127 protein-coding genes, 4 pseudogenes, 1 riboswitch and 1 other annotated feature (1 of these 133 only partly in view) are annotated in these 115343 nt (G+C 36.2%); of the genes and pseudogenes, 45 read left to right on the forward strand and 86 right to left on the reverse strand.

Going from position 1 to position 115343, the window contains the following annotated elements:
• The 9 genes and pseudogenes from AZF08_RS31075 to AZF08_RS05020 all read right to left on the reverse strand — a co-directional run.
• Window positions 1-1147, reverse strand: a pseudogene (locus AZF08_RS31075) (DNA translocase FtsK); the annotation flags it as partial.
• A 157-nt stretch (window positions 1148-1304) separates the two neighbouring features.
• Complete coding sequence (locus AZF08_RS04985; RefSeq protein ID WP_033674263.1) at window positions 1305-2282, reverse strand: N-acetylmuramoyl-L-alanine amidase; 978 nt, start codon at window positions 2280-2282, stop codon at window positions 1305-1307.
• 53 nt (window positions 2283-2335) lie between these two features.
• Window positions 2336-2689: a hypothetical protein gene (locus AZF08_RS04990; RefSeq protein ID WP_033674264.1), complete on the reverse strand. Its 354-nt coding sequence runs from the start codon at window positions 2687-2689 to the stop codon at window positions 2336-2338.
• Window positions 2690-2833: 144 nt separating this feature from the next.
• The gene (ytpR, locus tag AZF08_RS04995; RefSeq protein ID WP_033674265.1) at window positions 2834-3448 is read right to left on the reverse strand and encodes a YtpR family tRNA-binding protein; all 615 of its coding nucleotides are present in this window, start codon (window positions 3446-3448) and stop codon (window positions 2834-2836) included.
• Window positions 3445-4257 carry a DUF1444 domain-containing protein gene (locus tag AZF08_RS05000; RefSeq protein WP_033674266.1) on the reverse strand — a complete coding sequence of 271 codons (813 nt, stop codon included), beginning with the start codon at window positions 4255-4257 and terminating at the stop codon, window positions 3445-3447. The genes ytpR and AZF08_RS05000 overlap by 4 nt, the downstream gene beginning before the upstream one ends.
• A 78-nt stretch (window positions 4258-4335) precedes the next feature.
• On the reverse strand, window positions 4336-4650 hold the full coding sequence (locus tag AZF08_RS05005; protein ID WP_033674267.1) for a thioredoxin family protein: 315 nt from the start codon (window positions 4648-4650) through the stop codon (window positions 4336-4338).
• Between the two features lie 82 nt (window positions 4651-4732).
• Window positions 4733-5242 carry a DUF84 family protein gene (locus AZF08_RS05010; protein WP_033674268.1) on the reverse strand — a complete coding sequence of 170 codons (510 nt, stop codon included), beginning with the start codon at window positions 5240-5242 and terminating at the stop codon, window positions 4733-4735.
• Between the two features lie 58 nt (window positions 5243-5300).
• Entirely contained in the window at window positions 5301-5756 is a 456-nt protein-coding gene (locus AZF08_RS05015) for a hypothetical protein (protein ID WP_051725716.1), read from the reverse strand.
• A 194-nt stretch (window positions 5757-5950) separates the two neighbouring features.
• Window positions 5951-7024, reverse strand: a complete 1074-nt coding sequence (locus AZF08_RS05020) for a M42 family metallopeptidase (RefSeq protein WP_033674383.1) — start codon at window positions 7022-7024, stop codon at window positions 5951-5953.
• 141 nt (window positions 7025-7165) lie between these two features.
• Here AZF08_RS05020 and AZF08_RS05025 point away from each other — a divergent pair, with 141 nt between their 5' ends.
• On the forward strand, window positions 7166-7477 hold the full coding sequence (locus AZF08_RS05025; RefSeq protein WP_033674269.1) for a PepSY domain-containing protein: 312 nt from the start codon (window positions 7166-7168) through the stop codon (window positions 7475-7477).
• A gap of 226 nt (window positions 7478-7703) precedes the next feature.
• Here the strand turns inward: AZF08_RS05025 and AZF08_RS05030 are convergent, their stop codons facing one another.
• Together AZF08_RS05030 and trmB are read right to left on the reverse strand one after the other, a co-directional pair.
• A complete protein-coding gene (locus AZF08_RS05030; RefSeq protein WP_033674270.1) occupies window positions 7704-8558 on the reverse strand; it encodes a YtnP family quorum-quenching lactonase in 855 nt (284 codons plus the stop codon).
• A 71-nt stretch (window positions 8559-8629) separates the two neighbouring features.
• On the reverse strand, window positions 8630-9283 hold the full coding sequence (trmB, locus tag AZF08_RS05035) for a tRNA (guanosine(46)-N7)-methyltransferase TrmB (protein WP_033674271.1): 654 nt from the start codon (window positions 9281-9283) through the stop codon (window positions 8630-8632).
• Between the two features lie 281 nt (window positions 9284-9564).
• Between trmB and AZF08_RS05040 the strand changes: the two genes are divergently transcribed.
• Window positions 9565-9843, forward strand: a complete 279-nt coding sequence (locus tag AZF08_RS05040) for a YtzH-like family protein (protein ID WP_033674273.1) — start codon at window positions 9565-9567, stop codon at window positions 9841-9843.
• Between the two features lie 3 nt (window positions 9844-9846).
• On the opposite strand, the gene AZF08_RS05045 is transcribed toward AZF08_RS05040, so the two are convergent.
• The 4 genes from AZF08_RS05045 to pepV form a co-directional block, all read right to left on the reverse strand.
• Window positions 9847-10644 (reverse strand): phosphotransferase family protein, encoded by a 798-nt coding sequence (locus AZF08_RS05045; protein ID WP_033674274.1) that lies wholly within the window; start codon window positions 10642-10644, stop codon window positions 9847-9849.
• 263 nt (window positions 10645-10907) lie between these two features.
• Window positions 10908-13049: a type I pullulanase gene (gene pulA / locus AZF08_RS05050; RefSeq protein WP_033674275.1), complete on the reverse strand. Its 2142-nt coding sequence runs from the start codon at window positions 13047-13049 to the stop codon at window positions 10908-10910.
• A gap of 419 nt (window positions 13050-13468) precedes the next feature.
• Window positions 13469-14023: an RNA 2',3'-cyclic phosphodiesterase gene (gene thpR / locus AZF08_RS05055; protein WP_033674276.1), complete on the reverse strand. Its 555-nt coding sequence runs from the start codon at window positions 14021-14023 to the stop codon at window positions 13469-13471.
• Between the two features lie 123 nt (window positions 14024-14146).
• Entirely contained in the window at window positions 14147-15553 is a 1407-nt protein-coding gene (gene pepV / locus AZF08_RS05060) for a dipeptidase PepV (protein ID WP_033674277.1), read from the reverse strand.
• 359 nt (window positions 15554-15912) lie between these two features.
• Here pepV and AZF08_RS05065 point away from each other — a divergent pair, with 359 nt between their 5' ends.
• The gene (locus tag AZF08_RS05065) at window positions 15913-16134 is read left to right on the forward strand and encodes a DeoR family transcriptional regulator (RefSeq protein ID WP_000805512.1); all 222 of its coding nucleotides are present in this window, start codon (window positions 15913-15915) and stop codon (window positions 16132-16134) included.
• A gap of 82 nt (window positions 16135-16216) precedes the next feature.
• Here the strand turns inward: AZF08_RS05065 and AZF08_RS05070 are convergent, their stop codons facing one another.
• A complete protein-coding gene (locus AZF08_RS05070) occupies window positions 16217-16951 on the reverse strand; it encodes a pseudouridine synthase (protein ID WP_033674278.1) in 735 nt (244 codons plus the stop codon).
• 40 nt (window positions 16952-16991) lie between these two features.
• Window positions 16992-18644, reverse strand: a complete 1653-nt coding sequence (locus AZF08_RS05075; protein ID WP_033674279.1) for a putative polysaccharide biosynthesis protein — start codon at window positions 18642-18644, stop codon at window positions 16992-16994.
• A gap of 153 nt (window positions 18645-18797) precedes the next feature.
• On the opposite strand from AZF08_RS05075, the gene AZF08_RS05080 reads away from it, so the two are divergent.
• Together AZF08_RS05080 and AZF08_RS05085 are read left to right on the forward strand one after the other, a co-directional pair.
• Window positions 18798-20069: a BaiN/RdsA family NAD(P)/FAD-dependent oxidoreductase gene (locus AZF08_RS05080; protein ID WP_033674280.1), complete on the forward strand. Its 1272-nt coding sequence runs from the start codon at window positions 18798-18800 to the stop codon at window positions 20067-20069.
• Between the two features lie 115 nt (window positions 20070-20184).
• Window positions 20185-21630, forward strand: a complete 1446-nt coding sequence (locus AZF08_RS05085) for an MDR family MFS transporter (RefSeq protein ID WP_033674281.1) — start codon at window positions 20185-20187, stop codon at window positions 21628-21630.
• 94 nt (window positions 21631-21724) lie between these two features.
• Here AZF08_RS05085 and AZF08_RS05090 read toward each other — a convergent pair whose 3' ends face one another.
• Both AZF08_RS05090 and AZF08_RS05095 read right to left on the reverse strand, forming a co-directional pair.
• On the reverse strand, window positions 21725-22087 hold the full coding sequence (locus AZF08_RS05090; RefSeq protein WP_033674282.1) for an ArsR/SmtB family transcription factor: 363 nt from the start codon (window positions 22085-22087) through the stop codon (window positions 21725-21727).
• Window positions 22088-22516 carry an SRPBCC family protein gene (locus AZF08_RS05095; protein ID WP_033674283.1) on the reverse strand — a complete coding sequence of 143 codons (429 nt, stop codon included), beginning with the start codon at window positions 22514-22516 and terminating at the stop codon, window positions 22088-22090.
• Between the two features lie 493 nt (window positions 22517-23009).
• Between AZF08_RS05095 and AZF08_RS05100 the strand changes: the two genes are divergently transcribed.
• The gene (locus AZF08_RS05100; protein WP_033674384.1) at window positions 23010-23237 is read left to right on the forward strand and encodes a DUF3973 domain-containing protein; all 228 of its coding nucleotides are present in this window, start codon (window positions 23010-23012) and stop codon (window positions 23235-23237) included.
• A 34-nt stretch (window positions 23238-23271) separates the two neighbouring features.
• On the opposite strand, the gene AZF08_RS05105 is transcribed toward AZF08_RS05100, so the two are convergent.
• Both AZF08_RS05105 and AZF08_RS05110 read right to left on the reverse strand, forming a co-directional pair.
• On the reverse strand, window positions 23272-23454 hold the full coding sequence (locus AZF08_RS05105) for a sporulation protein Cse60 (RefSeq protein ID WP_033674284.1): 183 nt from the start codon (window positions 23452-23454) through the stop codon (window positions 23272-23274).
• A gap of 1 nt (window position 23455) precedes the next feature.
• Entirely contained in the window at window positions 23456-23692 is a 237-nt protein-coding gene (locus AZF08_RS05110; protein ID WP_033674285.1) for a DUF2553 family protein, read from the reverse strand.
• A gap of 450 nt (window positions 23693-24142) precedes the next feature.
• Between AZF08_RS05110 and AZF08_RS05115 the strand changes: the two genes are divergently transcribed.
• A complete protein-coding gene (locus AZF08_RS05115; protein ID WP_200875212.1) occupies window positions 24143-24637 on the forward strand; it encodes a CarD family transcriptional regulator in 495 nt (164 codons plus the stop codon).
• 136 nt (window positions 24638-24773) lie between these two features.
• Here AZF08_RS05115 and gdh read toward each other — a convergent pair whose 3' ends face one another.
• The 6 genes from gdh to AZF08_RS05145 all read right to left on the reverse strand — a co-directional run bounded on the left by gdh (window position 24774) and on the right by AZF08_RS05145 (window position 29072).
• Window positions 24774-25559: a glucose 1-dehydrogenase gene (gdh, locus tag AZF08_RS05120; protein WP_033674287.1), complete on the reverse strand. Its 786-nt coding sequence runs from the start codon at window positions 25557-25559 to the stop codon at window positions 24774-24776.
• A gap of 15 nt (window positions 25560-25574) precedes the next feature.
• Window positions 25575-26432: a RhaT/GlcU family sugar-proton symporter gene (locus AZF08_RS05125; protein WP_033674288.1), complete on the reverse strand. Its 858-nt coding sequence runs from the start codon at window positions 26430-26432 to the stop codon at window positions 25575-25577.
• Window positions 26433-26609: 177 nt separating this feature from the next.
• Window positions 26610-26843, reverse strand: coding sequence for a molybdopterin converting factor subunit 1 (moaD, locus tag AZF08_RS05130; RefSeq protein ID WP_033674289.1), 234 nt, complete (start codon window positions 26841-26843; stop codon window positions 26610-26612).
• Entirely contained in the window at window positions 26840-27310 is a 471-nt protein-coding gene (locus tag AZF08_RS05135; protein WP_033674290.1) for a molybdenum cofactor biosynthesis protein MoaE, read from the reverse strand. Before AZF08_RS05135 ends, moaD begins: the two co-directional genes overlap by 4 nt.
• Complete coding sequence (gene mobB / locus AZF08_RS05140; protein WP_033674291.1) at window positions 27307-27819, reverse strand: molybdopterin-guanine dinucleotide biosynthesis protein B; 513 nt, start codon at window positions 27817-27819, stop codon at window positions 27307-27309. The genes AZF08_RS05135 and mobB overlap by 4 nt, the downstream gene beginning before the upstream one ends.
• On the reverse strand, window positions 27783-29072 hold the full coding sequence (locus AZF08_RS05145) for a molybdopterin molybdotransferase MoeA (protein WP_033674292.1): 1290 nt from the start codon (window positions 29070-29072) through the stop codon (window positions 27783-27785). Before AZF08_RS05145 ends, mobB begins: the two co-directional genes overlap by 37 nt.
• A gap of 96 nt (window positions 29073-29168) precedes the next feature.
• On the opposite strand from AZF08_RS05145, the gene moaC reads away from it, so the two are divergent.
• The gene (moaC, locus tag AZF08_RS05150; protein ID WP_033674293.1) at window positions 29169-29660 is read left to right on the forward strand and encodes a cyclic pyranopterin monophosphate synthase MoaC; all 492 of its coding nucleotides are present in this window, start codon (window positions 29169-29171) and stop codon (window positions 29658-29660) included.
• Between the two features lie 31 nt (window positions 29661-29691).
• Here moaC and AZF08_RS05155 read toward each other — a convergent pair whose 3' ends face one another.
• From AZF08_RS05155 to AZF08_RS05170, 4 genes are all read right to left on the reverse strand, one after another.
• On the reverse strand, window positions 29692-30705 hold the full coding sequence (locus AZF08_RS05155; RefSeq protein WP_033674294.1) for a molybdopterin-synthase adenylyltransferase MoeB: 1014 nt from the start codon (window positions 30703-30705) through the stop codon (window positions 29692-29694).
• A 16-nt stretch (window positions 30706-30721) separates the two neighbouring features.
• Window positions 30722-31735 (reverse strand): GTP 3',8-cyclase MoaA, encoded by a 1014-nt coding sequence (moaA, locus tag AZF08_RS05160; protein WP_033674295.1) that lies wholly within the window; start codon window positions 31733-31735, stop codon window positions 30722-30724.
• A gap of 252 nt (window positions 31736-31987) precedes the next feature.
• A complete protein-coding gene (locus AZF08_RS30385) occupies window positions 31988-32635 on the reverse strand; it encodes a BclA C-terminal domain-containing protein (protein ID WP_051725718.1) in 648 nt (215 codons plus the stop codon).
• A 103-nt stretch (window positions 32636-32738) separates the two neighbouring features.
• Entirely contained in the window at window positions 32739-33077 is a 339-nt protein-coding gene (locus tag AZF08_RS05170) for a winged helix-turn-helix transcriptional regulator (RefSeq protein ID WP_033674296.1), read from the reverse strand.
• A 140-nt stretch (window positions 33078-33217) separates the two neighbouring features.
• Between AZF08_RS05170 and AZF08_RS05175 the strand changes: the two genes are divergently transcribed.
• Window positions 33218-33889 carry an NAD(P)H-dependent oxidoreductase gene (locus tag AZF08_RS05175; protein WP_033674297.1) on the forward strand — a complete coding sequence of 224 codons (672 nt, stop codon included), beginning with the start codon at window positions 33218-33220 and terminating at the stop codon, window positions 33887-33889.
• A 155-nt stretch (window positions 33890-34044) separates the two neighbouring features.
• On the opposite strand, the gene AZF08_RS05180 is transcribed toward AZF08_RS05175, so the two are convergent.
• The 3 genes from AZF08_RS05180 to AZF08_RS05190 form a co-directional block, all read right to left on the reverse strand.
• Window positions 34045-34365: a hypothetical protein gene (locus tag AZF08_RS05180; protein WP_033674298.1), complete on the reverse strand. Its 321-nt coding sequence runs from the start codon at window positions 34363-34365 to the stop codon at window positions 34045-34047.
• 19 nt (window positions 34366-34384) lie between these two features.
• Entirely contained in the window at window positions 34385-34609 is a 225-nt protein-coding gene (locus AZF08_RS05185) for a spore germination protein (RefSeq protein WP_033674299.1), read from the reverse strand.
• Between the two features lie 94 nt (window positions 34610-34703).
• Window positions 34704-35009, reverse strand: a complete 306-nt coding sequence (locus AZF08_RS05190; RefSeq protein WP_033674300.1) for a rhodanese-like domain-containing protein — start codon at window positions 35007-35009, stop codon at window positions 34704-34706.
• 241 nt (window positions 35010-35250) lie between these two features.
• Here AZF08_RS05190 and AZF08_RS05195 point away from each other — a divergent pair, with 241 nt between their 5' ends.
• Window positions 35251-35433 carry a hypothetical protein gene (locus tag AZF08_RS05195; protein WP_063177245.1) on the forward strand — a complete coding sequence of 61 codons (183 nt, stop codon included), beginning with the start codon at window positions 35251-35253 and terminating at the stop codon, window positions 35431-35433.
• Window positions 35434-35465: 32 nt separating this feature from the next.
• Here AZF08_RS05195 and AZF08_RS05200 read toward each other — a convergent pair whose 3' ends face one another.
• Together AZF08_RS05200 and AZF08_RS31720 are read right to left on the reverse strand one after the other, a co-directional pair.
• Complete coding sequence (locus AZF08_RS05200; protein WP_033674302.1) at window positions 35466-36590, reverse strand: alpha/beta fold hydrolase; 1125 nt, start codon at window positions 36588-36590, stop codon at window positions 35466-35468.
• A gap of 86 nt (window positions 36591-36676) precedes the next feature.
• Window positions 36677-36799, reverse strand: coding sequence for a hypothetical protein (locus AZF08_RS31720; protein WP_265182902.1), 123 nt, complete (start codon window positions 36797-36799; stop codon window positions 36677-36679).
• 124 nt (window positions 36800-36923) lie between these two features.
• Between AZF08_RS31720 and AZF08_RS05205 the strand changes: the two genes are divergently transcribed.
• The 5 genes from AZF08_RS05205 (at window position 36924) to AZF08_RS05225 (ending at window position 41691) form a co-directional block, all read left to right on the forward strand.
• Window positions 36924-38675 (forward strand): spore germination protein, encoded by a 1752-nt coding sequence (locus tag AZF08_RS05205; protein WP_082246050.1) that lies wholly within the window; start codon window positions 36924-36926, stop codon window positions 38673-38675.
• Between the two features lie 16 nt (window positions 38676-38691).
• The gene (locus AZF08_RS05210) at window positions 38692-39786 is read left to right on the forward strand and encodes a spore germination protein (RefSeq protein ID WP_033674303.1); all 1095 of its coding nucleotides are present in this window, start codon (window positions 38692-38694) and stop codon (window positions 39784-39786) included.
• Window positions 39762-40841, forward strand: coding sequence for a Ger(x)C family spore germination protein (locus AZF08_RS05215; RefSeq protein ID WP_033674304.1), 1080 nt, complete (start codon window positions 39762-39764; stop codon window positions 40839-40841). The genes AZF08_RS05210 and AZF08_RS05215 overlap by 25 nt, the downstream gene beginning before the upstream one ends.
• A gap of 131 nt (window positions 40842-40972) precedes the next feature.
• Window positions 40973-41158 (forward strand): hypothetical protein, encoded by a 186-nt coding sequence (locus AZF08_RS05220; protein WP_033674305.1) that lies wholly within the window; start codon window positions 40973-40975, stop codon window positions 41156-41158.
• Window positions 41159-41262: 104 nt separating this feature from the next.
• Window positions 41263-41691, forward strand: coding sequence for a pyrophosphohydrolase domain-containing protein (locus AZF08_RS05225; protein WP_033674306.1), 429 nt, complete (start codon window positions 41263-41265; stop codon window positions 41689-41691).
• A gap of 326 nt (window positions 41692-42017) precedes the next feature.
• Here the strand turns inward: AZF08_RS05225 and AZF08_RS05230 are convergent, their stop codons facing one another.
• The 16 genes from AZF08_RS05230 to AZF08_RS05305 all read right to left on the reverse strand — a co-directional run bounded on the left by AZF08_RS05230 (window position 42018) and on the right by AZF08_RS05305 (window position 59118).
• On the reverse strand, window positions 42018-42914 hold the full coding sequence (locus tag AZF08_RS05230) for a hypothetical protein (protein ID WP_063177241.1): 897 nt from the start codon (window positions 42912-42914) through the stop codon (window positions 42018-42020).
• A 143-nt stretch (window positions 42915-43057) separates the two neighbouring features.
• On the reverse strand, window positions 43058-45466 hold the full coding sequence (gene leuS / locus AZF08_RS05235; RefSeq protein WP_033674310.1) for a leucine--tRNA ligase: 2409 nt from the start codon (window positions 45464-45466) through the stop codon (window positions 43058-43060).
• A gap of 66 nt (window positions 45467-45532) precedes the next feature.
• Window positions 45533-45823 (reverse strand) — a binding site (T-box leader).
• A gap of 51 nt (window positions 45824-45874) precedes the next feature.
• Window positions 45875-47068 (reverse strand): MDR family MFS transporter, encoded by a 1194-nt coding sequence (locus tag AZF08_RS05240; protein ID WP_033674311.1) that lies wholly within the window; start codon window positions 47066-47068, stop codon window positions 45875-45877.
• A gap of 152 nt (window positions 47069-47220) precedes the next feature.
• Entirely contained in the window at window positions 47221-48378 is a 1158-nt protein-coding gene (locus AZF08_RS05245; protein ID WP_033674312.1) for an MFS transporter, read from the reverse strand.
• Between the two features lie 310 nt (window positions 48379-48688).
• Window positions 48689-49912: a cation:proton antiporter gene (locus tag AZF08_RS05250; RefSeq protein ID WP_033674313.1), complete on the reverse strand. Its 1224-nt coding sequence runs from the start codon at window positions 49910-49912 to the stop codon at window positions 48689-48691.
• 3 nt (window positions 49913-49915) lie between these two features.
• The gene (locus tag AZF08_RS05255; RefSeq protein WP_033674314.1) at window positions 49916-50413 is read right to left on the reverse strand and encodes a cation:proton antiporter regulatory subunit; all 498 of its coding nucleotides are present in this window, start codon (window positions 50411-50413) and stop codon (window positions 49916-49918) included.
• Window positions 50414-50455: 42 nt separating this feature from the next.
• Window positions 50456-51022, reverse strand: coding sequence for a tyrosine-type recombinase/integrase (locus tag AZF08_RS05260; RefSeq protein WP_033674315.1), 567 nt, complete (start codon window positions 51020-51022; stop codon window positions 50456-50458).
• A gap of 109 nt (window positions 51023-51131) precedes the next feature.
• Complete coding sequence (locus AZF08_RS05265) at window positions 51132-51320, reverse strand: hypothetical protein (RefSeq protein ID WP_033674316.1); 189 nt, start codon at window positions 51318-51320, stop codon at window positions 51132-51134.
• A 167-nt stretch (window positions 51321-51487) separates the two neighbouring features.
• Complete coding sequence (locus tag AZF08_RS05270; protein ID WP_033674317.1) at window positions 51488-53338, reverse strand: FtsX-like permease family protein; 1851 nt, start codon at window positions 53336-53338, stop codon at window positions 51488-51490.
• A 16-nt stretch (window positions 53339-53354) separates the two neighbouring features.
• Window positions 53355-54116 carry an ABC transporter ATP-binding protein gene (locus AZF08_RS05275; protein WP_033674318.1) on the reverse strand — a complete coding sequence of 254 codons (762 nt, stop codon included), beginning with the start codon at window positions 54114-54116 and terminating at the stop codon, window positions 53355-53357.
• 172 nt (window positions 54117-54288) lie between these two features.
• The gene (locus AZF08_RS05280) at window positions 54289-56142 is read right to left on the reverse strand and encodes an FtsX-like permease family protein (RefSeq protein WP_033674319.1); all 1854 of its coding nucleotides are present in this window, start codon (window positions 56140-56142) and stop codon (window positions 54289-54291) included.
• Window positions 56143-56158: 16 nt separating this feature from the next.
• A complete protein-coding gene (locus AZF08_RS05285) occupies window positions 56159-56920 on the reverse strand; it encodes an ABC transporter ATP-binding protein (RefSeq protein WP_033674318.1) in 762 nt (253 codons plus the stop codon).
• Window positions 56921-57063: 143 nt separating this feature from the next.
• A complete protein-coding gene (locus AZF08_RS05290; RefSeq protein ID WP_033674320.1) occupies window positions 57064-57426 on the reverse strand; it encodes a VOC family protein in 363 nt (120 codons plus the stop codon).
• Window positions 57427-57527: 101 nt separating this feature from the next.
• Window positions 57528-58553, reverse strand: coding sequence for a DUF418 domain-containing protein (locus tag AZF08_RS05295; protein ID WP_033674321.1), 1026 nt, complete (start codon window positions 58551-58553; stop codon window positions 57528-57530).
• Window positions 58554-58689: 136 nt separating this feature from the next.
• Window positions 58690-58839, reverse strand: coding sequence for a hypothetical protein (locus tag AZF08_RS05300; protein WP_017153776.1), 150 nt, complete (start codon window positions 58837-58839; stop codon window positions 58690-58692).
• 15 nt (window positions 58840-58854) lie between these two features.
• A complete protein-coding gene (locus tag AZF08_RS05305; protein ID WP_033674322.1) occupies window positions 58855-59118 on the reverse strand; it encodes a YtzC family protein in 264 nt (87 codons plus the stop codon).
• A gap of 120 nt (window positions 59119-59238) precedes the next feature.
• Between AZF08_RS05305 and AZF08_RS05310 the strand changes: the two genes are divergently transcribed.
• From AZF08_RS05310 to AZF08_RS05335, 6 genes are all read left to right on the forward strand, one after another.
• Window positions 59239-60198: a TIGR01212 family radical SAM protein gene (locus tag AZF08_RS05310; RefSeq protein ID WP_033674323.1), complete on the forward strand. Its 960-nt coding sequence runs from the start codon at window positions 59239-59241 to the stop codon at window positions 60196-60198.
• Window positions 60195-60767 (forward strand): class I SAM-dependent methyltransferase, encoded by a 573-nt coding sequence (locus tag AZF08_RS05315; RefSeq protein ID WP_033674324.1) that lies wholly within the window; start codon window positions 60195-60197, stop codon window positions 60765-60767. Before AZF08_RS05310 ends, AZF08_RS05315 begins: the two co-directional genes overlap by 4 nt.
• A 147-nt stretch (window positions 60768-60914) precedes the next feature.
• Window positions 60915-61808, forward strand: a complete 894-nt coding sequence (locus AZF08_RS05320; RefSeq protein ID WP_033674325.1) for an ABC transporter ATP-binding protein — start codon at window positions 60915-60917, stop codon at window positions 61806-61808.
• Window positions 61777-62469, forward strand: coding sequence for a hypothetical protein (locus AZF08_RS05325; RefSeq protein ID WP_033674326.1), 693 nt, complete (start codon window positions 61777-61779; stop codon window positions 62467-62469). Before AZF08_RS05320 ends, AZF08_RS05325 begins: the two co-directional genes overlap by 32 nt.
• Window positions 62470-62522: 53 nt before the next feature.
• Window positions 62523-63203, forward strand: a complete 681-nt coding sequence (locus tag AZF08_RS05330; RefSeq protein WP_033674327.1) for an aspartate/glutamate racemase family protein — start codon at window positions 62523-62525, stop codon at window positions 63201-63203.
• Between the two features lie 267 nt (window positions 63204-63470).
• Complete coding sequence (locus tag AZF08_RS05335; RefSeq protein WP_033674328.1) at window positions 63471-64781, forward strand: PepSY-associated TM helix domain-containing protein; 1311 nt, start codon at window positions 63471-63473, stop codon at window positions 64779-64781.
• 37 nt (window positions 64782-64818) lie between these two features.
• Here the strand turns inward: AZF08_RS05335 and AZF08_RS05340 are convergent, their stop codons facing one another.
• The 3 genes from AZF08_RS05340 to AZF08_RS05350 form a co-directional block, all read right to left on the reverse strand.
• Window positions 64819-65076, reverse strand: a complete 258-nt coding sequence (locus AZF08_RS05340) for a hypothetical protein (protein ID WP_407639461.1) — start codon at window positions 65074-65076, stop codon at window positions 64819-64821.
• A 69-nt stretch (window positions 65077-65145) separates the two neighbouring features.
• The gene (locus tag AZF08_RS05345; protein WP_033674329.1) at window positions 65146-66207 is read right to left on the reverse strand and encodes a tetraprenyl-beta-curcumene synthase family protein; all 1062 of its coding nucleotides are present in this window, start codon (window positions 66205-66207) and stop codon (window positions 65146-65148) included.
• A gap of 36 nt (window positions 66208-66243) precedes the next feature.
• A complete protein-coding gene (locus AZF08_RS05350) occupies window positions 66244-67047 on the reverse strand; it encodes an alpha/beta hydrolase (RefSeq protein WP_033674330.1) in 804 nt (267 codons plus the stop codon).
• 74 nt (window positions 67048-67121) lie between these two features.
• On the opposite strand from AZF08_RS05350, the gene AZF08_RS05355 reads away from it, so the two are divergent.
• The 5 genes from AZF08_RS05355 to AZF08_RS05375 all read left to right on the forward strand — a co-directional run bounded on the left by AZF08_RS05355 (window position 67122) and on the right by AZF08_RS05375 (window position 70796).
• Window positions 67122-67634, forward strand: a complete 513-nt coding sequence (locus AZF08_RS05355; protein ID WP_033674331.1) for a gamma carbonic anhydrase — start codon at window positions 67122-67124, stop codon at window positions 67632-67634.
• A gap of 144 nt (window positions 67635-67778) precedes the next feature.
• The gene (locus tag AZF08_RS05360) at window positions 67779-68321 is read left to right on the forward strand and encodes a phosphatase PAP2 family protein (RefSeq protein ID WP_033674332.1); all 543 of its coding nucleotides are present in this window, start codon (window positions 67779-67781) and stop codon (window positions 68319-68321) included.
• A gap of 12 nt (window positions 68322-68333) precedes the next feature.
• Window positions 68334-69479 carry a glycosyltransferase family 4 protein gene (locus AZF08_RS05365; RefSeq protein ID WP_033674333.1) on the forward strand — a complete coding sequence of 382 codons (1146 nt, stop codon included), beginning with the start codon at window positions 68334-68336 and terminating at the stop codon, window positions 69477-69479.
• A 203-nt stretch (window positions 69480-69682) separates the two neighbouring features.
• Window positions 69683-70162, forward strand: coding sequence for a hypothetical protein (locus tag AZF08_RS05370; RefSeq protein WP_033674334.1), 480 nt, complete (start codon window positions 69683-69685; stop codon window positions 70160-70162).
• Between the two features lie 10 nt (window positions 70163-70172).
• Window positions 70173-70796 carry a TetR/AcrR family transcriptional regulator gene (locus tag AZF08_RS05375; RefSeq protein WP_033674335.1) on the forward strand — a complete coding sequence of 208 codons (624 nt, stop codon included), beginning with the start codon at window positions 70173-70175 and terminating at the stop codon, window positions 70794-70796.
• Window positions 70797-70806: 10 nt separating this feature from the next.
• On the opposite strand, the gene AZF08_RS05380 is transcribed toward AZF08_RS05375, so the two are convergent.
• Both AZF08_RS05380 and AZF08_RS05385 read right to left on the reverse strand, forming a co-directional pair.
• Complete coding sequence (locus AZF08_RS05380) at window positions 70807-71406, reverse strand: molybdenum cofactor guanylyltransferase (RefSeq protein WP_033674336.1); 600 nt, start codon at window positions 71404-71406, stop codon at window positions 70807-70809.
• Entirely contained in the window at window positions 71403-71912 is a 510-nt protein-coding gene (locus AZF08_RS05385; protein ID WP_033674337.1) for a MogA/MoaB family molybdenum cofactor biosynthesis protein, read from the reverse strand. Before AZF08_RS05385 ends, AZF08_RS05380 begins: the two co-directional genes overlap by 4 nt.
• A gap of 387 nt (window positions 71913-72299) precedes the next feature.
• Here AZF08_RS05385 and AZF08_RS05390 point away from each other — a divergent pair, with 387 nt between their 5' ends.
• Together AZF08_RS05390 and AZF08_RS05395 are read left to right on the forward strand one after the other, a co-directional pair.
• Window positions 72300-72479: a hypothetical protein gene (locus AZF08_RS05390; protein ID WP_033674338.1), complete on the forward strand. Its 180-nt coding sequence runs from the start codon at window positions 72300-72302 to the stop codon at window positions 72477-72479.
• A gap of 6 nt (window positions 72480-72485) precedes the next feature.
• On the forward strand, window positions 72486-72683 hold the full coding sequence (locus tag AZF08_RS05395; RefSeq protein ID WP_033674339.1) for a hypothetical protein: 198 nt from the start codon (window positions 72486-72488) through the stop codon (window positions 72681-72683).
• A gap of 131 nt (window positions 72684-72814) precedes the next feature.
• Here the strand turns inward: AZF08_RS05395 and metK are convergent, their stop codons facing one another.
• Entirely contained in the window at window positions 72815-74014 is a 1200-nt protein-coding gene (metK, locus tag AZF08_RS05400) for a methionine adenosyltransferase (protein ID WP_033674340.1), read from the reverse strand.
• Between the two features lie 167 nt (window positions 74015-74181).
• A riboswitch (SAM riboswitch) is annotated at window positions 74182-74302 on the reverse strand.
• 228 nt (window positions 74303-74530) lie between these two features.
• On the opposite strand from metK, the gene pckA reads away from it, so the two are divergent.
• Entirely contained in the window at window positions 74531-76117 is a 1587-nt protein-coding gene (gene pckA / locus AZF08_RS05405; protein ID WP_033674341.1) for a phosphoenolpyruvate carboxykinase (ATP), read from the forward strand.
• A 334-nt stretch (window positions 76118-76451) separates the two neighbouring features.
• Here pckA and AZF08_RS05410 read toward each other — a convergent pair whose 3' ends face one another.
• On the reverse strand, window positions 76452-76823 hold the full coding sequence (locus tag AZF08_RS05410) for an ATP synthase subunit I (RefSeq protein WP_033674342.1): 372 nt from the start codon (window positions 76821-76823) through the stop codon (window positions 76452-76454).
• 261 nt (window positions 76824-77084) lie between these two features.
• Here AZF08_RS05410 and AZF08_RS05415 point away from each other — a divergent pair, with 261 nt between their 5' ends.
• Entirely contained in the window at window positions 77085-77306 is a 222-nt protein-coding gene (locus tag AZF08_RS05415; protein WP_033674343.1) for a hypothetical protein, read from the forward strand.
• A 154-nt stretch (window positions 77307-77460) separates the two neighbouring features.
• Here the strand turns inward: AZF08_RS05415 and AZF08_RS29660 are convergent.
• Both AZF08_RS29660 and AZF08_RS05425 read right to left on the reverse strand, forming a co-directional pair.
• A pseudogene (locus AZF08_RS29660) lies at window positions 77461-77595 on the reverse strand (EamA family transporter); the annotation flags it as partial.
• A gap of 113 nt (window positions 77596-77708) precedes the next feature.
• On the reverse strand, window positions 77709-78032 hold the full coding sequence (locus tag AZF08_RS05425; RefSeq protein ID WP_033674345.1) for an iron-sulfur cluster biosynthesis family protein: 324 nt from the start codon (window positions 78030-78032) through the stop codon (window positions 77709-77711).
• Window positions 78033-78159: 127 nt separating this feature from the next.
• Between AZF08_RS05425 and AZF08_RS05430 the strand changes: the two genes are divergently transcribed.
• Entirely contained in the window at window positions 78160-79077 is a 918-nt protein-coding gene (locus AZF08_RS05430) for a Nif3-like dinuclear metal center hexameric protein (RefSeq protein WP_033674346.1), read from the forward strand.
• Between the two features lie 391 nt (window positions 79078-79468).
• Here the strand turns inward: AZF08_RS05430 and AZF08_RS05435 are convergent, their stop codons facing one another.
• Together AZF08_RS05435 and AZF08_RS05440 are read right to left on the reverse strand one after the other, a co-directional pair.
• Window positions 79469-80095 carry an HAD family hydrolase gene (locus AZF08_RS05435; RefSeq protein ID WP_033674347.1) on the reverse strand — a complete coding sequence of 209 codons (627 nt, stop codon included), beginning with the start codon at window positions 80093-80095 and terminating at the stop codon, window positions 79469-79471.
• Window positions 80096-80119: 24 nt separating this feature from the next.
• Window positions 80120-80878, reverse strand: a complete 759-nt coding sequence (locus AZF08_RS05440) for a DeoR/GlpR family DNA-binding transcription regulator (RefSeq protein WP_033674348.1) — start codon at window positions 80876-80878, stop codon at window positions 80120-80122.
• Between the two features lie 143 nt (window positions 80879-81021).
• Here AZF08_RS05440 and AZF08_RS05445 point away from each other — a divergent pair, with 143 nt between their 5' ends.
• Window positions 81022-81675, forward strand: a complete 654-nt coding sequence (locus tag AZF08_RS05445; RefSeq protein WP_033674349.1) for an HAD family hydrolase — start codon at window positions 81022-81024, stop codon at window positions 81673-81675.
• A gap of 19 nt (window positions 81676-81694) precedes the next feature.
• On the opposite strand, the gene AZF08_RS05450 is transcribed toward AZF08_RS05445, so the two are convergent.
• Window positions 81695-82063: a winged helix-turn-helix transcriptional regulator gene (locus AZF08_RS05450; RefSeq protein ID WP_033674350.1), complete on the reverse strand. Its 369-nt coding sequence runs from the start codon at window positions 82061-82063 to the stop codon at window positions 81695-81697.
• 128 nt (window positions 82064-82191) lie between these two features.
• On the opposite strand from AZF08_RS05450, the gene AZF08_RS05455 reads away from it, so the two are divergent.
• Entirely contained in the window at window positions 82192-83568 is a 1377-nt protein-coding gene (locus AZF08_RS05455; protein WP_033674351.1) for an MFS transporter, read from the forward strand.
• 43 nt (window positions 83569-83611) lie between these two features.
• On the opposite strand, the gene AZF08_RS05460 is transcribed toward AZF08_RS05455, so the two are convergent.
• The 3 genes from AZF08_RS05460 to AZF08_RS05470 all read right to left on the reverse strand — a co-directional run bounded on the left by AZF08_RS05460 (window position 83612) and on the right by AZF08_RS05470 (window position 87490).
• Entirely contained in the window at window positions 83612-84835 is a 1224-nt protein-coding gene (locus tag AZF08_RS05460) for an ATP-binding protein (RefSeq protein WP_033674352.1), read from the reverse strand.
• Window positions 84836-84912: 77 nt separating this feature from the next.
• A complete protein-coding gene (locus tag AZF08_RS05465) occupies window positions 84913-86154 on the reverse strand; it encodes an ATP-binding protein (protein WP_033674353.1) in 1242 nt (413 codons plus the stop codon).
• Window positions 86155-86647: 493 nt separating this feature from the next.
• Complete coding sequence (locus AZF08_RS05470; RefSeq protein ID WP_033674389.1) at window positions 86648-87490, reverse strand: polysaccharide deacetylase family protein; 843 nt, start codon at window positions 87488-87490, stop codon at window positions 86648-86650.
• A gap of 464 nt (window positions 87491-87954) precedes the next feature.
• On the opposite strand from AZF08_RS05470, the gene AZF08_RS05475 reads away from it, so the two are divergent.
• Both AZF08_RS05475 and AZF08_RS05480 read left to right on the forward strand, forming a co-directional pair.
• Window positions 87955-88611: a lysozyme family protein gene (locus AZF08_RS05475; RefSeq protein WP_033674390.1), complete on the forward strand. Its 657-nt coding sequence runs from the start codon at window positions 87955-87957 to the stop codon at window positions 88609-88611.
• A 289-nt stretch (window positions 88612-88900) separates the two neighbouring features.
• Window positions 88901-90247: an NAD(FAD)-utilizing dehydrogenase gene (locus tag AZF08_RS05480; RefSeq protein WP_033674354.1), complete on the forward strand. Its 1347-nt coding sequence runs from the start codon at window positions 88901-88903 to the stop codon at window positions 90245-90247.
• Between the two features lie 321 nt (window positions 90248-90568).
• On the opposite strand, the gene AZF08_RS05485 is transcribed toward AZF08_RS05480, so the two are convergent.
• The 3 genes from AZF08_RS05485 to AZF08_RS05495 all read right to left on the reverse strand — a co-directional run bounded on the left by AZF08_RS05485 (window position 90569) and on the right by AZF08_RS05495 (window position 96131).
• Window positions 90569-91252 carry an N-acetylmuramoyl-L-alanine amidase family protein gene (locus AZF08_RS05485; RefSeq protein WP_033674355.1) on the reverse strand — a complete coding sequence of 228 codons (684 nt, stop codon included), beginning with the start codon at window positions 91250-91252 and terminating at the stop codon, window positions 90569-90571.
• Window positions 91253-91808: 556 nt separating this feature from the next.
• On the reverse strand, window positions 91809-93875 hold the full coding sequence (locus AZF08_RS05490) for an LTA synthase family protein (protein WP_033674356.1): 2067 nt from the start codon (window positions 93873-93875) through the stop codon (window positions 91809-91811).
• A 456-nt stretch (window positions 93876-94331) separates the two neighbouring features.
• A complete protein-coding gene (locus AZF08_RS05495; protein WP_033674357.1) occupies window positions 94332-96131 on the reverse strand; it encodes an acyltransferase family protein in 1800 nt (599 codons plus the stop codon).
• A gap of 384 nt (window positions 96132-96515) precedes the next feature.
• Here AZF08_RS05495 and AZF08_RS05500 point away from each other — a divergent pair, with 384 nt between their 5' ends.
• Window positions 96516-97769, forward strand: coding sequence for an ArnT family glycosyltransferase (locus tag AZF08_RS05500; protein WP_033674358.1), 1254 nt, complete (start codon window positions 96516-96518; stop codon window positions 97767-97769).
• Between the two features lie 142 nt (window positions 97770-97911).
• On the opposite strand, the gene AZF08_RS05505 is transcribed toward AZF08_RS05500, so the two are convergent.
• The 4 genes and pseudogenes from AZF08_RS05505 to AZF08_RS05510 form a co-directional block, all read right to left on the reverse strand.
• A complete protein-coding gene (locus AZF08_RS05505) occupies window positions 97912-98721 on the reverse strand; it encodes a metallophosphoesterase (RefSeq protein WP_407639462.1) in 810 nt (269 codons plus the stop codon).
• 377 nt (window positions 98722-99098) lie between these two features.
• Window positions 99099-99176, reverse strand: a pseudogene (locus AZF08_RS28400) (DUF2196 domain-containing protein); the annotation flags it as partial.
• A 2-nt stretch (window positions 99177-99178) separates the two neighbouring features.
• A pseudogene (locus tag AZF08_RS32095) lies at window positions 99179-99566 on the reverse strand (hypothetical protein).
• Window position 99567: 1 nt separating this feature from the next.
• On the reverse strand, window positions 99568-99864 hold the full coding sequence (locus AZF08_RS05510; RefSeq protein WP_033674359.1) for a DUF3986 family protein: 297 nt from the start codon (window positions 99862-99864) through the stop codon (window positions 99568-99570).
• 121 nt (window positions 99865-99985) lie between these two features.
• Here AZF08_RS05510 and AZF08_RS05515 point away from each other — a divergent pair, with 121 nt between their 5' ends.
• The 3 genes from AZF08_RS05515 to AZF08_RS05525 are packed head-to-tail and all read left to right on the forward strand — an operon-like array spanning window position 99986 to window position 102565.
• Window positions 99986-100990: an ABC transporter substrate-binding protein gene (locus AZF08_RS05515; RefSeq protein WP_033674360.1), complete on the forward strand. Its 1005-nt coding sequence runs from the start codon at window positions 99986-99988 to the stop codon at window positions 100988-100990.
• A gap of 11 nt (window positions 100991-101001) precedes the next feature.
• Window positions 101002-101766: an ABC transporter ATP-binding protein gene (locus AZF08_RS05520; RefSeq protein ID WP_033674361.1), complete on the forward strand. Its 765-nt coding sequence runs from the start codon at window positions 101002-101004 to the stop codon at window positions 101764-101766.
• Window positions 101759-102565 (forward strand): ABC transporter permease, encoded by an 807-nt coding sequence (locus AZF08_RS05525; RefSeq protein ID WP_033674362.1) that lies wholly within the window; start codon window positions 101759-101761, stop codon window positions 102563-102565. Before AZF08_RS05520 ends, AZF08_RS05525 begins: the two co-directional genes overlap by 8 nt.
• A 48-nt stretch (window positions 102566-102613) precedes the next feature.
• Here the strand turns inward: AZF08_RS05525 and AZF08_RS05530 are convergent, their stop codons facing one another.
• The gene (locus AZF08_RS05530) at window positions 102614-102841 is read right to left on the reverse strand and encodes a hypothetical protein (protein WP_033674363.1); all 228 of its coding nucleotides are present in this window, start codon (window positions 102839-102841) and stop codon (window positions 102614-102616) included.
• Window positions 102842-103010: 169 nt separating this feature from the next.
• The gene (locus AZF08_RS05535; RefSeq protein ID WP_033674364.1) at window positions 103011-104135 is read right to left on the reverse strand and encodes a hypothetical protein; all 1125 of its coding nucleotides are present in this window, start codon (window positions 104133-104135) and stop codon (window positions 103011-103013) included.
• A gap of 102 nt (window positions 104136-104237) precedes the next feature.
• Between AZF08_RS05535 and AZF08_RS05540 the strand changes: the two genes are divergently transcribed.
• The gene (locus AZF08_RS05540; protein ID WP_033674365.1) at window positions 104238-104915 is read left to right on the forward strand and encodes an HAD family hydrolase; all 678 of its coding nucleotides are present in this window, start codon (window positions 104238-104240) and stop codon (window positions 104913-104915) included.
• Window positions 104916-105064: 149 nt separating this feature from the next.
• On the opposite strand, the gene mutTA is transcribed toward AZF08_RS05540, so the two are convergent.
• Together mutTA and AZF08_RS05550 are read right to left on the reverse strand one after the other, a co-directional pair.
• Window positions 105065-105544, reverse strand: coding sequence for an antimutator 8-oxo-(dGTP/GTP)ase (gene mutTA, locus AZF08_RS05545; RefSeq protein ID WP_033674366.1), 480 nt, complete (start codon window positions 105542-105544; stop codon window positions 105065-105067).
• A gap of 84 nt (window positions 105545-105628) precedes the next feature.
• Window positions 105629-105946, reverse strand: a complete 318-nt coding sequence (locus AZF08_RS05550) for an HAD family hydrolase (protein ID WP_033674367.1) — start codon at window positions 105944-105946, stop codon at window positions 105629-105631.
• 107 nt (window positions 105947-106053) lie between these two features.
• Between AZF08_RS05550 and ytzI the strand changes: the two genes are divergently transcribed.
• From ytzI to AZF08_RS05565, 3 genes are read left to right on the forward strand one after another with little or no spacing between them, the layout of a single operon-like run.
• Window positions 106054-106203, forward strand: a complete 150-nt coding sequence (gene ytzI, locus AZF08_RS05555) for a YtzI protein (protein WP_033674368.1) — start codon at window positions 106054-106056, stop codon at window positions 106201-106203.
• 1 nt (window position 106204) lies between these two features.
• A complete protein-coding gene (locus AZF08_RS05560; protein ID WP_033674369.1) occupies window positions 106205-106435 on the forward strand; it encodes a YczI family protein in 231 nt (76 codons plus the stop codon).
• 28 nt (window positions 106436-106463) lie between these two features.
• A complete protein-coding gene (locus tag AZF08_RS05565; protein WP_033674370.1) occupies window positions 106464-106694 on the forward strand; it encodes a DUF3953 domain-containing protein in 231 nt (76 codons plus the stop codon).
• 345 nt (window positions 106695-107039) lie between these two features.
• On the opposite strand, the gene AZF08_RS05575 is transcribed toward AZF08_RS05565, so the two are convergent.
• Entirely contained in the window at window positions 107040-107477 is a 438-nt protein-coding gene (locus tag AZF08_RS05575; protein ID WP_033674371.1) for a DUF5412 domain-containing protein, read from the reverse strand.
• 263 nt (window positions 107478-107740) lie between these two features.
• Here AZF08_RS05575 and AZF08_RS05580 point away from each other — a divergent pair, with 263 nt between their 5' ends.
• Complete coding sequence (locus AZF08_RS05580; RefSeq protein WP_033674372.1) at window positions 107741-108271, forward strand: GNAT family N-acetyltransferase; 531 nt, start codon at window positions 107741-107743, stop codon at window positions 108269-108271.
• 442 nt (window positions 108272-108713) lie between these two features.
• Here AZF08_RS05580 and AZF08_RS05585 read toward each other — a convergent pair whose 3' ends face one another.
• The 6 genes from AZF08_RS05585 to dapA form a co-directional block, all read right to left on the reverse strand.
• Window positions 108714-109028, reverse strand: a complete 315-nt coding sequence (locus AZF08_RS05585) for a DMT family transporter (protein WP_033674373.1) — start codon at window positions 109026-109028, stop codon at window positions 108714-108716.
• Window positions 109029-109724 (reverse strand): DMT family transporter, encoded by a 696-nt coding sequence (locus tag AZF08_RS31955; RefSeq protein WP_200875213.1) that lies wholly within the window; start codon window positions 109722-109724, stop codon window positions 109029-109031.
• Window positions 109721-110476, reverse strand: a complete 756-nt coding sequence (locus AZF08_RS05595; RefSeq protein WP_033674374.1) for a MerR family transcriptional regulator — start codon at window positions 110474-110476, stop codon at window positions 109721-109723. Before AZF08_RS05595 ends, AZF08_RS31955 begins: the two co-directional genes overlap by 4 nt.
• 170 nt (window positions 110477-110646) lie before the next feature.
• The gene (locus AZF08_RS05600) at window positions 110647-111951 is read right to left on the reverse strand and encodes an MFS transporter (RefSeq protein WP_051725720.1); all 1305 of its coding nucleotides are present in this window, start codon (window positions 111949-111951) and stop codon (window positions 110647-110649) included.
• An 85-nt stretch (window positions 111952-112036) separates the two neighbouring features.
• On the reverse strand, window positions 112037-113521 hold the full coding sequence (locus AZF08_RS05605; protein ID WP_033674375.1) for an aldehyde dehydrogenase family protein: 1485 nt from the start codon (window positions 113519-113521) through the stop codon (window positions 112037-112039).
• 15 nt (window positions 113522-113536) lie between these two features.
• Complete coding sequence (gene dapA, locus AZF08_RS05610) at window positions 113537-114433, reverse strand: 4-hydroxy-tetrahydrodipicolinate synthase (protein ID WP_033674376.1); 897 nt, start codon at window positions 114431-114433, stop codon at window positions 113537-113539.
• Between the two features lie 255 nt (window positions 114434-114688).
• Here dapA and AZF08_RS05615 point away from each other — a divergent pair, with 255 nt between their 5' ends.
• Window positions 114689-115246 carry a helix-turn-helix domain-containing protein gene (locus AZF08_RS05615; RefSeq protein WP_033674377.1) on the forward strand — a complete coding sequence of 186 codons (558 nt, stop codon included), beginning with the start codon at window positions 114689-114691 and terminating at the stop codon, window positions 115244-115246.
• Window positions 115247-115281: 35 nt separating this feature from the next.
• On the opposite strand, the gene luxS is transcribed toward AZF08_RS05615, so the two are convergent.
• Window positions 115282-115343: the end of an S-ribosylhomocysteine lyase LuxS gene (luxS, locus tag AZF08_RS05620; RefSeq protein WP_033674378.1), read on the reverse strand. Its footprint extends 412 nt past the window's final position; the window shows 62 of its 474 coding nt (coding positions 413-474); the start codon falls outside the window, past its right edge; the stop codon is at window positions 115282-115284.

A 115343-nucleotide genomic window follows, 5' to 3' on the forward strand; every position in this document is an offset into this window, starting at 1 on the left:
CTTCAAATGCTTCCTCTGTTTCCGCAACTAGYTCTTCTTCAAATRCTTCCTCTGTTTCCGCAACTAGCTCTTCTTCAAATGCTTCCTCTGTTTCCGYAACTAGCTCTTCTTCAGCCTGCTCCTCTACTACTTCAGCAACATTCTCTTCTAAAATAGTTTCCTCTACTAGCTGTTCTTCTATCTCTTTCTTACATTCAGTTTCTTCCGTTAACGTTTTATCCATATTCTCTACAATGGAAGCTCTTAATTCTTCTTGTAGAACTTCTTCATTTGCTTCGTTATCTTGTTTTGATAATGCCACTACCTCTTGTACTTGCTCAAATACTTGTACGGCTTCAATTGTATGTTCTTCTTTGCCTTCCTCTTGTAAAGCCGGTTTATGCAACAGGCTATCAGCAGGTTCTATTACTTCCTGAACCTTCTCCTGTTCCTTAAATGAAGGAATTGTACACTCAGTCTCGTAACCGTTTTTCTCTAGCCATTGATCAACAACTGATTTTTCTTCTTGTTTACGTCCTTGTTGATCATACTTTGACGCTTCTTCTTGATCGTTAGAAGGAAGCTTCGACTCTTCTGAGAAATCTGATAGCGAATATCCCTTTTTCTCTAGCCACGCATCAACAACCGACTTCCCTTCAATGGATATTTCAAGATCTTCTCTTTCTTTTTTTTCCTCTTCGACTTTCTTTTTCTCTACCGAAGGGCGATTATATCCAAAGATAGGCGAAATCGTTTCTGTTGGGCGAAACGGTCTTCGATTACTTTCTTTCACCGGTACAGAGGTTTTTTTCACGACAGGCTCTGGCTCCAGCTCAAATTCTGGCTCTACGAATTTATGAACTGGCTTTTCTTCTACGTATCTGTGCCTGCGTCTCTCCATATTCATTGTTCTTTGCGGAGGCTGCTGCTCGAAATATGGTGATTCTTCTACATCTTCCTCTTCAAGCCCATCATCTGGGATCAATGGAAAACGGCATTTGGCACTTGAATTCCGACTCGCCATTTGCGCTTCTCTTGCTTCAGTGTAGTGGTTTACACGAGGTTTTTTCGACTGACTTTCAGTGTTATTCGGTACTTCTTTATTTATCGCTGTTTTCTCTTCGGAATGTTCTTCCTTATTAAACAGCTTTTTCATCCAATCTAACATGTTTACCACTCTTTCTACTAAATAGTAACATCCTTTATTGTATCAGCATTCGGCAAAAAGTGCAGGTAAAATTACGCTTCTCTATTTTATCTATCCTTTTCAATTTTTAGGTAACCACCACATAAAAAAACAGCAGTCTCCTACATAAGACTGCCGCTTAAGCTTTATTGTTTCGATATTCTTCTACACTATCAGTTACACTTTGTAATAAGGAATGCAAATATTTCGGATCTGATAACTTCCGATCTTCTTCAGGATTCGACATAAATCCAAGTTCAAGTAAAACACCGGGAACCTTTGACCAATTGAATCCAGAAAGATCATCTCGAAACTGAACCCCATTTACTTTCACCTGACCAGTTTCTTTCATTTTTTTTACAATAACTTGAGAAATTTGTAAGCTTTCTGTATAAATTCCTTTTGTATAATTGTTTTCCTCTGCTGGTGCCAACACAGCAAATCCTTTTTGTGCTGGATTTTCAGAACCATCTGCATGAAGACGTAAAAATAAATTCGCTTGGTGGTCATTTGCAAATGTTGCTCGTTCTTTATTGCTTATGTCAACATCATGTGTTGTTCTTGTCATCAGTACTTGAATCCCTTTCGCTTCTAGTTTCTCTTTCAATATAAAAGCAGCTTCTAATGCAAGAACTGACTCTCTCTTCTTCGTAACAACCCCTGTTGCTCCATCAGTCACTTTATACTTTTGCTTCGTTGCACCTGGGCCAATTGGCTCTAAATTCAAGTTTGCTTTCTCTTGGTGACCTGGATCAATTACAACAAGAAACTTCCCTTGTGTTTCATTAACAAGTGCGTTCGCCTCATTGTTTTTCGCTGGTGCTTCATTTTGTCCAACTAGCGATGTTTGTTCCATCTTTTTCTCGGGTTCTTGCGTTTGCTCAGTAGCTTGTTCCTGTTCTCTATTTTGCTCCACTAGTGCTTCTGTTTTCTTTGCTTGTTCCTCAGGCTGCTTCTCTGATGGTGTTTTCTTCGTATGTTCTATGTCTTTTTTATTGTCGCTCTGTACAGAAGATGCTGTTTCTTTTTGAGAAGCGGCTTTTTCTTGTTCTTTTGAGCACGCCCCCATATATACGCCAACCAATGCAACTACACACACCATTTTTATATATTTCATCTCTTCTCTCCCATCTTCCTTACACATCAGCAACTTAAAAATACTGGTTATTTTTAATCTTTTAATTGATTTATAATGTCATCAATACGATTAACTATACAAATCGGTTCCCATATTTCTGATCCTTTTTCTGCTGTGTAGATTGGATAAATAGGATTTTCTATATCAACAAAGATAGGATCACCCATATCTGTTTCATATCCAATGACAATCCATCCTTCCTGCCAATCTCCTTTTTTCTCACTTATCAATGTATTTTTATTTTTATCATATCGATAACCAATTTGACCATCCTCTAATTCATTTTCGTGAAATAAATATATTTCATATGATTGTAATTCAACATCATGTTTTTTCGAAGTTTCAATAAGCCCAAGAAGTTCTTTCACTTTTTGATTTTGTCTCATATGCTTTATCCCCTTCTGTTTTTTCTAAATTTTAACTAATTTGTTTTTGGAATACAATACAGATTTTAAAGAGAAACGTTACAATCCAAGGACATTTATATAAAAAAAATAGCCCCATTTTATAATGGGACCATTTTATATAAATTAAAATTTAAATTCTTGTCCAACTTCATAGCTGTCTTCTAATACAAGAATACCTTTTTCCTCAGGAGCATCTGGAAGGGCTAATTCACGTGCAGAGCAAATCATTCCAGATGATGGAACGCCGCGAAGTTCAGCTGGTTTAATTAACATACCACTTGGCATTACTGCACCGATTTTCGCAACAACAACTTTTTGTCCTGCATCAACGTTTGGTGCGCCACAAACGATTTGTAATGTATCTGTACCAATTTCTACTTTACAAATGTTTAGTTTGTCCGCATTTGGATGTTTCTCTTTTTCAGCTACGTATCCCACAACAAACTTTGGCGTGAGGTCTGCTTCTACTTTTTCTTCGAAGTCATTCTTCGCTAAAATGTCATTGATTTTTTCAACAAACTCTTTTGTTAAAGTAATGTTTCCAGCTTCCTTTACTTCTACGTAAGAAGACGCATTAAAGATGTTGAATCCTCCTGTTACGTTACTTTCACGATCATAAACGCGAGCAACATCTCCTTTACGATCAAATGTACGATTTTCTAATGTAATATCTTGCAAGGCAACAATCAATGTGTCGCCAATTCCTTCAAGGTTGTAAAAAACGTTCACTATGTTCATCCTTTCTCTTTTCCATTTGTCTGCTTCCGATTTTTCGCTAAAATAAAGATTGGTTCAAAGCCCCCATCTTCATATACGAATGAAAGTGATGTAATCGGAACATGACCTTCAGCAAAAAACTTCATTGTCATTTGTGCAATAATATCATAACCGATTTCGTTCACGATATCAGCAACAATTAATACATCTTGGTGTGGAACAGCTACAACCATATCGCCTGAAATCTTCTCTCGCATTGTTTGTAATAACGATTCATTTAAAATACGACTCGCATCGTAGCCATCATTTGTGTTTAAGAAATAAAATGTATTCCCAGCTACTTCATCTTGTTTAAATGCATAGCTTAACGAACGAACATTAAACAAGGCCATTTCACGTACTTGCTGCTCAGTAAGTCCTATTTTTTGTAATAACCGTTCATCGATGAGTCGATATGTTTTATTCGAGTCTAATGCATAATAAATACGCGTTTCCGCTGTATGGTCCGTCATAAAGAACGGATTTCCTTCTTCCGCCTGCTTTGGGAAAGAAGTCGAGCGAATAACCGGCAAAATTTTTGCACCGCTATTTTCTTCCTTATGCATAGCAAGCAGTGCCTCTTCTACGTAATATGCAACCTCTTCAATTGCCGTTTCCTTTTTCACTTCCCATTTTGCCACAACACCTGGGAGCGAAACGTTAATTCCTTTTTTCGTATCTTTTTGTTCAATACGAAGTGTATCTTTTTCACTATCATAATGAAATGCCCATTCTGCGCGAGCTAGTCTAGCCATTAACTCTTCTTTCATTTTTTTGCTTGTCATTTTCATTTCGTTTGCCTCCCTTCAAAAAAACAACCTCCCCCGCGAAGGTAGAGGTTGTTTTTACAATTAAATTGGCAAATTGCCTTATTTTAAACCTTCAATAAACTCTTCGATTTGTTCTTGTGTTTTACGATCTTTATTTACGTAACGTCCAGTTTCTTCACCTTTATTGTACGCTACAAAGCTAGGAATGCCAAATACATCTAGTTTTACACATAGATCAATAAACTCGTCACGATCTACATAGTAAAATGAGAAGTCGCTATATTTTTCTTCTACTTCTGGCATAAATGGGTCAACAAAGCGGCAATCTGGGCACCATTCTGCTGAGAACATAAAAATGACTTTCTCCTCATTTTTTAACTCTTGAAATTGCTCCATGCTTTCTAATGATTTCATCTATATTTCCTCCTCCAACGAAGTGTATCTTTTCATGTCTAATCTTCTTTTATACTACCATACATCACGCACTGTGCAAGGTTTATGCTTGTTTTTCGTCATACTTATATTGTCCAACTAATAGCTTTACAACATGCACAAATAACCCTGTACGGTCAACGTATTGATCAGTAAAAATCCCGATTGCTCCTTCATGGCTACGAATATCTTTCCGCTTTACAAATGCCTCCATTACTTCACTTAGCTCTTTCCCGCTCTCAAGAGGAGCAAGAAAATCATCAGGCAATTTAATTCTCGCGCCGCCCGCAACAAATACTTTTCCTGAGCTTGTTGTTAAAGCACCCCAGTTGCACATAAATAAGCCGTACTCTGTTTTCATTACGCCGCCTTCTAGTCCAATTCCGATGTCAGCTTGTTCTTCTTCTAGCGCTCTCTTCGCTCTATTGATCGCACCTTGCATCGTTTCTTCATCAGAAAATGGTTGCGCTGCTACTCCTGACGGAACAGAAACAGAAGTAATATTCGCTTCTTTCCATACTTCCTGTACAGCACCTACTTTTGTTTGATTTTTTGATCCAACTGCTACTTTCATATCATCCACCTCAATTTCTATATACATCCTTGTCAAAACGAAAAAGTTGAATTATTTTTTATGGCAATTCATATTCCCATCTATGCGTGCATTCCGTCAGCATGTACTGCCCTGTATCTCTTTCTAAATCCCGCTTATAATTTATGTAACCACATTGTTGCGATGAAGTAATAGTGTCAATCGGATTATCCGGCGACTGTTTGAAACGACTCAGATCAGGTGTCACTTCTATCCAACTTTCTTTCGTTTTTTCATCATAACGGGATTTCAAATGATATATGAGCCAGCCTTCTGCTTCTTCAGGTGCATCACTGGCTAAAGAAGCTTTCCCTCCAAAATATTGACGGGCTACCGTGATTTCTCCCTCTTTCCCTTTCTTCATGTCCTCCATAAATTGGAGGATTTCATGAATATCAGCATCTTTAACTTCTTCCTCAAAGACACTGCGATTCACCAAAAATAGTATAGCTATAATTGACACCACAATACCGATTATTACCCATTTTTTTGTCATGTGATTCCCCCACTATTGATTTATAAATGAGCTGACTTTACTCTAAATCCATATTTTTTTCGTTTCACATGGCATGGGGCCAAAATGGGCACTGACCGCCTCTATGCATGGGCGGACGCTCTTTCCCACCTAAAAAAGAGTATTTTTATTTCTTTTCATATACGAAAAGAAAAGGCCGGAATCGGCCCTTTCTTTTAAGCGTTGTTTTTAATTGTTTCTAACGTTGTTTTATCTGTTGCTTTTACAAGCTTCGTAATTAATTCTTTTGCCGCCGCATAATCATCAACATGCAAAATTGAAGCATGTGTATGAATGTAACGAGCACAAACACCGATTACTGCTGATGGAATACCGGAGTTACTTGTATGTACACGACCTGCATCTGTACCGCCTTGTGAAATGAAGTATTGGTACGGAATATTATGTGTTTCTGCTGTATCTAAAATAAATTCACGCATCCCTCTATGCGTTACCATTGTACGGTCGTAAATACGAAGAAGCGCTCCTTTTCCTAATTGACCAAACTGCGTAGTATCACCAGATGCATCATTTGCTGGACTTGCATCAAGCGCATAGAAAATATCCGGCTGAATCATATTAGCAGCTGTTTGTGCACCGCGAAGACCTACTTCTTCTTGAACAGTTGCACCAGAATATAATGTATTTGGTAATGTTTCATCTTTTAATTCTTTTAACAATTCAATCGCAAGGCCACAACCATAACGGTTGTCCCAAGCTTTCGCCATAATTTTCTTTTCGTTCGCCATTGGTGTAAACGGACAAATTGGAACGATTTGTTGCCCTGGTTTGACACCAATTTCAAGAGCTTGTTCATAGCTATCTGCACCTATATCAATTAACATATTTTTTATATCCATCGGTTTCGCACGCTGCGCATCACTTAATAAATGAGGAGGAATTGATCCTACAACCCCAACAATCGGTCCATTTTTCGTCATGATTTGTACGCGCTGTGCTAGTAACACTTGGCTCCACCATCCACCCAGCGTTTGAAAACGAATCATACCGTTTTTCGTAATTTGTGTAACCATAAACCCAACTTCATCCATATGACCAGCTACAAGTACGCGCGGGCCATTCTCATCCCCTTTTTTAAGGCCAAACACGCTACCTAAACCATCTTGGACAATTTCATCTGCATATTTACTTAACTCTTGTTTCATAAAACGGCGCACATCGTGTTCAAACCCTGATGTCCCTTGTAATTCTGTTAACGTACGGAATAGTTCTAATGTCTCTTTATTCACGAAGTTCCCTTCTTTCAAACCTTAGTAGAATACCCCTTTTATTGTAACGAAATTTTCGAAATGTTTCTAGTTTCTTCTTTTTTCATTAGAATTGCATTATACTTATTACCAATACAATTTTTTTAGAATTGAGGTGAATATATGAGCTGGAAAGGTTTACTAGCTGGTCTTGGCGTTGGTTTTGCAGCTGGTTATCTTGTTGCAAATAAAGTACAAGAACAATCCCATATTTCTTCAGAAAAAGCATTGAAAATGGTGAAAGAAGCATTAAGTCATAAAGGCGAAATTACTGGCTCTTGGGTACATATGGTTCCAGAGACATTTGAAAAATACGATGTTGCGTACGAAGTATACCGCGGTGGTCTTACAACAATTTTAAATGAGATACAAGAACGATTCGAATTTTTGGTAGATGCTAAAACAGGTACTGTTTTAGAAGTAAAAGCTGCATAAAAAAGCTAGTTTTCACTAGCTTTTTTTCATTACACTTATGCTTCTATATATCCCTGTTGATTTTCCGACATATAAATCGCGGCTATGAAAACAAAAGGAGATCTGCACTTATTTTCTCTTTTTGTTTTCACTTGACATGGGGCTAAAAAAGGCCCTGACCGCTTCTATGCACGGGCGGATGCTCTCTTCTACCTAAAGATCAGATTTTATGTCGGTTTTTTAATTTTTATTTATATATACTCTCCACTCTCTCTAATTTCCCTACCATATTCCCTTCCTCATCCCACTTCACAGCGCGGTAATAAGCATCATGATAGAAAGTAAACCATGCCTTTTTCTCCGCACCATATTGCATCCACTTTTGCTTATGTTCAATGGACGTCATTGGGTAATCATCATATGCCATCACCCATAATACGTTTTGATGAGCGTGCGTCGGCAATAAATCTGCTAAATGAAGCATTGTTTCTCCCTGACTTTCAAGAACGACAACAGCATGACCATCGCTATGCCCACCTGTATGTACCATCCTCGCTTCATCCGTAATATGTATTTCCTCTTTGAATGTAACAACTTGTTCTACAATTGGCTCCCAGTTTTCCTTCCAATATGTATTACGTGAACGAATATTAGGCTTTCTCATTTCGTTCCACTCTATTTCTGATACATAGACTTTTGCATTTGGAAAAGTAGGTACAAGCTTGCCATTTTCCCATTTCGTTAAACCAGATGCATGATCAAAATGAAGATGCGTCATTAACACGTAATGAATATCTTCAGGCTGAAGGCTAAGGCCCGCTAACGATTCATGAACCGCCGACTCTTCTGTCACACCTTGATTTCGCTTCATTTTTTCATTCATTTTCTGATTGCCTATTCCTGAATCAATGAGCATATTTCCATCTTTCGTCTGCACAAGCAATGGATCTGTTCGTAAATAAATATGATTTGTATCATTATGTTTATACTTGCGTGACCAAAGCACTTTCGGTACAACACCAAACATCGCACCTCCATCTAAATGAGTGTTCCCGCCGCGTAGCCATGTCACTTTTATTTCTCCAATTTGTAAATGTTCCACTTAGCATTCCCCCTTTTCTATTTAATTTTAACATAACATTCAGATTATTTTACGTATAAAAAACCTGTGCATTACTGCACAGGTTCCGTACGATATTTCGCTTCAACTCGATAAATACGATGACCTTTACTAGAAAATTTCTCTTCGTATTCCGTCATAATATTACCCTCGAAATCGCTGTTATGAAGATCTAGGCTAAGGAATGTTAATAGCATGCCATATTCAGCCATACTCATAAGGGAGTATTCAAATAAACTTTGGTTATCTGTTTTAAAATGAATTTCTCCGCCTGTTACTAATACTTCTTCATAATTACGTAAAAACGTTTTATATGTTAAACGACGCTTTTCATGACGGTTTTTTGGCCATGGATCTGAGAAGTTTAAATACACGCGATCAATTTCGCCTTCTGCAAAGAAGATCGTTAAATCTTCAGCATCTTTATTAATTAATTTTAAGTTCGGTACTTCTTCTTCAATCAACTTATCAAGTGCATCTACGATAACACTTGTGAATTTTTCAATTCCGATATAGTTAATATGCGGGTTTGCTTTTGCCATTTCATAAACAAAACGACCACGGCCTGTCCCTACTTCAATATGAATGGGCTGTTCATTTCCAAACACCTCTTGCCAATTACCACGGCGCTCCTCTGGGTTTCCAATTACAAACTGTGAATACTCATTAATTCGGTCCATTGCATAGGGTTTATGTCTTAAACGCATAGATGTCTTCCTCTCTTTACCAGACTATTTTTAGAAGGCTTATTCCTTCTTTCTTTTTTTGACTCAATCTATCAAACAAAAAACCAAGTACGTACGAGCACTCGGTCCGTTTCTTTCAAGTATAAGATGTACCATTTTGATAAAAACTACAAAGAGCATAAAACGAAACTTCTATCTCTTAACGAAGAGTTTCGCTTACCTATGATTAATGAAGACACGATGAAACAAAACTTTTCTCTTACTTGTTCAAGTAGAACAACAATCGAAAGGATGATCCTATCATGCCGATTAATCAACAACATCAATTAGAAGTTCTAAAGGATATTTTAGTCAATCACCAAAGTGATTGCTGTGGAACGGTTTCTGAATGCGAACAACTAGAACGGCTTATTCAATCATTGCTTGCAAACGACAACGTAAGTAGCGATGTAAAAGCAATGCTAAACGATGTATTTTACTATAGTCAATCGGGTAAATATTCTTCTGATTTGGACAACCATATTTCCAATAATCAAGAGCAGCTCACGCAATGGATTGCTGGAATGGACAGCTTTTCTTAATATTTACTCTGAAGCAAGTAGTTGCTGTAAATATTGATGCCAATATTCAGCTTCTGCTTGCTGTTTTTTTGTTGTATGCCATTGAACAGAAAGAATCGACTGCGCCACAACATACCACTTCATACGACGAAGCAGTGGCTCAGTCATTTCAATATCATAATGCGCTAACCACTCATCCCACTGATGACGCGGCACATACCAATATAGTAACATACCAATATCAAGGGCTGGGTCCGCAATAACTGCTCCATCCCAATCAATTAAAAATAGTTCATTTTCATCTGACAGCAACCAATTATTATGGTTTACATCACAATGACATACGACAAGGTCATCATACTCCACATTCACAAGGGACTCTTGTAAATACTGGAGCCCTTTGTGAATCGCTTCGTCTTTCTTCACATCATCTTTTAGAATAAAATGTACTTCCTCTAGTAAATCCTGTGCATGCAGCGGCTGTTTCCCAAGTCTTTGTATCATCTGCACAAGCGCTTTAGAAGAATGTATTTTCTTTAAAAGCTTCGCAACACGTTCTAATTTCATATCCTCTGGCTCAAGCTTCTGTCCTGGAAGCCACTTTTGAGCTGAAATCACATCACCGTTTGTTATCCTTCTTGTCCAAAGTAACTTTGGAACAATTCCTTCTGCTGACAATACCGCTAAAAAAGGCGATGTATTCCGCTTTAAAAATAGCTTTTGTTGTCCATTTTGTGCAATATATGCATCGCCTGTTGCCCCACCAGCGGGTATAAGACTCCACTCTTCTCCTAATAATTGTTCCAACCATTCCATATTCATTACCCGTTAACAAATCCTTATCTTTTATAGTTATGAAAAGAAAAACCGCAACACTCTTTGAACATGTTGTGGATTCATATATTTTTTACTGTAGTTGAATGAAAGAAAAAGAACACTTGGCATGGGCCAAGAAAATAGGACAAACCGCCCCTTCTTTTGCTTTACTTTATTTTACAAAACCAATACAAGAATGACAACTTATCGAAATCGTCACCTTTGTCAATTCTACATTTATTACATTCTCACCGTCAAGTAGCGATTTGTCACATTATCGCCAATATATATGTGCTGATCGGGGACATTTGAAGTTCCTTTCCTTGAAATGAAGAAATTGGTTGTACGTTTGCTTTCCTATCATTTGCTAATACATACCATGTCTCCTCTTTTGGAAGAGCAATTGTCTCTACTTGTAAACCACTATGAAACAAAACAACAATTTCTTTCCAAGAGCCAAACGCCCCTACATTTTTCAAATGATAAGCAAGAGACGCAGGAGGCACTTGCAAAAAGTTCATATGTTTCTCGATGGACTCAGCTGTCGATAATCGTAGAGCTCCATGTGCTTTACGAATCGCAATCAGCCCTTTTATATAAGCAACCGTTTCCAATTCTTTTTCTTTTTGATCCCAATCTAATTGGTTGATTTCATCATTCGCGTTATAACTATTTTCATTCCCTTTCTTGGAACGATAGAACTCTTGCCCGGCATGTAAAAATGGGATTCCTTGTGAAAGTATTGTCATGGCTGTCGCTAAACAATGACGTCGTTTTAAAATATCTTCCGTTTCTTGATTACTACATACGAGTTTATCCCACATCGTCATGTTGTCATGACATTCCACATAATTAATACTTTGAACGGGCTCACAAAACAATCCTTCCCGTTTTATATGCGAAAGGCTTCCTGCTAACACGTATCGCAAATGTTTTTGATCCACACTTCCCCCAAATGCAAAACCCCGTTTATTCACATCAAATGTACTACCTTTTATCGCATCACGGAATTGGTCATTAAACTGTGCAATACGAGGCATTTTTTTCGCATTCCTTAGCGTCGCCTTCTCTTCTGCTAGAAGGGGTGTTTGCAGCTCCCAACCTTCCCCTAATAACAAGGCATCTTTTTTTCTCGCCCTAACTTCTTTTTCTAATATATTCATCGTTTCTATATCTAAAATCCCCATTAAATCAAATCGAAAACCATCAATATTATATTCCGTCAGCCAATATAAAACGGAGTCCATAATAAATTTCCGCATCATTTTTCGTTCAGATGCTAAATCATTGCCAACACCAGTTCCATTTGATGGCATACCATTTTCACCATGCCTGAAATAATACCCTGGCACAAGTTTTTCAAATGATGACGTTTCCCTTTCATATACGTGGTTATATACAACATCTAAAATGACGCGGATGCCATGCTCATGAAACTTCTCAATCAGTTGTTTACACTCTACGATTCGATTATAAGGATCGAATGGATTTGTGGCATATACTCCCGTTGGCACGTTGTAATATAACGGGTTGTATCCCCAGTTATATGACGCGAAGGGCTTCGTTTCATCTACTCCAGCAAAATGGTGGAGTGGTAAAATTTCAACATGTGTAACTCCTAAGTCTTTTATATAAGAAAAAGCAGTTGCCGTTCCAAGCTTCCCTTTTGTATCCTCTTCTGCTAGTCCCGTATACATTCCTTTTTTCTCTGCACCACTATTTGGATGTACTGTTGCATCACGAATATGCAATTCATAAAGGATTGCATCTGCAAAAGATTCCAGTTTAGGTAATGTGGTTTGTTTCTTTATATATGTCTTCGCAAGATCAATAACAATTCCGTATTTTCCATTTATCGATACTGATTTCGCATACGGATCTACAGCTTCGTTCCATATTAAATTAATGCAAACGAGAAAAGTGTACTGCGCTCCATCAAGGTTTCCCTGTAAAACGCGAGACCAAACTCCATTCTCTCCTCTATTCATCTCATAATCTGTGTACTCTTTATCACTTTTATAAATTCGGATTTTCGCAAGTCGTGCAGTCGGTGCCCACACTTTAAAAGTTGTTTCTTCTTTTTTGTAACAAGCTCCTAAATCTGCAGCTTCATAATAGTATTTCTCATCGAATGCAGCTGTTCGAATCACCGCTCCAATTTGTAAGTCTGTCTCTTCATCCCGCTCATCTCGCACCGTATAATACTTCCCTACATCAAGTGAACGTTCCATGTAGCATTCATACTTTGTTGCCTCTGGAAGTGAAATCGTTTGAGCGATAGGCAACTCCCATACTTGATTTCCTTCATGCAAAACAAATGTCCGGCTTGTTCCATACGCATACGGGAGCAAAATTGTAATCTTATTCATTTCATCTAAATAGGCTTCAAATGGACGTTTTACTTTCAACATAAAAAATCACCATCATTCTCGAAATTAAAATGAAACTATATAAATACAAATTGAAAAACCGACATAAAACCTTTCTTTTTAGGTAGGAGAGAGCAACTGGCCATGCATAGAAGCGGTCAGATTCTCTTCCTGCCCCATGCAAAGTTAGAACAAAGAGAGAAAACGAGTACAGATCACTTTTCGCTTTACATAGCAGAGGATTTTGTGTTGAAAAATCAAAATGGATTTATATATCTGTAAGAAATAGGTATCTCCTAAAGATAAAGTGACACTTCCATCAGTGGGGGTTTTCTTCATCCTTCCTTGTTTCTCTCTGAATATTGAGGTGGGGGTCTTACTGCCCGAAAATAACAGGATAAATCGGACGTTACACAAACTTACTATTTCCTATAGTATATTCACATGTATAAGAAACGTTTTCATACTTTAGATTTCTGTAATTTTATTTCAGCAATAGGCTTATATTTTGGTGTGTCCTTAACATTTGACTGATACAACGCTACAGTATCTGCTTGAAATGATACTTTTTTCATTTGCTGCACATTGTTCAAATAAAACTCTTCCTCTCCTACCCATTTACGCGCAACCGTAATGTGCGGATGATAAGGGCGTGTTTCAAGAGAAAAACCGTTATTTTCACAAATGGTATGCACCTGTTTTTGTAACTCAAATAATGCTTGATTTTCGTTTATCCCAGCCCAAAATATACGCGGACTTTCTGGACGACCGAATGTAGCAAAATTTTGCAATACAAGGTCTAACTCTGGTGTATTTCTGAGTAGCTGTAACCCTTTCTCTATTCCTTGCAATTGTTCCTGCCCCGCGCTCCCTAAAAAAGAAAGTGTAATATGATAGTCCTCTTGATGTACCCATGAACGAAATAACAAATTATCCTTCATTTCCTCTTTATAATTTGCCAGTATTTCTTTTATATGACTTGGCAGAGTAACTGCTATGAAATAGTGCGGTTCCATATATATCAGCTCCTTTTTTGTTATTGTTGCTATTCTTTTGTATCTCATTCAACCGAACGAGAAAAGGGTAAAAGAAATCCGCTCCCTAAATAGAGAGCGGTCCTATTTCATCATACAATCAGCCTATTTCGCTAACTCATAAACTGCTTGTGCATAAATTGCTGTTGCTTTTAGTAAATCTTCAATTTCAATATACTCATCTTTTTGGTGAGCAAGTTCTTCTTTTCCTGGGAATAATGGTCCAAATGCTACACCAGCTTTTAATGAACGCGCATATGTACCACCACCAATCGCTAACAGCTCTGCTTTCTCTCCCGTTTGTTCTTCATACACACGTTGCAGCGTACGAATTAATTCATGGTCCTTATCAACGTGATGCGGACGAGAATTAGAGTAATCAGCTACTTGGAAACCTTTTTTACCGACATAGTCTTTTAATTTTTGCACAGTCTCTTCAAAGTTCGTCGTTACTGGATAACGTACATTTAAACCTAAGTTTCCGCCTTCTTCTTTCGTATAAGAAAGACGTCCAACGTTCACTGTTAACGGTCCGCTAATTTCATCTTTATAAGCGATTCCAGCTTTTTCTCCAAGTGTATCACCTGTAAATGTTTCTGTTACGAATGATGCAAATGAAGCTCCTTTTCCATCAAGAGCAACTGTTGTTAAAAATTGAGCTAGTAACAATCCGGCATTTTCACCTTTTTCAGGAGTTGATCCATGTGCTGAAATCCCTTCAATTTGCAACGTCACAGTATTTCCTTCTACCGCTTTCTTACCTGTTTTCTTAACAGTTTGTAAATATTGTTCGTAAGCCTGTGCAAGCTCATTTGCTTTCTCACTCGTAATAACCGCTTCCGCAAAATCAGGAACCATGTTTAAACGGCGACCTGAAGAAAATGAAATAAGCTCATAGTCTCCGCCTGTAGCTTCACTACCACTTTGCACCACTTGTATATCAGAAATTCCTTTTTCTGCGTTAATAATTGGGAAATCTGCATCTGGTGCAAAACCGATGGTTGGCATTTCCTCATTTTTAAAGTAATGATCTACACATTTCCAATTACTTTCTTCATCTGTTCCTAAAATCATACGAACACGTTTAGAAAGTGGTAATCCTAATTCTTTCACAATTTTCATCGCATAATAAGCCGCCATTGTCGGCCCTTTATCATCAATTGCACCACGTGCAAAAATCTTCCCATCACGAATATCCGCGCTATATGCAGGCGTTGTCCATCCATCTCCTTCTGGTACAACATCAACATGACAAAGAATACCAACTAACTCTTCTCCTTGTCCCATTTCAAGGTGCCCTGCATACCCTTCTAAATTTTTAGAAACAAACCCTTCTGCTTCTCCTTTATGTAACATGAAAGATAGTGCTTTTGCTACACCATCTCCAAAAGGTGCACCTTCTTTTGCTGTCTCTTCTTCCCATACGCTTTTAATTTGTAAAAACTGTTGCACATCATGAATTAATTCATCTTTTCTCTTCTCAACTTCTTCTGTCCAATTAATTGCTGACATAACTTATTCACCTTCTTCTATAATCTCTCTTTCATCATAGCAAACGAAAATCCCTTATGCCAACATTGAAACACTAAATAACGAACAATTATAATTTTTCGGATATTTCTAACTAGTTTTTCTTTTATTTTTCTAAAAAAATTTGCAGGAATTTGGCGTTTCACGTAGAAATTTATTTGGTAGTTGATAGAAGAGACACAGAAATGTCAGCTACCAATATTTTTCTATTTTATTATTTGTTAAACTTTTGTAAAATTTAAGTAAGTTAAAGCATGAAATTTGTCATGTGGAGTACAATGGAAGTAAAGACCTTCTTTCCTGAATGGGGTCAAAAAAACTAGTAGAGGAGTGGTTTTCTCTTGAAACCTACAACTACTCGTATGCTAACACGCATTAAATCAATTTATATGTACATTAATGAAAATGGTACGGTAACGACGAAAGACCTTGTAGATGAGTTCGGGATCACACCGCGAACAATCCAACGTGATCTGAATGTGTTGCAGTTTAATGAACTCGTGTATAGCCCTTGCCGCGGCAAGTGGACAACAACAGGAAAGAAAGTGAGAATGACCTCATAACGAAAACAATTGTATCTAAAATAAATACATACCCCTTTCTATGAAGTTAGAAAGGGGTTCTTTTTCTTGTTTGGAATCGGTCTCAATCTTGACTCTCTGTTTGAACTTGATATGTTTTCAGCATTTCAACTTCTTCATCTGTCAACTCACGATATTGACCAAGCTCTAGCTCTTCATCTAATACTAAAGGTCCCATCTCTGTTCTCTTTAAGTAAACAACTTTTTTCCCAACCGCTTCAAACATGCGCTTCACTTGATGGAATTTACCTTCTGTAATCACAAGCTCAATTTCAGAAACATCATCGCTTTTTAAAATTGTAAGCGCGCCTGGTTTCGTCTCATACCCATCATCTAAAATAACGCCTTTTGCAAACTCTTCTACATCTTCTTCTGTTACAACTCCAGCTACATGTGCATAATATTTTTTCGGTACATGCTTTTTCGGAGATAACAGCTGATGTGATAGCTTCCCATCATTTGTTAATAATAGAAAACCTTCTGTATCGATGTCGAGTCTTCCAACTGGAAACGGATCAAAAATCGCGTCTTCTAATTCTAATAAATCTACTACTGTTTCATGATTATCATCTTCTGTTGCTGAAATTACACCTTGTGGTTTATGCATCATTAAATAAATAAACTCTTTATACTCAACAACCTCTCCATGAATGATGACTTCTTGTTCTTCTACATTCACATGAAATTTCGCATCTTTCACTGGCGTTCCATCTATTTTCACAACGCCATCTTTCAATAATTTCTTTACTTCTTTTCTACTTCCATATCCCATATTCGCTAATAATTTATCTAATCTCATTCTTTTCACCTTCTTATTTATCATAGAAAAGGGGACGTATTTACGCCCCTTTTGTTTTTATCTTTATTTTTAATCTACTACCCAGCTTACGCTGAATCTTTTCTAAAGATTCTCCACCAAATACTCTTTCTAGTACACCCATGCGAATTGCTAAATATCCGTAAGCAAGACCACCAATACCTGCACAAATCGCAACAGTAATAAGCGCTCCAAAACGACTTTCAGACGAAATCATAAAGGATAGCATTCCTTGTGATAGTTTTACCACAATTACCATTACGAGTGTTAATACTGCAATTTGGAATGTTCTCTTATATACAACACCGAATGAATAGTGTGCATATTTTCGAATTTGTTTATTCGTATACCAAATGGAAGCTAGGAATCCAATGCCTGTTGCTACAACAGCACCAATTGCACCGAAATAACGGATTAAAATAACATTGCATAAAAACTTTAAAATAACGCCCATACCAAGCGCAATAATCGCATGTTTTTGTTGGTTAATTCCTTGTAAGATAGCCGCAGTCACTGTAAATAAAGCAAATAGTAAAGCAACCGGCGCATACCACATAAGAACCTGTCCACCTAATGGATCCTTTTCATAAAACGCTGTATAAATTGGATACGCAAGAGTAGAAATACCAATAACCGCTGGTAACGTTAAAAACATATTTGCTTGGAATGTTTGTGTAATCTGTAGCTTCAAATAACGAAATTGTCTTTCAGTAAACGATTTTGTAATAGCTGGAACAAGCGTTAAACTAAACGCTGTCGCAAGTGAAACTGGAATCATAATTAATTTATGCGTCCACATTGTAAAAATACCAAGTGCTCGCTCTGCGATATCACCTTGCCCAATCGCTTGCATAATAGAGTTAAATGTTAATGTATCGATTTGTTGATATAGAGGAATCGTTAATCCTACTACAACATAAGGAATCGCATAGGCAAATAGCTCTTTAAACAATTGAACCGTACTTACTGTTGATTCTGGTACAGTTTGTTCAATCACATGTTGATCTAAATACTTTTTCCGTTTTAACCAGTACCAAACTAATACACCAAGCGCCCCTACTGCTGAAACAAATGCTGCAAAAGTCGCTACTCCAACTGCTGTTGCTACTGATCCACCTACTACTTTAATGACAATGAAACTACCCGCTAATAAAAAGACGATACGGATAATTTGTTCAATAATTTGTGAAACCGTTGTTGGTCCCATTGATTGGTGACCTTGGAAGAAACCACGAATTAAACTTGCTGCTGGCACAACAATTAACGCAAAGCTAACAAGACGAATAATTGTCGTAACTTCTTCTACGTTGTGATGAATACTTTTTTTGCCAAGCATTGCTTCTGCAAATAATGGCGCAGACATATAAAGTAACAAGAAAGAAAGAACTCCTGTTGCAATCATCATAATCATTCCTGAACGGAACATTCTTCGGCTTGTTTTATAATCTCCAAGCGCATTATATTTGGAAACAAATTTCGAAACAGCAAGCGGCACTCCCGCCGTTGCGATACTTAAAAAAATCGTATATGGAATATACCCATATGTATAGAGCGTTCCACCTTCTGTGCCAACTAATGCATGAAACGGAAAGACGTAAATCATGCCTAGGAACTTAACTAAAAATGTCCCTAACGTCACAATAAGCGTTCCGCGCAGAAACTTTGAATCGGACATATAATAAGCCTCCTACATATATATAACGCTGAACTCTAACTTTTGTATTGTACCACAATTCCTTGGCGAAACAGTACCTCACTGTATTTTTCTTTTCTAGGAAAACGTGCTATTCTTTTAGGCAGGAAATGTAGAAAATGAGGTCGATATATTATGCATTATGATGTTATTGTCATCGGAGGTGGCCCTTCAGGATTGATGGCCGCAATCGGTGCTGCTGAAGAAGGCGCAAGCGTCTTGCTTCTTGATAAAGGAAATAAACTAGGACGTAAACTTGCGATTTCTGGTGGTGGTCGTTGCAACGTAACAAACCGATTACCACTCGACGAAATTGTGAAACATATACCAGGAAATGGTCGTTTTTTATACAGCGCCTTTTCTATTTTTAATAATGAAGATGTTATTACTTTCTTCGAAAACCTTGGCGTACAGCTAAAAGAAGAAGATCACGGTCGCATGTTCCCTGTATCAAATAAAGCGCAATCCGTTGTAGATGCTTTATTAACAAGACTAAAAGAACTAGGTGTTAAAATGCGTACGAATACACCTGTTGAAACCGTGGAATATGAAAATGGTCAAACGAAAGCCGTTGTTCTGCAAACAGGTGAAGTTATTGAAACAAATCACGTTGTAATCGCTGTTGGTGGAAAATCTGTTCCTCATACTGGTTCAACAGGAGATGGTTACGCTTGGGCTGAAAAAGCAGGGCATACGATTACAGAATTGTTCCCAACAGAAGTCCCAATTACTTCAAATGAACCTTTTATTCGTGACCGTACATTACAAGGTCTTGCTTTGCGCGATGTAAATTTAAGTGTATTAAATCCAAAAGGAAAAGCTGTCATTTCTCATAAAATGGACATGCTCTTTACCCACTTTGGTATTTCTGGTCCAGCAGCTCTTCGCTGTAGCCAATTCGTCGTAAAAACGATGAAAAAATTTAAAATGCGCGCAGTAGAAATGAGTATTGATGCACTGCCAGAAGAAAATAGCGAACAGCTCTTCCAGCGCATGATGAAACAAATGAAAGAAGAACCGAAAAAAGGAATCAAAAATGTTTTAAAAGGTTATGTTCCGGAGCGTTATTTCCTATTCTTATTAGAAAGAAATGGGATTGATGGTAGTGAGCAGGCTGGGCAAGTTTCTCATGAAAAGATACGTGCACTTGTGAAAGACTTCAAAGAGTTTAAAGTAACAGTAAACGGCACACAGCCTCTTGAAAAAGCATTCGTGACAGGTGGCGGCGTTTCTGTTAAAGAAATTCATCCGAAAGAAATGGCTTCTAAATTAATGAATGGCCTATACTTCTGCGGAGAAGTTCTTGATATCCACGGTTATACAGGCGGCTATAATATTACTTCTGCTCTTGTTACAGGAAGAATTGCTGGGACAACTGCAGGACAAAATGCAAAAACACAGTACTAATTCAGAAACAGAGTAGAGATTCTCTCCACTCTGTTTCTTTTTTGTTGCTTTCTATAGCTTAGTAGCTTTATATTTTATATTGTGAACATTCGAAAAGGGATAAAGGGGAAAACATATGAGAAAAAAAGTCATGATATCTTTAATGTTAATGACGTTTCTTTCCGCCGTGGAAGGAACGATTGTTAGTACAGCAATTCCTCGTATAACGAGCGATCTGTCTGGCGTTGAACTCGTTAGCTGGGTATATGCAATTTATATGCTCGCAACAGCTGTTTCAACTCCAATCTACGGAAAGTTAGCCGATCTATTCGGACGAAAAAAAGTTCTGCTCATTGGAGCAGCAATCTTTTTAATCGGTTCTGCACTATGCGGAATCGTGACATCTATGGAACAGTTAATTCTCTTCCGCGCTCTGCAAGGTATAGGTGCCGGTGCCGTTATGCCAATCACAATGACAATTATCGGAGACTTATATAGCGAGGCAAGAGACCGTGCAAAAGCACAAGGCTGGATGAGTGCTGTTTGGGGCGTTTCAGGTGTTATTGGACCATTAGTAGGTGGGTTTTTAGTTGATTCCCTTTCTTGGCGCTACATCTTCTTCTTAAACGTTCCATTTGGAATTCTTGCTTGTGCCATGATTGCAATTTCTTACAAAGAATCCATTAAACCAGCAAAGCACCATATCGATTATCCTGGTGCGATTATCTTTTCACTCAGCACAATCGCTTTACTTTATGCACTATTAACAGGAAGCAGTAAGCAAAATTGGGGAGACATTACAATTATCAGTCTGTTAATCTTTGCAGCTGTTTCATTCATTATTTTCTTATTCGTTGAGAAAAAATCTCCGGAGCCATTAATTCCGTTAACACTTTTCTCTAATCGCACTCTATCCACTGTAAACATACTAACGCTTATTGCTGGCGCGATGATTATTAGTATTACAATGTACCTTCCAATTTGGAGCCAAGGGGTATTAGGAAAAAATGCTACAGAAGCAGGCCTTATTCTTATGCCAATTCCTGTTATGTGGACATTCGGTGCGATTCTTTCTGGAAATTTAGTTGGTAAACTGCAACCGAAGCAAATCATTTTACTTGGAGCTAGCATATTATCCATCGCTACCTTCTTACTATTTACATTATCAACTCATTCACCAGCATTTCTTATTTATGTTGCAGTAGGGCTATTTGGTTTAGGAATGGGGCTTATTACACCAATTTATATGGTAACCATCCAAGCAGCTGTCCCTGCTCATACACGCGGAACGGCAGTAGGCTTAAACACATTTATTAATACATTTAGCCAAACATTAGGGGCTGCTGTCTTTGGAACGATCTTTAATACAATGATTCATGCGAGAGGGATTAAGAATCTTGATTTAGTTTCTTCTGGCGGGCATGGAGCAGCAACTAACGTAGTAACCGACTCTCAAGAGGCATTAGCTTCTAGCGTACATGTCATTTATATGAGTACATTCGCGTTAGCACTGCTTACATTATTCATCGGATGGCTCTTGTTAAAACCAGCTCAAAACAAAGTGGAAGCAGCTGAACAATAGAGAAAAAGAGGGTGATCGTTTATAACGATCATCCTCTTTCTATATATCGGCGCTTTTTCGAATATATTGACCTTCCGACAATATGTGCTATAGATTACTCATCCTCTTCCGTTGTAATAACGCGCAATTCTTTTTTTCCATCATTTTCAACCACGTGTTTCAGCATGAACAATTTATTATTCCAGAACTGTTCATAATACGAAAGCCACTGTTTTAATTCTGCTAATGGCTCAGGGTGTAATCGGTACAACTTTTCTCTTCCGACCTTTCTTCCGCTCACTAATTTCGCTTCTGAAAGAACATGAAGATGCTTCGCAATTGCTGTACGACTTACCGGAAAATGCGCTGTGATTTTAGAAATAGGTAATTCTTCTTCAATTAGTAATCGGAGTACTTCTCGGCGGGTTGGATCAGCAATCGCTTGGAAGACATCGTATCTCGCTGCAGATGCGGACACTTACCCTTCAACAACCTTTTTCAATTTTTCATTTACAATTGCTACCCAGCCGCCCGCCATTCTATCGCGAATAACAGAACTTTTCGCGTTCGCTTTCGGAAGAATTGCATCAGGGTGTTTCCAGCCGCCATGAATAAGAGTAAACTCCGTTTTATCTCCTAAATCTTTTAAAACAAATGAAACTACCCAGCCATCTGTATCCCAAGAAAAAGATACACGATGTGGCTCATCGATTTCTAATACTTTACATGGTGATGGACCAAAAGGTGATTGCACATGAAATTCATGCCCTACTTTCGCTTCAAAATCATTTGGCATAAACCAAGCCGCAATCCCTTCTGCAGTTGATACCTTATTCCATACTTTTTGAATAGACGCTTCAAAAATAACTGTTTGTTTAATGTCTTGTAATGTATTTTGTTGTTCCATTTTATTTCTCCTTTATAATACGTTTTAAATATAACACCTTTTGGTTTCATTTTTATAATATAACACCTTTTGGTTTCACGTCAACTTATAACATTCCATCTCCCCTTCATACAATTTCTCAATGCACGTTGAGAAATTCTCAACATTTTTTCAACAGGACAAACACCCTTGCAATATTTCTTCATAATATACTCACAAAGGCAAATCAAATATAGAGAAACTTCTTCATCATTTGTTCTCAAAAGTAGCGAAGCATAGTCCGTTCTATTACTAGTCTCTCCTCCTTCCCTCGGGACTAGTGATTGAGCTATGTATAACGATTATGAGGAAGATGTCTAAAAAGATTTCCAACTTCATGAACAGGTGGTCACTTCTCACCTCCTCAACATTTTCAAAAATAACCATATTAGGAGAGAATATGCTACCTGTTCACCCTTCTTCTCTAAAGACTATTAAAAATATTTTCTACAATAAAATAAAGGAGATGAAAGATATGTACTATTGCATTAACTGTTCTGAAATTCATCAAAAAAGAGATTTGAAAGATAAAGTGTTTAAAAACGGCTTTTATATCGATCCATTCTTAGGCGAACGTTATCACCTTGGCATGTGTACAGATGCTACTGTACACGGAACAAGTAAAGCAGTTCTATCTACAAAGAAAAATAAACTGCCTCAATCCATTATGAATACCTTACCCACTCATGTAATTCCTACTTAAGAACATAAAAAAGAGCTGGTTCCCCAGCTCTTTTTTATGTTTTATAGATAACCATCGCCGAAAAACAATAAATTTGATTTTCATCATCATTAATCGAGACACCAACTTGATATTTAATATCTACAAGTTGTTCTTCATTTAACTTCTTTAAAAACGTATTCACAGCGTCTTCTAAATCCTTTTCATGACTTTCATCAAACATCTTGACCCGAATCATTTTAACACCATCCTAGATCGCAGCCCTCCGCCGCTGAATTCTTGCCACGGTGCGTATCTATGATGCGATAGAACTTACCATCTTCATATATATATCCGTCTTCTAACACATATTTCTTCTCTTCAGTATAGACATAAAACTTACCTATCATAAATTTATTCGTATATAATTCCAAATACTCTGATCTGAACTTTGCTACTACATTATTTGTAATATCAATTTTAATTGTGTACCCCACCTTCTCTCCCTCCTTTAAAAAGAACGGATTTAGGTATATTGTATTAGCAATTTTACATTTTATGATTAAAAATAAGTGGATATGCCTATTGTTTTCTTCTTACATCCCATTACAAAATCGTAATACCCTTCCAACACACGAAGTCACAACTGACATATGATTTTCATCTGATCTGTACGTTTTTATTTTTGAACCAGTATGTATCAATCATTATTATCAAGACCTCTATTAAATAATAATTATTCTCATTTTTTATAATAACGCCTTTTTCTAATCAAACAAAACTTTCATTCCCCCTTACCAATTGGGCTTTTAGCAGTAATCAGCTCTCATCTAAAAAACCTTCAAAAAACCAACAAATATTTATTGACTACAATATAAAAGGTATGATATTATAATAAATTTGATATTTTCATAAAAATGTGTTATCATTGACTATGGTTACCACATATGGAGGTGGATGATTTGTTTCAAATTGGCGATAAAATTGTTTATCCAATGCACGGTGCAGGAGTCATTGAATCAATTGAGGATAAAGAAGTTTTAGGAAAAACACGTCAGTATTGTGTGATCCACATGATTATTAGCGATATGCAAGTGATGATTCCCATGGATAAAGTGAGCGATTCCGGTATACGTTATGTTGTCGACAAAGATACGTTAAATGGTGTTTTAGTTGAATTTCAGCAAGGCGAATCAGACCACTCACTCTCATGGAAACAACGATACACGATAAACATGGAAAAAATGAAAAATGGTAAACTTCAAGACGGCGCTGAAGTTGTTCGTGATTTAATTCGCCGTAATAAAGAAAGAGCGCTAAATGCTAGCGAAAAACAAATGCTAGACAACGCACGCAGAATTTTAATTAGTGAAGTTGCCCTTGTGCAAGATGTTTCAGAAAATCAAGCAACTGATTACCTTCAAGATACAATCAACCATTAATACACGGGTTTCTATTTTCAAATACAAAATATATATGTGCAAATTTAAAATAGCTGAACGCTATTTTTTTTTTTGCACAAAAAAAGGAGAAGGATTCTACTTCTAAATAAAGTTAGCGTCTTTCTCCTTTTATTCATTATCCACGCCCAGCTTGAAAAGAAGGGTATAAAGTCATACCGCCATCAGCAAACAATGTAATCCCTGTTACATAACTTGCTTGTGAAGAAGCCAACCATACCGCTACTGCCGCAATTTCTTCTGGATTTCCAATGTATCCCATCGGAATCATACTTTCGACATCAGCACGTTTTTTAGGATCAGCAAATTTTTCAGCATTAATTGGTGTATTAATTGCGCCTGGTCCAATATTATTTACCCGAATGCCCTTTGGTGCATACTCTAGCGCTAACGTTTCCGTCATTAACTTCATACCACCTTTACTTGCAGCATAGTGAACAAACAATGGCCATGGAATTTTCTCATGGACACTAGACATATTGATAACTGCTCCTTTAATATCATGATCAACAAAATATTTAATTGCTTCACGGCTACCTAAAAAGGCCCCTGTTAAGTTTGTGTTAATCACTTTATTCCAATCACTTAATGGCATTTCATGTGATATTACGGGATTTTCTACACCTGCATTATTAATCATAATATCTAACGTACCAAATTCTTTAACAGCAGATTGAATAAGATTTATCACATCAGATTCAACAGTTACATCACCTTTTACAGCAATAGCTTCTCCGCCTACTTTTTTAATCTCCTCTAATACACCATTTGCTTCAGATTCTTTTGAACGATAATTAATTACCACTTTGGCTTTTTCCTCTGCAAAACGGATTCCCATTGCCTTTCCAATTCCTGTTGCCGAGCCAGTAATCACAACTACTTTTCCTTCTAAATCTTTATACATCATCATGCCTCCTTGTCAGCTTTTCGCAATTCCTAACATAATCCCAGCTACAATAATAAAAATAATTCCAATCACAATTGCAATTATTTGCCTCTTTGTTTTCTTTTCACCTAATATAAAAATTCCACCAAGTGTAGAAATAACGATTCCCATTTGCGAAAGAGAAAAACTTGTAGCTACACCTACTCGCGGCTGTGAAATAAATAAAAACATATTTCCAGCCGCCCAAATTAAACCTGGAATGATATTCCGAATCGCATATTTATTAAACGGTTTATGTTTGAACGTTAGTAAAACACCACCCATGACCATTCCGATTGCTTGCGGTAATAAAGCGGACCATCCATCTACATGAAATAGTCGTATCACTACTACATAAACCAAATAACCGACCGTTGAGATTAGCAAAATGAAAATTCCTTTTTTAAAGCTTCCTGATTGTTCATTACTTTTCTCTTCTTCACTTTGGAGTGAGGTAAGAATGATCCCTATAATAATGCATATAAGCGCTAAAACACCTAATACAATAGATATCACCGTTGACCATTCATGAAAAACAATGACACCAAATAAAGTCGTCGCAACTAATTGAAGCCCTGTCGAGATGGGCATTGTTTTTGAAACTCCCATTAAATCAATACTTTTCAGTTGATTACTTTGACCTAAAGCCCAAAATAAACCCGATACACCCCCCACTCCAATAACTAAAGGGGTCAACACAGGTTTCATAAAAATATAAATAACAATTGAGAAAATGAGCGCCCCAAGAGTCGTACCAAGTGTTTGACTGTAAGGACCACCGCCAAGCTTTACATTAAAAAGTACAATACTCCCCCAAAATATAGCTGGTAAAATCGCTAAAAATATATCCATTTCCCAAAACCTTCCTATGCTAAAGTTTCCTCTTCTTTTCCTTACATTTCCCCTAACCCTTCAAACCAATACAGTTGGGCCTCATATGCTACAAGTGGGATAAAATAAAAAAACGAATCCTCTTACCTTACTAAATAAGATAAAAGGATTCGTTTTTTTATTACACTCAAAAGAAAATTATCCACCGCTCACAGGCGGAATCAAAGCTACAATATCACCATCATGGATTTTGTCATCTGCATTTGCATATTCTTCGTTTACAGCAACCATAACTTGCTCTGAAACTGCTAAATGATGTTCCTTTGTGAGAATCTCTTTTAATTCTGTAACAGTAATATTTCCACCATCTATTTTTAACGCACTTGTTCCCGCTTCTTCTTGTAAATGAGCAAACAATAACACTTGAATCATTTTTCCATCCCCTTTTCAGGTTCTCCATCTGGATACGATGTTGTTTCTAATTGATCACCAATCCATGAATCGCCATCTTCCCAGAATTCCTTTTTCCAAATCGGAACAATTTGTTTAATGCGTTCCATAATATATTCATTTGCTTCATAGGCTGCCTTCCGGTGCGGTGTTGATACAGCAACAACAACAGCGATATCAGAAATGTGTAGTGTACCGATGCGATGTGTAATCGCAACATATGTCCCAGGCCACTTCTCTTTCACTTCAGCACCAATTTTCGCAAGCATTTTTTCTGCCATTGTGTGATATGCTGCGTACTCTAAATACAATGTACGGCGCCCTTTCGTAAATTCTCTTACCGTTCCAATAAACGTCGTCACAGCACCACATTCTCGGCGAATTACTTTATTTGTTACCTCTTCAATTGAAAGAGGTGTATCTATCACTTCATAATATGTATGTGTCATTTTGCACCCCTTACCGTTTGTACGAACCATTCCATATACACTTCTTCCTCGGTTATATGAAATGTTTTATATGTCTCTTGTATAACGTCATTCCATGTGATAACTGCCTTTACATTTTCCATCGTATTTAATAAATCCAGCTCTTCAGCTGAGCGAAGCAAAACTACTTTTGGATATTTTTCTTTCTTATATCCTTCAATCAAAATGATATCTACTTCAAAAAATTCATATAAACGAATGATATCTTGTAAAGACCACTCATCACGTAAAGAAGAAAGCGATAATAACCCAGCTCCTTCTACGCCACTCACAACAGCACCCGCTTGCCTGTGACATTCACTATCTTTTTGTGGTAATTCTGGATAGCCACCATGTCCGTGATGTTTAATTGTGGCTACTTTCATTCCTTCCTGTGTCAAAACTTGAATTAACTTCTTCATAAGCGTCGTTTTTCCGCTATTTTGATACCCTACTATTTGTAAGATTGGAGCGGTTCTGCCCACGGCCACTCACTTCCTTGGCTCGATTCTAATAATAATACTGAAACGATCATGCCTGCTTCAAATCCCCTCGTTCCTCCCGGCAATACGATAAAAGCATTGCTATCCACTAGAGAAGAAACCGCACTTGATTTATCTAAGCCAACTGGCATTGCTTGCAACTGACCATTGATGATTTCTACTTTTCCTCTTACAAACCGTGTAAATGGATTCGCTTTTGAAAAATCTTTCTGTAAAATAGCATCCGCACGATATGCATGTGGTTCTTTCCTATGAAGATATGTTTGAATTACTGGGTGAACGAATAACTCAAAACCAACATAACAAGCAGACGGGTTACCTGATAAGCCGAATAATAATTTCCCATTTACTTCAGCTACCGTTGTTACACTCCCTGGTCGCATCGCTATTTTATTAAAAAGAACATTAGCACCCAGCTTTTCATAAATAGCAGGCAAGTAATCATAATCTCCGACCGAAACACCGCCGGTTGTAATCAGAATATCCACTTCATCCATCGCTGCTTTCACTGCTTCATAGCAAGCTTCTAGCTCATCAGCAAGTTGTCCATAATATCGTACTTTTCCGCCTACTCTAGCAATTTGAGCTGCAATCATATAGGAGTTACTATTTCTAATTTTCCCTGGTTCAAGTGGTTCATGTACTTCTAACAGCTCACTTCCCGTTGTGACAATCCCAACAACAGGCTGTTTGACAACCTTCACTGAGCTATAACCAAATGTCGCTAACAGTGCTGCTACACCCGGGTTAATTGCCGTTCCTTTTTCCACAAGCACATGATTTTTCTGTACATCTTCACCTTCAAATGAAACATTGTCACCACTTACGAAAGGACGCTTTAGCCTCATATATGTTTTGCCATTATGTTCGAATCCTTCCGTTAGTTCTAACATGACAACTGCATCACAATCTTCTGGAATAGCTGCTCCTGTCATAATTCGAACAGCTTCAAAAGCCTTCACTTCATTTGTAAAAACAGATCCAGCTCCAATTTCACCGATTACTTCAAATTCGATCGGATGATCGCCGCTCGCCTCTTTTGTGTCTTTCGCCCGAATCGCAAATCCATCATATGGAGAGCGATCAAAATGCGGCACATCGTGATCTGCTACAACATCTTCTCCAAGAATTCTGCCATAGCTTTGGATAATCGGAACCTCTTCTGTTTCACCCCGCTGCGTATATTTCATCACACGTGCTACTGCTTCAGCAACTGGAATTGGTACTCGTTTTTCTAACATTGTTTTTCACCTCATATTTGCAAAATATCACATCTTGATTACACTTTATATTGTACAATGCTAATCATACTAGCAATTACTTCAAGGAGGAATTCCATGTCTTCATTCACTCATTTTAACGACCAAGGCCGTGCCAAAATGGTCGACATTAGCGATAAAAAAGTGACAGTGCGCACAGCAATCGCTTGCTCTAGCATCCTAGTTACGAAAGAAATTTTTGATAAAATCTCTCATAATGAAATTGGCAAAGGCGACGTATTAGCCGTGGCACAAATCGCCGGAATTATGGCTGCCAAACGTACTTCTGATATCATTCCAATGTGTCACCCCTTACTTCTAAAAGGAGTAGACGTTTCCTTCGAATGGGAAACGTCAAAAGAGCAATATCGCTTACTGATTGAAGTAAAGGTCAAAACAGAAGGTAGCACAGGCGTTGAAATGGAAGCTTTAACTGCTGCTTCTGCAACCGCTCTTACCGTGTATGACATGTGTAAAGCTGTCGATAAAGGAATGATTATTGGCGAAACATATTTACTAAAAAAAACGGGTGGAAAGAATGGAGACTACGTTAGAAATTCCCATTCCTAATCCCCAGAACCTAAAGGAACCTCCTTTAGGTTCATCCTATATATCTTGCATATAGTCGTCTCGCTACTTTCATATCATTTGTCCCATGAATAAATGCCCTGCCATCTGTAAATAAAACAAACCGATATTCATCAATTGGAAATGATAATAAATACGGTGTTTTCTGCACATCCACACTTTTTTGTAAGCGCTTTTTAACTTCTTCTAAATTAAGAACTTGCGGCACTCCTGGACGGATTTGAACTGTATCCCTTCCACATAACACTTCCGTTTTCATTTGCGATTCAAAATTTAAACTCGGATACGTACGCAGCCTTCCGCAAGATGGACATGTATCTTTTTTCTGTCTATTTACTTTAAAGGCCATATGCTGATTGTTCCAAATATCAAACGATAACATTGTCTCACGGAGTGACTCGAAATCTCCTACTAATATTTTCAAAGCTTCTGTAACTTGGTGGCTGGCGACCATTTGTACAGCAGGTTGTATAATTCCAGCCGTATCACATGTTATCCCACTTGTCGGATGCTCCATCAAGCAACGAAAACATGGTGTTTTCCCCGGAAGAATCGTATATGTAACGCCGTAACTACCAACGCATCCCCCATAAATCCAAGGAATATTGTATTTTTGCGAAATATCATTAATCAAAAGACGTGTATCAAAATTATCAGTCGCATCCAATATTAAATCCACATTCTTGATTAGCTCTTCCATTTCTTGTAATGTCACATCTGTTACAACTGGAATGATTTCCACTTCAGAGTTAATCTTCCTTAAGTGTTCAGCTGCTGCAACTGCTTTCGGTTTGTATTGCTTTGCATCTTCCTCTATATATAATTGCTGCCGCTGTAAGTTGCTCCATTCGACGTAATCACGATCAGCAATCGTCACTTTCCCAATTCCAGCTCTAACAATCGCTTCTGCATTTGCGGCTCCCAGTGCACCAGCACCAATAATGAGTACATGCTTCTCTCTTATCTTTTGTTGCCCACCTTCACCGATCCCAGAAAATAATATTTGCCTTGAATAACGTTCTTGCATGCGGCATCCCCCTTTCTTACCCCCCGATATACGACATTTCAATTTTCGGACGATTCTTCGCACTTTCTTCAGTTCGTTCATCTGAATACCGATCTTTCCGATGTCGCCATACATCTTGCACTACCTTTACTAAATCAGAATCAGAAATGCCCTCTCGAAGAAGAGTCCGTAAATCCGTTCCTTCTGTTGCAAACAAACATGTGTAAAACTTACCATCTGCTGAAATTCTTGCTCTCGTACAAGAAGAACAAAACGATTCAGAAACTGAAGTGATGAACCCAACTTCCACATCACTGCCAACATAACGATAACGTTTAGCAACCTCCCCAAAATAGTGAGGTTCAGTAGATTCAATCGGGTAGACCTGACGAATTTTCTCAATCAATTCTTTTTTCGTAATAACCTGTTCAAAGTTCCATCCATTCGTACTACCGACATCCATAAATTCGATAAAACGCAGTGATATTCCCTGTTCTTTAAAATACGCAGCCATCGGAAGAATTTGACTATCATTCATTCCCTTTTTTACAACCATATTTACCTTTACTTCAAGCCCAGCTTCTTTTGCTGCTGCAATCCCTTTTAACACAGGTTTTGTACTAATATTCCGGCCATTAATTTGGCGAAACACATCATCTTCTATTGCATCCAAGCTAACATTCACTCGGTGTAACCCTGCTTCATTTAACGTTTTTGCTTGCTTCGTTAAATGAATCCCATTTGTCGTCAGACCAATATCTATTAAACCATCAAGCCCCGCAAGCCGTTCAATGAGCTTTGTTAAATCTTTACGCAATAATGGCTCACCGCCTGTAAGCCTAATTTTCTTTACCCCCAGGCCAACAAACAATTTTGCTAATCGTTCAATTTCATCAAACGTAAGCAAAAACTTCTCTTGTAAAAATACATACTCAGGTCCAAATACCTCTGCCGGCATACAATATGTGCACCTAAAGTTACAACGATCAATGACAGAGATGCGTAAATCTTGAAGTGGGCGCCCTAAAGAATCTCTAACCTTCTCGCTCATCGTCCCCCTCCTTTTCTGCTAAATTCTTCTCTCTTCATTCTATTATAATATATTTTTAAACTGCGATGTTTTTGCTCAAGCTCTTTATTCAATTTTCTATATTTTTTATTTATCTATTACATATAAGAAAAAAACAAAGGTATTTCACAATATTTCCATTATATTCATTTTAAAAATAAAAAGCCTTAAGACCACAGGTCCTAAGGCGGAAATCCACATAATATTAAACCTTTCACTCAACTCACATATATACTAGTTTGATATTTTAACAATGGTAATTGATGCAGAAGCACCAATGGTGGCAAGCGCAACTAATGATGCACCTGAAGGAGATTGCACTCTAAATGTATCCCCTGCATTACATACAACAATCGCCTGCCCCGTACCTTCAATCCCCCCTAAATTAACTACAAACCCAACTCCCGAACCTAGCACATTCACTCCGTTTCTTTGTAACACAAAACTGACAGTAAGAGATAATAAAGAAGATACAATAATGTTATAAGAAATTAAATAAACACCCGCTACATTCACTGTTATAGTATCAAATGTACCATTAATATTCACATTTGCTGTAGATACATCGACACTTGGGAATGTAACAAGACCATTTGCTGCAACACTCAAATTTGCAGTATTGGCAAAAAATCCATACTCTCCGAATCCGGTTGATCCCGTTGTTCCCGTTGATCCCGTGGCTCCCGTTGATCCCGTTGGACCCGTTGGACCCGTTGGACCCGTTATTCCGGTGGGACCCGTTGGAAGAGTTGGTCCAGTTGGGAAAGTTGGAAAAGGAGGTAATGTAGGGCCAACAGATTGTAACTCTAAATGCCCATCCGCTTTTTCATTATTTCTAACTGAATTTTTCGGGAATTTTACCCATAGACCTCCAAAGTCCATTCATCCCTCCCCCCACTCATTTATTCATATTACAATTACTCTTATTCATTCTATATTCAGCTCATTACAAAAAAGTGCGCAATCTAAGTTGCACACTTTTCTACTACTCTTGGCCAATTTTAATTTGCATCCGATATTCTTCTCCCCACTCACGCATAAGTGCAATAATGGGGGTAAGAGATCTTCCAAACTTCGTTAAAGAATACTCTACTTTTGGCGGAACTTCTTTATATATTTCACGGTGGATTACACCGGCGGCCTCAAGTTCTCTCAACTGTCTTGTTAACATACGCTGCGTAATCCCAGGCATTAATTTTAAAAATTGATTAAAACGAATCTCTTGGGCGTTCATTAAATGAAATAATATAACTCCTTTCCACTTTCCCCCAATTACATCTAACGTTAACTCTACTGAACAACGATTTATATCTTTCTGTTCCATTTCATCACTCTCCATTAGTATACAAATTGATACTATATGCTAAAAATGTGCGTACTTACATCATTTATTGTACTATTGTAGAATCTATTTTGTAATTAACTTACTATAAAAAAGCAATTAATTAAAAGGTGGTTATCTAAATGGAACATACAAAAGAAGAAATTTTAAAAGCTTATCACTTTAGACATGCATGTAAAGAATTTGATAGTAATAGAAAAATCTCTGATGAAGATTTTGAGTTTATTTTAGAAACTGGCCGTCTTTCCCCAAGTTCATTTGGGTTCGAACCTTGGAAGTTTGTTGTGATTCAAAATCAAGATATTCGTAACAAGCTTCTTCCTGTAGCATGGGGAGCTCAAAAACAATTACCTACAGCGAGCCACTTTGTAGTTATATTAGCTCGAAAAAAAGAGGATATGCTTTATAATTCTTCCTATATCTCAAATTTCATGATGAATATTCAACAGCTTCCCGAGGAAATCGTAACGATGAAACGCGGTTTTTATAAAGAATTTCAAGAGTCTGATTTTCATTTATTAGAAAGCGAGCGCGCAATGTTTGATTGGGCTTCTAAACAAACATATATCGCCCTCGGAAATATGATGACTGCCGCTGCCCAAATCGGCATTGACTCTTGTCCAATTGAAGGATTTAATAAAGAAAAAGTTGAAGCCGTTTTAAAAGAAGAAGACATTATTTCAGAAGAAACATTTGGTGTCTCTACTTTAGTCTCTTTTGGTTATCGAGCAGAAGAACCAAAACATAATAAGACTCGTCAAACAATGGACGCCATTGTTAAATGGATTAAATAAAGTAAGTCTTCAATCAGTAGGAATAGTACTCATTGTTAACGCGAGGTAAATAGGTAACATCGTAATGTTTCCATTCATGGTATTCTTGTTTTCAATATTTCTCATACATCAATGCATATGAAAAAATACTCCCCTGCTTTTTCAGGGGAGTATTTCTATAATCCAGGTGCCGAATCAAAATCATCCGTATTCGGTACAGCTTGCATAACACCAGTTGAATTTTGATTTCCACCTGAAGTTGTATTCGCATCCGCTCCAAGTTGCGATCCTTTCGTATATGTCGTTGTTACCGTATCGCCAGGATCTAAACAAACTTTTGTTGTGGTTCCGATTACTAATACAACATCAACACAAGTTGGTCCAACTGCTCCGCTATATGTTTTTGATGCAGTAAAGGATGTATCTCTCAAATTATCTCCTGTAAATAGATTTCCGTAATTATTTACAATCACAAACTCTTTAATATTTGCAGGCATTTTTTATTCAACCTTTCCATTATGAACCTAATGTAAGTTCACTTGTTTCTAACGGAGGAATAAATACAGTGCCTCTTGCTACAGTTTCTGGCATACGTTTTCCATTTAAAAAAGTAGCAATACTTGAACCTCCAGAACCAGCGTATATCTTTGCTACAGTTAATGGTGCAATTGTATTGCAATCCCCTACATTAACAGCTCCTCGATTATTTATAATTTTAATCTTACGAAGAAACGCACTCATAGGCCTCCTCCCTTCTAAGAAAATAATTCATTTGTACACTGTATGCCAAAGAAAAAAACTTGAAACAGACACGTTTCAAGTTTTACAAACAAAATTATTTCGTTTCCCCTTCATACTGCAGCATGCCGCCGACCATATTCACAGTTTTAAATCCTTGTTCATTTAAATAATGGCATACATTTTCACTGCGCATTCCTGATCGGCAAATAAAAATATATTCATTTTCCTTATCAAAGAAATCCACTTTATTTGGGATATCTCCCATTTTGATATGTACAGCTTCTGGAATCATTCCTTGCGCCACTTCCTCATCTTCACGCACATCTACTAAAAATAATGTTTCCCCTTGTTCTAAACGTTCTTGCACTTCTTCTGTTGTAATTGTTTTTACTTCTGTCATATTTACTTTTCCTCCTTATATAAATTGACGCTATTAGGGTCAAAAATTTCTACACCTCTAATAAAAGCATCGCTAATTATCAATCCATCACCAATTTTAGCATGCAAAAGTACGAACGCAAAGAATTGAAACCTTTCTCATTCTCATTTTTCTCAACCCATTTGTAAATCACTACCATTTACAAAATCGGCACTTACATTGTATTCTCAATATACTTATTTTACGAAAGGGGTCGGTTGAAATAACGCTTTTACTTTTCTTTATAGGCCTTATTTTTTTAATTCTTGCGATCATTACACTTAACATAAAAAACAACAACAGAAAAACATCTCCGCAAGAAATTTCATTTATCTTTTTATTACTTGGTATAGCCTTCTTTGGTTTGTGTATTGCCACATATGTCTTCCGTTTAAAAATCACATGAAGAAAGGTGCTCGTTACTGACCTCGCACCTTTTTATGCAAAACTTGATACTTTCTGATTCAAAAATTTATACACTTTCTTTTCAAACAAGTGAACCTCTAACACTCCCGCCATATGACCATTTATACTTTCAATCTCATAAACTTCTGCATGTTTCCCTTGTTTTTGCAGTACATCTACCATCTCATAGTTATAACGTGGTGGTTGCAGTAAATCTTGCTTACATGGAATCATCAACACATTTGCCTCTATTTGAGAAAGAGCTTCTGATAAAGAAGAAAAACCATGTGCAATATCATGTAATAACGTTGCCTTTGCTGTATACATCCAAGAATTCGCATCCACAAAATCAATGTTTTTTAGTGTTACTTCATTTATTTTCTTTTCAAATGATGACAATGTAGAAAACTCTCTATACGGCTCTATTTCCAGGCTATTACGCGGAAATTCCGTTTTATAATAATGAGCATCAAATGCATTTATAAACATCATTTTCCCCGCCAAATGTAAACCTTTCTTTGGCTGCTCATCCCCGTAATTTCCATCATTCCACGTTAGGTCCATTCGAATTGCCTCAATCGCATTTTGCAATACATTTACCGATGTTACAACTGGATTTTGCGGATTTGTAATTACACCGATCATCCGCTCCACCATATGCGGATAACGGATAGCCCATTGCTGTGCAATCATCCCACCAGCTGATGGTCCCATTACAGCATATAGCCTTTCAATTCCCATATCCTTCACTAATTCATGTTGTACACGTGCTACATCTAAAAATGTAAAGACTGGAAAATCCATTGCATATTCAAAGCCTGTCACCTGATTAATCGATTTTGGTCCCGTTGTAACCACGTAAGGATTTTTCACTTGTACATTACAAAGATTATCTGTACATATCACAAAGTATTGATTTGTATCGATTGCCTTCCCGGGTCCAATCAGTCCATCCCACCAACCCGGCATGGAATCTTGCTCTGTATATTTTCCAGCAGCGTGGCTTGTTGCACTAAAATAATGACAGACTAAAATCACATTTGACTTTTCCTTATTTAATCTACCATACGTTTCATATCCAATTTGAACAGGAATTTTTCTGCCATTCTCAAATGTGAATTCTTGCAAATAAAATCTTTCTTTTCTTACATACAATATCCATTCCCTCCCTCATCGGAAACTCATCATTATATCAATCTATACCGAAGAAATTGTAATTTCTTCGTCAATAATGACACCTTCCGTCACATATTTGATGATTTTTCCCGATTCTGTCTCCACTCTCTTTCTTCCATATGGACTCTCAAACCAATTCCCTTCTTTGGTTGTTCCATCATTAACTGAACCGTTCTTGTTTTATTTAACAAATCTATTCCACTTACCAAAATTATTATATGTTCCTAAAAGAAATCCTTCTTCCTAAAGATATGCATAATATACAAAAATCGCCACAAACTAACATTATATTACACCACCAAAGAGGGAATACACATGATATGGAAATGGCTACGTAAGAAAAAGAATGATACCGATTTAAGTACCACTCTCAACGAAGAGGAACAACAGGATACAAATCAAGAAAAAATCCCGAGTATTAAAGAACAACAACATGCTCAAAATGAAAAATCTGGGAAGCAAAACAATGAACAAGAGCACAAAAAACAAAAAGACATTCAAACTATACATCAAGCTGAACATAAACCACAGAATAGCAATAAACAAACTCAAAGAGAAGAACAAAATAGTAACAGTAGTAACAGTATTTATGACTTTAGTAAACCTAAAAAGGAACATGTTCAATCCCTTCAGGATTTGCTAGAAAACTTAAAAGCTTCCAGTGATTTTGTCAGCTATCATACGTCCGATGATGACACAATGCCTTATTGGATTTCCTACTATCGTCCATCGCTTGATGGGGAAAAATTACAAAAATATTTAATGCCAGCTTTATTAGAGCGTACGTGTTCTACATTAGAAGAATTAAAAGAACATATTCCAATGAGCGGAATTACAATTACAAATGATCTTCAAAAAATTGAAGATATGGTTTTAAAAGGTCACGCTATCGTACAGTTACATGAACAAGATCAAAAATGTATCTTAGCAAATATCACAATTGATAATTATCGGGCGCCATCTATACCATTAAATGAATCTACAGTTGTTGGTCCACAAGAGGGATTTGTAGAAGATATTGATACCAATATTAACTTAGTACGTAAACGCCTTCCAGTGTTAGCACTACAAACAAAGGAAGTTATCATTGGGACATTCTCTAAAACAAAAGTTGTCATGATGTATTTAGAGAATCTTGCTGAAAAAGACAGTGTTGATTATTTAGAAGAATCACTTCGTGCAATTGAATACGATCAAATCAACGACAGCTCCTATATTCAAGAATTGATGGGAGAAAAATCAATCTTCCCATTATTTATTAATACAGAACGTACAGACCGAGTAACGACCGCATTAATTGATGGAAAAATTGCTATTTTTGTGGATGGTTCACCAAGCGTCTTACTCAGTCCTGTTTCATACTTTGATTTTTTTGTTTCACCAGAGGATTACAATGTTTCTTGGCTTTACGCTACGTTTTCAAGATTTTTACGACTAATCGCTGTTCTGTTTTCCATCTGCGCAACACCATTATATGTTGCCATTTTAAGTTATCATTACGAATTAATTCCAAGCGATTTACTCGAAACATTAATTTTATCAAGAGCACAAGTCCCTTTTCCACCTTTAATAGAAGCACTCTTTCTAGAGCTGGCTATTGATTTACTTAGAGAAGCCGGGGCTAGACTGCCAATGAAAGTAGGCCAAACGCTCGGTATTGTAGGCGGTATCGTAATCGGACAAGCATCTGTGCAAGCGGGATTAACCAGTAACATTTTATTAATTATTGTTGCGTTATCCGCATTGGCTTCCTTTATCACACCGATTTATAAAATGGGTAACGCGGTTCGCTTGCTACGCTTTCCGTTCCTTTTATTTGCGGAATTAGGCGGACTATTAGGAATTTCACTCGGTTTTATCTTTTTATTTACTCATCTATTTAGGCTTTCTTCTTTACGGAAACCATTCGCACTGTTTTATCCAGCAAGGCAACAAGCACTAAAAGACTCTTGGATTCGATTTCCGTTATCTATGATCGATACAAGAGATATTCAAGCAAGGCCACAACACGTAAAAAAATCAGCAAATGGAATTTCAACAAAACATACATCTGATTTTGATGAATAAGAAACGAGGTGCACATATGAGTAAAATCAAAACAAAATATCAAATATCCCCTATATTTGTTTTATTCTTAATTCATAGTGCACAGTTCGGCGCTGGAGTTCTCGGTTTTGCACGCATTATTGCCAAAGTTGCGGGATACGACGCTTGGATCGGTGTTCTCATCACAGGAATCCTCATTCACATTCTCGTTTGGATGATGTATTACTTATTAAAAAATACAGAAGGAAACTTAATAGACCTTCATCAGCAAACTTTTGGAAAGTGGCTCGGTAATGGCATTAGTATTGTATTTATGTTGTATTTTTTCACTGTAAGCATATCCGTTGTTCGAACGTATGTTGAGATTGTTCAAGTATGGATGTTTCCTACCGGATCTACTTGGATGTTCACAGTCTTTTTATGTTTATTAAGTTACTACATCATCTCATCAGGGTTTCGTGTAATTACTGGCATCTGTGTCATTTCTGTTGGTGGGACATTCGGTTATATCTTCCTTAGTCTCTTTATTCTGAAATATGCACATTGGGAAAATTTACTTCCTGTTTTTTCGCATTCTTTTGGAGATATTTTAAAAGCATCGCAATTGTCAATTTATAGTATGACAGGTTTTGAAATCTTTCTTATGATATACCCATTTGTGAAAAATCCCGAGAAGTCTCACAAGTTCGCACAATATGGTGCATTGTTTTCTAATATTTTATATTTATTTAGCACGATTTTAGCGTTCACCTTTTTTAGCGAAAAACAGTTATCAAAAACAATTTGGTCGCAGCTTTCAATGACACAAGTTATTAAATTACCCTTTATTGAACGACTAGAATACCTTGCCATCTCCGGCTATGCACTCGTAATTCTTACAAGTTTTATTCTTCCATTATGGGCTGCTACAAGAGGAATGCGTGAAATCTTTCATGTAAAGCAAAAATACATTTTACTTTCCTTCATGTTCATTACAATTATTGTGTCTCACCTTCTAACAAACAGGCACGATATCAACGATTTTATTAGTTATGTTTCAAAAATTAGCTTTTGGCTTATTTATATATACATCCCAATCTTATTTCTTATTGTGTGGGTGAAAAGAAAATGGAAAAAATCAAGAGAAAACTAACGCTTCTTTCTTGTATCTGTCTGTTTACCATAACAGGCTGTTTGCAAAAAAATATTATTGATGATGTTCAGTTAATTCAAGGGGTTGTTTTTGATACAGCAAAAAACAATAAAGTAAAAGTGACGTCCGTTTGTCCCATTCAGCAAAAAGGAAATAAAGTACAGGTCTTTGAAGGAACAGGAAACGCTGTCAAACAAGTAAAAGCTGATACTTCTTTGGAGTCTTCTCAACCATTTGCAAGCGGACAAATGCGTATTGCTTTATTTACTACAAGAATTGCAAAAAAAGGAATGTCTGCCACTTTTGACACCCTTCTTCGTGATGTAACTATCGGCAACTCATTATATATTGGATTGTTAGAAGGAAATGGAATGGAGCTATTAACAGGAAAATATACAACTTCAGCTAATGTTGCTATTTATATAAAAAAATTGTTAGAACATAACATGAAAACAGGTCCCTTACCAACTGATAATTTATATTTAGGTGCATTTCGTTATTATCGTGAAGGCCAAGATTCTTATATGCCTATCCTAAAAAAGAGTAGAGACAAAATCAAAATTACTGGCATTGGACTTTTAAAAAAGGATAAGTATGTTGGAAAAATTGATCATCAAGATATGTTTGTATTTAAAGGATTATTGGAAAAACATCGGTTAGATTCGCAAGAATTTAAAAGTGATAGTGAATATGCAATGATCAATAATATACGTTCCAAACCAACGTACACTATAAATGTAAAAGATGGAAAGCCTTCCTTTTTAATCAAAGTAAAAATAGATGCTCGCATTCAAGAACTTTCGAAACAAATAAATCTAGAGAATAAAAAAAACACGAAAAAAATTGCTAAATCCGTTGAAAAACAATTAAATACTACAGCTAAAAAACTCATCAAACAATTTAAAGATTTAGATGTCGATCCTCTTGGACTTGGTGCTAGATTTAGGCAACAATACAGACCCTTTAAATTAGAAGAATGGAAAAAAATGTACAAAGAGGTCCCTATTACAGTAAAATATAGCGTTGATATTACAAACTCCGGTGTAATTGAATAACATAGTCTAGCTACGCAAATCCCCTCAAAATGTCAGATAATGATTGAACTCCTCTCTCAGGCGTGATACAACGGAGAGAGGAGTTTTTTTATTGCCTAAATAGAAAAAAAAAGATATTTACGGGGGAGCATATGTCTAAAAAGTTAGTAAAACCTATTTTAAATGGGATTCTATTTCTCGGCGTCTTTTTATTTGCTCATACATATTTAAAAAATGTTTCTTTCACTCGTTATTTATTAGTTGTCATACCCATGCTACTTATTGGGATGTTCGGGATTGACCTTGCTTTATCACTTTTACTGAAAAAAGAAGAATAGAAATAAAAGAACATCTTATTTCATAATAAGATGTTCTTTTTCTTTAAGTTATCTCCTTATGTTACAATGAAACTCGGCACAAAGTAAGAAAGGATGAAACAACAATGACGAACGAAAAAGGTTTAGATAAAGGATACGAACTTGTTGCAAAAATGCACGAAGTTTTCGGACACCCTGTTACAGATGTACCAACGAAATTAGCGGAAGAACGTGCAAAAATTCGCGCTAGCTTTATGCAAGAAGAACTAGAAGAATTTTTAGAAGCTAATACTGTAGAAGATCAATACGATGCATTAATTGATCTTATTTATTTCGCATTTGGAACATTCGCAGAAATGGGAGTTCGTCCAGATAAAGGCTTTGAAATTGTAAACAATGCAAATATGTCAAAACTATTCCCTGATGGAAAACCACGCTTCCGTGAAGGCGATGGCAAAATCTTAAAACCAGAAGGCTGGCAAGCACCAGAACCACAACTTCGCGCTGAAATTGAGCGTCAACGTCAAGAAGCATTAGCAAAATCAGGAAAATAATATCGAATCGGCTGTTAGGAATATCCTAGCAGCTTTTATTTTTATGTCTTATTTTGTCGAAACGCCGATATATCGCTGCGACGTGCATATTAAAAAGGAGCTATCTTTCTATGTAGATAGCTCCTTTTTCTTATTTTTTCTTCTTCTCTGTCGGTTGACTTTGTTTAGAGAAATTAGATGAATCATCGAAATTTGGTTGCTTTTTACCAGCATTATTACTTCTACCTTTTCCCATATGTAAGACACCTCCCCTCGCTCTTACTATGCCCAAATAAAAAATCCCCTTGCGCACAAGAGAATTTTTTTATGTCTTTTTATTTAATCTACTAGTGTCCGACATGCCCAGCATGGCCTACAGCTCCTGCTGTTCCCGCCGAGGCTCTAGCTCCGCTATACCATGTTTGATGTTGGTGATGTTGCCCTTGGTGGCCATGATGTTGGTGATGTACTTGTTGCGGGTGATGACCTTGATGACCTTGATGACCTTGATGACCTTGATGACCTTGATGACCATGGTGGCCGTGATGACCGTGGTAGTTGTGATGTTGGTGATGTACTTGTTGCGGGTGATAGCCGTGATGATCTTGATGACCTTGATGACCTTGATGGCCTTGATGGCCTTGATGGCCTTGATGGCCTTGATGGCCTTGATGGCCTTGATGGCCTTGATGGCCTTGATGGCCTTGATGGCCTTGATGTTGGTGATGTACTTGTTGCGGGTGATGGCCATGATGACCTTGATGGCCTTGATGACCGCGGTGACCTTGATGACCGTGGTGACCTTGATGACCGTGGTGACCTTGATGACCGTGGTGACCTTGATGACCTTGATGACCTTGATGACCTTGATGACCTTGATGACCTTGATGGCCATGAAGACCATCGATTACTTGTGGCGATGTTCCTATACCTCCTACCACAATAGGGAAACCGCCGAATCCTGGTTGCGGTGCAGTTGGTACTGGAAAGCCTGTTTGTGCTCCTCCTACAAATGTTGGAAATGTAGTTGGTGCTCCTACTGGAACTCCGCCTTGCGCTCCTCCTACAAATGTTGGAAATGTAGTTGGTGCTCCTACTGGAACTCCGCCTTGCGCYCCTCCTACAAATGTTGGAAATGTAGTTGGTGCTCCAGCTACAGATGTTGGAGACCCTCCTGCCGCTCCCCCCATCAACGCCTGCATTCCACCATATCCGTGCGGTACATTATTATCCATCCCTTTCATTTCTTTCACCTCTTCTTCACAATTTAGCCTACCTTTGTTATCATATTTCACCCAAAAGAATAAGTGTTTGTCTATGCGTGAATTCCACTCTTTTTCAGTTGTCTCAAAAAAAGAGCAGCCCCTAAAAGGACTGCTCTTTCATATTAATTTGCAACGATATTAACAAGTTTTCCAGGAACAACAATTACTTTACGAACTGTTTTCCCTTCAATTTGTTCTTTAATTGCCTCAAGGGCAAGTTGTTCCATTTCTTCTTTTGATGCATCTTTTTTCATCGTTAGTTTCGCACGAACTTTACCCATAACTTGAACAACGATTTCTACTTCATCTTCTACAAGTTTAGACTCATCAAATGTTGGCCAATTTGCATATGAGATTGTTTCACTGTGTCCAAGCTTGCTCCAAAGTTCTTCCCCAAGGTGAGGTGCAACTGGTGCAATCATTTTCACGAAACCTTCCACATATTCTTTCGGAAGTGTTTCTGCTTTATATGCATCGTTAATGAACATCATCATTTGAGAAATTGCAGTGTTAAAGCGAAGTTCTGCATAGTCTTCTGTTACTTTCTTCACTGTTTGATGATACGCTTTTTCAAGCTGTTTATTAGGTGCATCTGTGATTTTCTCACTTAGCTCATCGTTATCTTGAACGAATAGGCGCCATACGCGATCTAAGAAGCGACGTGCTCCGTCAAGACCATTTTCAGACCAAGCAATTGAAGCATCTAATGGTCCCATGAACATTTCGTAAAGACGAAGTGTATCTGCCCCATGACTTGCAACGATATCATCAGGATTTACAACGTTACCTTTTGATTTACTCATTTTCTCGTTGTTTTCACCTAAAATCATACCTTGGTTAAATAGTTGTTGGAATGGCTCTTTCGTTGGAACCACACCGATATCATACAATACTTTATGCCAGAAACGAGCATATAGTAAGTGAAGTACAGCGTGCTCTGCACCGCCGATATAAATATCAACTGGAAGCCATTGTTTTACTTTTTCAGGATCTACAAGTGCTTCGCTATTGTTTGGATCGATGTAGCGCAGGTAGTACCAGCAGCTACCAGCCCATTGCGGCATTGTGTTTGTTTCACGGCGACCTTTTTTACCAGTCTCAGGGTCTACAACATTTACCCACTCTTCGATGTTTGCAAGTGGTGATTCACCTGTACCAGACGGGCGAATGTTTTCTGTTTTCGGAAGAACTAATGGTAATTCTTCTTCTTTCACAGCTGTCATTGTGCCATCTTCCCAATGGATAACTGGAATTGGCTCACCCCAGTAACGTTGACGGCTAAATAACCAGTCACGAAGACGGTATGTTACTTTTTGATTTCCTGCGCTTGTTACTTCAAGCCATTCAATCATTTTTACAATTGCTTCTTCTTTATTTAGACCATCAAGGAATGCTGAATTTACGTGCGCGCCATCACCAGTATGAGCTTCTTTTGTGATGTCTCCGCCTTCTACAACTTCTTTCATCTGCAGCCCGAATGTTGTTGCGAACTCATAATCACGCTCATCGTGAGCTGGAACTGCCATTACAGCACCTGTTCCATAAGTCGCAAGAACATAATCAGCAATCCAGATTGGTAATTTCTCACCGTTTACTGGGTTAACTGCATAAGCACCAGTGAATACACCTGTTTTTTCTTTTGCAAGCTCTGTACGCTCTAAATCACTTTTCGTTTTTACAGAATCAATGTACGCTTCCACTGCATCTTTTTGATCTGCAGTTGTAATTTCTGCAACAAGCGCATGCTCTGGAGCAAGTACACAGTACGTCGCACCAAATAGTGTATCAGGACGCGTTGTGAAGACTGTAAACTTCTCTTCTGTACCGTCGATGCAAAAGTGTACTTCTGCCCCTTCAGAACGACCAATCCAGTTACGCTGCATATCTTTTAAGCTTTCTGGCCAATCAAGTTCATCTAAATCTTCAAGTAGACGATCTCCATACGCTGTAATTTTTAACATCCATTGTCTCATTGGACGACGCTCAACTGGATGTCCACCGCGCTCACTCTTACCGTCGATTACTTCTTCGTTCGCAAGTACTGTCCCAAGTGCTGGGCACCAGTTTACCGGTACTTCATCAACGTAAGCTAAACCTTTTTCAAATAGCTTTAAGAAGATCCATTGTGTCCATTTATAGTAGTTTGGATCTGTTGTATTTACTTCACGATCCCAATCATAAGAGAAACCTAATGCTTTAATTTGGTTACGGAATGTGTTAATGTTTTTCTCTGTAAATTCTGCTGGGCTGTTTCCAGTATCAAGTGCATATTGCTCCGCTGGAAGACCAAATGCATCCCATCCCATTGGATGAAGAACATTGTAACCTTGAGCACGTTTCATACGAGATAAAATATCCGTTGCTGTATACCCTTCTGGATGTCCTACGTGTAAGCCTGCACCTGACGGATATGGGAACATATCTAGTGCGTAAAATTTCGGTTTTTCTGTTTCATCTGGCGTACGGAATGTTTTATTTTCTTCCCAATACGCTTGCCACTTCTTCTCAATTTCTTGATGATTAAAGCTCATGAGATATCCTCCATTCAAATTCTATTTATTTTCACCGCCTAAAATACAAAAAACCTCTCATCCCTAGAAAGGGACGAGAGGTTATAGATTCCCGCGGTACCACCCTAAATTAATGTAATAAAGGATGTTCAAAACGTTCGGTAAAGATCGCTACCCGATTTCTTTATCCTCCTTTTTGAACAAGCACTAATACATACATTCGCTTAGATCCGTAACGTGGATTAACGGCAATTGCTACTAAAGATTTCACAACTGCAACTCAAAGGCGAGTTCATAACGAAACGTGGATTGACTTGCACCGACCGTCAACTCTCTAAACCAGCTTCTATTACTACTACTCCTTCTCACTGTTATTACACATATGAGTTAATTAAATATATTCTAAAACATGTTACATGTTCCGTCAAACTAAACTGCAATTTTTTCTTCTGCTGTTTCTTCAACTTTTACTCGTTTATCATAAATACTCGTTGCTATAAGCGCTACTACAAGCATTACCATGATTGCTATAAACAATACTTCCATATTGTATATGTCAACAATCGCTCCGCCGACAACAGGTCCGAACATTTTCCCAACAGTTGCTGCACTATTTACAACACCTTGATAAAAACCGAGCTTATCATTCGGTGCAAGGATGTTCGCAATTGTTGGAACTGCTGGCCATACGAATAATTCACCAATTGTTAATGTCACCATTGCAACAAGGAACATTGTAAATTGCTGCGCTTGGCTAAGTACAATAAACGACACTGCAAAAATACCGATTCCAATCATAATTTGTTGTTTTAAAGAACGCTTCATCGCCCGAATCATCATACTTACTAGTGGCTGTGCACAAACAATCATCGCTCCGTTTATTGTCCATAATAAACTATAATGACGAAGGCTAATATTTAACTCTTGCATATGCGTCGCAATAGCTCCTTGCCACTGTACATATGTAACCCAGCATAAAGCATATGCGACACATACGATAAGAAGCGCCTTGAATCCTGGTGTAAGTGACCAACCTTTTGTCTTTTCTTCTTTTACTTCTACACTCTTATCTTTCTTATCTTCCATACCTCGGAATCCAATAAAAGCAATTAAGAAGAAAATAAAGTATAAAATAAAGTTCGCTAAGAAAATATAATCAAAACGATAAGAAGCAACTAAACCACCGCACGCTGTTCCAATAGCGATCCCAACGTTTTGCCCGACATACATCGCATTAAATGCTCTCCGCCCGCCTTCTGGCCAAACCGTACCAACCATCGCATACATCGACGGGAATACCATTCCAGAACCAAAGCCAATTAACGCAAGCCATACAACATACAATGGCCAGCCATGGAAGAATACAAGACCTAAAATCGATACTAGTGTAATAACAATTCCTACTAAAATGGATTTATATCCGCCCCATTTATCAAATAAAACACCGCCGAGTAAATTACCAATTACCCCAGTTAGTGAGTTAATCATTAATACCATTCCGGCTACAGACAATGATTTTCCTAAATGATCATGTAAATAAATTGTATTAAAAGGCCATAAAAAAGAAGCACCCGTGACATTAATGATCATCCCAGCTACTAATAGCCATACTTTCCTTGGCATAGTTTCCCCTCCTATTCTGTTTTTTCGTTCTACCCATAATAGTAAAATTGTAGTCGTTTTTATATAGGAAGGCAACTGATTAATAGTTGATGAAATTCAGATAATAGTACCCACAACAAAATCCGCCTCTGCGTAGAGAGACGGATTTCTTTTTAACGCTTTTTCTTTTCTTTTACATAATCTATATAAACCAAAACAGCTACAAAAATAAAGCTTATACTAATAATCCGGAAGATCATCTCTAAACTTATCCATTTCGCTACAATTCCTAATGCAAATGCACTAATCCCAACGCCAACATCAAAACTTGAAAAGAAGGTTGCATTTGCCGCTCCGCTTTTTTCTGCGCTAACCTTTTGCACCGCCCACGTTTGTAAACAGGGCATAACCGTTCCGTAACCTGCCCCAAATAAAATCGCTGCAATAATAAGATACAAATTATTTGTCGCATAAGATAACATAACAAACGATAGAAATCCTAATATTGCTGAGACGATAATAATCGACCAAGGCCCTTTTTTGTCGTACCATTTTCCCGTAAAGGGACGTAGTAAAGTTGAAACAATTGCATTAACTAGAAAGAATAGAAAGATGTGATCCAATCCTTTTTGTTTTCCAAAAAGAACTAAAAAAGTAAGAATCGCTCCAAAACCGAGTGTTGTAATAACTGCTAGTAACGCTTGGAACCATACTTCTTTTTCAAAGATCATCTCAAAAAAGCGAAATGGTTGTTTATCACGCTTTACAGGAGTAGGAGCATGAACAAATAAAAGCATAATAGTTGCTAGTAAACTAAGTGTTGCTGACGACAAAATTAAAATCTCAAAAGAAAAAGTATTGTAAATAAAAATCCCTATACTTGATGCAATAATAGCTCCGACCGTTGTAGAAACAGAAAAATATCCCATTCCCTCTCCTAATCGCTTACTAGGAATTAAATCTACCGCTATTGTACTATTAGCTGTTGTTGATACGCCCCATGCAGCGCCGTGAAAAATCCGTACAAGTAAAAACAGCCATACAATATTCAGAAACGGATATATACATATAATACTTAGTAAAGCTACACTTGCGCCAATCGCTAAGCTTTTCCCTTTATTATCGATTAAATAGTATCCTACAAATGGTCTAATGAATACCGCACCTACCGTAAACAACGTTGTCACTAAGCCTACTTGAACTGAAAAGGCCTTCATACTTATTAAATAAGCTGGCAAAATAGGGAGTATCATTTCAAACCCGATAAACACAAAAAAATTACTAAGAAATAAACAAATAAATGATCGATTAAATATTTTTTGATTTTCCATATCGTGATTCCTCGCTTCTAAATTGTTTTTTAACTTAGAAGCGACCAGATCACTGAAACGTTTTTCAATTGTCTTAGTCTTTTAGCCAATTGAATCACCCTCTCTCGTTCACATTACAATCTATATCAAAACATCGTTTTAACTCAAAATAAAAATCCCGTATTAAAAATAACACTTTTAATACAGGATTCTACTCTATATAATCATTCTTGGCAACTTCCTTTCGTATCCATTTAAGAATGAATAACCTATCCAATTTAAAGTTTTTTGAACTAACTTCTATAACGCTGGAATCGTTCCCTTATAAAAATCATCCAACTTCTTTTTTCCGTTTTGCACTTTCTTTAGAGCTCCATTTAAATATTTTGTCCAATAGAGAATATATTCTTGCAGATTCCTTCGTTAGTAAAGGCCCTAACGATGCCAATATTAAAACATATAAAGCTGAAAATGGTTTAATTGTTGCCATTAAGCCACCAGCTATTCCAATATTAGCGACAATAATGGAGAATTCTCCGCGTGATACAAGAGTTAATCCAATATTCGTAGAAGCCTTATGTGATAACCCAGCTTTACATCCAGCAATCATTCCAGCTGTAAAGTTACCGATGATAGTTATCAAAACCGCTCCTAAAGTTAGCCAAACAGCTCCACCTAACGAAAAAGGATCTATACTTAAACCGAAGCTGAAGAAGAATATAGCTCCAAAGAAATCACGAAACGGAACGACAAGATGCTCAATGCGGTCACTATGCTCTGTTTCAGAAAAGACAAGTCCTAATAATAAAGCACCAATCGCCTCAGCAACATGGATTGTTTCTGAGAATCCAGCGACGAAGAACAAAATTGCGAATATTACGATAATAAAGATTTCATTAGACGAAATATCCAGCACTTTATTCAAGAACGGCGTAGCTTTTCTAGCAATCACAAAGAATAACAACATGTATCCTAATGCAATTAAAACAGATGTCAGAGCTCCTACAAATGAAGTCGCACCTCCGAGTACTAAGCCTGAAACGACAGATAAATATACTGCTAAAAAGATATCATCAAACATAATGATCCCTAATATTAGCTCTGTTTCTTTATTACCTGTTCTTCTCAAATCAACAATTACTTTCGCTACAATTGCACTTGATGAGATTGTAATAATTCCGGCAATAATTAATGTTTCTAATAGAGGAAAACCCATTACATATCCATAAAGTAAACCTAATGTAAAATTAAGTGATATGTGAATAGTGCCTCCAATGGCGATTGATTTTCCTGATTTAATTAACTTTTTCATTGAGAATTCTAACCCTAAATAAAACAGGAGGAATATGACACCAATACGGCCTAGGAAAGCAATGACTTCTCCACTTTCAATGAACCTTAAGTCTATAATTCCTAAATCTGGGGCATGTGGTCCCACTAACATACCGAGGATAATGAGAAACGGAATAATCGAAAACTTTAGTCTTGCAGCAAGGATGGCCGCAAATGCCACTAATACTAACGCAGTTCCAACTTCAAAAATTAAAGTATCCATCGACTACGAATCACCTCCTGCCGAAAGTACTTCCTTAATGATTCTTTTAATTTCGTGCCTTTCCCCTGATAATACCAACATATCACCAGCATCAATAATAGAATCTGGGCCTGGATTAAAAAATTTCTTCATATTCTTCTTCAAAATAGCAATGACAGTTACGTTATACGTTTTTCTAATAGCTAAACTACCGATTGTTTGCTGAACCGCTGGCGCATTATTCTCCACTTTAAACCACTCAATCGATAATCCTTCAAACGCCATTTCAATCGTATCTAAAGCTTGCGGTCTGTATACCATTCCGCCTAATATGGCAGCGATTTGTCTCGCTTCAGAGTCACGAAGAGAAATGCTTGAAACACTTTCTTCATGATCAGCATCAAAATGATACATTTCTCTTCGCCCATCATCGTGAATAACGATAACCATTTTTTCATTACTTTTTGTTATGACTTCAAATTTACATCCGATACCCGGAAGTTCGCTTTCTCTAATATTCATATTCATGCCTCCTAAAAATTTTTTAGTTAAGGCTCTTCCCATTTATAAATCTACATCAATTTCTGTTTTAAACTTTTCATCTTTCGAGATCCCTAAATACTTTAATGTTTCTGATGGAGTCGCATGATGAAAATGCTTTTGAAGAAGCGCAATCGCTATTCCTCTTTTATACGCATGGAATCCAAATGTTTTTCGCATTGAGTTCGTTCCAATTTTACCTGGAATTCCAATCGCTTCAGCAGCACGATGAATTACACGATAAGCTTGTTGGCGCGTAATTGGATTTGATGTTTTATTAGACTGGAATACGTAATTTTTCATCTCACTAGTAGTAGATTGTACGTATTCTAAAAGCGCTTCTTTTACTTTTGTATTTAAATAAATATCTTGTTTAAATTTTTCATCTTTCACAGGAAGAGAATAAAAATCTTTAACAGTTCCATCTTCATTTAATACATCTTCAAATTTAATGCTTAGTAGTTCTGTAATTTTTAGTCCCGTATTAATTCCAATAACAAATAATAGATAATCTCGCTGCGAATGCTCTTTTAAATATTTTTTCATAGCTTCAATTTGCTCTATATCTTTTAATGCCTCTACAACTTCCATACATGTATTCTCCTCATCTTATGAACGGTAATTTTTCTAACTATCTTGTTCATTTTACCTTATCATGCTAGAGGATTTCCATGTATTATCCATTATTGAAACTTTTATGTTACACAACTGGCGCAATACACTTTAATATACCGAAAAATTCTGGATATTCATGATTTGGAAATTTACTATTATACAAATATGTTACAACTAGAAAAATAACGAGAGATATGGATGAAAATAGTACAGCCTCTTTCGATCTCAACATTATACCTATAACTTCAAGTAAAGATCCGTCTTCATTTTGCAAATGGTTTTCCTCCTTTCAGTTGCTATCATTGAATCCCTCCTTATTATTCTCTTTATGTTACTTAATTATATAATATACTACAATTAAGTAACATAACAAGGGTTTTTTATCATTTTTCTGAAAACACAATAAAAACCGAGCATCCCTGCTCGGTTTTTTTATCTTTCTTAGTCTTCTTTTGGAAGAACAATTCCTTTATACAATTGAACTGTAATGAAGTAATAGATCGCATAAATCACTACGAAAATAACAATCGGAAGCCAAATACGGAAATACGGATCAATTAAGATAAATCCGAAGATATTCATACCAACTAATACGTGAGCGATACCCACAATCGCTGGGAATAAGAATACTAAGAATAACTCTTTATAAATGGACTTCGTTAATAACTCACGACGCACACCGATTTTACGAAGCATTTGATAACGTGTAATATCTTTTGATGCACCAGAAAGGATTTTAAACATTAAGCAACTTGCCATCATCGCTAAGAAAGCAATTCCGAGGAAGAAGCCCATGAATACTGTTCCGCTGGCAACACCATAAAACATATCATAAGCAGCGTATTTACCATGCATCTGTTCAGCTTTTACATTTTTATATTTAGCTAGCTGCAACTCGTCTAGTTTTTTCCATTCTTTTTTATAAGATACAAAATCATCTGTTTTTCCAATGAATGCCATACCTTCTTTACCCTTTATACCATCGTACATCTTTTGATCAACGATTTTAATTGCTTGATCAGGATATAGATAGAACGGCTGGATCATTCTAAAAGCCTCTTCCCATTCTTCTGGAAGTGCTTTTGCATTCGCATCTTTTTCTTTCATCTCTCTTGAAATAGCACCTACAGGAAGTTCCTCAGAAATCTTCTTAAATTTACCAAAATTTTCTTTCCCTACACCACCGTGTACTAATGGGCGATTTGTCTCTAAGTCTTCTTTTAGATAATAAACGAACTTATCATCTACTTTATAACGATATTCATTCTTCTCATTGAATTTAATACCATCTAATATTTTCTTTTCTTCTGCTGTTGGATTATGAATCGCTGCATCATATATTTCAATACCATCAACAGTTTTTATAACATTATTTTTGAAAGCCATACCACCAGAAATCGCTCCTGCACCAAGTGCAATTAACATCGCTACCGTTGCAAGTACCTTTGTTAAACTATTAATACGGAAGTTAAGCTGTGCAAATGTAAAAGCATTAAGTCCTTTTTCACTGCGCTTTTTATTACTTTTTAATTTTTTAATGATAAGCGGAAGTACAGAAGCAAATAACATGTACGTCCCTGCTGTTGTTGTAATTAACGCAATAACAATACCCATTTCTCTTAATTTTTCCATGTAAATCATGGATGCATATCCAATTGCTAATAAGATAATTGCAAAGAATGCGATTACACCGGTCATTTTCCCTTTAACTACCACACGCTCTGTATGAGAATCTGCATGCACAAGTTGTAAGACTGAAATACGTGATAATTTAATACTGTTCATAATTGCCGATAATACAAATAATGCAAAGAAGAAAATACAAGTCACAGTGATTGATGGAACGTAAAATCCATTGTAACCATCTGCAGTAAACTCAAGCTGCTTCATAAGTAGCTGCCCAATTCCCTGCGCAAGTCCTACACCAACTGCAATCCCAATTACAAGAGATGCCGCTCCTAATACAATTGTTTCAATAAACATAAGCAATGTAACTTTATGTTTTTTTGCTCCTAACATCATATACATACCGAACTCTTTTTGACGAAGCGATAATAAGAACGAGTTTGCATATAAAATATAGAAGAATGTAATAATTGCTAATAAGAATGAACCTGCTTGGAATACAAATCCAATAGATTGAATAACAGCGTTAGATTCAAGAAACGCTTTATTCAGCGCTAACGTTTGAAACATGTAAAAAATTGAAATTGACATTACAAGACCAACAAGTAAGACGATATAATCTTTCAGCTTACTTTTTAGTCCTGACATGGAAAGCTTAAATAACATGCTAGAACCTCCTTTCTTATGCTTTTTGTGTACCTAAGTCTGCAAGCACATCTAAAATTTCTTTATAGAACGCTTCACGCGTACCACCACGGTGAATTTCTTTGTATAACTCGCCGTCTTGGATGAATAAAATACGCTGACAGTAACTTGCACTATATGGATCGTGGGTAACCATCATGATAGATACGCCTTGCTCTTCATTTAAGTTTGTCATCGCATCTAAAAGACTTGTTGCGTTTTTAGAATCAAGTGCTCCTGTTGGCTCGTCCCCTAAAATAATTGCTGGCTCATGCACAAGCGCACGCGCTGCTGCTGAACGCTGTTTTTGTCCACCAGATACTTCAGATGGGTACTTTTGCAAGATTGCTGAAATCCCTAACATTTCCGCTACCTTTTCTACTTTCGGTCCGATCTTACGTGATGGAACACCTTGAAGTGAAAGTGGCAATGCGATGTTTTCATAAATCGATAAGTTTTCTAGTAAGTTAAAATCTTGGAAGATAAATCCTAATTTTTGAGAACGGAAATCAGATAGTTCACCTTGCTTCATCTTCGTAATATCCGTACCTGCAATTTCAACAACGCCTCCCGTTGCTTTATCCAATGTTGAAATTACATTTAGTAATGTTGTTTTCCCTGAACCAGATGGTCCCATAATCCCAACAAATTCACCCTCTTGAATCGAGAACGATACACCTTTTAATGCGTGTGATTGGCTCTCGCCTTTTTTACCGTATACTTTTTGGACGTTTTTAACGTCTACAACTGGTTTATTCATATATATCCTCCTACGCTTTGTTTTTCCTTTTCCTATTCTGCGCTTTTTCAGCATGATCTGCTATTGGTTAACATTACATTTACCTTACATTTTTGTAATATACAAAAACACCATCTATACCATATACATAAAATACAGCAAAAATGGTGTTTCACTTTTTATTTTCAGGAGCTTAATCTTCTTTCGGAAGAACAATTCCTTTATATAATTGAACTGTAATGAAGTAATAAATTGCGTAAATGACTACGAAAATCAAGATTGGAAGCCATACGCGGAAATACGGATCAATTAAAATGAACGAGAAGATATTCATACCAACTAATACATGGGCAATACCTACGATTGCTGGAAATAAGAATACTAAGAATAATTCTTTATAGATTGACTTCGTTAATAGCTCACGGCGAACACCGATTTTACGAAGCATTTGGTATCGCGTAACATCGCTTGATGCACCTGAAAGAATCTTAAACATTAAACAACTTGCCATCATCGCTAAGAAAGCAATTCCTAAGAAGAATCCCATAAATACTGTTCCACTGGCAATTCCATAAAACCCAGTATACAATTGGTTCTTACTTTGCAAAGATTCTTCTTTAACATTTTTATATTTAACTAGTTGCAACTCGTCAATTTTTTCCCACTCTTTTTTGTACGTTACAAAATCATCTGTTTTTCCTAGTAATGCAATGCCCTCTTTACCTTGCAAACCATCGTACATTTTTTGATCTACAATTTTGATTGTTTGATCAGGGTGTACATAGAATGGTTGAATCGTTCTTAATGCACTATCCCATTCTTGTGGAATCACATTATCAGATTTTTCTTGACCGGAACTCGAAGTAGCACCTACTGGTAATTCTCCAGAAGCTCGTTTCACTTTACCAATATCTTTCATCCCTTTAACATCTTTTAAATCTTGTACTAAAGGACGACTTTTCTCTAAGTCTTCTTTTAAATAATAAACAAATTTATCGTCTGTTTTGTAACGATATTCATTTTTCTCTTTAAATGTAATTCCATCTAAAATTTTCTTTTCTTCTGCTGTTGGGTTATGAATTCCGACATCATAAATTGCAAAACCATCGACAGTAAGCATAACGTTATTTTTGAATGCCATACCGCCTGAAATCGCACCTGCTCCTAGAGCAACTAACATCGCTACTGTTGCAAGTACCTTTGTTAAGCTATTAATACGGAAGTTTAATTGTGCAAATGTAAAAGCATTAAGTCCTTTTTCAGTACGTTTTTTATTACTTTTTAGCTTTTTAATAATAAGCGGTAGAAACGTACCAAATAACATGTAAGTTCCTGACGTTACGGTAATTAATGCAATAATAATCCCGATTTGCGCCAACTTATCCATGTAAACCATAGAAGCATAGCCGATTGCTAGTAGAATAATTCCAACGAATGCAGCTACAACAGTCTTTGCTCCTTTTACAGAAACACGGTCTGTTTTTGAATCTGCATGTACAAGTTGCAGAACTGTAATACGTGATAATTTGATACTATTCATAATTGCTGATAAAACAAATAGTACTAAGAAGAAAATACAAGTAACAATCATAGATGGAACATAAAATGCATGATAGCCACCTGCAGTAAACTCAAGCTGCTGCATAAGTAACTTACCAATTACTTGTGCTAGTCCCACACCAACTGCGATACCAACTACAAGAGATGCCGCTCCTAATACAATTGTTTCAATAAACATAAGCATTGTAACCTTATGTTTTTTTGCTCCTAACATCATATACATACCAAATTCTTTTTGACGAAGTGATAGCAAGAATGAATTCGCATATAAAATATAGAAAAATGTAATGATTGCTAATAGTACCGCACCAGCATGGAATACGAATTGAATACTGCTAATTACAGAATTCGCTTCAATAAACGCTTTATTCAACGCTAACGTTTGGAACATGTAAAAAATTGAAATGGACATGACAAGACCAACAAGTAAGACGATGTAATCTTTCAGCTTACTTTTTAGTCCTGACATAGAAAGTTTAAATAACATGCCTGATCCTCCTTTCTTATGCTTTTTGTGTACCTAAGTCTGCAAGTACATCTAAAATTTCTTTATAGAACGCTTCACGCGTACCACCGCGGTGAATCTCTTTATATAACTCGCCGTCTTGAATGAATAAAATACGCTGACAGTAACTCGCGCTATATGGATCATGAGTAACCATCATGATTGATACACCTTGCTCTTCGTTTAAGTTTGTCATCGCATCTAAAAGACTCGTTGCATTTTTAGAATCAAGCGCTCCTGTTGGCTCGTCTCCTAAAATGATTGCTGGTTCATGCACAAGTGCACGCGCTGCTGCTGAACGTTGTTTTTGTCCACCAGAAACTTCAGATGGATACTTTTGAAGAATTGCTGAAATTCCTAACATTTCTGCTACCTTTTCTACTTTCGGCCCAATCTTACGAGATGGAACACCTTGAAGAGAAAGTGGCAACGCAATGTTTTCATAAATTGATAGGTTTTCTAATAAGTTAAAATCTTGAAAAATGAATCCTAATTTTTGAGAACGGAAATCAGAAAGTTCTCCTTGTTTCATCTTCGTAATATCCGTACCAGCAATTTCAACAACGCCGCCCGTTGCTTTATCTAACGTTGAAATTACATTTAGTAACGTTGTTTTCCCTGAACCAGATGGTCCCATGATTCCAACAAATTCACCCTCTTGAATCGAGAATGATACACCTTTTAAGGCGTGCGATTGGCTTTCGCCCTTTTTCCCGTACACTTTTTGGACGTTTTTTACGTCTACAACTGGTTTGTTCATCGTTATCCTCCTATATTTGTTTTTCCGTTTTCTATTTTGCGCCTTTTGGAAGATATCTGCTATTGGTTAACATTACATTTACCTTACATTTTTGTAATATAAATAAAAAAGCTGAGTTTATATAGACTCAGCTTTTCTACGCATTAACCTTTTAAAACAAACTCATTTCCTTCATTATCTTTAAAGATAGAGAACGTTCCCCAAGGCATTTCATTTGGCTCTTGCGTAAATTCCACGCCATTCTTCTTCATTTTTTCATATGTTTCTGTAATGTTTTCTGTTACGAATACGATTGATGCTTTTAACTCATTTGCATTCGGCATCATTGTTTTTGGATAGATAACTAAGTGAGAACGAGTGCCTTTTGGCCCTACTTCAATCCAGCTCGCATTTGGTCCCATTGGATCATTACGGTATACTTCAAATCCCGCTTTCTCTGTCCAAAACTCAAGTGCCTTTTGTTGATCATCTACGTAAATCGCTACTGTACCGATATGTGCAATCATTGTTTATTCCTCCGTTACTCTTCTTACTTAAAACTTAATTATAATGTGGAGATTCAAAAAAGCAAAAAACTGCTCCACAAAAAAGCAGTTTTTCCAATATCTTATTTCTTCAAAGGCGTAACCGTCCAATACGTAATTACGCGCCAAATCCATTCAAGTGGTCCCATCTTGAAGAATTTCATCCAAATGAAACTAAAGACAATTTGAATTACGTAAATTACAATACATACGTATAGAGTCTGCATATACGTAAGGTTTCCTGTAAAGTTAAACATACTACCTGCGATTAAAATCATTGCAGTTTGCCCTACATAGTTTGTTAATGCCATGCGGCCATAGTACTTAAGTGGCGCTAGCAACGTTTGTACTAGTTTTGTTTGTAATAATAAAATTAATAATCCTACATAAAATGCGGAGACAATCGGTCCAACAGCGATACCAATAGTCATAAATTCATTTGCTTGGTCCATATTTGGATCATCCACGCCACCTAAAATCACACTCTCAAATGGTAAGGCAGGTACTTGTTGATATTGATACCATAAACCAATTGCACTTAAAATAAACATCACTGCTGTAAACATAGCAACTTGTGTTGTTTTCTCTCTAATGTTTTCAAACACGCAGTATTGTCCAGCTGCAAGTCCTAATAAAATTAATGGAATTGGTAAAAGTGTCTTTGCTCCTACAATCCCAATGATGATTGCTAAAACAATACCTATCACTAAGTTGATTCGTTTGTTTACTTTATAAAACGGTAAGGTAATCAATCCACAAATCGCATAAATCGTTAATGCTTCTCCTGGCTGGAACATAAAGTGAATAACTCCAAAAACAAATAATGCCACTAACCTACGTAAAAACAGAACATATCCATTTTTCCCTTTCGCAATGGCTCTTGTAATAAAGATATAGAACCCTACTCCAAATAAGAATGAAAAGATTGAGAAGAAACGACCTTCTACAAATAAGTATAAAAATCTTTGATAGCTTGCATCAACCGTATTTGGATCTGGTGTTTTGATATTAAGTAGTGCAAGAATATTTACTAAAATAATCCCCAGTAATGCAAAGCCACGAATGTAGTCTAACTCGTCAATTCGTTTGTTTGTAATATTTTTTTCCACGCTACAACTCCCTATGCTAGTTTTAATCCTCCCTTACTTTACTGGAAAAGTAAGATTAGGCCTATCTCATAGCCTTACAGAAATCTTACATTTTTGTAAGGTTACAAAATAAAGCCAGGTCATATTGCGACCTGGCTTACTCTGATTGCTTCGATTTTTGTGGTTGTCCTTTTTTACGATTACGCTGCTTTGCTTCAACAACTGGATCGAGTTCATTTGAAAACTCAGCGTTATGTCCATTTTGCGTTTTTTGCTCTGGATTGTTTTGATCTGAACGCTTCGCCATTTCTTTCACTCCTTATTAGTGCGGTGTAACAATCATTTGATGCTGTAATTGACGAACTGCCATACGTGCACGGTTTAACTGTTCACGCTGTTCATCATTCGCATGTTGTTGCATAATTTGTAAATCATTATACGCTTGCTCTAATTGTAATTGTGCATCGGAGTATTCCATTGTGTTGTAATGCTCTTGTCTACTTCCGATATCTAATTGCTCTTTTGCATATTCTATCGCTTGCTCTGCTTGTGTAATGTACGCTTCAAGTGATTGACGCTCTGCCATTATATAGCCTCCTTGCCTTTAGTTCCCCTTTAGTGTGTCCCTTCCATATCAACCTTATGAGTGTGTTATAATGGATTTTGTTTTTATATGTACGCTCTTAGATTTAGGAGGAATATAGGCATGAAGGTTCAAAACCCTTTTCCATATACAAATGACAATAAACGTTACCATACATGGAACTACCACCTGCGAAAAGAGTTCGGTGAAAAAATCTTTAAAGTTTCATTAGATGCTGGTTTTGACTGTCCGAACCGCGATGGTACAGTCGCATATGGCGGTTGTACATTTTGTAGTGCTGCTGGTTCTGGTGACTTCGCTGGTGATCGCCGCGATGATGTTGTAACGCAGTATCATGAAATGAAAGAAAAAATGCATTCGAAATGGAAAGATGGAAAGTGTATCGCTTATTTCCAAGCGTATACAAATACGCATGCTCCAGTCGAAGTGTTAAAAGAAAAATTCGAACCACTTTTAGCTGAAAAAGACGTTGTTGGTCTTTCCATCGCAACTCGTCCAGATTGCTTACCTGACGATGTTGTCGAATATTTAGCTGATTTAAATAAACGTACGTACCTTTGGGTCGAACTTGGACTACAAACCGTTCATGAACGCACAGCGAATCTTATTAACCGCGCTCATGACTATCCATCATACGTCGAAGGTGTAAACAAACTTCGGAAACATGGCATTAAAGTATGTTCCCATATTATTAATGGTCTTCCTCTTGAAGACTACGATATGATGATGGAAACAGCTCGTGAAGTAGCGAAGCTTGATATCCAAGGAATTAAAATTCATTTGCTTCATTTATTAAAAGGAACGCCAATGGTGAAACAATATGAAAAAGGACAATTAGAATTCCTTTCTCTTGAAGATTACGTAAATCTCGTTGTAGACCAACTTGAGATGATTCCAGCAAATGTGATTGTGCATCGCATCACCGGTGACGGTCCTCCTGACTTAATGATCGGTCCAATGTGGAGCTTAAATAAATGGGAAGTATTAAATTCCATTGACGCGGAATTTGTACGACGCGGAAGCTGGCAAGGAAAATATGCAACCGAGGTGAAACCAGTATGAAATTAGAACGTGTACTACCATTTGCACGCACATTGCTGCAAACAGCTGTCAAAGAAGACGATTATGCCGTAGATGCAACACTTGGTAACGGTCATGATACTTGTTTCTTAGCAGAGATTGTTGGAGACAATGGAAGAGTATTTGGATTTGACATTCAGCGTGAAGCGATTGAAAGTTCTGCCGCTCGCCTAAAAGAAAAAGGATTAGAAAAACGAACTGTTCTCGTTCATGATAGTCACGATACTTTATTAGCGGTATTGCCAGAAGAGGCAAAAGGAAAAGTAACTGGAGCTATTTTCAACTTAGGTTACCTACCTGGCGGTGACAAGCATATCGTGACAAAACCAAACTCAACAATAGCTGCCATCGAACAATTATTAGAAGTAATGGCACCAGAAGGCATCATTGTCCTTGTCATTTATCATGGGCATCCAGAAGGACAAGTGGAGCGCGATGCTGTTCTGCAATTTGCCGAAGAGCTTGACCAAAAACAAGCGCATGTACTTCGTTACGGATTCATTAACCAACAAAATAACCCGCCATTTATTGTAGCAATTGAAAAGCGCTAAATATATCGGCGCTTTTTTCAATATATCGACCGTTCGACAGAAATCGATAAAAAGACGTGCACATATGCATGTCTTTTTTATTGTCTCAAGAATAAAACCTACCATATAATGGATATATAAATTCTAAACAGAAGGAAGGCCATTATTTTGTTATTAGAACTAAAGGAGATTACAAAGAAATATGATAAGCAACTTATACTAGAAAACATTCATTTATCTATTCCAAAGGGACAAACAGTTGCCATTATCGGCGGAAATGGTACCGGAAAAAGCACTTTACTCAAAATGATTGCTGGATTTATTGCTCCTACAGCAGGAACAATCGAAAAACAATTAGATATGAAAATCGGATATGTACCTGAGCATTTTCCAGAAGACATTCGTTTTACGCTCGAAGATTATTTGTACCATCTCGGCCGTATTCAAGGTCTATCGAAAGAGTATTTACAAAACAAAATCCCTTCACTACTAGAAACTTTTCATTTACAACATGCCCATCATTCCATTATAAGAAATTTTTCCAAAGGAATGAAGCAAAAAACTGGTATTATACAAGCACTCCTGAGTGCTGTTGATTTATTAGTTTTAGACGAACCTCTTTCTGGACTTGATCCAAACTCCCAACAAGAACTTGAACATATACTCCTTACCTTAAAAGAGCAGGGCCTTACCATTCTCTTCACATGTCATGAAAAACAACTATTAGAAAACTTTGCTGACCGAATCGTAACATTAGCTAACCATACCATTACAGCGGATAAACTTTTAACATCTGATACACTCCCGACAGAACACATCTACATAGAGACAACTGTACCACACACATTTTCTATCTCAGAATTACAGAAACAATCTGGCTACATACATGTTACATATAACGAAGACCAAAACCTTATTCAATTACAAATTGAAAAGACTTGTACAAATGACATACTTCAATATTTATTACATAACAACGCGTCCATCACATTGCTACAACCTAAATTCCTAAACCGAAAGAAGGATCTCTATGATTGCACTCATTCGTTACAATTTTCTTGATTATACAAAGTCGTACAAGTATGTTCCACCAATTGCGATGTATATCGTAAGTTTACTTTTTGTCTATACTTACAAACCAAATCCAATTGTTGCAACGTATTTAGAAACTGCACTTACGCTCTACTTACTTTCAGCTTGGATTACGATTACACTATTTCATACAGAAGATCCTGTTCAGGAACAAATTACGCTTTCTCATACAAAAAAAATACTAGCTTTATACATTGGTAAATATGTAACAGTCTTGCTCATTTGTAGCGTTCTATCTCTCATATCTGTTATATATCCAATTGCCTTTCAGATGTTTAAAGAAAAAATAACAGTCTCATTATTTATCACGGGTCTCCTTGCACACATTTCTTTATCTATACTTGGTATTTCCATCGCAACATTATTTACAAGAAACATCATTAAAAAAGCAAGTACAGCTTGGCTTAGCCTTTCTTTTGTATTACTTATAACAATTGCGTCCATTCGTCTCAAAAAAGAAATGCCGGAATTATTATGGTTTTTTCCACCTATCGACAGTTTTATGATGCTTGCACAATATGAGCACCATTTGCTTGTTCACGTGCTCCGGCTTACTGCATGGGCATTTGCATATTCTGTTGTATTAATAGGAGTGTTTCTTTATCTTGTTCGAAAAAGAAGGAACATGTAGATCGGAACAAGAATTTCTAAATTTAGATTAATAAATTAGGGGGATTTACAACGATGATCGGAATACTAGCAGGAATGGGTCCAAAATCAACAGGTCCATTCGTTGATACAGTAGTTGAACAATGCCAAAAGATATACGACGCAAAGCACGATATGGATTTCCCACATATGATGATTTATTCCTGTCCAACACCTTTTTATATGGATAGACCGATTGATCATAAAGCTATGGAGAGGGCTATTATAACTGGCGCACAAAAACTTGAAAGTACAGGTGTTGATTTTATCGCCATGCCATGCAATACAGCGCATCTATATTTTAATCAGTTACAAGACTCGGTTTCAGTTCCCATTTTAAATATGGCAGATGAGACGATAAAAGAAATACCAAATCATGTGAAAAAAATAACCCTTTTAGCAACTGATGTGACCGTTCAATCTGGCATCTATCAAGATGGGATTTCAAAACGCGGTATAGATTATATACATAAAGACAACTGGCAAACGGATATCACTAAAATAATATCAAAAATAAAAGCAGGAAACCTAAGCGAAGCAAGTGAATTATGGCATACACTTTGTATAGAATTAGCTGAAGCAGTAGATGCCGTTATTATAGCGTGTACAGATTTGAATGTTGTATCGGGTGCAGAAATACATAACCTTTGCTTTGTGGATTCAGCGTCTTGTCTTGCGAAGGCGGTTGTCCATAAATATTTGTCTATTCGATCATAAATTACATACTAATCCCTCACGCCGCTAAATATATCAGCGTTTTTTGCATTATATCGACCGTTTCTTCAAATATATCGGCGATTCGACACAACATATCGACCGTTCGACAGAAATCGATAGAAAAAGACGTGTAGCATATACACGTCTTTTTCCCATGCCCCCTAATACTTTTAATTTTTTTCACAATTCTCTCAAAATAATCACACTTAATATCGATATATTAAATAGGTATTTTATTCATACAAGGAAGGTTAGGGGAATTATAATATGAAAAGTAATCGATCGCTTCATTACATTTTCTGGAGGTGGCATTTTTACGCGGGTCTCTTTATGACACCACTTCTTATTACTTTATCACTCAGCGGAATTGGTTATTTATTTCGAGAGGACGTTGAAAATTTTATTTATAAAGATTTATATTTCGGAAATAGCCAGCAAATGGAATCTCTGTCCATGACTGAATCCGTTTCACTAATAGAAAAGAAATATCTCCATTATAACGTTACGAAAATTAGTTATTTTAAAGATGCTCACAATACAAGACTAACAATGGCAAATGAATATACAGGTGACCAAAAATATGTTTATTTAGATAAACATAACCAAATTGTTGGTGATCAAAATGCGAATGAAACATTCGCAAATATAATGCGAGAACTACACAGCTCTCTGCTAGTTGGCGGAACTGTTGTGAACTACTTAGTCGAATTAGCCGCTTGCTGGACAATCTTTTTAATTGTAACTGGTTTATATATGAGTATAAAACGGTTCAAGAACACTCCGATATCAAACGCCAGGGAGCGATCCAAAAGATTTCACAGCATCATCGGGATTATATTTACAATTCCACTCATTCTTTTAGTACTAACAGGATTACCTTGGTCCGCTTTCATGGGAAAACAAATTTATAACGTAGCAACTTCCAATGAATCACTGGGTTATCCGAAATTATATATGGCACCGCCAGAATCTAAATTTAAAGAATTACCATGGGCGACTAGACAAGAAACGCCTCCACAATCAAATGTAACTGAGCAGGTCGCTCTTTCAATCGATGACCTAGAAAAGAAGATTCAAATTGAAAAACCTTATGTAGTTTCATTACCAAGTGATCCAAAAGGCGTATTCACAGTTTCAAAATCTAGCGGTTCTGGTATTACAGGAATGCACGTATCACCGAACGAAGAAATCACTGCTTATTTTGAACAATATAGCGGCACTCTCATTTCAAAAATTGACTATCGTGACTATGGATTATTTGCACAGTGGTTCTCCTATGGTATCCCGCTTCATGAAGGACATTTATTCGGATGGCCCAACAAAATATTATGCTTACTTACAACTTCATCCCTTTTATTCCTCATTTATTTCGGGGTTAAAATGTGGTTAGCAAGAAAACCAAAAGGGAAGCTAGCGGCACCACCAAAACAAAAAGATAAGAAAAGCATATTCGCTTTCATACTTATTATGATTCTATTAGGTATTGCAATGCCTTTATTTGGTTTATCTGTGCTTATCATTTTCATAGTTGAATTTTTACTATATCTATTCTCTAAAATAAATCGACATCAAATATAAAAAAGCATGTGTACAAGTTTTCTTGTACACATGCTTTTTATTTATGACTCAATTTTTTCTTTTTCTCACAAATTAAAAAGAAAACATCACCAATAATAATAATCCCTATAATAGCCTGAGCTACATAATCCATTTTCGTTGGGCCACCAGCTCTATTCATCATTATGTATATTCCAATAATGAATGAGATAGAAAGACAAAACATGCTACGATGGTATATCAGCGATTTTTGCATTATATCGACCGCTTCTTCAAATATATCAGCGATTTTTTCGATATATCGGCGATTCGACACAATATATCGACCGCTCGACAAAAATCAACAAAAAAGACGTGCACGAAATGCACGTCTTTTTCTATTTCATCACTGCGCCATTTTCTTTCGGTACATCTTCCCGTTCCAATAGAAGAATCGTGAAGTGAAGCCTCCGTATTTCACAATGCGCCGTGCCATATGTTGCATATTCTTTTGCTCTGATACCTTTTGATCTGACAAATAAATTCCGAGTAGCCCGCGGCTAATAAGACGATGAAACTTCGCATGAGGTAAATCCCCAATGCTTCTTTCTGCTTCTTTCACAAAATGCTTCATTCGCTCTAATATGGTTTGCTCATTCTCATAATAGCTACAGAAATTTAAATCCCCACCAATTCGATCTTCTTCTTGATCAATGAAATAATCAAGTAAAATATGAAGGCCTTGTACGTAAGGGAAATAACCTTGTTTAATCTTCGCAATATCTTCATCAAGTAATTCATCATGAAACGCATACGCCACGAGACAAAAGATGCCAAGTGTTGATCCTGCACATGCTGAAAATTCAAACCAGCTCATTGGTGGTACATTTTCCTTGTGAGCCTCAAACCATGTTTGTAAGCGTGGTTCTCGCTCTTCTAATTTCACATGCTTATGAATTTGCAAATCACAGTAATAACAAGCAAGTTCATGAAGAATGGGAGCAATCTTATCATAATGCTTTGTCTTCCTTAGTACGTCTTGACATGTTTCAACAAGCTCATCTAAATAACCACCGTCATCCTGATCATCACGATAACGATAGTAATTACTTCCTTCACTTTCAGGCGTTAGTGCTGTTAACATCGATTCATGCAATGCCGCAAAATCATTCGGATCAAGCGATGTACTACGGTCACATAAGTTATCTAAGTAATCACTAATCGTCTGATACGCCACAATAAAACGAATACATTCCTCTCGGTGTTCATTAGCAAGCAGCGCTAAAATACCACCACCTTCACAATGAAACGTTTTATTCTCAATACTTGCAATGGCTTGACTATGAAGCTCGTCATTCGGAATATGGTAGGCACGCTCTTTCCACATCGCTAGCTCATGGTGTACAACCGGAAACACATCACGGTATACTTTCGCCATGAGCGTTATGGGATTACTCGGTACGTTCACTTCTTCCTTCATCTCCTCTATTAAATGTCCAAATCATTATTTATTTGTTTCTATTATGTTATTTACATGTATTTCAGTAAATGCTTTGATATAATTAAAAATTTCATCTCGCTCATACTCATTTAATAACTCATGATAACAGTTTGACCATTCTTTATATGCCTTATCACTAACCTTTAAGTTATCAAACCATTTACGGACACGTGTTTTATCTACAAGTTTATCCTCACATGCCTGCATTAGCAAGAGCGGAACGTCTGGAAATTCATCTATTTTTTCATGAGCAATCTGGATAGATTTTATCAATTCACTATACCAACGAACTGACACCTTGCGCAAGAACAATGAATCATTTTCCATCGCATCCCGAACTTCTTTATTTCGCGTTGACATTTCTACTGTAAGATTAGTTTGAAATTGGAGTTTCGGCGTGAAGATATTTAGCACCTTTGAAATAGCACGGAGCGGAGCGGCAGGTGTGGCTAAGGCTCCTAAGCATGGCGAGCTTAATATAATACCATCTATATCATCCCTCTTCGTTTCTTCCATCATTCGAATGACAACAAGACCGCCCATACTATGTCCAAATAAAAAAATAGGTAACCGATACTTTCTTGCTTCTTTCACCCATAATTTTATTTCTTCTATATATTCATCAAATGAGTCAATATGTCCTCTATTTCTTGAAGTCGTTCCATGAGCTGGAAGGTCTCCCATGACAACATGATAACCAAAATGATTCCACATTTCTGCAATGGCCTCGTAACGTCCATGATATTCCATCGCACCGTGTACAATCACAATTACAGCTTTTGCTGCTTCTGCTTCATAGTTCCACATACGAAACTCCTCCGTTTCACTCTTTTTCATAATTTGATACACTAAAGCTAGTTTCTAGGAAAGGAAGATTTTACATGATATATCCTTACAAAGATAAAAATCCGAAAATTGCGAGTAGTGCTTTTATCGCTGACTACGTGACGATTACAGGCGACGTCACAATTGGCGAAGAATCAAGTATTTGGTTTAACACAGTTATTCGTGGTGATGTTTCTCAGACAATTATTGGAGATAGAGTAAATGTACAAGATCAATGTACACTTCACCAAAGTCCAAAGTATCCCCTTATTTTAGAAGATGATGTTACTGTTGGACATCAAGTTATTTTACATAGTTGTACCTTAAAAAAAGATGCTTTAATCGGAATGGGATCCATTATTTTAGACGGCGCTGAAATTGGTGAGGGTGCATTTATCGGTGCTGGCAGTTTAGTTTCACAAGGGAAACAAATCCCGCCTAATACACTAGCGTTCGGTCGCCCTGCAAAAGTCATCCGTGAATTAACAGAAGAAGACAGAAAAGATATGGAACGTATTCGCAAACAGTATGTTGAAAAAGGGCAGTACTATAAATCCCTGCAAAAATAGTTTCAATCGCTGCCACCAAAATGGCAGCTTTTTTAATTTGCATCCACACATTTTCTTTACAAAACCTTATTATTCCCTCAATAAAATCTTATTAAAATAGAAGAGAATATCTCAATATATATGTAAATGAGGGGGAAAGAGTTCATGAAAGTTAGACCCGTCAACTCCTTATATAGAATAGAATGTTACATTTTCAAAGGAATTAATCGTTACTTTGATCAAAAAACATTAAATATCTTTTTCCGTACCGTTACACATATTGGTGGTGCAACCTTTTCTATCTCGCTAGCGCTGTGCTTTCTTATCTTTTCAAAAGATTTCCTACATGATGCAGCAATTGCGGCCGCATGTTCATTAGCTATTAGCCATATTCCAGTACAGATATTAAAAAGATGCTATCCGCGGAAACGACCTTATTTAACAATCCAAGATGCAAAATATCCACTGCATCCATTAACGGACCATTCTTTCCCGTCTGGTCATACAACAGCCGTTTTTTCTGTTTTCGTTCCATTTATTTGCTTTAATCCAAGCCTGATTTTTTTGTTACTTCCAATCGCAATTATTGTTGGAATTTCGCGTATTTATCTTGGGCTTCATTATCCATCTGATGTATTTGTAGGTATGTGCCTTGGTACATGTTCTGGCATTATCTCTTTTTATCAATTCATTCCACTTTTCATGTAAAGGAGAGATTGGATGAGAGTCGCCATATTTACTGATACATTTACACCGCAAGTAAACGGTGTTGCGAAAACATTAGATCGTTTAACTCGCTATTTTCAAAAACAAAATATCGCTTATTCTGTGTTTGCGCCGCAGCATACAGCAGAAGATAACTTCGTAGCAAATGTGAGTAAAATGAGAAGTATCCCGCTGAAAATATTGTATCCAGAATGCCGCTTTGCTTTTCCTACCCCGCGTATTAAAAGGGATCTTCTTAACTTTCAGCCTGATATCATTCATATTGCTACTCCTTTTAACATGGGGCTGTGCGGCTTGTATTACGCTAAAAAACTAAATATTCCACTTGTCGGTTCTTACCACACTGATTTTGATGCGTATTTGCAATATTATAAAATCGAATTTTTCTCCAATATGCTATGGAACTATTTGAAATGGTTTCATAGTAGTATGCAAAAAAACTTTGTTCCTTCTCCTGAAACTTTACAGCAATTAACCCAAAAGGGATTTCAAAATTTATATATTTGGGGACGTGGGATCGACTGTTCCCTCTTCCATCCAGCTTACAATAAAGACCTATTCCGAAAAAAATATAATATTACCGCTCCTTTCATTCTTTCCTACGTCGGACGGATCGCACGTGAAAAAGATATTGAAACGCTTCGTACACTTATTCATACAACAATAAAAGAACGTAGCGATGATATTCATTGGCTCATTGCTGGAGATGGCCCCCTTGCTGCAGAATTACATGAAACCGTACCACCAACAAACGTGACCTTTACAGGATATTTGCAAGGAGAACACTTAGCAGAAGCGTATGCCTGCTCTGACATTATGGTGTTTCCATCAGCTACAGAAACATTTGGCAATGTCGTTCTTGAATCTCTCGCTTGCGGGACACCAGTAATTGGTGCGAATAGCGGTGGTGTAAAAAATATTATCGCAAACGGAAAAACAGGTTTCCTCTGCGTACCAAAAAACACGGACTCATTTTTGTCTTCTATTTATCAATTACTAAATCATAACGAACTGCGGAAACAAATGAGTGCAGCAGCTTGTATCTATGCCGCTACACAAAGCTGGGATGAGATTTCCAATGATTTATTGGAACAATATGAAGACGTGTTGCATCAAAATAACGCAGAATTACTTGCCTAATAACTAGAACCACCTAGCTAGTCAGTAAAAAAATCACAAGGACATTTTCTTGTGATTTTTTAATTGGAACAGCAATAATATTTCCTAAAATATAAATATTCCAATTCAAAACTGTTGCATTGACTGAAAAAATCTTGCATGATAATATTTTATTGAACGGTCAATCAAAAAATTAATCATTCAATCAAAATGGAGGTTTTTTTATGAATAACAGTACTGAAAACAAGACGAACGATATAGCCCCAAGTTGGTTACTTCCTTTTCTGCCTTTCATTAGTGCAATTTTTGGAGGTTCCTCCCTATGGTATACTTGGTTTAAATATAGTGATAGAATATACCAACCTGAATTTTATTGGTATGATTGGATAAGACCTATCTTGCTTGTAATTATGGGAATTCTTCTTCTAACAGCAACTTTATTGTTCATTCTAGATAAATCATCTGCAAACAATATGTGTAAGCTCGGATTCTCAATGATTCCATTTATTCTCTTTTCAAATTTAGTTATTTTTCTATTTAAAATAAGCAAAAAGGCTTTCGATTACATGATCCAAGGAAATAGGATCCCTTCTTTTAACATCTCTTATCCAAGTCCAATCGATAAAATTATACTCATTGCATTAGTGATGATAATCGTTAGAAAAATTCTCACTAATGGACCGAAAACTAAAAACAGTAATTGAGGCGATATACATGAAAGAAGAACATAAATCTGAAGGAAAACAGTCTTTTATAGCCGAAGCGAGACGCGTACAAATTATTGAGGCAGCCATCCGAACGCTGGATGAGATTGGGTACGTAAAAGCGAGCCTTTCACAAATTGCCAAAAGAGCGGGTATTAGTACGGCACTCATTTCCTATCACTTTCAAGATAAAGACGATTTAATGAATCACCTGTTAATGAAACTTTTAGAAAGTTCGAAAGCATATATTTTAGAACGCGTACAACGAGAAAATACACCTGGGGAGAAACTTAACACGTTCATTGTCGCTAGCTTAGCTTACCAAGGTACACATCACACTCGTAATGCTGCTTTATTAGAGATTATCTTTAATGCAAGAACGCCCGATAATATTCCATATTATAAATTAGATGATGACGAAGAAGATCCAATCATGTTTGAATTACAGCAAATACTACGTGACGGGCAAGAAAAAGGAGAATTTGGTGACTTCCATATAGGTGTCATGGCGAATATGATTCAAGGTGCGATTGGCGAATATATGCTAAACACCCCTCTTACAAAAAAAGTCGATCTCGAAACATACAGCAGCGAACTCGTTACGATTATTAGTAAAACAACAAAAAAGGTATGACTGCATAATGTCATACCTTTTTCTTATTAAGTAACTGTCTATACTCTTCTTTTGTATTTACATTAAAAAACCATTCTTTCGGAGCATTCAATTCGTCTCCTATCACATACTTTACATTACACTGTGATAAAAGTTGGCCCATACTTCGCTTTTCAATCTGTAACAACGTATATATTTTCTCTTTCACGCTCTGGTGATACGCTGCTAATAATGGCTGTTTCCGTCCATCTATAATTGGTACAATTACCTCGTATTTATCACTAATTTGTCCTACTAAACTCGTAATCCACTCACTTGAAACGTTTGGTGTATCACAAGGAGAAACGATATACCACTCTGCTTCAATGTGTTCCATCCCCGATACAATACCAACAAGCGGTCCGTCTCCTTGATAAGAAGGAACATCTTCTATAACAGGAATTTCTACTAAATTAGTAATTCTTTCTTTTATATCAGGATGACTGACCAGAACGACATCTTGTAAGGCATTCTGCACCACTTTAACAACATGTTCAATAAAAGTATGCCCTTGCCAACTTGCTAATGCTTTTGGTTCACCAAAGCGCCTCGACATTCCACCTGCTAATACAATTCCAGCTATTTTTTTCATTGCCGATGTAGCTCAAATGTAACGTGCCCTAACTCTGGTAAAATCAATTTATTCATCGCAAGGCGAACTGCACCGCTAGAACCTGGCATCGAAAAGACAACTTTCCTTCCAATTGTTCCGCCAATTGCCCTACTTAACATCGCAGCGCTTCCGATATCTTCTAAATAACTAATCATTCGAAACAACTCACCAAAGCCAACGATTTCCTTATCTAATAATGCCGAAACAGCCTCAATCGTCACATCACGCTTTGTAATACCTGTTCCTCCGTTTGTTAATACAACATCAACATCTTCTTGATGATAACCAGATAATACAGCCTCCTGAATACTTTCTTTATCATCTTTCACAATTTCATAAGCTTTCACCTGATGCCCAGCTTCTATTAATAATTCTTTTAATAACGTACCACTCTTATCTGTTTCTTCTGTACGTGTATCAGAAACCGTAATAATTTTACAACGCACTTCTTTCGGTGCTTGCTTTTTATGTTCTGTTACGCTCATTCTTCTTCTCCCCTTCTAATGAACTACTTATCATTTTATCATATTGCATAGAAACTCTATTAAATAAACGAAGTATCATGATACAATATAAGTATAAATAGACATAAAAAGGAATTTTTTATACTTCAAACTTTATTTTATCAACTAAAGAGATCAGTATCGTAGATTCCATTTCTAATTCTCTTCATCATATTCCAAATCATTGCTTATAGCTTACATATTAAATTTTTTAAAACTATACACCTTCATGTCAGACGGCTCCGCCCGTTATTATGTAACAAGTACTGCTATTCCCCTCGCGCTTGCCTATTTATTTAATTAGATTTGGAAACGTACAAAACATTCTAATGCACACTAAATAAATTTTCATAATTAGGAGGTTCATTCATGAAACTTTATCAAAAACTCACAACAGTATTTATCCTTCTATTTATCGCTTCCATCAGCTCTGGGATGGCGTTAAAGGATGTTGTCCCATATTCAGCAATTGGTGGCTGGGGATTTGCAACGCTATTTTTACTATGCAGTGCCTTTTGTGCCGGAAAAGCACGTCAAAGGAAAGGGTGATGAACAATGTTTCGTAAAAAGCCAATACTTTGTAAGGCGTGTGATAAAGAAATAGAAACGTATGAAAAAGCATGGATTCATATGCCATTTCCTGCAAGCGGGATGACAAATATTAAGAAGTATATTGAGCTTGAAGGAGAAGTGTATTGTAGTGCATGTGCTGGAGTAGTTGAAAAGCGAAATAATGAAGTGAAACTTGAATAAGTGGGGGCTTTATCTCCCACCTAACTTCTTTGCTTTCAACGGACTTTGAGGTGGGGGTATTACTACCCGGAAATAGTGGAATAAAAATAGAAAAAGCTTTGCGTCTTCGCGCAAAGCTTTTTCTTCCTATATTATAGACCAGCTTGCTCTTTTAAAGCTGCTGCTTTGTCTGTACGTTCCCATGAAAGGTCTACATCAGTACGTCCAAAGTGGCCGTAAGCTGCTGTTTGTTTGTAAATTGGGCGACGTAAGTCTAACATTTTGATGATACCAGCTGGGCGAAGATCGAAGTTGTTACGAACTAGTTCTACTAATACGTCTTCAGATACTTTACCTGTCCCGAATGTATCAACTGAAATTGATACTGGCTGTGCTACACCAATTGCGTATGCAAGTTGTACTTCTGCTTTCTCAGCAAGACCAGCTGCTACGATGTTTTTCGCAACATAACGAGCTGCATATGCTGCAGAACGGTCAACTTTTGTTGCATCCTTACCAGAGAATGCACCGCCGCCGTGACGAGCATATCCACCGTAAGTATCAACGATAATTTTACGTCCTGTTAAACCAGCATCCCCTTGTGGTCCACCGATTACGAAGCGGCCAGTTGGGTTAATAAAGAATTTCGTTTCTTCATCCATTAACTCTGCTGGTACTACAGATTTGATTACGTGTTCTTTTAGGTCGCTATCGATTTGTTCCCATGTAACATCAGGGTGATGCTGTGTAGAAATTACAATTGTATCAACGCGAACTGGTTTACCATTTTCATCATACTCAACTGTAACTTGTGTTTTACCGTCTGGACGTAAATATTCTAATGTTTCATCTTTACGAACTTCCGTTAAACGACGAGCTAATTTGTGAGCAAGTGAGATTGGAAGTGGCATTAATTCTTTCGTTTCATTACATGCAAAACCAAACATTAAACCTTGGTCTCCTGCACCAATTGCCTCAATCTCAGCGTCAGTCATTTGACCTTCACGCGCCTCTAACGCTTGGTCAACACCCATAGCGATGTCCGCAGATTGCTCATCGATAGATGTTAAAACTGCACAAGTTTCTGCATCGAATCCGTATTTTGCACGAGTATAACCGATACCTTGAATTGTTTCACGAACGATTTTTGGAATGTCTACATAAGTAGAAGTCGTAATTTCCCCCGCTACCAATACTAAACCAGTTGTTACTGTTGTTTCACAAGCTACACGTGCATTTGCGTCTTTTGCTAAGATCGCATCTAAAATTGAATCAGAAATTTGGTCACAAATTTTATCTGGATGTCCTTCAGTTACAGACTCAGATGTGAACAGATGACGTTTTTTTGTCATGTGGTAAACCTCCCTACAGTAGTTGTATATATTGTACGGAACTCATCCTTAATTTGCCACAAACTGCGACATTCATATATTCTCCCACACAAGTATAAAGAAAAACCTTTCCTATTATATAGAGGAAAGGTTTAATTTGCTACTTGCATACTGCTTTTTGCCCTTTGCTCTTATCGTTCGAGACCATTAGCCTCGCACAGGTTTTAGCACCTATTCACTTGTTTTTACCATACAAGTGAGGTTGCTGGGCTTCATCGGGCCTGTCCCTCCGCCAGCTCGGGATAAGAGAGTATCCGTCCCAACCTATACTAAAGAAATGATATTTATTTGTCAATTAATATTCACACTTTCTTACAAGTTTTTCGCATTTTGTGCCGAATGAAATATAAATAAGAAAATAATACATTCACACAAACAAAAATAAATAAATAGTATACATTATTTATATGATTGTGTTATACTCTTGGTGGGGATTACGAGAAATATTTCATTAATTGAAAAGGATGGTATATAAATATGAGTACTGTGAATGTCCAAATTGGTTTACATGAATTACTGAACGGGAGCAATGCACAGATTCAACTAAGCGTTCCACAATTAGTGGAAAAGGTGTTAATGAGAAATGAAGGGAAATTAACTTCTACTGGTGCAGTTTCTGCTTCAACAGGAAAATATACAGGACGTTCTCCTAAAGATAAATTCATTGTGAAAGAAGATTCGGTTGCAGATAAGATTGCTTGGGGACCTGTGAATCAACCGATTTCTGAAGAACATTTTAATAAATTATATACAAAAGTATTAGAATATTTAAAAGAAAAAGAAGAATTATTCGTATTTAAAGGGTTTGCTGGTGCTGACCGTAACTATCGTCTTCCAATTCAAGTTGTTAACGAATACGCATGGCATAATTTGTTCGTACATCAATTATTTATTCGTCCAACTGAAGAAGAGGAAAAAAATCATGAAGCTGAGTTTACAATTGTTTCTGCACCAAACTTTAAAGCAGATCCAGCAATTGACGGCACAAATTCCGAAGCATTTATTATGGTTTCCTTTGAAAAACGCATCGTATTAATCGGTGGTACTGAATACGCTGGAGAAATGAAAAAATCTATCTTCTCCATTATGAACTTCTTACTTCCAGAACAAGACATTCTTTCTATGCACTGCTCTTCAAACGTAGGTGAAGAAGGTGACGTAGCATTATTCTTCGGTTTATCTGGAACAGGTAAAACAACATTATCCGCTGATCCAAACCGTAAATTAATCGGTGACGATGAGCATGGCTGGTCGGATAACGGTGTATTCAATATTGAAGGCGGTTGCTATGCGAAATGTATCAATCTTTCTGAAGAGAAAGAACCACAAATCTTTAATGCAATTACATTTGGATCTGTATTAGAAAACGTTGTGATTGATAATCACACACGAATCGCAGATTATAACGATACAGCATTAACAGAAAATACTCGTGCTGCATACCCAATTCATGCGATTGATAATATCGTAGTGCCAAGTGTTGCAGGACATCCAAATACAATTATTTTCTTAACTGCTGATGCATCTGGTGTATTACCTCCAATCAGTAAACTAAACAAAGAGCAAGCTATGTATCATTTTTTAAGCGGTTACACTAGTAAACTAGCTGGAACAGAGCGCGGTGTTACATCTCCACAAGCGACATTCTCTACTTGCTTCGGTTCACCATTCTTACCACTCGATGCATCTCGCTATGCTGAAATGCTTGGTGAAAAGATTGAGAAACATGATGCAAAAGTATTCTTAGTGAACACTGGTTGGACTGGTGGCGAATACGGCGTTGGAAAACGTATGAACTTAGGTTACACTCGCGCAATGGTACAATCTGCATTAAACGGCGAGCTTGATAACGCTGAAACAGTGAAACATGACATCTTCGGCCTTGAAGTACCACTTCATGTACCAGGTGTACCTGATGAAGTATTACTTCCTGAACAAACATGGGCTGATAAAGATGCTTACAAAGCAAAAGCAATTGAGCTTGCAGGCAAATTCAAAGAAAACTTCAAAAAGTTCGATAGCGTTTCTGACAACATTATCAACCTTGGCGGTCCAATCGCTTAAGTTTCACCTTTACTGCTTGAATGACCCTTTACTCATATGAATAAGTGTGTTGTAACCAAAAGTTTCGCGTACTCACCGACAAAACCCAATGCGGCTTTACAGGTTACACATACTTACATAAAAAAGAAGCTTACGCTAAAAACGTAAGCTTCTTTCTTTTCTATATATCCATTTTGATTTTCCAACATATAAGTCGCTGCTATAAAAATAAATGGGGATCTCCACTCTTTTCTCTCTTTATTTTCACATGGCATGGGGCGAAAAAAGGACCTGTCCGCTTCTATCCATGGTCGGATGCTCTCTCCCACCTAAAAGAAACGGTTTTTGTATTTATCTATTTCTTCTCATCTTTCATACTGTAATACCCTAAATTAATAACAATTAAGAAATAACCACCCATAATACCAACAGCAAATGCCCACATTACCATATGATGCTCAATCTCATACATAATAATTGCACCGAGTATCGCTGCTGCAAAGCGATTAAACATACCGAGCGTTGGTGCCTTCGTCTTTTTTACAATACTATCTCCAAGCTTTTCAATACGTCTTCCTAAAATCCAAACACAATACATACTAACAACCAATCCAATTCCTACACCTAAAAAATGTGCAGAAAAAGGTGTCATTGCCCAGCCTAAAAGCATTATGCCTAGCAAATAATACATTTGGATTTTAAAAGCCTTTAGTGACATACTAATCATGCAATTCCCCTTTTCCATTATCATCTTATCTACATATCATCAGACTTCATCTGTTACATTCAAAGTGAAAACAACATACATACTGTTTTTATATTGTTAAAATATTTTTCAGAAATAATAATTATACAAGATTTTTAATGTAAAGGCAGGATTTTTTGTGACGTTTTTGCAAACATTTTTTCATAGATTTACAAAAAATTGATATCAATCTATAAATATCTGGATATGATGTAGTAAGTACACAATAAAGGGGGGCATCTAATGATTTATTTTTTAATGGCTCTCATTCATTTCATTGTCCCTGCACTTATAGGGGTAACTTTATATTGGTACACAAAAAGACATAGTATCTTCTATGCTGTCCTCGGCGTTCTTCTCCCTGGCATTATTCTCATTGCACTATTCCGCATGCCATTTCTCAACCTAATTCCACTTATTACTGCTATTTTATTTCTCATATTTTTGCCGAAAATAAAAAAATAGGAAAGCAGATCATGATTGATCTGTTTTCCTATTTTGATATATGTTCTGACGCGACAAGTTCTGCTTCAAATTTTTCAGACTTTACAAACCATAACCCGAGAAAGATAATTACTCCTCCAATGATTTGCTGTAGCGAAATCTGCTCCTTCGCCCATGCTGCCGCAATCATACGCAGTGCTGTAAATTCAATTGCTGTGAACTCCTCGAGTCCGTATTTTGCGATCGTATAATTTATACCCCAAATGATAACAACAATTAAAAATAATAATTCAATTCCCCATTTTCTCATGTCCAATCCCCTCCACAAAGATAACTATACAGAAAATTCAATCTAACGCGCATTTAATTAACTGAAAAACTTCATAAGAAAAAGGAGCGTGCGATGCGCTCCTTCTTTATTAGCTATACTCGAATATGAAGTTTCATGTTTGGATTATAAAATTGACTCGGGCTTTTCAATTGAAAATGCCCCCCTGATTCATGTAAATCAACAGTCAACTTATCATCCATAAAAACAAGCTTTGTTCGGTCTGCGATAAACTGTAATTTGTTTGATTCAATGTCTACATCACGTTCATCTTTTTCTGATACAGCCACTAAATCGATAATCCCACTCATCACACAGCCGCATCCTTCATTATCATAAAATAACTTTATATAATTCGCTTCACTTGGAATCGTATCCATAATCTTTTTATATGCTACATCTGTTACAGTAACGTACATATACCGTTTCCTCCTACCTCTATACATAGTTCTTATATTGTACCATTCTTTTTATGGATTCTATCCATTTGTTGTATACAGAAAATTAAGACTAATATACAATATATGTGATAAAGGAGGATATATTATGCCAGATTTAAAAGCAGTACAACACGCACTAGATCATTTATTCCAACTTGAAAAATATGAAAAAGACAGTGCCTTCAGTCGCTTTATTCCAGCTGTATATGATCCAATCGATTTCCCATGGCAACAATTTTTTGAAGCAGATTTTGTAGATACCTTTAACGGACTTATGATAAAAGGCGCTGAAACTGTAAACACAGTCTTTTTAGCTGTATTCCCAACAGATGATGTCCTTGAAAAATTCATCTCACAGTCCCAGCCAGGCGATTTACTTTTTATGCATCATCCAATTGTAATGGAATGCGGTGACCCTCTAGGGAAATCTGGAAGTGGATTTGTACCAATTCCAGCTCATTACTTACAAGCTATACAAGATAAAGAGCTTTCTATTTATACATGCCATGTCCCAATGGATCATCATCAAACATACGGGACAAGCGTTGCAATTGCAAAAGCATTAGATGCTACTGTAATTGATGGATTTGCTTATGATGGCAAAGATATACCTTGTGGACTCATTTGCGAAATACCTGAAACGACAACACAAAATCTCGAACAACATCTAAAAGAACTCTTCCATATTCCATATGTAGACTTCGAAGGAAAAAACCATGATTCTATCAAAAAAATTGCACTTATCGCTGGATGTGGTGATAAAGTAGATTTACTTAAAGAAGCCGAAGAAAAGGGCGCTGAGGCCTATATTACTGGAGAAATTCATTGTCATATTGATAATGAATACGGCAGGTACAAATATTCACTAATTATGGATTATGTAAAAGAGACAAATATGTCGCTCATTGGTGTATCACATTCAGCTTCTGAATATTTAGTGAAGAAAACATTAATGCGTGATTGGTTTATAGCAAACTTTGATGTAGATTTAGTTTTGCTTCCGCAGAAAAAGTGGTGGTATTAAAAAGGATTCGTTCATTACACGAATCCTTTTTGTTCTCTTTAATGCTTTATCATTTTTAGCTTAACCCTTTTTACACGCGATTTTCTTTCTGCTATTTTGTTAAACAACCGCCATAAGGGAACATATATTAAAATAAATATGGCGTATCCGGCTAAAACTTTTGGCCCAAAAATTCCGGTATCCGGTATATTGTACTTAAAAGCAATCAAATCCACTAAAAATTCTTTTATTAATGTAGCAAAAAATACTGTAAAAAACAGTGACCAAGCTCCTCTGAATACAAATTATGCTAACAAAGTTATTTATATACATTTTATACTTTCTGTTTCGTTATTCACAAGAAGATTTTCCAAAATAGTAATCTTATATAAAAAGAGACATGTAGCTACACTTACATGTCTCTTTTTATTATGCTCAAAATCTCATTCGTGGTTTGAAAAACATAATCCGCTTCTTCAAATCCAATTGTGGTTTTCGCTCCCCATAACGCTAAACCAAATTTTACTCCCGCTTCTTTTGCACATTGTAAATCATATAGAGAATCACCTATATACACTGCTTCTTTAGCATCAACATTCAATCTTTGTAAGCATGTTACTAACGGTTCTGGATGCGGTTTATGGTTGTCTGTATCTTCCACACAAATGGAATGTTCAAAGTATGAATGTAGTCCGAATGGTTCGAAATCATCGATAAACTCCTGTCTCGTTTTCGAGGTGACAATTCCTGTTTGAATATTATATGTAGATACTATTCTTATCACTTCTGCAATTCCTTCGAAGACTGCTACTTCATTCTTAAATCCCGTCATATTTTGTATCCATTTCTTATGAACTTCTTCTATATTCATTACGCTTAATTTCTTTAGGGCTACTTTTCCTGGAATCCCTAATGCAAATCTCAATTCTTCTAAAGAGCAGTGTATTCCTTCTTCTTGCAACGTTTTTTGCAATGAATATAACACGGCCTTTTCCGTATCTAGAATCGTTCCATCAATATCAAAAATAATCCCCTTCATCTTTGTATCCCCCTTTGCCTTTTACTACTCTCCCAGCATTACTTCAATGCCGTAATTTTTCACTACACCACCTAAACAATCCGGAACGCTATCGTTTGTAATAATTGTATCGATCGCTTCTAGTTGCAACGCTTTGAAATTTTGCCGCTGATTAAACTTGGTAGCATCAATAAGTAAAAATACTTCATTCGTTTGTTTCACTAACTCTCGCTTAAAATAAATATCTTCTTCAAATGCATAGTAAACACCATCTTCCGTAAGTCCAGGTGCTCCAATAAATACTTTGTCAAAATGATAATCCTTTAACTTTTCCATCGCAGCAAATCCCGTTACATGACGAGATTGCTTATTTAATTGTCCACCTAAAATATGAATATTTACGTTAGTAGTGCTCGCTAAACGGTTCACCGTATCAATAGAATTTGTCACAACTGTCACATTATTTGCCTCTAAAAAAGATGCCATACAATTAACAGTGGTTGAAACATCAAGATAAATAATTTCATTGTCTTTTACTAAAGAGGCTGCTTTTTGACCAATACCCTCTTTATACTCAGCCTCTTTTCCTTCACGATTTAAATAATCCGAAATTTTATGATGAAAAGAAGGTATAGCTACCCCACCATGCGTCCGAACCATCGCTGTTTCATTTGTTAGTTTGACAATATCTCTTCGCGCTGTATCCCTTGAGACATAAAACAATTCACACATCATTTTTAAGCTCATTGTTTTATGCTCATTCAAATATTCTGTGATTTTTATTAATCGTTCATCTTGATTCATTTTATCACCCGATTATATTTACTTTTCAGTATTTTTAAGTTATTTTAAGTATATCATAAGTAAAAACACTTAAAAATACTTATTTTAACTTAATTCTAAATATCAAAGGCTTCATCAACCAATATGTTTTAAGGAGTGGGAAAATGCTACGCACAATTATTCTAGATTTTGATGGAACATTAGCTGATACATTGCCCTTATGCTATTATTCATTTCAAAATGTATTTCAAGAGTTTGATAATCAAACTTTAACCGAATCAGATATTCTTTCCATGTTTGGTCCAAGTGAGGTTGGGATTATTCATTCTAACTTGATTTCACACAATAAAGAAGCTGCCACCGAAAAATATTATAAATGGTATACTGAAAAACATCATGAGTACGTAGACAAAAATATGGAAATAGCTAATCTTTTAATAGATTTAAAGAAAAGAGGATTTCAGCTAGCCATCGTAACAGGAAAAGCTCGAAGAAGTTTAGATATTTCTTTGGAGACACTGGAGTTAAGCACCCTATTTGACTGCATGATTACCGGAGATGACGTTATAAATCCAAAGCCCGATCCTGAGGGGATTTCCCACATCTTAAAAGCATTGAACATAACAAAGGAACAAGCATTATTCATAGGAGATAGCGATGCAGATATACTTGCAGGGAAGCAAGCTGGTGTACTGACAATTGGCGTTCAATGGTTGCGAAACTATCAGTCTCCGGATTTCTCTATACAACCAGATTATTTAATAAAAAGCATAACGGATTTTGTTTCTTTACTTGATACAGAACTAACCACCGTATGAAAAGAAAAGTACATCACTCTCAGCTAAGTGATGTACTTTTCTTTTTATCTTCTTCCACCAAATCTAAAACATTCCATGAGTCCCCCCACGTTCTCATCGCATCAAAAATAGGACGAAGTGTTTGTCCTTTTTCTGATAAAGAATATTCCACATGAGGTGGCATTGTTGAATAAACCGTTCTGTCTATAATGTTTTCATTCTCTAGTTCTTTTAAACGTAACGAAAGTGTTCTTGGACTAATACCACTTAGTGATTTTTCTAATTCTGCAAATCGTTTTGGGCCATAAAATAAGTCTCGTAAAATGAGAAACGTCCACTTACCACCGATTACACTCATTGTTTTTTCAATAGAACACTTCGATATATGTTGCTCTTCTTTTCCGCACATTGTATTCATCCCCTTAACTATACAAAAGTAAAGTAGCTATATAAAAAATCAGTACTTCCATAAATAAAGCACTTTATTTATTATAGTGTTTAGGAAAATATTAGTAAATACAAATAGGGGGATTGGACATGGTAACACATTCAGCAACGAATTTAGAAACAAATCAAATGAAATCTTCTAGCATGATTATTTTACTTGCACTTGCAATAGGCTTTATTATGGCAACGCTTGATGTAACTGTTGTGAACATTGCAATTTCTAACATTCAGGAAAATTTACATATGGGGATTTCTAGTGCAACTTGGGTTGTCGATGGGTATATTTTATCATTTGCATCTTTACTACTTATCGGCGGATCACTTGCGAATCGCTATGGCGCGAAACATATGTATTTAATTGGATTAGTATGCTTCGTGTTCGCTTCTCTTTTCTGCTCTATCGCAAGCTCTGGAAATACTCTTGTGGCTGCACGGATTTTGCAAGGTATAGGCGCAGCACTATTTATGCCGAGTTCTCTTAGTCTTCTGGCTACTTCTTATCCGAACGAAAAACAACGCGCAAAAATATTTGGCCTATGGTCCGCTATCGTTTCAGTTACTTCAGGCATTGGCCCTTTCATCGGTGGTGTATTAGTCCACACATTCGGATGGAGAAGCATTTTTGTCATTAATTTACCAATTGGCATCATCGGGATTTTTCTGGCTTACTACGTTGTTTCTACCTCATCACGCCAGCAAGTCAAACTAAATCTTTTCAACCACGGATTAGGTGTAATCACTTTAGCTTGCCTAGCTTTTAGTCTTATTGAAGGCCCTTCCTATGGGTGGACATCGCCACAAATACTAGGTGGATTCCTTATCACAATTATAGTGGCCAATTTATTTATCACTGCTGAGCGTACTTCAAAACACCCAATTATTCCATTGGCATTATTTCATGACCAACGATTTTCATCTGCAAACATTGTCGGCTTTTTCATTAACTTTTCCTTGTTTGGTGGCATCTTCATGTTTGGATTATTTCTTCAACACACACGAGGCGCTACTCCTTTTCTAGCTGGTCTTCAACTATTACCGATGATGGCTGTCTTTGTAGTTGGCAATTTATTGTTTGCAAAACTAGCAATTCGATTCGGTTCTAAGTCACCAATGCTCATTTCCTTACTCGTTGCTAGTCTTGGTTCGTTTTTATTACTTTTCATTTCTCCAAGTATGCCTTACTGGTTAGTGGCAACCATTTACGCCATCGTAAATCTTGGTATTGGTGTCTCCGTTCCAGCTATGACTGCAATTGTGATACAGACGGCTGGTCGTGAACATGGAAATATAGCAGGCGCTACTTTAAATGTGAATCGTCAAATTGGCGCATTAGTTGGTGTGGCATTCATGGGGATTATCTTGCATGAATCTGTAACGTGGTATGCGGGAGCAAAATATAGTTTCTTAGCTATGGGGATTTCCTATCTTATCGCATCTTTTCTTGTTTGGCGGTTTATAAAAAAATAACCATTAAATAAGAAAGAGAGAGGCCTGTTTCCCTCTTTCTTATTTATCCTTGGATGGGCAACTTAATCTCCACCGTAGTTCCCACTCCAACCTCACTCTCAAATTGTATTTTTCCTTTATGTTCTTTAATAATTTTATCTGTTATCATCAATCCTAAGCCTGTCCCACTTTCTTTCGTTGTATAAAAAGCTTCACTAAGCTTCGGGATTTTATCTTTCGGAATACCGCACCCTTCATCCTTAATCTGAATGATCATCTCATCTTTTAGCGTGACCCGAATAACAATTATTCCACCTTCCGGCATGGCTTCAATCGCATTTTTTATTAGATTTAAAAACACTTGCTTCAATCGCTGTTCATTACATGCTATAGAAGGTAATTCTTTACTATAAACAGCGTGTATTTTAATTCCTTGCTCTAAAGCTGATTGTTCAATAATTCTGATCACATACGACAGAATTTCTTTTATATTATGAGTTCCAGATTCTGTTAACTTAAATTTTTCAAACTCCATAAGTTCGGTAGCAATCGTATCGATTCTTTCAATTTCTTGCGTCATAATTTCACTATACATTTTATCTTCAGGGTACTTCTCTGCTTGCTGTGTAACAAATTGTTTTAACGTAAATAATGGCCGGCGAATTTTATGTCCAATAACCGTTGCCATCTTCCCAATAACAACCATTTTCTCTGTCTTTTGAATTTCTTCATACATCATTTCGATCGTACGAATATAGGAGTGGAATCGTGATAATATAATCCAACATACGATAGCAAACACACTACAAAGAGCTATTGGAATTGCAACAATAAAAGATTGTACAACAAATCCCATGAGTGCATATTTTCCAACAATCCCTCCTGCCACTAACCAAAAATACCTTTTATTCACAAAGATTGGTGCGAACATAATGAAAAAGCCTTCTACTATATTTCCACCATCAAACTCAGCATCATTTCCGTAATAAATCATAATATTATGAATCAAATCTAACACGTTATACCCTATAAAAATAATATACTTCACTATATACGGATTCTTTCGTTTCATAAAGTATATTCCTACAAAAAATAACAAGATCATAAAAATATACAACCATATACCTAGACCACCTTCAGGAAACTCTGAAGGATTTTGAAAATTTTCTAGTTTTGGTGAAATATAGTAGGCAGCGATATCATACATAAAAAAAATAGCAAAAAATAAGCTTAAAAATATTTTTAATGCCTTCACTTCTTCTTTTTCTAATATATAGGCCTTGTCCATATGACAGCTCCTTTATTCACGGCAGACATGCTATAAATTAAGTTTTATCCTGCTATTTGCGGGTACTCCTTCACTGATTAAAATTTCACTTTATCTAACGTAACATAACTTTCACGCTTTCTAGGGAGGATAATCTCCACTTTTGTGCCTTCGGTTTGTTCACTCGAAATATGTAATCCTCCAAGATGCTCTTCAATAATTCGCTTTGCCACAGTAAGCCCTAAACCAATTCCATCTTGCTTTGTTGTATAAAAGGCTTCTGTTACCAGTTCTAAATCTTCTTTTTCGATACCATAGCCATTATCTATCATGCTTACCACTACATAATCTCGGCTTTTATTTTCGATTCGTATTTCTAGCTTTCCGCCACGTGACATTGCTTCAACCGCGTTCCTTATCACATATAGAAAAACTCCTTTTAATTTACGATAATCACATTCTATTTCTACTTGACTATCTTCCGGATCATAAATGAGTTGAATCTGCTTCTCCTCCATTTTCGGATGTATCTCTTTCACCGCACTCGATACAACCTCAGCAATAACATGACTGTTATATATAGAAGGTTTACAAGTTGCAATCGCCATTAACTTACTTATCATATTGTTCATATACTCAATTTCATGAATCATATTTTCATATACTGGATCCTCTGCATGTTTCTCTTTTTGCAATTGCGTAAACCCTTTTAATGAGGCAAGTGGATTTTTAATTTCATGTCCAACTGATGCAGCCATTTTCCCAACTACCGCTAACTTTTGTGCACTTCCAACCTCTGTTACACTTCTCTTGATAGCTGAAAGGTATTGCAGAAATCGATTCAATATGAGATAGGATACAAAGAATAAAAGACTATATATAACAAGTGGCATAAACGATTTCATTTCTCCTAATATCATCGTAAACACAATATATTTTCCAATGATGAGGAGATATATACAAAACAAATATCGTTTGCTCAAAAAAATAGGTACAAACAAAATCAGTACAAATTCAATTATATTTCCATCATCAAACGCTACTTTATTATGAATTGCATACCAACACAAATTAAAGCTCTCTGCGCACATATAAGCTAATACATATAAATACTTTATAATATGAGCCTGTCCTTTTTTAAAGTAATAAACACTAAAGCCTATTAATCCAACTCCACATACAATTTTTAGAACCATCACATACGGATTCATAAATAGCATGGACTGTTTGAGCGTAATAGAATACACTGTTTCATATACAATTAAGGCTATATGTAGCACCCATAAAAAAATTTTAGCATTTTTCTTTTCTTCTCGAGACGGTATAAAGCTATCTTGCACTTTAACACCCCTTCAAAAGCATCCAATTATATTATCAATATCATTTATTATAATAAACGATATTAATATATAAACAAAGACTAATTCAATAAATAGGAAGAAACCCACCCTTTTTATAACAATACATCTATTTTTTTTACAAATAAAACGAAATAAAAAAGAAAAGAGCATATTTTGAAACAAGATTAATCAAAACATGTTCTTAACATATTCAATTAAATAATCCTTTTTATAAAGTGAAACTTTAATCAGTGGGAGGCTTCATCCCCCACTGATTACCCGCCCGCGAATAGCGGAATAAAAAACGTGTAGAAATTAGTTTCTACACGTTTTTTTATAGAAGAAAAATAATAATATGCTCCCTTCGCTATTCTTGGCATCACCCAAATAACAAAACTTGTATTCCATATCTAATAAAAATACGCCAGGTGCCTTTTGGCACCTGGCGTATTTTATTAACTTGATGGCTCTGAGTTATCTTTTTATTTTTATATTATAGACGATGATCCTTCTGGAAATTAAGATGGAAATGCTCAGCATCATTATATACACCAAATTCATATCCTTTTTCCTTATAAAACTTAATAATTTCCGGAAGTGCTTGTAATGTTTGCGGTTTTTCATGCATCAGAACAACTTCTACATCATCAGTCGTTCCCTTTTTAACATTTTCTATAATTTGATTTGGATTACCTTGTAATTTCCAATCATAAGAATCAATTGTCCAGTCCCAAACTTTCATTCCAGCTTCTACAATTTGATTTCGAATGTCTTCACTTTTTAATCCTGGAGCAGAACCATATGGTGGACGTACTAACTTTGGATCTGTACCTGTAATATCACGGATAAGCGCTAATGCCTCTTTCATCTCTGGAACAAATTGTCCATTTGTGTATAACTTGTTACTATTATGCGTCATACTATGTGCACCAACATAATGTCCTTCTTTTGTTGCTCGTTTTACATTCTCTTGAAAACTTGTGTTTTGTAAATTACTTCCTTGCATAAAGAACGTGGCTTTAATATCCTGCTCTTTTAATACATCTAAAAATTGACTCGTTAATGTACTAGGACCATCATCGAATGTTAAGTAAACAACTTTTCCCACTGGTTTTCCATCTGGTCTTTTTTCTTTTTTTGGTTGTGTTTCCTTTTTCTTTTCTTGTTGCTCCGTGGCAACTTGTTTACTATTCCCCTCAGCTATTCCTTTTGCAGGAGAAGAATTAAACTTTCCTATTACAAAAAACATGAGAACAGCAACTGTTAGGACAGCACCTAACGATACGATTGCCTTGATTATTCCGCCTTTTTTATTACTTTTCCGTGATTCTTTCATCATTTATCTATCCTTTCTCCATCATTTCTATATAAAAATCTGGCTTTGATTAATTTATTATTTTTTAACCTCGCCCTTACAATGAATAGATTAATAGAAATAGATAAATATAAAATGCAGATAATGTCGAGATAAATTAAAGAATAAAAAAACATGAAAAAGCTTTCCCCTCTGCACCGATTTCACCCCTTGTTTACCTGCCTACACTCCGCAAATCTAATTTACTTCCATTAACTTACAAGGATTTTTACACTTTTATAGAAATAGCATAATATTAAAAATGCATTTTATCTTTATCTCTTTATAGTAAACTCATTACTTATAAGAAATGCTTGTGATTATTAAGTAGAATTTCTATCAGTGAGATTCTTACTGCTCGCCAATAGCGGGATACATAAGTGAAAAATTTTTTTCAAAAAAACAACGTAAAAGGAGGAAGTGCAGAATCCTGCATGAAAAGTCTGATGAAAAATTTGAGTAAAAAACGAATCTTTATGTTTTTCTTTATTGGTATTTTTTGTTTCTTACTACTACTACTTGCTTTACTATATAAGAATCACATTACCAATACTCAAAACAATAAGGAGTTCACGATTGAAAAACGTTTATTACAACATGAACCTACTATAAAAAAAGAATTAGAAAAATATAATTTAAGCGACAAAACAACGATTTTATTAGGAATTATGTATCAAGAAAGTAGAGGCGAAGGTACAGATCCTATGCAATCTTCTGAATCACTTGGGCTAAAGCCAAATGAAATTCAAGATATAAACTTGAGCATCGAACAAGGTATAAAACACTTTGTTAAAATGTACAAATATGGAATACAAAAAAATTTGGGCATAGATACGATCATTCAAAGCTATAATATGGGCCCAGGATATATTGATTTTATTGCCAATCAAGAGGGTAAACAACATTCCGAAGAATTAGCTAAACAGTTTTCTAAAGAAAAAGTCGATCAAAGTCCAGATCTGTATACTTGTGGTGGAAATAAAAAAAACTTCAGGTATCCATATTGTTATGGTGATTTCACATACGCAACAAAAGTTAATGCAAAAACCAAAGTTGTTGAAGAGTTCCTTCGCAAACAACAAGATCAAAACCATAATTCGTAATACGTTTTAACTTTGCACATAATTAAACCCTGTACATAATTACTCTATTTTATGTACAGGGTTTAATTTGTTAATTTTCTCAACCAGTATCTGTTGTTGTTTATAAGGAAAATCTATTCCAAAATATTTCTCAGAAAACTGTAAGATCTATACAACTTGAAATCCTTTAAAAATATTAGGATTCTTAATAAGCGTTCATTTAACTGGCAATGATTTAGTTTCAAAATTAAAAGCACATGTTACTATTGATAGAATACTAAACAAACTATTCTATAGCAGGTGAAATAATATGTATGATGTTACAATCATCGGCGCGGGAGTAAGCGCTGTTTTCATGGCTTATGCATTAGCTCAAAGCGAGCAAAACATTTTAGTTCTTGATAAAGGAAAACCGTTAGAACATAGAAATTGCCCTTTGGATCAAGGAGAATTATGTAATTGTAATGCATGTGATAAATATTTTGGCTTTGGGGGTTTAGGAAAATCTGAAGGCAAGTTTAATTACACAAATGGCTTTGGGGGGGAACTAGAACAAAAAATAGGTAGAGAAGTTTTTATGCAACTAATGGATGAAGTAGACAAGATCCTATGTCGTTTTGGTGGAGACTCCGTTACAAAATATTCAACAGAGAATTTTAATCTTATAAAAAGAGCTGAAGTATGTGGCTTACAGATGTTAACAACCAAAGTAAGACACTTAGGTACTGCACTTTCAACGAGGATTTTTCAACAGCTCTATAAAGTTCTATGTAACAAGATAGATATCCAATTTCACATAGATGTACAAGATATCATTCAACAAAACCAATTTTTCACAATTACCACAGATCAAGGAGTTATCCATTCTAAGCAAGTGGTATTTGCAACTGGACGTTCTGGAACGGATTGGTTAAAAGAAAAATGCTCTTCTCTTGGGATTGTGCAGGACCAAACTCGTGTGGATTTAGGCATTCGAGTAGAGATGAAAGAACATCAGTTACGCTCGATATTAAAAAACACATTTGAAACCAAACTTTCTTATCAACATGAAAATTTCATAGCAACTACGTATTGTATGAATCCTAAAGGACGTATTATTCGTAAGTATGAAGAAGGCTTAATTATGCCTGATGGTCAAAACTTTCGAGAACAGATAAATGGCACTTCTAACTTAAATTTCACTTTATTTATCCCGCGCTATTTTTCCACTCTCATAGAGGCAAATTTATATGCACGTACAATTATTAAAGGAATTAATCAGGGCCGGGATAGAATTATTGTACAGCGCTTAGGCGATTTACTTAAGGGGCAACCTACATCTGCGAAAATGATGATATATAATCGTGTACAGCCTACACTACAAGGAGACTATGGCAATCTTTCGAATGAGATTCCTCTATTATATATCGAAGTACTACAAGCGTTCTTATCCCGCTTAGAACAATTCATCGAAGAACCTATCGATGAGGACACTTTACTTTATGGAATCGATGGAAAGTTTTATGCCCCTATGATTAAAACCAATGAAAATTTTGAAACAAATGTAAAGGGTTTGTATATGATTGGAGATTGTTCAGGCATTACTCATTCATTATCTCAAGCAGCAGCAAGTGGACTTTATGTCGGGAAATATTTATCTAATATTTCATTATCGTAATCACAGACTAATTAATAGGTATAGATTGCATAATAAGGACTCATTTTCTACCATAAACTACTTCTGAGATTACTCTAGAAATACAATAAATAGAGCTTCTCTTTTACACATGATTTCACTTGTATCCTTTGTAAATATAGTAAAATAAATAAACTTTCGCCATAACATTTAGAAAGGTGATAAGAATTGGGGGTACTTCATCATTTAGCTGAGAAAAACCACGTATTTTGACAAGAACCTTAAATGGCAACTTACAAAAAAATACTATTCTTCCTAAAGTATATTACAGAAAGAATAGTATTTTTTAATTTAGACGTTCCGTTAACTCGTAAAATATTTAATAATACCATCAACAATACCTTTTTTCGATTTTGTTTGGAATTCTTCTGAATTCATTCTTTTTTCATCACTTTCATTTGAAGTAAAGCCTAGCTCAATTAAAATTGCCGGTACAGGGTTTTCTCTTAACACAAGATAATCACTACCTTTTGCACCTCTATCTCGAGTATCTACATTTTGATTAAAAATAGCTTTTTGTACTATTTTTGCTAACTTCTTATCTCCTCTTTTATTAGATCCATAATGAGTTGTTATTCCTTTCACATTTGTATCCTCAAAAGCATCATGATGAATACTGATATATAGGTCCGCTGAATAATCTTTAGCTATCTTTACGCGTGCTTGTAATTCCTCTTTTTGCTTCGTCTCTGAAAGTAAGCTAGTATCCTTTTCACGTGTCAAAATAACTTTCGCATCCGTTCTTTCTTCTAACTCTTTTTTTATATTCTGGGCTACTTTTAAATTAAGGTCTTTTTCTATTGTCCCATCTTTTTTCCCTTTTGTGCCTCTATCTCTTCCACCATGGCCAGGATCAATTACAATTGTTTTTCCTTTTAAACGCAAATCATCAGCTGTTACTTGTTTATGTGCTTCCACCTTATACAAAAAGAAACTTGCACCTATTAATGTTAGTATAAATAAAAGACATATAGTCATTTTTTTCATCAAAATAATCCTCCTTATCAAGTTTTCTATCAACTATCTAAAGAAAATATTAATAAAGCCTGATAAAGATAAAATGCAAATAATATGGAAGTAAGTTAAAGAATAATAAAGAAACTAAATATGTGCTGGATGGGAAACGTAAAACATATATTTTTCCCCATGTCGCGTTATATCCTCTTTGCCCGTTATAAACTGCAAAACAAAGATCATCATCTATTGGTAATTTTCGAAAAGACCATTCATTGTAAAAATAACCTCCCTGACTATCGCTAAACTAGAGACGATACTACCGATAAGTAGGACATATAGAACAGCGCTCACCACTAACAAGGAATGAAAATTCACATAATTCTCACAAACATTCCCGTAAAAATGATTCGATTTGTTCTATACTAAACTTATAAGTAATACTCCCTGTTTGAACTGTTTGATCTGATTACCCCGTTATCCAGATATAAAAAAGAACTTGTAGATTTCTACAAGTTCTTTTTTATATCTTCAATGTCTACTTAAAACCTAAATCTATCTTCCTGTTCATACGTATCCCGTCATTAATTTATGAAAATAATATATCTTTACTATATTGTTTCCCAACTAATAAATCATATTGAATGAGCTCATATTGTTTTAACATTTCCTTTTGCTTATCCGTTAAGTTTTCGATAACTTCCCCTTTACCATTCACTTTCAATTCATCTCTAAGCACCGGTACCTCCTTATGCAATTCTGATAAAAACTGATAAAATGGTGATTTATTAATTCCTGCATAATCAAAGACAAGATTTGAAAAGTAAATAGGACTTACCATTCCTAGATTATCATTTGGCAGGTTGTAATTCCCATAAATCAATAAAGGAGTCTCTGCCATAGCTAATCTTTCGTTTATTGTTTTTTCATTTTTTATATATCCCGCTTCTTTATAAATAGACTTATTCACTCCTAATGACGGAAGATGGTCTCCAAAAAAGACAAGTAACGTAGGCCTATCCAAATCATTAATTTGCTCTATTAAATATTGAAGTGCTTCATCTGAACGCCTTAAACCTTCTGTATATGTTTCTAGTTCAGCCGCTGAATCTTCCGTTAACCCACTAATTTTTATTTTTGTTTCTCCAAATTTACCTGGAGTAAATGGAAAATGATTTTGCATCGTTACCGCATGAATAAATGTAGGTTTTTTTGCTTTATTTAACTCGTCTATTATTTCTTTACTCATGGATAAATCGCTAATATAATCTCCATCTATATCTGTATTTTTCATCGTATCTTGTGCATTAAAATTATCAAACCCTAAAGTATCATATACATTATCTCGTTTAAAGAAGGTGCGGCCAAACGCATGAATTGCTTTCGCTTGATATCCATCATTCTTCAATTCACTTACGATAGATGGAATTGAGTTTTGATTTGTAACAACTTGCTGATACGGTATAGAACCTGGTTTCAAAAAACTCATTGAATAACTTGTTAATGCTTCAAATTCAGTATTAGCAGTATTGCCTCCAAATGTAGGTGAAATAGTTTGTCCACCTGGGAAGTTCTCTATATAATGATGTAAGTTTGACACAGGGTCCTCGCTAAATGAAAGGTTCGTTAATTTTATCGGATCCCAAAAGGCCTCGCTCATTATAAATATAACGTTAGGTTTCTCGGCTTGTTTTTCATTCACTGTTTGACTTTTATATTGTTTTTTTATATTATTTGCAATTTGAACGATATTATCTTTTGAATATTCTTTTGGCTTCTCAGCAACTGTTGTATCTAAATTACTGATAAACCCTAAAACTAGACCATTTTCAGCATAGTTTCCATTTTGATCCCACAAAATGAAATTTACATCCCATTTTTGAAAAAGTTTGTTCATAAATGTATTTGTATAATTTGCATAACCGTAAAGTATACAAATAGAACCTAGTATCAAAAGAACTCTTACACCAAGATGAATTTTTACAGTTACAATATGTTTCCGAAGGTACATTAATACTACAATGCATCCCCCAATACAACCGATTCCCACCAATATATATTTCAAACTGAAATAATCCATAACCATTGGTATAACTGATTGCATATGTCCAATCTGTGTAAAATCCGACGGATAAAGGGGATCTCCTCTAAAAATAAGTTTATAATAATTTACAACAGCTACAATAGCAAAGGAACAGCTAGTTAAAACAACACTCAAGAAAAGTTTCCCCAACACATTATACATAAAGATATACACTACATAAATTAGCACTAAACTTAACGTAAAATGTCCAATATGCCTATATATCCAACTAATTGTCTCTAAAAAATTTAGATTACTCTGCATAAGTACATACAGTAAACTCATTGTATGCGCTATCAAAAATAATTTTATATATACACGAGCGATTGATATTGATCTCTCTCTAATAGCATTTCTCGAAAACGTTACATACAATGCAATTCCCCATAAGAGAAGGACCATAATACTTAACGGAAGCTTTTGATTTAAAAATTCCTCAACCATATCTAGTTGTAATAATTTAAAAACGGCAAATAGCAAGGTTACTGATAAAAATGCCAACATGCTACTAAAGATGATTTGAATGAATGCGTTGTTTTTCCTTGGACTATAAAATGAAAACTCATACTTCAATTTTTCCCTCTCTCCTTTACATAAAGTGAAACTTTAATCAGTGGGGTTTTCTCTATCCCCCACTGATTATTAGCCTTCACCAATCGGGCTTTTTTGAATATTATTTCCTACATAACAACTTGTCTTTTGTTAAAGTTTGAGATGGGGGGATTAATCCACAAATAGTGAAGTAAGCCATCCGCACTAATATATTTATATACTATTTTATCTCTACTAACTTCTATTATATATATGTATTCTTAACTTTTTCTTAAAATATAAATTGTCTATACATACATTTTATACAATATTTACTACTAACTCAAACCGTTTGCCTGTCTATCATTCCTAACAAGATAATTATACAAATATCACCATTCCCCCCAAATATATGTCGTTTATTGAATTCGTTATTGACTCTCTTATCTTTACTTGGACTAAAAAAGAACTTGTAGCATATCTACAAGTTCTTTTTTTCTATTGTTTCAGCTGATTCACAACAAGTGAAGCATATGCTTCTGCACCCATTTTCGTTAAATGTACGCCATCTGGTTCAAAGTATGTTTTATTTCCAGCACTTGCTGAATGCCAATCGACTAGCTTCACATTTGGGTAATTTGCTGCTACTTCTTTTAGCTTTCCATTCACCAGTGATTCCCATGGACGTGGTACCCGCGTATTAACGAGCACAATTTTGCGTTCATTCCCAATTAATTGTATCAGTGATTCCAATTGTGCATTGGTAAATGCTCCATTTGTACCTAATCCAATAATGACTTGATTTCCTAAATTCCCTTCATTTTTCAATTTCTCTACCGCAGTAATTGCTTTAGACATTTGCCGGCCTATTTGTGCATCAATCCTAATAGTAGGGAATGCATTTTTTAAATATGGCGAGACATCAATCATAATAGAATCTCCAACTGCTGTAACTGTTAGCGGTTCTTCTGGCTTTGCAGGTACAACTTCTTGTTCCTCTTTATTTTGAGGTGGTTCCTCTCTTACGACAGTTGGACGTGTAGGCTCCTCTTGCTTCACTGTTTCTGCCACTTCTTTCTTCGGATTACTCTTTGCTTGCCCAGCCGTTGTTAAACCAAAAACAGCTACTGTAGAAATGAATAGTGCGCTTACTAAAGCTAGCTTACCACCTAATGCCAAATTTCTTATTCTCCAACCCTTGAAATTAAAATTCTTCAGTGCCCCTTGGCGTATTGGATTTTCAATAAACTTCCACGAAATTTGTGCAACAAATATAATAAGTATAAATTGTAAAATCGCCCTTGTAAGCTGAAATTCTCCCGTACTTACTTGTGGGTTTGTCAATGTAATAATTGGATAATGCCAAAGATATATTCCATATGATCGTACACCCATCCAGCGTAAAGGCCTAAACTTTAGAAATTTAGTAATTCTGCTTGCAGGATGCGCAAGATTCGCCACTAACAAAGCAGTCGCGACCGATAAAAGAACCATTCCTCCTCGGTATAGAAAAGGATCATACTGATTCGTCTTCCAAAACATCACGAGAATGATGATTAGAGAAATTCCGCCTATAATGTCCAAAACGAGACGTGCTGGCGGCAAAATTTTATAAGCAAGCCTTCTACTTGGCCAAATGAAAGCCAAAACCGCACCTATTAGTAAAGAAAAGGCTCTTGTGTCCGTCCCATAATAAATTCTGCTTGGATCAGCTCCTGGTTCATACATCATTCCCATCGCTAATGCTGAAGCTGCCACTCCGAAAATAATGAACCAAACAATACGTGACTGTTTTTTTATGTATCGAAATGCTAAGGCAATGACAAAGGGCCAGATAACATAGAACTGTTCTTCAACTGCTAACGACCAAAAATGATTTAACGGAGAAAGCTGGCTAAAGCTTTCGAAATATGATAGTTTGTGGTAAATATACCACCAGTTACTGACATATAATAAACCAGCAAGTGAGTCCCCGCGCATCTTTCCTAACAAAGAACTATGGAACAGTGTAATCCATGCCAAAACGACTACGAGCATAACAAGCATCCCTGGAAGTAATCGCTTTGCTCTACTTAACCAAAAATTCTTTAAATTAATTCTCTCATTTCTCATCCATTCAGCAACAAGAAGATCCGTAATTAAATAGCCAGAAAGAACAAAAAATACTGTAACACCTAGAAACCCTCCAGGCATCCAATTAAAATTAATATGATACAAAATAACCCCTAGTATCGCTAGGCCTCTTAGACTGTCCAACCCAACCATATATCGATTATTTTTTTTTATCGGTACGGGCATTCACAGCCACCCCCTATATCCATCTAAAAATTCTGTAAATATATCCCCTATGAAATTCTAGTAATCATCACTTTCTATTTCATAACTAGAAAGTATAAAAGGAGCACAAAATAAAAGCTGTAAAATATGACAAAGTAGATTAAGGTAGATTCTCATTTTTCAAGGTTTTATACATAGCACATAAAATTTTATCATGTTCTTTACTACCATGAAATAGTTTGTTCAAACGAAAATTACATAAGATACAAAATCCAATTGTATAATTGCTAATTTTTAGGTCAATGTATTTATGATATAATGCTATTATGTTTTAGATAGGCTTACTTATTTTAGGACTTAATCTTGAAATAATAATGGAATGATTAGCAAAGGAGATGCTTATTGTTGTTAGCAAAATTTAAAAGTTTACCTAAAGTGGTATATGTAATTTTAGCGCTTTCTTTCCTCCTGCATGTTTTTTGTTTAGTAAAACAACCAGGGTTAGATGGAGAATTAGTTAAAACAACATATGGCGCTAATGATGCCTTTAACTATTCGTTAACAGCGGAACAATTATTGAAGCATGGTGTATTCGGTTATGTTTATTTAGAACCTAGTGAAGTACCTGGTAAAAATGCATACATAACACCTGGTCAGCCGCTATTATTAGCTGGTGCAATGATTATTTCCGATGTAACAACACTTCCCTATTACTATGTAGCAACTGTCATTAACATGTTGCTTAACATCGGTACGCTATTATTAGTATTTTTAATTGGAAGAGAATTATTTAATAAGGATATTTATGGAATTGTCGCTAGTATTTTATACGCTGTTTATCCGAGTAACTATACATACTTCCGCACATTATTAACAGAAGTACCTTCGATTTTCTTATTAAGTTTAAGTGTGTATGTATTTGTTCTTGCGTGGAAATACAATAAAGTGAAATTCCATATATGGTTCGGAATTGTTGTATCAATTTTACTTATGTTCCGTCCAAACCCAGCTCCAATGTTGCTGATCCCTGTTCTTGTTGTCCTATTCACATATGGATTTAAAGAATCTATCAAGATCGGTTTATTATGGTTTATTGGACCATTCTTTATTATTGGTGCATGGGTCGTTCGTAACTACTTAGCATTCCACCAATTTATTTTGTTCTCAACACAAAGTGCGGACCCATTAATCGCAGGTGCTGATCCATTTAACAAAATTGGCTATGAGAACGTAGTAAACCAGATGAAAGCAACTGGACAAACAGATAAAAGTGAATATGCGAAACAATTAATCAAAAATGGATTTAAGTCAGATTTCACTTATTGGTTCTCTTGGTTTACTGTCGGGAAGACAATCGAGTTATTCAAAACTGCTCCTGCTGTGGATCAATACCGCATTCATAACTTTATGCAGCTTTGTCATAGAGTCTTTATCTTCAGTACATTCTTAAGTGCTTTCTGCTTTATGCTTAACTCATTTAAACATAAGCGCGTAATGATGTTAGTAGCTAGTTCAGTTATTTACATCGCGTTCTCAAATTTATTCCTAGCAATTAACCGCTACGGATTTTTCATTAATCCTCTTATGTGCTTAATTCTTGCATATGGATTAATTTATGTAGGGTCGAAACTTCCATTTTTCAATGCAAAACGTGTGTAATATAAATAGAAACAGAACAAGAGGTTGTCCAACAATGGACAACCTCTTGTTCTGTTTCTAATGATCCTTCGTTAAAATCCTCTGTAAAACTAAACAAAGGCTTTCTTTTCTTAAATAGCAGAATCTTATATGATTCACTTCATCATGTTTTCTTTAATACAAAAATAGAAAGTTCAGGCTTACTAAAAAAACGCACTGGCATTCTAGTTGTACCGATACCACGATTTACATACAACTGCATGGGTTTACTTTTCCCTTTCAATGAATACATTCCTTCTACATATTCGTTCGCTAGTGAGGTCGTAATGAGTGGCCCAATAAACGGAATCTGTACTTGCCCACCATGGCTATGACCAGATAGTTGAAGATCCACTGGATATTCAACTATTCGCTCTACAACATCTGGTTCATGCACTAATAGTAAGTTAAAATCCTCTTTGCTGAGCTGCTGAAGAGTTTGCTGAATTTTTGGTTTTCCAAGTAAGAAATCATCCAGACCAGAAATGGTAATATAGTCACCATTTGTAGCTTTAACCTTTTTCATTTCATTATTCAAAACGGTAAATCCTGCCTTCTCCATATACCGTTTGTATAAGTACCCCCCGCCACCTCCTCGGTCGTGATTGCCAAACACTGCATATTTCCCAAGAGGTGCTGTGATTTGAGATAGAATGGTTTGTGACTCTGCCCTTTCTGCAGCATACTCTCCAAATTTATCAATTAAATCACCTGTAAAAACGACAATATCAGGCTTTAGCTTATTAATTTCATCTACTAACATTTGTTGCTGTTCATGCGAGAAATTTGGTCCAAAATGTGTATCTGAAAACTGCACAATCTTCGCGCCATGAAAACCTTCTGGAATATTTGGATTCTCAATATCATTCCATGTAATTGACAAAGATTTTGTTTCGAAATGAAAAGCGTATATATAAATTGTTATTGGCAGCATGCATAGCATGAGAAAGATGATACATATTCTTCTGAACTTCAATAAGGAGCTACCGCCTGTTCTTTCTTTCAAAGGAGATATTTTCTCATTCGATTTGATTTTATTTGTAGAAAATCTATCTTTACGAGAATGTTCTAAGTTCGCTTTCATATTTCCACCTCTAAAATTATCTTCATAAAAAAATACTACTTGAAAGACTGTTGTATCATTTCTATGTTACAAACGTATGTCTTTTCGGACAAATTGAGATGCATCTTATAAAGAGTAGCATTTTGGGTACCCTATCGTTCTTCTGCTATACTTATGAACATTCTTCTTAGAAAAATGTGCGTAAATCAAAGAAGAGGCTACCCCTTTTTGGATAGCCTCTTTGCTTATCAACCTACACTTTGAACCCGGCCAATTTGACCATCTTGTAATCGTACTTTAATTCCATAAGTATGCTTAAAGTTGTTAATTACCGAGTACTATACGAGGGAAAAATCCAAATCTGCCATATGATACATACAATCAATATAAATATAAAATCAGTAACATCTATTTTAGGGCCTTTCTTTACATGCATATCCAACCACATATAAAGTGAAACTTTAATCAGTGGGGGTTTTCATCCCCACTGATTATTAGTTGAACCAATCGGGCTTTTACGGGCAGTTTATCTCCCACCTAACTTCTTTGCTTTCGCTGAATTTTGAGGTGGGAGTATTACTGCCCGTTAATGCGGGATAAATTGGTTTTATTCCTTTATATTTATACACATTCTTCTTTGCAAATCGATACGTAAGAATCTGTAATATCATAAAACCTGCTACAAATATAAATAAGAAAACTAGAAAGTCAATCACTCTATTTCTGCACTGCTTTCTCTAAAATACCATTCTCCAAAATCCATTCTTCAAACTTAGCACTACCAAATTCCCAGCTTAAGTCATTGGCATGTACAGAAAATACGTAATATCCCGCATATTCATCCATATATCCCTCTTCCTGCACCTGTACTTGCGGAATTCCATAAAACGCAAAGTTAAAAAAAACGTCCCACACATCTTCATGTTTTCTCTTATAAGCAATCGATTCCACATCAAATTCATCTCCGAAATAATCAAGATGTAAATGCAGGCTATCATCATATTCATATTTCATTTTCATCACCCCTTATATTTGTACTTCTTTATTATCCAAAAAATTCCTCCTATATCCACTCACACTTGGGCACTTCCCTCCATATCATAGAAGTAGATTGATTTCTAGGAGGTGTCCTATATTGAAAAAATTCATAGCTGTTTTTTGTATACTTGTACTTACTGTTTTTACATTTGTAGCGTGTAATAAAAAAGATGATACGAAGCAACAGACGCAAAAAATCCACATTGGTGAAGTGACACATTCCCTCTTCTACGCACCGCTATATGTTGGGATTGAAAAAGGATTCTTTAAGGATGAAGGTTTAGACATTGACCTGCAAACGACAGCTGGTGGCGATAAAACGATGACTGCCCTTTTATCTGGAGGAATTGATATTGCACTCGTTGGTTCTGAAACATCCATTTATGTTCATCAGCAAGGAGCAAAAGATCCGATTATTAACTTTGCACAGCTGACGCAAACGGATGGTACATTTCTCGTTTCACGTAAAAAGTTAGACTCCTTTAATTGGAACAATGTGAAGGGCGTTACTTTCCTCGGTCAACGTAAAGGCGGAATGCCACAAATGGTTGGGGAATACGTTTTGAAGAAAAATAGTATTGATCCTCATAAGGATACAAATTTAATTCAAAACATTGAGTTTGCCAATATTGCCAATGCCTTCGCATCTGGTACAGGAGAGTTTGTCCAACTCTTTGAACCAACAGCGAGTATTTTTGAAAAAGAAGGAAAAGGTTATATCGTTGCTTCTTTTGGAGCTGAATCAGGAACTGTTCCTTACACAACCTTTATGGCAAAAGAAAGTTTTTTGAAGAAAGATAAAGCAGCAGCAGAAAAATTCACACGTGCACTATATAAAGCGCAGCAATGGGTCGATACACATAGCCCAGAAGAAATTGCTACAGCTGTTACACCACTTTTTAAAGATACTGCAAAAGATATTACGGTAAAAGTAATTGAACGCTATAAAAAACAACATTCCTATGCGACAAATCCATTATTAGATGCGGAAGAATGGAAACAACTACAAACGATCATGAAAGAGGCTGGGGAATTACAAAAAGAAGTTCCACATGAGGCGCTGGTCAATACAAAAATTGCCGAAAGCGTTATTAAGAAATAGAGGCGAATACGATGAGTTTCTTACAAATATGTAACGTTTCCCACTGCTTTTTTGCAAAAGAAAATGCACGGCTCGTCCTCGAGGATATAAACTTACACGTAGAAGAAGGAGAATTCGTTTCCTTTCTTGGCCCAAGCGGTTGCGGAAAAACAACGCTTCTTTCTATTATTGCAGGACTGTTAAAACCAATTGAAGGCATTGTTTTTCTAGAAGATGAACCGATCATTAAATCAACTTCCTCAATGGGATATATGCTCCAGCAAGATTACTTGTTTCCTTGGAAAACGATTGAAGAAAATATAATGCTCGGATTGCATATTACGAAAACATACGGAGTAAAAACGAAAGAACATACATTACAGCTTTTACAGCAAGTTGGCTTACATGAAGTAGAAAAACAATACCCGCGCGAACTATCTGGTGGTATGCGCCAGCGAGCTGCACTCGTTCGAACACTCGCAACAAATCCGAAAATCCTTTTGCTGGATGAACCATTTTCCGCACTCGACTATCAAACGAAATTAAAATTAGAAGAGCTTGTCTTCTCATTACTACAAACATATAAGAAAACATCATTGCTCGTTACGCACGATATTGAAGAGGCCATTGCGATGAGTGATCGAATCTACTTACTTCAAGCTAAGCCAGGAAAAATCGCAAAGACTTTCATTGTACCAGAAAGTATCCGCTCCTTATCACCATTAAAAGCACGGCATCACCCTGATTTCCCAGCCCTCTTTCAAGACATATGGAAGGAGCTGGAACGCCTTGGATAACATCAAACAACTACACGCACAGTTTCGAAAAAAAGAACGGCAGCGTACATGGGCAGCGCGACTCTTACAATTACTCCTTCTCATTCTCTTCTTTGCATTATGGGAAATCTCTAGTAAACAGGAGTGGATTGATCCTTTACTCTTTAGCTCTCCTTCAAGCATTTGGGAGTTGTTCGTAAGTAAATGGGGGGATGGATCACTTTGGGTTCACATATGGACGACACTACTTGAAACAGGCGTCGGCTTTCTTCTTGGCACATTGCTTGGAACAATTATCGCAACGCTCCTCTGGTGGATACCACTTCTTGCCCGCGTATTAGATCCTTATCTTGTTGTGCTAAATGCAATGCCGAAAGTAGCACTCGGTCCGATTATTATCGTTATTTTCGGTCCAAACATTTCATCTTCCATCGCAATGGGCGTAATTATTTCCATTATCATCACCATTCTCGTTATTTACAGCGCATTCCAAGAAGTTGATTCTAATTATATAAAAGTAATGGATACATTTGGTGCGAATAAGTGGCAGTGCTATCGGCGAGTAATTTTACCGTCTTCCTTCCCAGCAATCATTTCAACGTTAAAAGTAAATGTTGGATTATCATGGGTCGGTGTTATTTTCGGAGAACTCCTCGTTTCAAAAGAAGGACTCGGTTATTTAATTAGCTACGGATTCCAAGTCTTTAACTTTACACTTGTACTACTAAGTGTGTTACTGACATGTGTCCTTGCCACTCTTATGTATGTATTTGTTGAAGGATTTGAGAAATTAATTGTAGGAAAACGAAAAAGAAGCTGACTCTAAACAACATACCGGGGTCAGCTCTTTCTTCTTTTTATACACTATTTATTTCTGATCACATACTTTTGTATCGTTAATCACAGCATTCCCTTTAATCGTGACCGTATGAAAACAATCTTTCACACGCACTGTTACAATATTATCTTGTCGATCTACAATATGATACGCATCAAAATGTTGATTTAATGCACTCCGAATTTGTTCTCCTTCGAAAATCGGAACCCCATGAGACATTACCCAAATAAGACCAGCAATAGCAAGAATGGTTTTCAAACGATCTACCTCCTTGAGAATGAATTCATTGCATCTACAACATGTATATTGTAATTGTGTCAATTTTGTGACAAATTTCTTTTTATACCTATTCTATTAGAAATTTCTAGTTCCTCCTTCTACATGAAAAAAGCAACCTAGTTATATCTCGGTTGCTTTTTACTGCTTATTATTCTTTTACTTTCCGTGATATCTCATATAATCCAGACAACACTTCCGCTCTCATTTTTACAAGCTCAGGGAACTGATAGAAGAACGCAATCTTTTTATACTTCATTTCTGTTCCTTCTTTCACTTTCTTTGAATCTTGTAAAATGAATGCTGTAAATGTATCTGCAATATCTTCTGCTACATTCGTTGTTCCGTACTCGGAAACAAATTGATCATGCTTATCTTTGAAAAATTGTATTTGCGCCTCTTCATTTGTTTCAATTTGCCTTTCTTTCCATTCCTGTTCAATCGGTTTCCAGAAAGATTCATGAAATTTATTAATATACGAATCAGCCTTTGCGCACCCTTCTTGTAAGAACAGATTTTTACATTTATTTTGATAAGATGAAATGTCTTTATCATCTTCAAATGCTTTTAAATACTTTTTATCTACCGGAATTTGTTTATTGCTTAGCGTCAATACGTGCGCTGTCTCATGAATTAATGTCTTCATCACTTCATCTATATTCACACCTGAATCGAGCGTATCTAAGCTTAACACCCACTCTTTTGGATTCTCCATACTAGGAGTTACATGGGCAACGATTCCATCATATCCATCTGTCACAATATCGAACTCTTTTATATTATCACGATATTTAGAAGGAATTAACGTCCGATAAATCTCCCATAGCGTTTCATGATAATCCTTATCCTCATGCTGCTTGATTATCTCTTCCTTCGCTTCTTTATCATCTGCAAACACTTTATTTAAACGCTTCTTATCTAGTTTTTCAAAATAAGGATCTATGATGTCTTCCTCATCAATATAGTAAGATGCTAAAAAGAAATAATTTTCATCATCATTTTTCTTCTTTTCAGCTTCCTTAATACCTTCTACCTTCCCAGGATTCTCTTCTGTACCTCCTTCCGATTCTTCTACATTTTCCCCTGGCTCTTCCAGACGAGAAAGACTTTCCATCTTCTTATGTACTTTTTGAATCATCTCATCTCCAAGCTTTATACATTCTTCTTCTGTTTTACAACTCTCTTTCTTCTCGGCAACATCTACCTCTTTACTACAGCCTGCCATAAAGCCAATCACCATCATAAGACATGCTAACTTTCCATAAAACTTTCCCATATAAACCTCCATCATTCCATTCTACAAAAATATCATAATCATTTTTTTGAAAATATGCGATAATTATTTATAGGGATTTTTTTACTTGTAAGGGGGACTATGATGATACGTGCTGCGTTGTTTGATTTAGATGGAACATTATTAAATCGCCGTCAATCTTTGGAGTGTTTTATTAGCGATCAATATGATCGTTATGCGGGGCATTTTACTAGCATCAATAAAACTGAATACTGCTCCTGTTTTATGGAGCTCGATAATAATGGATACACTGGGAAAGATAAAGTATATTCTACCTTGCTCAAAGAATATAACATTACTCATCTAACACCTGAACAACTCCTACATGACTACGTAACAAAATTTTCAAACCACTGCATTCCTTTTCCAAATATGCATGAACTACTACAGCAATTACAAAAGAAGAATATCAAAATAGGGATTATCACAAATGGCATGACCGAATTTCAAATGAGTAATATTCGTGCTTTACAGTTACATACGTATACAAACACCATTCTTGTTTCAGAAGCAGAAGGCATTAAGAAGCCAAATCCTGCTATCTTTGAGCGTGCTCTTCAGAGGTTAAACGTCCCAGCAGAAGAATGTATTTATGTTGGAGATCATCCTAAAAATGATGTAATTGGTGCTGAAAATGCTGGGATTTCTGCGGTTTGGAAGAAGGATTTGTTTTGGGGTAATTTTGAACATTCTCGTGTGGCCCTGGATTTGCTGGAGGTACTTTCGTTTGTAAAGCTTGAACAAATAAGATACGAACCTTAATTCAAAGGAGGCAAACATGGACAAAAAGGTAAAGGTATCTTTACTTTAAATTGTATAGAAAACCCTAAAAAATACAAAGATATATTTACACCTTAATTTAGAAAAATAACTAAAATTCATTTCGTGAAATAAAAAAGAAATCGGCCCCTTTACTTCGTAAAACAGCCGATTTCTTCTATATGTTTCATCGTACGCGCTAATACATCATCGCGCATAATAAAGCTAAATTTCCTATCAACTTTAATGTTATCAGGGATGTCTTCTAATAAAACTGACCCTTTCGTTTCTTCATAGTGCGTATGCTCTTCAACTGCACTAATTGTTGCAAAATAAATGTTTTTAATGATTATTTTGTCTTTTCCAGATACTTTGTATTGTCCTAAGTAAGTTAAATCAGAAACAATACCGCCGGTTTCTTCATGAACCTCTCGAACTGCCGCCTCTTCCGGTGTCTCCCCAATTTCTACTTTTCCCCCTGGAAATTCAAGACCGCGGCGTAAATGATGCGTTAATAACCATTGATCCCCGTACCGGCATACAACCCAAACATGCTTTGGCTCAGGAGAAAATGGATAACGTTCAAACGATAATTGTACAGTGTTGTGGTAATAATCTTTAAATTTGTACATGCCATTACTCCCCTATTGATGGTTACAAGTTTTTCCTACCACAAATTGTAGCATATTCTCGCTTTTCTGCATAATGTTATCCAACTATAATCCATTGATTATTCCCATTTGCGCGACTAATTCTTTTGTTTCATGATTTCCTAAGTTATAAATCATCTCATACGCCTTCTGTAACTGTTCATCATACCGGTCATTATTAGAATCATGATGATACTCAACATACGGAACATGCGAACGCACAAAGGAACCAAGATCTTCACGATACGCTTGATCAAAATATTCCCGGAGTTGAATAATCTCCTCATCATTTGCTTGAATTTCAAAACTATACGTATCTGCTGTTTTCACTTGCGAAATTTGACCGTTTCCTACTGATATATAGTATGTTTTCTTATTATCCATGTAGCGCCCTCCTTTCACTCTTTTAATTTCTATTGTTTTCAACAATTACAAAATTATGTAAAACGAAACTTCGTTTAATGATAAAATAAAGAAAAGGAGGGTTCTGCGTGATTAAAATATTAATTATTGGAGTCATTATTGTCATTCTCGTGTTAGTGCTCTCTGTGCTAACGATTAATAAAGGCTATTCTTATAAACATTCGGTTGATCAGCCGGAGGACAATCCTTATCTGGCACATAAAAAGGAGGATCAATAATATGGTTCGTATACTACGCCTCCTAACTGCTTTCATTGTCATTATCGTATCTTTGTATAGTCTATTTACACATAAGGATTCATTTCTTACACTTTCACAATTTTTCTTAGGAGCTTTAATGTTCATAATCGCGATTGAACAAATACAAAAGCAGGATAAAAGTACTGGATTAACTTGCATTGTTGCAGGAGTTTTCGTGTGGGGTGTTCTCGCAATAAAGTATATTATGTAACAAGCATTTGCTTACGGAGGAATATAGTATGTTAAAAATAGTTCGAATTACATTTGCACTCATCGCATTAGCCCTAGCTATCTACAGCCTTATTATAGATAACAGAACTATTATGCCTTACATGCTTATTACTTTAGGATTCATGGCTTTCGCGATAAGTTTGGAAGAACTGAACAAACACCATAAAATAAGTGGAACAATTGGCTTCTTAGCTGGATTCGGAGCTTTATTTCTCGCTTTATCGGATTTACTTCGCTAATGTGAACTTTCAAAGGGGGGGAATGAAATGCTAACTGGATTACGTATTTTTTTCGGCCTTCTAACAATCGCTATCGGGATCTACTATTATTTTACTAAGATTGACGTACTTCCTTACATGCAACTCTCACTCGCGTGTATGTTTATTATCATGGGCATTTCTGAAATGAAAGCAAATAGAAAAACAATAGGGTTGTTTCCTTTTTTGTTTCTGGTTTTATTTTCTTTGTTGTGATTTCGATACTTTTACGATAAAGAAGAAAAAAGCTATCTTCCCACTGAATATAGAAAAATAGCTCTTTTAGTTAATCTTTTACTTTATTTGACCAAAACAGTTATATCTCATTTACTGAACAAACTGTTTAGACCTTTCCTTAATATGCTTAGGATCATCACGCCAATCATAAGTTTCTCTCTTTGAAATATCTAACGTTTGATCCCCAATTTTAACTCTATCCTTATCTATCCACTCAATGTATGGATCTGTATCCGGATAGTTCCAATATATATTTTTGGCGGAATTTGAACTAAGATTCACTAATTCCCCTAATTCCTCTCTAACCGCATCCGCACTTAATGATCCGGCATTATGAAAATACGTTTTTATAGCATGTTTTCCATCTAGAGATTTCACAGTTCGTATTAATTTCCCTGTTGGAACACCTTGCAAACTAAAAAACTTCCAATATCCGAAGCCAATTATAATTACTAGTGCAGAAAATAATACCAACGCTACTTTTCTCTTTGTCTTTTTGATTTCAGTTTTTGGATTTACATCATTCACTCAGTCATCTCCCTATACCATTTTGTTGACTAACAATAAAGTTGTTTGATTACAAATAAAGTCACTTAAAAATTACAATAAATCCGTTTGATTTTTTATTACGCAGTTATCACGAACTGTAACATAAGCAAAATCTTTAAACTTTTTTTGTTTCATCCTTTATAACTTGTATAATAATATTATCTTGAAACATGAAGGGACTGAACTATGCGCAGATATCAATACCTTGACCCCAAAACAAAAACGTAATGGAGGCAAAAATATTGATTACAGAACTACAAACCAAAAGATTAATTTTAAGAAAAATGCAAGCATCAGACTCGGCTAGTTTGTTTGCAATTTGGTCTGATCCAGAAGTTACAAAATTTATGAACATCAATAGTTTTACTGATGAAAGCCAAGCAGTAGAAATGATTGAAATACTTGATAAGTTATCTCTGGAAAACAGAGCTATTCGTTATTCAATAATCGAATTAGAATCAAATAAAATTATCGGTTCTTGTGGTTACAATTCCTTAGATTTCAAAAACGCCAAAGCAGAAATTGGTTACGATATTAGTAAAGCTTTTTGGGGTAAGGGATATGCGCCGGAAGCCATTCTCGCTTTAATAGATTATGCATTTAGTACTTTAGGATTCAATAGAATAGAAGCAAAAGCTGAACCCGAAAACATTAATTCAATAAAAGTCTTACAAAAGTTAAACTTTACATTCGAAGGAACAATGAGAATGTGCGAAAAATCAAAAGAAAAATTTATTGATCTAAGTATTTATTCAAAATTAATGACAGATTAAATTATATCTCTTAGCCTACATTCATTATAATGTAGGCTATTTTCTATCTTGTATTTCAAAGCTTAAATAACTTAATAAACTGAACAGTATTTATCTACACTTCATTACAAACGATACACTACCGTATTTTTAAACAATGCAGCAGTGCAAATTAACGCCTCCAAAATCCAAAAATTTTATTGTCATGAGTCATATTAAATACAAACCCACTAAAACCAAATTATACCATGAAATAATCAATATATTATTCATCAAAAAAAGACTTACTCCTCTTCCAATAAGGTATAAGTCTTTTTATTTTTCAAATCTTTATCTAGAAATATATGCATCTTCATTTCATCAAGTATGTTTTTTCTAAATGATCCTTGTTTTCTATAGAAATCGTATATTTATTTTTTAGTCTAAAACATTCTTTAAGCGGGATAATAAGAACTATCAAACGTTAACCCACTAGCTTTAATCCAAGAATCGTCCCCATAATCCCAACAATACAAAATATACGAAAGGCACTTTTCGGTTCATGAAAAAATAGAATACCAACAATTGCCGCTCCCAATGTCCCGATTCCAGTCCAAACTGCATACGCGATTGATAACTGAATGTCTTGCAATGCCATCGTTAAAAATTGAAAGCTAATGATAAATCCACCAATTAGAATGAGATTATTTGTCCAGTTATTGTTCTTCGCAACTTTCTTTACACCTATCACACCAACAATTTCAAAGAGCCCTGCGATAATTAAATAGATCCATGCCATTTACTTCACCTCTTCCTTCTCTCCGCTAAATTTCAATCCGATTATAAATAGTGCTAATAAACAGATCAAAAGGATTTTCACGAAATGAAACGGCTCTTGAAAATAAAAAATATCAACCAATATCGTTCCGATTGTGCCAATTCCAGTAAATACTGCATAAGCCGTACCAATCGGGATCTTCTTTGTTGCATCAATCAATAATTGAAAACTAATTAGAATGGCAATGAGCGTGAAAATGTTCATTGCATTTGTTTTCAAACCTGTTGCCCAAAATATTTCAATGAATCCACCGAGGATTAAATAGATCCATGCTCTATTTGTTGTTAATTCTTTTTTCTTCTTTTGTTCCCTCTGAACTTCTTTTCTTTCTTCCTTTTTCACCGAACTACGCTTCTTTTTTGGAAAAAAGATATATGACATGGACCAAATACAATGGATAATAAGAACTGATGTCCAAATACGCATAATAAAATTAATTGTTTCATTTTGATAGAATCCAACCTTTTTATTCAACACCCAATCTTTTATATGAAAGATGTACGAACTACTTGGCAAGTCACTAACAGGGACAAGTCCAACCATCAAAATAAATATGAGTTGTACGATAAGGAAAACCGCTACATGTATATAAAAATATTTCCGCTCCATCCTTGCATGCTCAGTTCCATATAACTGTTCTTTTTGCGAAGCCGTCATTTATCTTCCTCCTTCTTCACATAATAATCCATTATCTCTTCTATATAATTCATCGTTGCTATATCAAGTCCATACACTCTAGCTACTTCATCTTGCTCTGGTTTAATAAGCCCCCAATACTTGTCAATTAACTGCTCATCTCCTTGAAATACATTCATGGCAAAAGCAGCTAGTCTTTCTGCCAACTCCTGAACCTTAGGTGAATCAATTGGTTCATTTATATGCTGATGAATTTCTCGCAATACTTGCAACCATTCTTTCGTCCGTTCGTCCTCTTCTTCAAATGTTGGTAAATTCTTAACCACTTTTTGTTCCTCCTCCGTAAAATACTTTTTACGAAACGTTTCCCTTTGTTCCATTCCCTGTACGGATTTGATAAATAGCATCAAATCTTCAGTACGCAACTCTCCTGTTAATTCAATCGAATGAAACGTTGTATACAGTAATTTTTCTAAATCTTGCAGTCGTTTCACTTCCGATTGGATTGTTTGAATTTCTGTTTTCAGTGCATGTTTCCACCTTTCTTCTCTTGAAATTCCTTCTTCTTTTAACACTTCTTTAATTTCCGAAAGCTTAAATCCAAGCTTTTTAAAAGTCGTTATTTGTTGAAGCTTCATCACATCATCCTGTGAATAATAGCGATATCCTGAATCTGCAATATAAGATGGCTTTAATAAACCAACCTCATCATAATATCTAAGCGTCCTTGTCGTAACATTCGTCTCTTTTGAAATTTCCCCTATGCTATACATCGCATCCTCCCAATTGTTATTTACTTTCACTATAAACTTTGACGTATACGTTAGAGTCAATATTATTTATAAATTACAAATCTCCTTCACAATAAAGAAAAAACTTCTGTTTCAACAAACAGAAGTTTTTCTCTACTATCGTACATTCATTTCTTAGGTGACTTTTTTACTCACCTAGCTTCAATCGGTTTCCTCACAATAAACCAATAACAAATCGCACCGCATCCAGCAATAATTCCACCAGAAATGAATGCTAGCGCATAAGATCCTGTTGCATCAACAATTATTCCAGCAACAACTGGAGAAAATGCTCCGCCAAAATATCCACCAAAACTTTGAATCGAACTGACAGAGGCTACAGAAGAAGCAGGAGCAACATCTCCAGCAAGCGCCCAGGCTCCACCTGTAATAGAAGAAATAAAGCAGATTGCTAATGTCATAAGGGTAACTGTAGATACAATATCGTGTACAAACGGAAGAATAATAAGAACGATTGCTGTTAGAACCGCACTAATACTAATTAACATACGTTTAGAATTGATTGGTGAAGCCACTCCTTTATCCACCATTTTCTTAGTGAGATATCCACCAAATATGTTTCCGAACACCCCTCCGAAATAGGGAATACTCGCATAAATTCCTAGTTTCGTTAAAGAAATATGATACGATTCGACCAAGTACAGTGGTAAAAATACGAGAAAGATATTCCAGCTCCAAATCGTACAAAAATACCCTAGAATCAGTCCCCACATTGTGCGATATGTGAATAGCTTTCCCCACCTAATTTTTGAATCTTGTTTTCCAGGTGTTTCTTCTATATGATCAGACTCAATATACTTTAACTCTTCTTTTGAAAGCTTACGACTTTTCCTCGGTTCATGATAGAACATAAGAAATATAATACCGAAAATAATACCTATTAATCCCGTTACAAAAAAGAGACCTCGCCAACCGAATGTCACCATAAAAAAAATTAGAATAGGCGGTGAGATAGCTGGTCCCCATTTTGAAGCTGAATCCCAAATTCCCGTCGCCAGTCCTCTTTCCTTCTTAGGAAACCATTCAGAAGTAACTTTTGCCCCCGTCGGCCAGCAAGGTGCTTCTCCTATCCCTAGTAAAATACGTGCAATAATAAACATGAAAAAACTATTGAGAACACCTGTTAAAGCAGTAGCCACACTCCATAAAATAATAGCGATAAAATAAATCTTCTTTGCTCCATATTTATCAATAAGCCAACCAGCTGGCAGTTGCATCGTTGCATATACCCAAGCAAAAACCGTTCCTAACAATCCAATCTGCGTTTTTGTAAAATCAAGATCTTTCATAATTTCCGGAGTAGCAATTGATAAATTTGTACGATCTAAATAATTAATAATTCCACCTGCCAAAAGCCAAAAAACAACAGTCCATCTAAATTTTTTTGTCGTGTCAGCTGGATGCAAATCTAGTTTTTGATTCATTCCCCTCTCCATCATTCATCCTCCCTTTTTTGAACAAAAAAACAGACCTATATTTTTGTATAGAAAAAGGATATGGAATCCATATCCTTCTCTCAAACTACTCCAAACTCAACCAAATACTCTTCACTTCCGTATAATTATCAAGCGCATACGATCCCATTTCACGGCCAATTCCAGATTGTTTATAACCACCAAATGGCGAGGCCGCATTTTCTAAGTTATAGCTATTGATCCATACTGTACCTGCTTTTAATCGATTGGCAACTTGGTGCGCTGTTTTTACATTTTCTGTCCATACACCAGCTGCTAAACCATATGGTGTATTGTTCGCGCGCTCAATGACTTCCTCTATATCATCGAAAGGTAAGATTGAAACAACCGGACCAAATATTTCTTCCTGTGCAATTTTCATATTATCTGTTACATCAGCAAACACAGTTGGTGCTACGAAATATCCTTTTTCAAATTCTTGCATGCCGCCTGCCACAAGTTTTGCCCCTTCTTCTATTCCACTCTTAATATAGCCCAGTACACGTTCCTGTTGCTTCTTCGATACAAGTGGTCCCATTTCTGCATTCGGATCTAGTCCACTTCCTAATTTCACTTCATTGGCCATTTCTCCTAGTTCACGAACAACTTTTTCGTAATGTTTTCGGTGAACAAATACCCGTGAACCCGCACTACAGTTTTGACCATGGTTATACATAATACCATTGAATGCACCAGGAATTGCTTTAGAAAGATCCGCATCTTCTAAAATAATATTCGGTGATTTCCCGCCAAGCTCTAATGTGACATGCTTCGTTGCTTCCGCCGCTTTACGCATAATTCCTTTTCCAACGACAGTAGAACCAGTAAAAGCAACCTTATCAATGTCTGGATGATTCACAATCGCTTCACCAGCTTCTGCCCCAAATCCCGGTACAAAATTGACTACACCATTTGGGAATCCTGCTTCTTTAAACAACTGAGCTGTGTATAGAAGAGAAAGCGGCGTTTGCTCTGCTGGTTTTAAAACAATCGTACATCCCGTTGCAAGTGCCGCGCCTAATTTCCATGCTGCCATTAATAATGGAAAGTTCCACGGAATAATTTGCCCTGCAACACCGATTGGTTCATGACGTGTGTAGTTTACATACTCCGGAGAAATCGGTATCGTTTGACCAAGTATTTTCGTTGCCCATCCTGCATAATAACGAAAATGATCAACTGTTCCTGCAATATCATCTTCAAGTGCTTGTTTATACGGTTTCCCATTATCTAACGATTCAATTTGTGCTAACTCTTCTTTATTTTCATCTATTAAATCTGCAAGTTTGTAAATAAGGTGTGCCCGTTCTGCCGCACTTATTTTAGACCAAGGCCCTTCTTCAAAAGCTCTACGTGCAGCCTTTACTGCCAAGTTCACATCTTCTTCGCTAGCTTCACTTACGACAGCAAGTACTTCTTCTGTCGCTGGATTCCACACTTCAAATGTTTTACCGCTCACTGCCGGAACGGATTTCCCATCGATAAATAATTCCTTGTTTCCTTCTAAAAACGCTTGAACTTTCGGCTTTAAGCTTTGACCTGTCGTTAACATACTCCCTCTCCCTTCTTATTTTTGTAATGTTAATAGATTCTCTAAAACTCCTTGTAGCTTTTGATCCTCTTCCTTCGTTAAAGGCAAACGTGGTTTACGAGACGGACCGCCTGCTTGCCCTTTTAAATCCATGACTCGCTTAATAATTTGAACATACTTTCCTGATTCTTCGATAAAGCTACAAAGCGGTAAGATTTTATCGTATAATTCCCACGCTTTCTCTAGCTCCTTATTTGTCGCAGCATCAAATAGTTCCGTTACAAGCCTTGGTACCGCATTACCTGCAACTGAAATCCAACCTGTTGCGCCAACTAAAAAAGATTCTAATACTAAATCATCTGCGCCGCAGAATGTTTCAATATCGCCTTTTCCTTGTCTTGTAATATCACGAACTTTACGAATATCACCGCTCGATTCTTTTACATGTGTAATGTTTTCCACATCACGACCGACGCGAAGAATTGTATCCGTGCTAATATCAACGCCAGATGTAAATGGATTATTATAGATCATGATTGGAAAATGAACAGATTCCGCTACAGCTTTAAAGTGCTCATAAATCTCTTCTTCTTTCGGATGAGCATAGTATGAATTAATAAGCAGTGCACCACTTGCCCCAGCTCGTTCTGCTTGCTTTGTATATTCCATTGCTTCTTTTGTCGTTTCTGCTGCCGTTCCAACAAGAAGTGGAATACGCCCGTTAATTTGTTCTACCGCTGCTTCAACCACTTTAAAACGCTCTTCTTTCGTTAAACTGACAAACTCCCCTGTACTACCGTTAACAACTAAACCAGCCACACCTTCTTGAATAAAGTGCTCAATATTTTGTTTCAACCCTTCCCAGTTAACCTCTTCGTCCTGAGTCATCGGTGTAATGATAACCGGATATGCCCCTTTAAATGTTTGATACATGCTTCTTCCTCCCATCGCTATATTAAATTTAATTAGAGATAAAATAAATTAAAGTAACACTTCAATTTATTTCATAAAAAAAAGAACTTCCTATCATCTATACACTTACGGTCATTATAATGCACAGAAAATAGATTTACAATATTATTATCTAATTTTTCTGAATTTTATCCCGTTAATAATTTGCAAAAATCAAAACTTTCCTTTACACTTTTTTCATAAGAACAATTCTATCTAATTTCGAGGGATTATAATATGGACGACAATATTGGAAGAAAAATAAAAGCACTTCGCTTAGAAAAACGAATGACTTTAAAACAAGTCTCTGAAAAAACAAATCTATCTATTAGTTTTATCTCGCAAGTAGAGCGGTCGAAATCTTCTATTACACTAGAATCATTAAAAAAAATATCAGAGGCGCTTCATGTTAGCCCAAGCTGTTTTTTTCCAGATACAAAAAAGAAAGCAAAAAGTCTCGTACGCCGTGGTGCACAAAACGAAGAACATGTAAATTACTCAAAATTTGTTTACACAAATCTTTCTGGAAATGTATCGAACCCACATTTCGAACCGATTTTAGTCACACTACATTCAGGTGAAGAGAAGGGAAATCCGTATTCTCACACCGGACAAGAATTTGTATTTGTACTAGAAGGCGCTCTCACCATTATGCTTGAATCAGAGGAATATGAACTACATCCTGGCGATAGCATTCACCTAGAATCTTCTACACCCCATAATTGGTTTAATCATACAGAGAAACCAGCGAAATTTTTATTCGTTAGCTCCACTCCAATGTTTTCTAAACAGTAAAAAAGCTGCCCTTTCACAGGCAGCTTTTTCATCTATTAACCAAATACTTTTTCAAGTTCAGCTTTATCTTGACTTAACCAGAAGTTCATCAAGCGTT

The sequence above is a fragment of the Bacillus gaemokensis genome, assembly GCF_001590835.1.
GTDB classification, from domain to species: Bacteria; Bacillota; Bacilli; order Bacillales; family Bacillaceae_G; genus Bacillus_A; species Bacillus_A gaemokensis.

What these genes read in the sequence shown, in the direction of transcription:
- AZF08_RS04985 (WP_033674263.1), bottom strand. Translation starts at nt 2,282, where the DNA reads ATGAAATATATAAAAATGGTGTGTGTAGTTGCATTGGTTGGCGTATAT.
- AZF08_RS04990 (WP_033674264.1), bottom strand. Translation starts at nt 2,689, where the DNA reads ATGAGACAAAATCAAAAAGTGAAAGAACTTCTTGGGCTTATTGAAACT.
- ytpR (WP_033674265.1), bottom strand. Translation starts at nt 3,448, where the DNA reads ATGAACATAGTGAACGTTTTTTACAACCTTGAAGGAATTGGCGACACA.
- AZF08_RS05000 (WP_033674266.1), bottom strand. Translation starts at nt 4,257, where the DNA reads ATGAAAATGACAAGCAAAAAAATGAAAGAAGAGTTAATGGCTAGACTA.
- AZF08_RS05005 (WP_033674267.1), bottom strand. Translation starts at nt 4,650, where the DNA reads ATGAAATCATTAGAAAGCATGGAGCAATTTCAAGAGTTAAAAAATGAG.
- AZF08_RS05010 (WP_033674268.1), bottom strand. Translation starts at nt 5,242, where the DNA reads ATGAAAGTAGCAGTTGGATCAAAAAATCAAACAAAAGTAGGTGCTGTA.
- AZF08_RS05015 (WP_051725716.1), bottom strand. Translation starts at nt 5,756, where the DNA reads ATGACAAAAAAATGGGTAATAATCGGTATTGTGGTGTCAATTATAGCT.
- AZF08_RS05025 (WP_033674269.1), top strand. Translation starts at nt 7,166, where the DNA reads ATGAGCTGGAAAGGTTTACTAGCTGGTCTTGGCGTTGGTTTTGCAGCT.
- trmB (WP_033674271.1), bottom strand. Translation starts at nt 9,283, where the DNA reads ATGCGTTTAAGACATAAACCCTATGCAATGGACCGAATTAATGAGTAT.
- AZF08_RS05040 (WP_033674273.1), top strand. Translation starts at nt 9,565, where the DNA reads ATGCCGATTAATCAACAACATCAATTAGAAGTTCTAAAGGATATTTTA.
- AZF08_RS05045 (WP_033674274.1), bottom strand. Translation starts at nt 10,644, where the DNA reads ATGAATATGGAATGGTTGGAACAATTATTAGGAGAAGAGTGGAGTCTT.
- pulA (WP_033674275.1), bottom strand. Translation starts at nt 13,049, where the DNA reads ATGTTGAAAGTAAAACGTCCATTTGAAGCCTATTTAGATGAAATGAAT.
- thpR (WP_033674276.1), bottom strand. Translation starts at nt 14,023, where the DNA reads ATGGAACCGCACTATTTCATAGCAGTTACTCTGCCAAGTCATATAAAA.
- pepV (WP_033674277.1), bottom strand. Translation starts at nt 15,553, where the DNA reads ATGTCAGCAATTAATTGGACAGAAGAAGTTGAGAAGAGAAAAGATGAA.
- AZF08_RS05070 (WP_033674278.1), bottom strand. Translation starts at nt 16,951, where the DNA reads ATGAGATTAGATAAATTATTAGCGAATATGGGATATGGAAGTAGAAAA.
- AZF08_RS05075 (WP_033674279.1), bottom strand. Translation starts at nt 18,644, where the DNA reads ATGTCCGATTCAAAGTTTCTGCGCGGAACGCTTATTGTGACGTTAGGG.
- AZF08_RS05080 (WP_033674280.1), top strand. Translation starts at nt 18,798, where the DNA reads ATGCATTATGATGTTATTGTCATCGGAGGTGGCCCTTCAGGATTGATG.
- AZF08_RS05085 (WP_033674281.1), top strand. Translation starts at nt 20,185, where the DNA reads ATGAGAAAAAAAGTCATGATATCTTTAATGTTAATGACGTTTCTTTCC.
- AZF08_RS05095 (WP_033674283.1), bottom strand. Translation starts at nt 22,516, where the DNA reads ATGGAACAACAAAATACATTACAAGACATTAAACAAACAGTTATTTTT.
- AZF08_RS05100 (WP_033674384.1), top strand. Translation starts at nt 23,010, where the DNA reads ATGTACTATTGCATTAACTGTTCTGAAATTCATCAAAAAAGAGATTTG.
- AZF08_RS05105 (WP_033674284.1), bottom strand. Translation starts at nt 23,454, where the DNA reads ATGATTCGGGTCAAGATGTTTGATGAAAGTCATGAAAAGGATTTAGAA.
- AZF08_RS05115 (WP_200875212.1), top strand. Translation starts at nt 24,143, where the DNA reads ATGGAGGTGGATGATTTGTTTCAAATTGGCGATAAAATTGTTTATCCA.
- gdh (WP_033674287.1), bottom strand. Translation starts at nt 25,559, where the DNA reads ATGTATAAAGATTTAGAAGGAAAAGTAGTTGTGATTACTGGCTCGGCA.
- AZF08_RS05125 (WP_033674288.1), bottom strand. Translation starts at nt 26,432, where the DNA reads ATGGATATATTTTTAGCGATTTTACCAGCTATATTTTGGGGGAGTATT.
- moaD (WP_033674289.1), bottom strand. Translation starts at nt 26,843, where the DNA reads ATGATTCAAGTGTTATTGTTTGCTCATTTACAAGAAGAAGCGGGAACA.
- AZF08_RS05135 (WP_033674290.1), bottom strand. Translation starts at nt 27,310, where the DNA reads ATGACACATACATATTATGAAGTGATAGATACACCTCTTTCAATTGAA.
- AZF08_RS05145 (WP_033674292.1), bottom strand. Translation starts at nt 29,072, where the DNA reads ATGTTAGAAAAACGAGTACCAATTCCAGTTGCTGAAGCAGTAGCACGT.
- moaC (WP_033674293.1), top strand. Translation starts at nt 29,169, where the DNA reads ATGTCTTCATTCACTCATTTTAACGACCAAGGCCGTGCCAAAATGGTC.
- AZF08_RS05155 (WP_033674294.1), bottom strand. Translation starts at nt 30,705, where the DNA reads ATGCAAGAACGTTATTCAAGGCAAATATTATTTTCTGGGATCGGTGAA.
- moaA (WP_033674295.1), bottom strand. Translation starts at nt 31,735, where the DNA reads ATGAGCGAGAAGGTTAGAGATTCTTTAGGGCGCCCACTTCAAGATTTA.
- AZF08_RS30385 (WP_051725718.1), bottom strand. Translation starts at nt 32,635, where the DNA reads ATGGACTTTGGAGGTCTATGGGTAAAATTCCCGAAAAATTCAGTTAGA.
- AZF08_RS05170 (WP_033674296.1), bottom strand. Translation starts at nt 33,077, where the DNA reads ATGGAACAGAAAGATATAAATCGTTGTTCAGTAGAGTTAACGTTAGAT.
- AZF08_RS05175 (WP_033674297.1), top strand. Translation starts at nt 33,218, where the DNA reads ATGGAACATACAAAAGAAGAAATTTTAAAAGCTTATCACTTTAGACAT.
- AZF08_RS05180 (WP_033674298.1), bottom strand. Translation starts at nt 34,365, where the DNA reads ATGCCTGCAAATATTAAAGAGTTTGTGATTGTAAATAATTACGGAAAT.
- AZF08_RS05185 (WP_033674299.1), bottom strand. Translation starts at nt 34,609, where the DNA reads ATGAGTGCGTTTCTTCGTAAGATTAAAATTATAAATAATCGAGGAGCT.
- AZF08_RS05190 (WP_033674300.1), bottom strand. Translation starts at nt 35,009, where the DNA reads ATGACAGAAGTAAAAACAATTACAACAGAAGAAGTGCAAGAACGTTTA.
- AZF08_RS05205 (WP_082246050.1), top strand. Translation starts at nt 36,924, where the DNA reads ATGATATGGAAATGGCTACGTAAGAAAAAGAATGATACCGATTTAAGT.
- AZF08_RS05210 (WP_033674303.1), top strand. Translation starts at nt 38,692, where the DNA reads ATGAGTAAAATCAAAACAAAATATCAAATATCCCCTATATTTGTTTTA.
- AZF08_RS05215 (WP_033674304.1), top strand. Translation starts at nt 39,762, where the DNA reads ATGGAAAAAATCAAGAGAAAACTAACGCTTCTTTCTTGTATCTGTCTG.
- AZF08_RS05220 (WP_033674305.1), top strand. Translation starts at nt 40,973, where the DNA reads ATGTCTAAAAAGTTAGTAAAACCTATTTTAAATGGGATTCTATTTCTC.
- AZF08_RS05225 (WP_033674306.1), top strand. Translation starts at nt 41,263, where the DNA reads ATGACGAACGAAAAAGGTTTAGATAAAGGATACGAACTTGTTGCAAAA.
- leuS (WP_033674310.1), bottom strand. Translation starts at nt 45,466, where the DNA reads ATGAGCTTTAATCATCAAGAAATTGAGAAGAAGTGGCAAGCGTATTGG.
- AZF08_RS05240 (WP_033674311.1), bottom strand. Translation starts at nt 47,068, where the DNA reads ATGCCAAGGAAAGTATGGCTATTAGTAGCTGGGATGATCATTAATGTC.
- AZF08_RS05245 (WP_033674312.1), bottom strand. Translation starts at nt 48,378, where the DNA reads ATGGAAAATCAAAAAATATTTAATCGATCATTTATTTGTTTATTTCTT.
- AZF08_RS05250 (WP_033674313.1), bottom strand. Translation starts at nt 49,912, where the DNA reads ATGGATACTTTAATTTTTGAAGTTGGAACTGCGTTAGTATTAGTGGCA.
- AZF08_RS05255 (WP_033674314.1), bottom strand. Translation starts at nt 50,413, where the DNA reads ATGAATATTAGAGAAAGCGAACTTCCGGGTATCGGATGTAAATTTGAA.
- AZF08_RS05260 (WP_033674315.1), bottom strand. Translation starts at nt 51,022, where the DNA reads ATGGAAGTTGTAGAGGCATTAAAAGATATAGAGCAAATTGAAGCTATG.
- AZF08_RS05270 (WP_033674317.1), bottom strand. Translation starts at nt 53,338, where the DNA reads ATGTTATTTAAGCTTTCCATGTCAGGACTAAAAAGTAAGCTGAAAGAT.
- AZF08_RS05275 (WP_033674318.1), bottom strand. Translation starts at nt 54,116, where the DNA reads ATGAATAAACCAGTTGTAGACGTTAAAAACGTCCAAAAAGTATACGGT.
- AZF08_RS05280 (WP_033674319.1), bottom strand. Translation starts at nt 56,142, where the DNA reads ATGTTATTTAAACTTTCTATGTCAGGACTAAAAAGTAAGCTGAAAGAT.
- AZF08_RS05285 (WP_033674318.1), bottom strand. Translation starts at nt 56,920, where the DNA reads ATGAACAAACCAGTTGTAGACGTAAAAAACGTCCAAAAAGTGTACGGG.
- AZF08_RS05290 (WP_033674320.1), bottom strand. Translation starts at nt 57,426, where the DNA reads ATGATTGCACATATCGGTACAGTAGCGATTTACGTAGATGATCAACAA.
- AZF08_RS05300 (WP_017153776.1), bottom strand. Translation starts at nt 58,839, where the DNA reads ATGGCGAAGCGTTCAGATCAAAACAATCCAGAGCAAAAAACGCAAAAT.
- AZF08_RS05305 (WP_033674322.1), bottom strand. Translation starts at nt 59,118, where the DNA reads ATGGCAGAGCGTCAATCACTTGAAGCGTACATTACACAAGCAGAGCAA.
- AZF08_RS05310 (WP_033674323.1), top strand. Translation starts at nt 59,239, where the DNA reads ATGAAGGTTCAAAACCCTTTTCCATATACAAATGACAATAAACGTTAC.
- AZF08_RS05315 (WP_033674324.1), top strand. Translation starts at nt 60,195, where the DNA reads ATGAAATTAGAACGTGTACTACCATTTGCACGCACATTGCTGCAAACA.
- AZF08_RS05325 (WP_033674326.1), top strand. Translation starts at nt 61,777, where the DNA reads ATGATTGCACTCATTCGTTACAATTTTCTTGATTATACAAAGTCGTAC.
- AZF08_RS05330 (WP_033674327.1), top strand. Translation starts at nt 62,523, where the DNA reads ATGATCGGAATACTAGCAGGAATGGGTCCAAAATCAACAGGTCCATTC.
- AZF08_RS05335 (WP_033674328.1), top strand. Translation starts at nt 63,471, where the DNA reads ATGAAAAGTAATCGATCGCTTCATTACATTTTCTGGAGGTGGCATTTT.
- AZF08_RS05350 (WP_033674330.1), bottom strand. Translation starts at nt 67,047, where the DNA reads ATGTGGAACTATGAAGCAGAAGCAGCAAAAGCTGTAATTGTGATTGTA.
- AZF08_RS05355 (WP_033674331.1), top strand. Translation starts at nt 67,122, where the DNA reads ATGATATATCCTTACAAAGATAAAAATCCGAAAATTGCGAGTAGTGCT.
- AZF08_RS05360 (WP_033674332.1), top strand. Translation starts at nt 67,779, where the DNA reads ATGAAAGTTAGACCCGTCAACTCCTTATATAGAATAGAATGTTACATT.
- AZF08_RS05365 (WP_033674333.1), top strand. Translation starts at nt 68,334, where the DNA reads ATGAGAGTCGCCATATTTACTGATACATTTACACCGCAAGTAAACGGT.
- AZF08_RS05370 (WP_033674334.1), top strand. Translation starts at nt 69,683, where the DNA reads ATGAATAACAGTACTGAAAACAAGACGAACGATATAGCCCCAAGTTGG.
- AZF08_RS05375 (WP_033674335.1), top strand. Translation starts at nt 70,173, where the DNA reads ATGAAAGAAGAACATAAATCTGAAGGAAAACAGTCTTTTATAGCCGAA.
- AZF08_RS05380 (WP_033674336.1), bottom strand. Translation starts at nt 71,406, where the DNA reads ATGAAAAAAATAGCTGGAATTGTATTAGCAGGTGGAATGTCGAGGCGC.
- AZF08_RS05385 (WP_033674337.1), bottom strand. Translation starts at nt 71,912, where the DNA reads ATGAGCGTAACAGAACATAAAAAGCAAGCACCGAAAGAAGTGCGTTGT.
- AZF08_RS05390 (WP_033674338.1), top strand. Translation starts at nt 72,300, where the DNA reads ATGAAACTTTATCAAAAACTCACAACAGTATTTATCCTTCTATTTATC.
- AZF08_RS05395 (WP_033674339.1), top strand. Translation starts at nt 72,486, where the DNA reads ATGTTTCGTAAAAAGCCAATACTTTGTAAGGCGTGTGATAAAGAAATA.
- metK (WP_033674340.1), bottom strand. Translation starts at nt 74,014, where the DNA reads ATGACAAAAAAACGTCATCTGTTCACATCTGAGTCTGTAACTGAAGGA.
- pckA (WP_033674341.1), top strand. Translation starts at nt 74,531, where the DNA reads ATGAGTACTGTGAATGTCCAAATTGGTTTACATGAATTACTGAACGGG.
- AZF08_RS05410 (WP_033674342.1), bottom strand. Translation starts at nt 76,823, where the DNA reads ATGATTAGTATGTCACTAAAGGCTTTTAAAATCCAAATGTATTATTTG.
- AZF08_RS05415 (WP_033674343.1), top strand. Translation starts at nt 77,085, where the DNA reads ATGATTTATTTTTTAATGGCTCTCATTCATTTCATTGTCCCTGCACTT.
- AZF08_RS05425 (WP_033674345.1), bottom strand. Translation starts at nt 78,032, where the DNA reads ATGTACGTTACTGTAACAGATGTAGCATATAAAAAGATTATGGATACG.
- AZF08_RS05430 (WP_033674346.1), top strand. Translation starts at nt 78,160, where the DNA reads ATGCCAGATTTAAAAGCAGTACAACACGCACTAGATCATTTATTCCAA.
- AZF08_RS05435 (WP_033674347.1), bottom strand. Translation starts at nt 80,095, where the DNA reads ATGAAGGGGATTATTTTTGATATTGATGGAACGATTCTAGATACGGAA.
- AZF08_RS05440 (WP_033674348.1), bottom strand. Translation starts at nt 80,878, where the DNA reads ATGAATCAAGATGAACGATTAATAAAAATCACAGAATATTTGAATGAG.
- AZF08_RS05445 (WP_033674349.1), top strand. Translation starts at nt 81,022, where the DNA reads ATGCTACGCACAATTATTCTAGATTTTGATGGAACATTAGCTGATACA.
- AZF08_RS05450 (WP_033674350.1), bottom strand. Translation starts at nt 82,063, where the DNA reads ATGTGCGGAAAAGAAGAGCAACATATATCGAAGTGTTCTATTGAAAAA.
- AZF08_RS05455 (WP_033674351.1), top strand. Translation starts at nt 82,192, where the DNA reads ATGGTAACACATTCAGCAACGAATTTAGAAACAAATCAAATGAAATCT.
- AZF08_RS05460 (WP_033674352.1), bottom strand. Translation starts at nt 84,835, where the DNA reads ATGGACAAGGCCTATATATTAGAAAAAGAAGAAGTGAAGGCATTAAAA.
- AZF08_RS05470 (WP_033674389.1), bottom strand. Translation starts at nt 87,490, where the DNA reads ATGAAAGAATCACGGAAAAGTAATAAAAAAGGCGGAATAATCAAGGCA.
- AZF08_RS05475 (WP_033674390.1), top strand. Translation starts at nt 87,955, where the DNA reads ATGAAAAATTTGAGTAAAAAACGAATCTTTATGTTTTTCTTTATTGGT.
- AZF08_RS05480 (WP_033674354.1), top strand. Translation starts at nt 88,901, where the DNA reads ATGTATGATGTTACAATCATCGGCGCGGGAGTAAGCGCTGTTTTCATG.
- AZF08_RS05485 (WP_033674355.1), bottom strand. Translation starts at nt 91,252, where the DNA reads ATGAAAAAAATGACTATATGTCTTTTATTTATACTAACATTAATAGGT.
- AZF08_RS05495 (WP_033674357.1), bottom strand. Translation starts at nt 96,131, where the DNA reads ATGCCCGTACCGATAAAAAAAAATAATCGATATATGGTTGGGTTGGAC.
- AZF08_RS05505 (WP_407639462.1), bottom strand. Translation starts at nt 98,721, where the DNA reads ATGCTGCCAATAACAATTTATATATACGCTTTTCATTTCGAAACAAAA.
- AZF08_RS05510 (WP_033674359.1), bottom strand. Translation starts at nt 99,864, where the DNA reads ATGAAATATGAATATGATGATAGCCTGCATTTACATCTTGATTATTTC.
- AZF08_RS05520 (WP_033674361.1), top strand. Translation starts at nt 101,002, where the DNA reads ATGAGTTTCTTACAAATATGTAACGTTTCCCACTGCTTTTTTGCAAAA.
- AZF08_RS05535 (WP_033674364.1), bottom strand. Translation starts at nt 104,135, where the DNA reads ATGGGAAAGTTTTATGGAAAGTTAGCATGTCTTATGATGGTGATTGGC.
- AZF08_RS05540 (WP_033674365.1), top strand. Translation starts at nt 104,238, where the DNA reads ATGATACGTGCTGCGTTGTTTGATTTAGATGGAACATTATTAAATCGC.
- mutTA (WP_033674366.1), bottom strand. Translation starts at nt 105,544, where the DNA reads ATGTACAAATTTAAAGATTATTACCACAACACTGTACAATTATCGTTT.
- AZF08_RS05550 (WP_033674367.1), bottom strand. Translation starts at nt 105,946, where the DNA reads ATGGATAATAAGAAAACATACTATATATCAGTAGGAAACGGTCAAATT.
- AZF08_RS05560 (WP_033674369.1), top strand. Translation starts at nt 106,205, where the DNA reads ATGGTTCGTATACTACGCCTCCTAACTGCTTTCATTGTCATTATCGTA.
- AZF08_RS05565 (WP_033674370.1), top strand. Translation starts at nt 106,464, where the DNA reads ATGTTAAAAATAGTTCGAATTACATTTGCACTCATCGCATTAGCCCTA.
- AZF08_RS05585 (WP_033674373.1), bottom strand. Translation starts at nt 109,028, where the DNA reads ATGGCATGGATCTATTTAATTATCGCAGGGCTCTTTGAAATTGTTGGT.
- AZF08_RS31955 (WP_200875213.1), bottom strand. Translation starts at nt 109,724, where the DNA reads ATGACGGCTTCGCAAAAAGAACAGTTATATGGAACTGAGCATGCAAGG.
- AZF08_RS05595 (WP_033674374.1), bottom strand. Translation starts at nt 110,476, where the DNA reads ATGTATAGCATAGGGGAAATTTCAAAAGAGACGAATGTTACGACAAGG.
- AZF08_RS05600 (WP_051725720.1), bottom strand. Translation starts at nt 111,951, where the DNA reads ATGGAGAGGGGAATGAATCAAAAACTAGATTTGCATCCAGCTGACACG.
- AZF08_RS05605 (WP_033674375.1), bottom strand. Translation starts at nt 113,521, where the DNA reads ATGTTAACGACAGGTCAAAGCTTAAAGCCGAAAGTTCAAGCGTTTTTA.
- dapA (WP_033674376.1), bottom strand. Translation starts at nt 114,433, where the DNA reads ATGTATCAAACATTTAAAGGGGCATATCCGGTTATCATTACACCGATG.
- AZF08_RS05615 (WP_033674377.1), top strand. Translation starts at nt 114,689, where the DNA reads ATGGACGACAATATTGGAAGAAAAATAAAAGCACTTCGCTTAGAAAAA.